Raw genomic sequence first — 115,343 nt, 5'->3', positions numbered from 1 at the left:
TCGTTCCAATCAAGAGCGCCGAGAATCAGGGCTTCTTGATGCTTCATCGTGCAAGAGGCTTGCTGGTCCGCCAACGCACCATGACAGCTTGCGCCATTCGGGCTCACTTTGCTGAGTTCGGAATCATTGTCGGGCAAGGCCGGCAACGGGTGGATGGTCTGGCGGACTTGTTGGATAACGAGGAACTGACGCTACCGGCCCACGCCCGCATCGCGCTGGCCGTCCTTGTGAGCCAACTGAAGGAATTGGGCCGGCAGGTCGAGGTCATCGAGCGCGAACTGGCTGAGATCCAGCGAGTAAATCCGATGGCGAAGTTGCTGTCCTCGATTCCCGGGATCGGTCCCATAACGGCCACAGCTCTCGCCGCGACCGTGCCGGACGCGACCATGTTCCGCTCCGGGCGGGAGTTCGCGGCCTGGCTTGGCCTGACGCCTAAGCAGAATTCCACCGGCGGGAAGGACCGGCTCGGCCGCATAACAAAGCAGGGCGATTCCTATCTCAGGCACTTGCTTGTCATCGGGGCACGCAACGTCGTTCGGTATCCAAAGGCCCGGTCCCGGGTTGGAGGCGGCTGGATCGAAGCCCTGCTTGGACGGCGTCGGCCCATGGTGGTCGCCATCGCCGTTGCCAACAAGTTGGCACGGATCGTCTGGGCGATGATGACGACCGGGGAATTCTATCGGCCTAAGCTCGCGACCTAAATGTCGCGTATGTTGGCCACCTTATGGTGTGAGGGCAAATGACAGCATGATGGACACCGGCGGAGCTGGGGATCGAGCAAGCCCGAAGAGCTTTAAGCGCAACAAGCGCGACCCGTTGATGAGGCCTCGATCCGCGATCTCCATCAGGGCCAGCGGCCATGGCATCGGTCGCACAAACAGGCCGTATACATGAACGCACCCGACCGGTATCCAAAGTGCTGCTGAAATCCCTTGCATCCGCGGGGCCGTCTATACATGAAGCTCTCGATGAAGGCATTCTGTATGGGCTTGCCCGGCGCAATGTAGTGCCAGGCGACGCGGCTCTGATCCGCCCATGTCAGGATGGCGTTGCTGGTCAGCTCGCTGCCGTTGTCGCTGACCACCATTTTCGGCTTGCCGCGCTCGATCATCAGCCGGTCCAGTTCCCGCGCCACCCGGGCGCCCGAGAGCGAGGTATCGGCCACCAGCGCCAGGCACTCGCGGGTGCAATCGTCGACCACGGTCAGAATGCGGAAGCGACGGCCGTCGGTGAGCTGATCCGACACGAAGTCGAGCGACCAACGATCGTTGGGGGCCATCGGCGCCATCATCGGTGCCCTGGTCCCAATTGCCCGCTTGCGGCCACCACGGCGGCGTACCGCGAGCCTCTCTTCCCGGTAGAGCCGGAAGAGCTTCTTATGGTTGACCAGATAACCCTCCCGCTTGAGCAGCACGTGCAGGCGGCGGTAACCGAAACGGCGACGTTCCTGGGCGATCGCCCTCATGCGCTGGCGAAGGCCGGCATCATCTGCGCGGGTCGCCTTGTATCTCATCGTCATGCGGCAGCAGCCGATGGCTTTACACGCCCGCCGTTCGCTCATTCCGTAGACGTCCACGAGATGGGCGACAGCTTTCCGCTTGGCAGCGGGCATCACCATTTCTTTCCCAGGAGATCTTTCAAGGCCGCATTGTCCAGCATGGCGTCGGCCAAGAGCCGCTTCAGTCGTGTGTTCTCGTCCTCCAGGGTCTTCAGCCGCTTGGCCTCCGACACCTCCATCCCGCCGAATTTTGCCTTCCATTTGTAGATGCTGGCGTCACTGACGCCATGCTTGCGGCACAGATCGGCGACCGAAACGCCAGCTTCGTGCTCCTTCAAAATCCCGATGATCTGCTCTTCCGTAAAGCGACTGCGCTTCATGCTCTGGTCCTTGTTGTGGGCCAGAGCGAACTTCAAACTGGATTAAGCCCGTGGGGCAAGGTCAGCCCGTTCCGCCAGCGCTGATGTAATCTCGCGCTTTGCGCGCGTGCTAATCTTTCCTGCATACGCCACCGAACTGGTTCGGCAGCTCCGCCCAGACACCCACAGGGAAGTTGTCCGGTAACATCTTTAGTGCGCAATCCGCCCTTAAATCCGGACCTTGCTTGATGACTCTCGGCCCACCGGCGCAGGCACTCTCGCATTGCCGCGCAAACGCCTTGAGGGTGGCGTGCTTAATCAGCGCACTCTCGAATGCCGGCGATGTTCAGCACAAAGTACCAAAAGGCCGCAGCTGTCGGTGCATTATTCGGCACCGCGTCTGCCGATACTGCTAGCTCTTCTGATTGCCGAAGTCCCATGCCCCCTATTATCTCACCACATCAGCAGTGATGAGGCGCCCAAATATCGCTAGGGCTTATCAAAAGGGGGATGTCGGTTGCGAACAGTCCGGCGCGGGTGTGGCTATTGTCGTCGGCAGAACCGCGATGCGTGTGAATCTCCGCTCGCTAATCTGGCAACTCGCGAGCTTCAAGAAGCGAAGTTCATGCCCCTGGGCAGGTACCGAGTCTCCTGCAAAGAACAGTTTGAGAGTCGTTTTCGCGGCCGGCATGCCATTTGCTGAAAGATCCGGAAACGAGAGAGGCTGGATGAAAGCAGTGACATCATTCGCCCTTTACACCAACACGGGCGCGCAAGGACTGTAGGAGAGAGCACAACTGTGAGGATAATGACAAAGCCAAAACATGACGTCGTCCAGGTCCACGACGCGACTGTGCGTTTGGTCCGCTGGGGCCTGCGTGCCCTTAATCGGCTATCGCAGTCGATTGCGCCATTCGGCCCAATCGACGCCGGCCTTGATGGGGCGCACCGTGAGTCGCCAATGAGTCCTCCGGCAGTCCAAGAGCTGAATGGCGCCCGGACGGCAAAGCGCAACTTCATCGAAACACCTGTACGACGAACGGAGCGCATCAAGCGAAGTAAGGCCAACGACAAACCGTTTCACTCATATTAGGAGCTTCGGATGGATCATCAAGTGTGCACTGTGCCCAAGTCTGTACAGCTGGTTTTTCAAGATGCCGGTAAGACGCCGCGCGGTTTCGTGGTGGATCTATTCCGGGAGGTGTTCGGCAGACATCAGCGCGATGCCTACGCCCTTTCCATGTTGATTGAACGGCAGGACAAGGCCGCGTGCGGCCCCTTCCCGCCGTCAGTTGCAAAGGCGCTCTTCGATGCGGCGCAGGAACGAATCCGAGCTGAAGGACATACGTTGCAAATCACCTCCGAGCCTGCTGGCGAAACCGAGGCGCCAGATCCGTCCGAAATCCAGTTCGAATGGGCCCATGACGCGATTGCCTGGCATTTCGCCGATATCCCGCCGAACAGCCTCGTGACTATGCTGCGGCAATTTCCCGGCCACATGCGCGCGGACATCCAGATCGCAATCGACAAGCTGTTCGCTTCGCCAGTCCGCTTCTTTGGCCTGCTGCAGCAGCGATGGACTTTGGAGAAGCCGTCATTCGCGCAGCTCCGGCGCGCCGGAAAAGATCCCGTCTTGCTGACGTCGCCACAATACCACGAGATCGACATCGGCGAGGCCACCCCAGTCAAATGCGTGCACAATGGGCTGTGGCTATCCGAGGCGAACGAGTTTCGTTACGCTGTCGTGCTGTCCTATTACCGCGAGCCCATTCAACGATGCGGGACAGACCCAGAGGAGACGATGCTCATTGAGGTCGCGGTGCCCGCCGGCGGGGCCGGCGCGTCCTACGCGCAGCACTGCTTCGTTGAACTTGAGAGAGCGGTACAATCCGCCGGATCGTACCGTGGCAAGATCCTGTCCCTCGAGAGCGATGCGAATTACAGCGGCCGTTCGGGCGGCGTTACGGTGCATCGTTGGCCCCGGCTAGACCGCGCGGACGTGATCCTGCCCGAAAAGGTGCTCAAACTGCTCGATGGAAATGTATTGAGCTTTGTCGGAATGCGCGATGCGCTGCGCCGGCTCGGCCAATCGACACGCAAGGGCATCTTGCTTTATGGCCCGCCCGGCACCGGCAAGACCCACACGATCCGATACCTCGCAACTAACCTGGCTGATCAGACCACCCTAATAATGACAGCCGGGGAGGTCGCTGCGCTCGGTGAATATATGAACCTTGCCCGGCTGTTGCAGCCTGCATTAGTGGTGATCGAGGACGTCGATCTGATCGCGCGCGACCGCAATGAGATGCGAGATGCGCGCGAAGAAGTGCTGCTGAACAAGCTGCTCAATGAGATGGATGGGCTGACGGAGGACGCCGAGATCGTGTTCTTACTTACCACCAACCGACTGGAAGAGCTCGAGGGCGCGCTCGCGGCGCGGCCTGGCCGGATCGACCAGATCATCGAGGTGCCTTTACCTGATGCTCATGGCCGCGACAAGCTCGTGCGGCTCTATGGCAAACGCCTGCCACTCACTGAGGCCGTTGTCGCTGAAGCCGTGCGACAGAGCGAGGGCGTCAGCGCAGCCTTCATCAAGGAGTTCATGCGGCGCATCGCGCAATCGTCCATCGCGCGCGATGGCGGCAAAACGGTCATCTGCAATGATATCGATCAGGCGCTGGACGCTATGCTGCCGATGAGGGGGCAAGGATCGCGGGTCGAGCAAGCTGGACCGTGAGCCGCGACAAGGGGCAGGAGCGGCCACAAAGTGTGCGCGCAGCTGTCCGAAATGGGTCAGCTGGCCGACGTTCAGATCGGTGGCGAGCTGACCGGCGAGTTGGTCCCGCAGGCGGCTCGTGCGCCAGCGCATTCAGACGGACCATGAGCCGGCATGCTTTCCGGTGAACCCATACGGGTCTCGCTCCGCCGCGCGGAAATCAGGATGAAAGCTGACATCGCTGCTACGTCGATGGTCGCGGGAACGTTTCGATGGTGCGCCTCTGATTTCGCTAGCCGTTCAAGCCTGAATCAACGCACGTGAGCACCTCAGAGTATCTAGCCTTCACAGGTCGTTGGCCGCCCGCTACGGCGTTGTTTGGCGCTCGGGTGCAGGCGGCTTTGCTCTACCGAGCTACACCACGCCATGGGAGTACGTCATGCCAAGCTGATGATTGCTTGTGGGTGGAAGTCCCATCCGGCCAAAGCCGAAGCGGGCAAGCCGGGACCGAGTCTTGCGGGCGGCGCGGCAACGCGGGGTCCGAAGTGTAGACAGGAGCCATGCGGGGTGCGGGAATGAGCCTCGAAAGGTGGATGTTCGCGGAGGCCGAGTGTGTTCCCTAGTCACGAAGGCAGCATGAGCATCGTCGTTAATGCCGCTCCGTCGGGGTCGATGGCCGGATCACGCATGGAAGGTAATCATCGGAACATGAGAGGCCCGACCGGGTCCATTGGATTGGTCTCCAGTGGGGGACAGCGGCAAGGCACTGCCAGAGCCGCGGTCCGAGCTGAGGTCGGGAGTCGGACTGATCCATAGTACCTGCGAAGTCGTCGAAGGTAACGAGACGCATGGAGGGAAGGGACCAGACCGAGGGGAGCCTGCGCGAGGAGGCCAGGGGCCGGACACAGAGCCGGGTTGCCTTGCCGCCGAACCTCGAGCGGGTGAACGCGGCGGCCAAGCAGGATGCCCAAACCCGGTTCACGGCCCTGCTGCACCACATCGACGAAGACGCTCTGCTTCGGGCGTTTCGACGACAAAAGCGGCAGGCCAGCGCGGGGGTCGATGGGATAACGGTGGCGAAGTACGAAGAAGGGCTCACGGATAACATCCGCGACCTCTGCGCACGGGTCCACACTGCTCGCTACCGGCCACAGCCGGTGCGGCGGGTCTACATTCCCAAAGCCGATGGCGGCAAGCGGCCTCTCGGTGTGCCGGCGCTCGAGGACAAGATCGTCCAAAGCGCGGTGGCCGAGGTGTTGAGCGCGGTCTACGAGGTCGACTTCCTCGGATTCTCCTACGGCTTCCGGCCGGGGCGGAATCCTCATATGGCGCTTGATGCCCTGCATACGGCGATCATGAGCCAGCGCGTGAACTGGGTGCTCGATGCCGACATTCGCAGCTTCTTCGACTCGGTCGACCACGAGTGGCTGCTGCGGATGGTGGCGCACAGGATCGCCGATCCTCGTATCCTACGGCTCATTGAGCTGTGGCTGCGAGCTGGCGTTCTTGAGAGCGGCGAGAAGCAAGAGACGGACAGGGGCACGCCGCAAGGGGCAGGCATCAGCCCGCTCCTTGCCAACATCTTCCTGCACTACATCCTCGATCTCTGGGCCCACCAATGGCGTCGTCGCCATGCACGCGGTCGCATTGTGACCGTGCGCTACGCGGACGACTTCGTCATGGGATTCGAGAGCAAGGCCGATGCGCAGGAAATGCTCTTGGCCCTCAAGGTGCGACTGGCCAGCTTCGGCCTGACGCTCCATGAGGACAAGACGCGGTTGATCGAGTTTGGCCGGTTCGCGGCCCTCTCGCGTCAGCGGCGCGGCGATCGGCGGCCAGAAACCTTCGCCTTCCTGGGCTTCACCCACTACTGCGGGCGGACCCGAGATGGCCGGTTCATCGTGAAGCACAAGACGGAAGGGAAACGCCTGACGCGCAAGCTGACGGCGTTGCGCCAGGACGCCTGGCGGCTCATGCACGCGCCACTGGCCAAGCAGCACGAGTGGTTCGCCGCTGTGCTGCGCGGGCACTATGGCTACTATGGCAGGCCGCACAACTATCCAGCGCTCAACGGCTTCTACCGCGAAGTGCGTCGAACCTGGCTGCGTTGTCTGAGACGGCGCAGCCAGAAAAGTCGGCGCATGGGCTGGCCGGAGTTCGAGACCCTGACGGCACGCTTCCGCCTGCCAACTCCACGCATCACTCGCACATGGGCGCAGGCGCGGATATGACGCGGGTTACTCTCGGGAAGAGCCGGGTGCGGGAAAGCCGCCCGCCCGGATCTGTGAGGGTAAAGCCAAATGGCCGAGCTACTCGACCATGACCTGCTCGGTGCCAAAACCATCTGAATGTGCCTTATTCTGGCTCGGTGGCTCGGTGGCTCGATGGATGTCCCGCGCGCAAAACTCGGGAACGCGCAATACTCCGTTGCAGGGATGATATGCGTCGATCAATGTTTTCCCGGACAAGACGATTCAGCACTATCTCAACGGCGCCATACCAATTCAGTCACTGATCGTTGCGGTACGAATCGTACAATTCTGCATCTATTGGGATACATCGTGCCGGACGTGAACGCCTTCGTCCGATCCGGACGATCTTTGTGCGCCGAAAAACAATCTTGACCTGTCAGAACGCATGACACGCAACTTCCGGGAATCGCGCCGCGCGCGAAACGTCTATGGTTCAATCTATCAGTTGGCCATGCGGAGCAGGCCTTTCAGGCCAGTGGCGTCGGCAACGACCGCCATCGGTGTCTTGCATGATTGTGTGCCCGCTGCTTGGCGTTGAGAAAGAAAAAATGGTCGAAAGCGCGCTGAGCAGCCTTTTGCTGGACTCGCTGAAAGGTTGGGTCGTACGCCCAACGTCGACTGCCGATCTTCCCAAGCGCGAGGCGGGCCTTACGACTGGCGCACGTTTGTGAACTGACACTGAAATCGTGGAGGATGAGGTGCGTACACTGCGGTGGGAGACAAGAGGCCAAGCTCAATGAGCCAGCAGCGGATTGTGGTGACCGGTACAGGCGCGGGCATCGGAAAGACGGTGTTCTGCGCAGGACTCGTCAATCTCCTCGGTGCGAAGTTTTGGAAGCCGATCCAAGCCGGCCTCGAAGGAGAAACGGATACAGAGCGCGTCGCTCGGCTTGGCAATCTTCCGTCGCATCGCATCGTGCCTGAAAGTTACCGACTTAAAGCGGCAGCTTGGCTCCACTCCGCGGAGATTGACGAGGTTCGCATCAAAACGGGTTCGCTGGACGTGCCGGACACCGGAGGGCAGCCGCTCGTGGTCGAGGGCACCGGCGGGGTAATGGAGCCGCTGAATTGCGGCTCGCTTTACATTGACCTCTTGAAGAGATGGCGACTTCCTGTCGTGCTCTGCGCGAGCACAACTCTGGGCGCGGTCAATTGTTCACTGCTGTCCATAGAGGCGCTGCGAAGGCGCCACATCGATATTCTTGGAGTCGCTTTCGTGGGACAAAAGAATTCGGATGCTGTGAGAGCAATTTGCGAGATTGGACGGGTGCGTTGGTTAGGGCGACTGCCCTGGATCACGCCTTTGTCGGCAGACACTCTGCAAGCTGCGTTCAAGGCTTCCTTCTGGCCCGATGATTTCGACCCAGGACGCTAAAGATGAAGTCGTCGATTTGGCATCCGCATGGAACGCGCTTCAAGGCAGGATAACAACCGCCCGGGTTCTTTAGCCGTAACCGTTGCGGCGTCCGATCTGAAGACGATCCCTAGGGTAGGCTTTCATTTCCCGAATCGAAGGCTCACCTCAAGGATCATGTTCACCAAGCGCGGACGAGCCGATCTGATGGCTCGCGTTTGACAGCTTCATCACTGAGCCCCGTCAGCGTTTCGCCATTGGGGCTAGGTGCGACACGCGATGGCAATTTAGTTTTTAACGACCAGCCCGGTCGGCGTCTTCTCCTGAGCCGACCTGAACAAGACGTTAGGGATTGCGGCGCTCGCGCTATTCGGGCTATCGCAGGAAGGATTGACCCGCACTGGCCATCATTTCGGTCCTCATCTACCCTTGAGCGGCGAGGAAATTTTTGTCCGATCCGGTACCGCTTCACCTCGCTAGGGCGCAGGCCGAGCATCACGCCGGTTGGGCGCGGAACGTTTCCTTCGTCAGGTTGTGCACAGCACCTTGCGTCAGATCCATGTCCGTTTTCGACGGAAAGTGAGAATGTGGACGCGCCGATGATGCGGTGGATTTGAGAAGCTTGTCATTCCATGCTATTGCGTTCAAGAAAGAACCTAGGTCATCTTGGGCGGACGGACATCACGTCCGAAGCTCAGGGCCTGCCTTAGTTCACCCGGATTACGTCCGGCGCTTATTCCAAGGCTCACTCCCGAAAGTAGTTCTCGCAGTTGGGGCCATTTTGAGCAAAGGGATCGCTCTGCGGCTCTCATGGATTCGCTGCGACATGCTCTGCTGCAGCCTCATCCTGGGCCATCTTGCGCAGAGCGCCACGAATAATTTTGCCGGTGGTTGTTAAGGGCATCTCATCAATAAATCGTACCATACGCGGATATTCGTGCGCTGCCAGGCGTGACTTGACGAAACTTGCAATGTCGTCGGCCAATGCATCTGATCCAATATATCCATCCTTAAGCACGACATATGCGGCAACGATCGCACCCCGAACGGGATCCGGCTTGGCGACAACCCCGGCAATACGGACAGCTTGGTGCGCAAGCAGGCAATCCTCCACTTCTGCAGGGCCAATCCTGTAGCCGGCGGAGCCAATGACATCATCATTGCGTCCCACAAAGCGAAGCCGTCCCTCAGCATCGCGTACCCCCAGGTCACCCGTGAGAAGCCAATTGCCATCCGGCCCTTCTACGAACTTTTCGCGCGTCGCTTCGAAATTTTGCCAATAGCCGAGGAACATCACGGGATCGGGGCATAATACTGCAAGGGCGCCTTCCGTCTCCTCAGCTTGGCGAATGCCGGTTGCGGCATCGATTACATCAACAACGTGGCCGGGCACCGGCCGGCCCATACTCCCCGGCAAGGGTAGGGCTATCGCATATGGGCGAGGGCGGAGAGAAGGAAGTCATTATTCCATCTGGCTTGGAGCATTTTGTGGCTGATGCGGGCAGGACCGGGCGTTGCCTGCAGGGTATTGATGGCCAGCTTGCGGATGAGGGCGAGATTTTCGGCGGCGTGATCTTTGCGGCTGCGGCAGGCATCTTCGTCGAACAGAACGTCGAGAACCCAGTGCAGGTTGTTCTCGATGCTCCAGTGAGCACGCACGACCTCGAGCAGCTTTTTGGCCGACAGCAGGCGCGAGGCGAGGAAGTATCGGACCGTATGCTTGGCGGTCTTGCCAGAGTTTGCGCGCCAGCTGTCGATGCGACCGACTGCGGCGATAGCGGGGAAGTCGTATTGCTTCGCCAACTGAGGAGCCGGCGCGACGATGGCCTGCCGGCGCTCGGCGCGACCGTGGGCAGTGGCTCTTCGTTGACTCGCTCGCGCGGGCTTTCGGGCTGTATCGACCAACGTCTTGGCGGCCTTGAAGAGCCGGCCACGGTTACTCTTGATGGCTAACACGTAGTGCCCCTTCCGATCGAGGATGGCCTGCGCGGTATCGGGCCGGCAATGCAAGGCGTCGGCGGTGACAAGAGCCCCGTCCAGATCGAGCAGCGCGAGAACTTCGAGAGCCCCGGCAACCTCGTTGCGGTTGGGAGCCTTTCTCTGAGCCAGCGCCATGCGAGTGCCTGCGGCCCAGACATTGACCATATGCAGCGGCGTGGCCTGCCGGCCCCGCGTGTAGGCCCCGCGCAGCGCCTTGCCGTCGATGCTGACCACCCCCTTGATGCCGAAGCCCTTGCTGAATTTGCGCAAAACCGCTTCCAGCCCCTTCGGATCCAGCGCACGGAAGACGTTGCTGAACGTATCGTGGCTCGGAATGCCGTGCCTGAGCTCCAGGAAGCGCCGCAACAGCTCCTCGCGGCCTTGGCCAAAGAACTCGAACTCGGTGCAGGTCTTGGCGCCAGCCAGCGTCGCCGCCAAGGCGATGACGAGGATCTCCACAAGATCATGTCGGGTGTTGCTGGCGCGCGGGTCCTTGAGCGGTCGAAACAGGCGCTTGAGCTTGCGCATTCAGGTCTCCCTCTGGAATCGAGAGACACCCAAAGAATCCAGTTCCAACCGCTTGGCAACACCCTGCCAGCACCATATGCGATTCCCCTACCGGCAAGGGGGGCTCTAGCGCTGCGCAGGAAGAAACCACCATGTTGCACTCGGTCTGCCCATAAAATTCATTGATCGTAACCCCTAGCGTCGTGCGTCCCCATTCGATCAATTCTGCACCTAGCGGTTCGCCGCCGCTTACCACCGAGCGAAGGCGAACCTCAGGCGTTTCGGTCTGGGGCAAGAGCTTCATCATCTTCAAAGCCGTGGGAGGCAGAAAGGCGTTACGTATTCGGCAGGTTTTGATCAGATCGAAAGCCGCCTCTGCGGTGAATTTAGCAAACCGGCAGGCGACAACCGGGATGCCATGATGAAGCGCCGGCATGAGGACATCGAGTAGACCGCCAATCCATGCCCAGTCTGCAGGAGTCCAGAAACGATCTCCGGCCTGAGGGAGAAATTCGTGGCTCAATTCGACCCCTGGAAGATGTCCCAACAGAACCCTGTGGGCGTGCAGGGCGCCTTTAGGGTTCCCCGTGGTGCCTGACGTGTAGATTAGAATTGCTGGATCATCCGCGAGCGTCCATACAGGTTCAAAGGCAGGTGATTCTGCCTCGCAAAGTGCAGCGAAACTTCTGGCCGGTCCAATCGCCCCGTCGACGCAGATGATCAGCTCCAATGCGGGGAGCTGTTGAAGAAGAGGCTTTATTCGCTCGACGCCGGGGGCGTCCGTTACGATTGCTCTTGCGCCCGAGTCTGCCAGGCGATGGAGAAGGGCATCGGGTCCAAACAGTGTAAATAGCGGGATCGAGATGCATGCGAGTTTTGCGAGCGCAACATGCGCCACGGCTGTCTCGAAGCGCTGAGGCAGCATAACACCAACTCGGTCGCCCATCTCTCCGGCACGGCGGCCAATGCCGCGCGCGCTCAAGGCGTTGGCCAGCCGGTTGGACATTGCCTTCAAGTCGGCAAAGCTGTATTCGCGAGTGAATTTTCCAGGCTCTACGTCGATGATCGCCAATCGACCAGGCTCTTTATCGGCCCACCTGTCGCATATGTCGGCACCGATATTGTAGTAATCGGGGATATTCCACCGATACCCATTTCGAACCTCATCGAAAGTTTTTGCCTTTTTCAGCATTACTTGTCCTCCGTCCCGATTTGAGAAAGCCTGCTGACCTGAGCTCCGGGCGATACGGGCCCTTTTGCTGTGCTCCTCGTCGTGTTTTCAACGACGGCTCCACGGTCCATCAGTCATGTGCTTCAGTCCTACCCGTTGACCAGCCGGTGCGTTGAGGCGTACGTGGTGCGCCTTTCGCCCGTCCGGCCATGTCTTGAAGCGAGTGCGCTGGCCACTTCCCGGAAGCTGGCAGTCTCGGCGATGTGCGCAAAAGACAAGCGCAAATAGTGACTGCTGGCGCCTCGCGCGTGCTCCGCGTAGGCAGGCCCGGGCAATGCTCTCGCGCAGTCGGTGGGCAGGGATGAGCAGTTGCGTGCGAGCCTCCGGCTTTCAGCGAAGTCTTCCTGACAGTGCCGTCGAACCAGCCAGCCTGTGCCGAGGCGCTGCTCACCATCTTCTCCATTGATTGAAAGTTCAGACGCGGCCGAACGCCGGTTCGACCGCCTCCGCGCCCCGTTGCCGCGGTTGCTGGCATAGCGCGCCCTGTTCTCCCTTGCCGTGTCACGCAACCCAACCTTGAGCAATCCGGCTCGGAAAAGCCGAGTTCCGGCAATAAGCCTATGAAAAAAATATATCAAACGTAAGAAAATAATTGACTTTGATCTTCCAATTTCGTTCTGTTGGGAACTCGCTATTTCGATGTGTGCGATGTCAGCTTCGGGTGACGTGTTGCAGGACCTAGAAACCTTGCCAAATGTGCTCTCGCCGTTAGACCCGCGCCCGGTCGAACTGGTAAATGCCAGCGGACGTGCCGACTTTGTGTTGGTTTGCGAGCACGCCGGGACCGCTGTTCCAGGGCGGCTCGACAATCTTGGTTTGCGCGCGGCGGAAACGCTTGGGCATATTGCCTACGATATCGGCGCCGAAGGCGTGGCGCGTCGACTTGCGGATCTACTCGATGCTCCGCTTTTTCTGCAGCGCTATAGTCGGCTGGTGATCGACTGCAATCGTCCCTTTGACGCGCCCGACTGCATTCCGGAGGTAAGCGATGGGACAGTTGTCCCGGGCAACCTGAACCTCGCCGAGCATCTGCGCCGGCAGCGTTATGCGGAGATCCACGAGCCATTCCATCGAGAAGTGGCGCTTTTTCTGGATGGTCGCGCGAGGGCCGGCTCGCGGACCGTCCTGGTCGCCGTGCACAGCTTCACGCCACGGCTGTCAGGAGGGCCCAGACGCCCCTGGCAACTCGGCGTGCTCTCCAACCGTGACCGTCGCTTTGCCGGGCGTTTCCTCGGCTCCTTTCAGGAGCGCAACCCGGGGACGATCTGTGCGCACAACGAGCCGTATGCCGTCGACGATCAGGGCGACTACACGATCCCGGTGCATGGGGAGGGGCGCGGCCTGCTGCACCTTCTGCTTGAAATTCGTAACGATTTGATTGGCGATACCGAGGGACAGTACCGATGGGCGAGCTTGATCGCCCAGGGGCTGATCGATGCGCGAGAGAAAGATCATGTCAACGATTGATTTCCCCACGACACGCGAGCTGCCGCTCGATCCGAACGTGTCCGCGCTGTTGTTCATCGACGTGCAGAACTTTTGCGCGCGACGCGATGGCGGCGAGTTCAAGGATCTGTCAGACGCCGAGTTTGCCGACAACTACGGCTACTATTTCGATCGCTTGAAGAACCTTGCGATTCCCAACATGCAGCGGCTGCAGGGAGCGTTTCGTGGCGCAGGCATAGAAGTTCTTTACACCACGATCGAGAGTCTTACCAAGAATGGTCGCGATCGCAGTCTCGATTACAAGATCAGCGGCTTCAATGTCCCAAAGGGCTCGTGGGACGGGAAGGTTATCGACGAGATTGCGCCCGGCGACGATGAAATCGTGCTGCCGAAATCGTCCTCGAGCGTCTTTGTGTCTACCCACATCGATTACCTGCTGCGCAATCTCGGCGTCAAGCAGCTGGTGTTGGCTGGTCTTGTCACGGACCAATGCGTGGAATCTGCGGTGCGTGACGCCTGCGATCTCGGCTACCTCGTGACGCTCGTGCCAGATGCCTGCGCCACATATAGCCAGGACCGTCATGACAACACTCTGCGAGCGCTCAAGGGGTATTGCCGCCAACTCGGTACAGACGCGCTGCTCGACGAGATCGGAAGGTGCTCGGGATAAGTGATTAGGAGTGAGTGAACGCCCGTCTTTGCGGCTCAGGTGCGGCCGCCTGAACCAAAACGCGGCGGCCGCGATCGTCGATTGCTCCCGCTCAAAGAGGTTCAGCCGATACCATCAAGGAGAAGGAAATACGACTGTGGTCATTCAATTTTCTGGTCTTTGGGTGAGTGTGGGGTTTGCCGCTCTGATTGCGACCAACCCTGCCCATGCTGCCGAGAAGATCGCGCCGTGATTGCGCCGCTCACTGGCGCCAGCGCCGGCGACGGCCTCGGATTGGTGGATGGCCATAGGCTCGCCGTCGACGAAAGCAATGCAGCCGGGGGCGTTGCCGGCTACAAGCCTCAGGTCGTCATGGGCGACACGCAGAACATGTCACTGGAGTCGGTAACCAGCGCCGTCCAGCGCCTGACGAACGACCCTGACCTCAATGCCGTCAGCACCGGCTATGCGGACTATAGCAATTTCCAGATCGAGTTGATGGCCGAGCAGGATATGCCCTGCCTGCTCTACACCAGCAGCGATTCGACGCGCGCGATCATTGCGCCCCACCCGGACCCGACCATCAGGTCGTTGAACGCTTCCTATGATGCCTACAAGACAGCAATGAGTCCCGTGCTGCACAGTCTGGAAACGAGCGGCAAGTTGAAGCTGCAAAACAACAAGGTCGCTCTGATCTCCACCGACAATCCCTACTCGAAATCGATCATCAATGGATTGAAAAAGAGCTTCGAGGAAGACGGCTCGACAGTCACATCTGCCGACCTTTTGCCGACCGGCGAAATCAGCGACGGGCGAACGTTCCTCGTCAAGGTCGGCCTGGACAACCGGGCAGTGGTCAAAAAAACCGACCCAAGGGCCGGCAACGCGGCGAAGCCTCTGACCCGGTTTATCGAGCAGCCGACCAATAGCTCCCGCACATTCGGTTCTAGCAGGTCTACGACGGCAAGCGGGTCCTGCTTTCTCCGCAGCAGCATGCTCACGGCAAATTCCGTATGCCGCCTGGATGAAGCAATAGCGTTGCGGCCAAGCGCGTTTCCGCGTGGCCCGCCAGACACGCAGACCCGCGCGCCGGCTGCCATTGCTAAGTGATAGTCTATGCAAGAATTAGGGAGAATTCCAAATGGGCAAACTAGACGCTGCAGTGAAGGCCGCGTGGAGCGCGATCGACCGCGAGCGGAGTTATACGACTGAGCTCACTCAAAGGCTTGTCCGGATTCCTTCAGTCAATCCGAAGTTCATTAACGATCCAGACCAGACCCGCGAGAGCGCCGTCCAGGACCTGGTTGAATCAGAACTGACGTCGCTTGGTATGTCGATTGACCGGTGGGACGTGTTTCCGGACCGGCCAAACGTCATCGGTCAGCTCGCTGGCTCGGAAGAGCGTAGCCTGCTCTTGTGCGGCCATATCGATGTGGTGCCTGTCGGCGAGGCCTGCACCTGGACGGTTGATCCCTTCGGGGGTGAGATCAAGCATGGCAGGCTTTACGGGCGTGGTGCCATCGACATGAAGAGCGGCGTCGCAGCTGCCATTGCTGCCATCCGCGGCATCAGGGCGGCAGGCATCGAACTTGAGGGACGTGTTGCTCTCCATTCGGTGGTCGATGAAGAAGCTGGCGGCTTTGGTGCGATAGACGCTGTCAAGCGCGGCTATCTTGCCAAGGCGGCGATCATCACCGAACTGACGATGGGCGACATCCAGATCTGCGAAGGCGGTCTGGAATGGATCCGCATTACCATCACCGGCCGACAAGGCCATTCAGCGTGGCGCTACAACGAGATCTGGCCGCAGCGCGACGCACCTGAGCGGCTGCGGCCAGCTGTGAATGCGATCGATATCGCAGGTCGTTTTCTGGAAGCGCTCAGGAATTTCGAATATTCGAGGTGCCGCGCGCGTCAGCATCCATTGCTGCCGCCCGGCATGAATACGATCAATGTCGGAGCAATGCGTGCTGGCGCCGGGCTTGGGCCGGACGGATTGCCGCTCATCATGACGAATCCCGCCATCATTCCGGATGTGGCGGTCATCGACCTCGACTACAAATTCCTGCCCAACCAAACGAAGGAAGAGATCCGGTCCGAGTTCGAAGCCTTCGTGCATCACTTCTGTCAGCAGGATCTCTGGTTGCAGAAGAATCCGATTAAAGTCCAGTGGGAGCTCGGTGGGCTGCATTTCCCGCCTATGGATACCGCGCCAGATCACCCGCTCGTGCAATCGCTCTTGCAGCGTCGAACCCAACTTGGCGGCAAGCCGAAGATCTCGGGAATGATTGCCGTCGTCGACGCCGCGCACTACGCCGGCGCGGGAGTTGATGCTGTAATCTGCGGAGCAACGGGCGATGGTTTCCACGGCGCCGACGAGTACGTGGACATTGCTTCGCTGGAGGAGACAACCAAAACGCTGGCCGCCGGAATCATCGATTGGTGTGGAATCAAGTGATTGATCGCAAATGCAGTGAACCAGTGCAGTGAAACAGGAGTGCTACCATGAAAGTTGCTAGTCTTTGGACCAGTCTGGTCCTCGCTGCGCTCGCCGCGGCAGCGCCTGCCCATTCAGCTGATAAAATCGCCAAGATCGGCGTCCTCGCGCCGCTGACCGGTAACTCAGCTGCGGATGGAAACGAAATGATCGACGGCGCCAGGCTCGCCGTTGACGAACTCAATGCAGCTGGCGGGGTAGCTGGCTACAGGCTGCAGGTGGTCGTAGGCGACACCCAGAACCAGTCTGCCGATGCCGTGACCAGTGCGATCGAACGCTTGGCGGGTGATCGTGACCTGAACGCCATCCTCACTGGCTACGCTAGCGGCAGCAATTTCGAAATCGAGACCATGGCCGAGCAGGAGATGCCCTATCTGATCTGGGCGAATTCGGCTCAGACGCGGGACATCATCGCACCCCATCCGGACAAGTTCCCGACTGTCTGGTCAATGGCGCCGTCTCTGGATGAATACAATACGGCCATGGTGCCGGTGGTTAAGGGCCTTCTTGCAGATGGCAAGCTCAAGCCGCGGAATACGAAGGTGGCGCTGATCTCTTCGGACAATCCCTATTCGAAGACCATCATGAACGGGCTGAAGAAGAGTTTCGAAGACGCCGGCTGGACCGTAACGTCGGCAGACCTTCTGCCGTTCGGTGAGATCGACAACTGGCGAACGTTTCTTGCTAAAGTTCGTCAGGATAATCCAGCCGTTATCATCAACACGGACTATCAGCCGGGCAATGCCGGGAAGTTCTTGACCCAGTTCCTGGAGCAGCCGACGGACAGCCTCGTCTTCATCCAGTATGCACCTTCGGTCCCCGAATTTTTAAAGTTGACGGGCAAGCAGGCCACGGGCGTCGTTTATAATCTGCTGGGCGGCACGCTGAATACGCCTGCGAACCCGCGGGCTGCCGAAGTGATCAAGAAATATCAGGAAAAATATGGCCACGAGCCAGGTACCTATGGGCCGGCGCTCTACGAGGAGGTCATGGTCTATGCCGACGCCCTCGCCAGGGTGGGAGATCCGGCCAAACGGCTCGCTATCGGCAAGGCCATTGGCGATACCCGCAAACAGATCGTAAGTGGCAAGCTCTCCTTTGATCCGAAGACGCATCTTGCGGACCAGGGCGACAATTCAATTCCAATTCAGTTCTTTCAGATCTGGGACGGCAAACGGGTTCTGTTCTACCCGAAGCAGTATGCGGACGGAGAGTTCCGTATGCCTCCATGGATGCGACAATAGCGCGACCGGCACCTTTGAGGCTGCGCGGCATCGCCGCGCGGTCGATGATCCTTCCGCGACGAGCGAAGAGCACACGATGCCAGACCTCAGTGATGACAAGCCGCTGCTTGAGATACGTCAGGTGAGCAGACGCTTTGGTGCCTTGGTCGCCATCGACAATGTCTCATTCTCGATTCGCAAGGGTGAGATCTTCGGCATCGCCGGCCCGAACGGCAGCGGCAAGAGCACTCTCTTCAACGTCATCACCGGGATTCCATTTCCCCCAAGCGAAGGCGAGGTGCTCCTTTCCGGCAAGCCGATCCATCGGCTGAGCCCGCATCAGATCAGCCGCGCCGGCATCCTTCGCACCTTTCAGAAAGATGCAGAGTTTGCAACGCTGAGCGCGCGAGAGAACGTTTATGCAAGTGCCGCCTATTGCGCCCGAATGACCTCGATGGAAGCGAGGGAGGCCGCCGAACAGGCGCTGGATGATGTATCGCTGGCAGTTGACCGACGGTCGAAAGCCGCCTCCGACCTCTCGGTCTTCGAGCGCAAGCAGTTGATGATTGCGTCTGCAATCGCGGGGCGACCTAAGGTGCTTCTCCTCGATGAGCCTGCCGCCGGTCTCACCAGGCCCGAAATATCTGGCCTCTCCGACCTGATATTTACCGTGCACCGACGCGGCATCACGGTCGTGCTCATTGAACACGTCCTGCCGCTTCTGCTGAACGTGTCCGAACGCCTGATGATCCTCAATCACGGCGCCATCATCGCCTCGGGAAGTCCGGCCGAGGTGGTACGCAGCGCGGAGGTCGTCGAAGCCTATCTCGGCAAACGGGAGACGAGACTTTGAGCAATACTACAAACGCGCTCGAAATTGCCGGCTTGCGCGCCGGTTACGATGACAGCGATGTGCTGCTCGGCATGAGCCTCCACGTCGGGCCGCAGGAGCGCGTCGGACTCTTTGGACCCAACGGGCACGGCAAGACAACGCTTCTCAACACGATTTCTCGGGTGATCCGTCCGCGGGCAGGAGAGGTCCGCTTCATGGGCGAGCCGATCGACCAGCTCGAGCCCCAGAAGATCGTTGCCCGCGGCTTGATTCACGTGCCCCAGGCCAATCGCCTCTTTCCCGACATGCAGATCATGGAGACGCTCGAGCTTGCGGCCTTCACCCCGCGCGCGCGGGAGGAGCTGAAGACAAACCTCGATTATGTGCTCAACCTGTTTCCGCGGCTTGCCGAGCGCCGCCGGCAACAATGCAAGACGTTGTCGGGCGGCGAACGCCAGATGCTATCAATCGGCGCAGGGCTCATGTGCGCGCCTCGCATGCTGATGCTGGACGAGCCGACACTCGGCTTGTCTCCGAAGCTCAAGGACGAGCTTGCCGGGGCGATCTCGGAAATATCGTCGCGGGGCATTCCGCTTCTTCTCGTCGAGCAGGACATCGCATTCATCCTGTCCCTTGTCGACCGCATGTACCTTGTCGACCACGGCGAAATCAGCCGGGAAATCAACAGGAGCGGAGAGGTCGACCATCAGGAAATCATGGACATGTATTTCGGATCGGAGGGCGCATGATCACGAGCGACATCCTCAGCGCAATTCTCGTCAGCGGTATCGTGCTCGGCTCGGGCTATGCCTTGATGGCGAGCGGACTTTCCCTGGTATGGACCACGCTTGGCATCTTCAATTTCGCTCACGGTGTGCTGATGACACTCGGCGCCTACATCGCCTGGACCGTATCGGACGCGGCCGGGCTCAATTTCGGATTGGGTGTGGCAATCGCCATTTCCGCAGCGGTCATGATCGCAGTAGGCATTCTGATTGAGCGGATCATTGTTCGGCCGTTCTACGACCATCGCGACATCCTGCTGATCACTGTCATGACGACCCTTGCCGCAATGATATTCATGCAGAAGGGAATCCAGCTGATCTGGGGAGCAAGGCTCAAGCAGCTGTCTCCGCTCGCAACCGGCAACGTTCAAATCTGGCAAACCACGATTTCCGCGCAGGAGGCGCTCATCATTGTCGTGGCGCCATTGTTGCTTGGTGCGCTTTGGCTTTTCCTCGGTCGTTCGCGAACAGGACGCGGAATACGGGCAGTAGGCCAGAACCCGGACGCCGCCAGGCTGATCGGCATCGACGTCTCTCGTCTTTTTATCATTACGTTCGCCCTCTCCGCAGTCCTTGCCGGGCTCACAGGCGTGCTTCTCGGCTCGATCCGCCTGCTCACGCCGGAGTTCGGCTCCGAGCCGCTAGTTAAGGCATTGATCATCGTGATCTTTGGCGGGCTTGGCTCGTTGGGCGGGACGATTCTCGCTGCCTATCTGATGGGTATCCTCGAGGCGGCCCTTGTGTTTTTCGTAGGCATCTACTGGGCACCCTCAATGATCTTTCTCCTGCTCATCCTGGTGCTGCTCGTCCGGCCCCAGGGGCTCCTCGGAAAGGTGGTGCGCTGATGATGGGCCTGCACAATGCCAGGATCGGCAACAGCAAGACGTGGCTGATCGGCGTCCTACTAGTCGCAGGGCTCCTTGTGCCGATCCTCGTCCAGGACAGCTATCTGCGGCATCTATTCATCATCTCTTTCGTCTACGGGATTGTCGCAGCGAGCTGGGATCTCAGCCTTGGCTATGCCGGCATCTTCAATTTTGCCCATGTCGCGTTTTTCGGCGTCGGTGTTTACGCGACGGGACTGACCGCAAAGCTTCTCGGGATTGATCCCTGGGTTGCGATGCTCTTCGGCGGGTTTGCCGCGTCCGCTGCCGCTGCCATCGTCGCTCTTCCCGTCGTACGACTGCAGGGCGTCTATGTGGTGCTGGTCACGTTCGCTTTCAGCCAGCTTGTAATGCAACTTGTGATCAACCAGTCAAATCTGACCGGAGGAACGCAAGGCATGGTGCGCGTGCCGACAATATGGCTGCCGGGCTACAATTTCCTGCGCGACCACAAGCTCGGCTACTACTATGTCTCCTTGGCTCTGCTTGTCACCACGACCATTTGTCTGCGCTGGCTGGTCCGCTCCGATTTCGGTCTCTCGATCAGGGCCCTGCGCGACAACGACGATTACGCCGTCTCTCGCGGTATTCCGATTGCGTGGCAGCGCCTGAAAGCCCTCGTGGCAAGTGCATTCTTCACCGGGCTGGCGGGTGGATTCTACGTCATCTATCTGCGCGTTGCCTCGCCGGAGGTCTTCGACTTCTCGACCGTGTCGCTCATCTTGAGCATGGTACTTCTCGGGGGCACCTCCAGTATCTACGGACCGCTATTTGCTGCGCTCTTTCTGACCTTCATCTCGGAAGGGCTCGCCAGCATCAACAACTTCGCCGAAGGCCGCTTCATGCTGGTTGCTCTGGCGATGATCGTCGTGCTCCTGTTCTTTCCGAAGGGGCTTGCCTCTGCAGTGCCTGCAATTATTGCAAGGAATGCAAATCAAAAGCGATCGCGACAACCTCTGACGTCTTCGAAAGACCAGGCTCTGATGACTTCGACCGACAAAGAGAACGAGGCCGGAGCTGCCAGTCCATCCGGGGTCCATTGAACGTCCCTCCTGGTCCGTTTAACGGCCGAAGTTATATTCGGAGCGGAGCGGGGCAGGATTGGAGCCCCGGATCCGGAGAGGCGATCTGAATTGCGTGGTTGTCCCGGGAATGATCGAGGCTAGGTTGACGGGAATTTCGTCGGCTCTTCTGCCCTATGACCTCGTGGGGCATCACGATCGTGAGGCGCCGCCGTGCAGACCTTTGCAAACGCTGCCAACGCACCCGGTGGTCACATCGGTCGTGAGAAAATTAGCTGCGCGCGTGTCCGGTATTTGAACTCAGGAACGAGACATGACTCGTTGTATCAACCCGAAGCCCGATCCATCCCGAAACTGGCTCATTTGCGCTTCTATCCGCTAGCCTGAGCTTGCGCGGACGAGGGGCACACGGCGGATCGGTGAGTCCTTCCGCGGCCCGCTCTGGCCGCGGTGATTGATGGCGTGAACGACGCCCGGGGCTCGGCCGGCGGCGGTGGATGGTGTTCAGGACCTCGATCGATGTTGGGGCACTGAGCAGACCGGCCACCCCAATGAGATGTCCGAGATGGCTCTGGCGCACACCGTGTCCGACGCGGTCGAGACAGCCTATCGCCGCGGCGACAGGCTGGAGAAGCCCCGGCGCATGATAGCGGACTGGGGCGGTTCTGCGCCGACGGGCCGACTGAGAAGGGTAATGGTGCCGTTGAGGACTTGAAGTAAATTAAAGGCATCGGTGGATAGGTCGCTGACGGAATATTCGCGCGGAGGTGTCCGGAGCCGTTGCATGGTCCAATCGCAGCCGATGACCTGACTCCCGCAGAATCCGTCAGCTTGGTCGAAGATGCCGGCACAGGCGACCGCCTGCTCATTTATGGAACCGACGAGGATATTCGCGTCCCGGTGACATCGGCCGGATACCGGGTGTCGTTTGTGACCGTGCCCCCATATGTGGAACGGCCGTGAGCGTCATCCAGGGACCACGCACTGAGGGCTGATCTGGTCGGCTAAGAATATCTCGCGGAATGGTTTGTCGCGGGGTCACAATGTCCAAGGATAGTCGTAAGGATAGTCGTAAGGATAGCGATAAGGATAGGCATACGTCTATCCTTGAAGACGGCGCCGACACGCTGCAGCGCATCGAGATCATCACGGGGACGGGCCGGCGTCGGCGCTGGTCGACCGACGCGAAGGCGGCGATTGTTGCGGAGAGTTTTGCGCCGGGGGCGAGCGTGTCCGCGGTGGCGCGGCGGCACGATATCAGTCCAAGCCTGTTGTTTCTCTGGCGTCGCCAGGCAACGCAGGCGCAAGTCGCGGAGCGCGGGACAGAGGCATGCTACCTGGCTTTGTGCCGGCCGCGATCATCGGCTGCGGGAGCAAATTGCCGAGTGGGGAGCAGGCGGCGATCGAGATCGAGGTCGGCGCGGTTCGGATCCGTGTCAGGGGGATAATCGACCGGCGGGCACTGTGCGAGGTGCTGGCGGCAGTCGGGGCGATTGGTCGATGATCGGGCTTCGATCTGGGTTGTCGATCTGGATTGCGACGCAGCCGGTCGATTTCCGCCGCGGCATGGACTCATTGGCGATGCTGGTGAGCGAGGCCTTTGGAGCCGATCCGTTCGACGGCGGACTTTATGTCTTCCGCTCCAAGCGCCGAGATCGCGTGAAGATCCTGACCTGGGATGGGAGCGGCCTTGTCCTTTACTACAAAAGAATCGAGGGACAGTTCACCTGGCCGCCGATCAAGGGAGGCGTCATGCCGCTATCTCATGCTCAGCTCTCGGTGCTGCTCGATGGCTCGGACTGGAAGCGTCTGCCGATGCGAGTTGTGGATCAGCCACTACGAGCTGGTTGATCCTTATTAAGAGTCGTTCGTCACTCATGCGGAGTTGTTGTAGAATCACTCTGCATGAGTGATTTGCCTTTCGATCCAGCATTGCTCCGTCAAACCGTGATAGTGCTATCGTCACGGCTTGCGGCGTTGTCGGCGGAATGCAGCTCGCTTTCGGCCGAGCGTGATGCGGCAATCGCCCAACGCGACGCTGCGATCCAGGAGAACGACAAGCTCCTGATGATCCTGTCCCAGTACAAGCGCACGATCTTCGGTCCCCGCTCCGAGACACTGGATCTCGGACAGCTGTCTCTCTTCACCATCACGGCACAAGCGGTTCGTGCCGCCGCCAACGACGACGTGACCGGAGGCAGGCTGCCCGACGGAGCGGAGGACCGTGGAAAGCGACCGGCGCGACGCAACCGTGGGAAGCTTCCGGAGCATTTGCCGCGCATCGATGTCGTGATCGATATGGAGAGCCAGATCTGCCCCTGCTGCGGCGAGCAGCTGCACAAGATCGGGGAGACCGTCAAGGAAGCCTTCGACGTCATTCCGATGCAGTACCGGGTCAAGCGCATTGTGCGCCCGCGGTACGGCTGCCGGGGATGCCGCCAGGGTGTCCTGCAGGCACCCGCGCCGGCCCAGGCGATCGACGGTGGGATGGTGACGGAAGCGTTGCTGGCCCACATCGCGGTGATGAAATACGGGTACCAGCTGCCGCTGTATCGCCAGGAACAGATGTTTGCCGCCCAAGGCATCACGCTCGACCGGCAAACGCTGGCCTCGTGGATGGGCCGCGCCGCCTGGTGGCTGAAGCCGCTTCACACGTTGTTGCGCGACACAGTGATGTCCTACCCGCGGCTGTTTGCCGACGAGACGCCGCTGCCGGTTCTCGATCCCGGCCGTGGCCGGACCAAAGTCTGCCAGTTCTGGGCGATCGCCACCGATGACCGTCCGTGGGGTGGCCCGGCGCCGCCGGCGGTGGTCTACATGTTTGCCGAGGATCGCAAGGCGATCCGCGCCAAGCAGCTGTTCGGGACTACCACGGCATCCTGCAGGTCGACGGCTATGCCGCCTACAAGGGCCTGATCAAGAACGGCGGCCATCTGGTGCAGCTCGCGTTCTGCTTTGCGCATGCGCGGCGGAAGTTCTGGGACGTTCACGTTGCGACGAAGTCGCCGATTGCCGCGGAAGCGCTGCAACGGATCGCGATGTTCTACGCCATTGAGGATCGCATCCGCGGTCTGCCAGCGGCGCATCGGGCTGCGGTGCGGCAAACCAACACCAAGCCGCTGATCGAGGACTTCAAACCCTGGCTCGAAGCGCGACTGCTGGAAGTCTCGAAGAAGTCCGGTCTGGGCAAAGCCATCCGCTACACCCTCAACCATTGGGACGGCCTGACGCGCTTCATCGATGACGGACGCATCGAAATAGACAGCAATACGGTCGAGCGCAGCATCAAGCCGATAGGCCTGGGAAAGAAGAACTACTTGTTCGCCGGCAATGAAGGCGGCGCCGAGACATGGGCCATTCTCGCCTCGCTCATCAACTCGGCAAAGCTGCAAGACATCGACCCGCGGCACTATCTGACCGATGTTCTCGAGCGCATCGTCTCTGGACGCACCAAGATCAATCAGCTGAACACGCTGCTGCCGTGGAATTGGAAGGCCGAACGCGACGGTTCGGAGGCAAAGCTCGCCGCTTGATCAGTTCGACGGCAAGGCGTCAGGAACTTCCTGCGCATCGCTGGCGTCGTCGTAGATCTCTTCGCGGATCACGCGCAGCGTCACCTCGTGCAGATACACTTGCAGCGCCCCCTCCAGCTCGGTGAGCTCCGGCAGCAGGACTCGATCGACGAAGCCTCGTGATGCACGGACCATCACCGTGTTGCGTCGCTGCCGGTGATAACGAAACGGCCGCAGCCCATATCGGCGGCAAAGCGCCAGAAAAAGATGCCGAGACCATTGGTCGGGAAGTGAGAATTGCTGTTCGATCGGTGGATCGTGGCGAGCGAGTTCCTCGACCCTAGCTCGCACCCGCTGCAGCGCGGCTTCCGCCGCAAGGCGCTCACCAGCAGTTCCGGCACCTGCGAACAAGGCCTCGATCTTCCGAAGCTTCTCGCGCAGCTGCGACTCTCTGGTCATTCTGATCTCGTTACCCGCTCCGAACCAGGGTCACCCCATCACCGCGCGCCGGCGGCGTCAATCATCCCGACCGCGCTATCCAAAGCATTCCGCGCAAGTCAAGCCCGGGCACCGGTGATACTATCGTGACGCTCACGAACGGCCCGCGTGGCAAGAGCTTTTTCAGTCGATTTCACACATAGGAACGGTGCGGTCATATGTCCGGCCTTTGCGCGCGGCACATGGCCGCTGGCCTCGATGAGATCCGCGGAAGAGGAGCTAGATGTTTAGTCCCGGCATTAGCTGGAGCGGATTGAGGGTGAATCGTTCTGGCTCTTTTGTCCAGGCCCTGCAGATGAACTCGTAGGGTGTGAGGCCTTTGAGAGTTTTGAGTCGCTTGGCGAAGTTGTAGGCGTTGACGAAGTCTGAGAGGTGGCTGCGGAGCTCGGCGTGAGTCTCGTAGTAGAAGCGCTTGACCGTGGCGTCCTTGATCGTTCGGTTCATGCGTTCGACTTGACCGTTGGTCCAGGGATGTTTGGGCTTGGTGAGGCGATGATCGATATCGTTGCGGGCGCAGGCCACGACGAAAGCATGCGCCCAGAAGAACTCCTTCCGCTCGATCTTCTCCTTGATGTCAGCCGCGGTCCAACTGTCGCCGGCCGGACCGGTGAAGTGAGTGCCATTGTCCGTGAGGACGGTGTGAACCTTATAAGGCACGGCCTTGATGAGATTCTGCAAGAAGTCGGCGGCGGCGCGCCTGGTGGCTTTCTCGTGCAACTCTGTGTAGGCGAACTTCGAGGTGCGATCGATGGCGACGAGGAGATAGAGCCGGCCTTGGATCGGCAACCGAAACGCCGGCCTCGTGCTCCTTCAAAATCCCGATGATCTGCTCTTCCGAAAAGCGGCTGCGCTTCATGCTCTGGTCCTTGTCGTGGGCCAGAACGAACTTCAAACTGGATTAAGCCCGTGGGGCAAGGTCATTTGCTCAAGCGGCACTCTTTCGCAAATGGGCGACCGAAAAGCTGGTGGAATTTGCGACCAAGGGATTCGTGATCGACGCGGAATGGTCGAGCAGCGTGATCCGGCGTAAGCCGATAAGTCGTACCGGCTTGCATCTTCACGTTAGAGGAAGGTCTCGGAGCACAGGATCTTCCAGATACCAATCGCGCCGCAAGACTTCCCTGCTAGTAGCAATCTTCACCAGCCGCCTAGCAGCGCGGACACGGGGGGCGTTCGTGCGAGGACCTTGTTCTCGCCAGAACTTTACGCCTTCACGCCTTCAGGGTCTCCCCTCGCAGTCCTGGAGGGCGTATAGTTATATCAGGAAAACAGGCCAATTTTGACATGTCGCGATGAACAGATGTCAAACCGGTCTGAGGATCTCTTCCCGATAGATCTTTCGTAGAAGCGCCAACATGACATAAAAGGCAAGTATACTCGCGTGAGATTGAATATGGTCATGTTTGTCTCCATCGCCAAAATCCGCAACACCCTTGATCCCAATAACTGTTGGCTTTCGATGGCCAATGGATTTTTGAACTGCTGTAAAGACGCCAAATATCTCCATTTCCAGCCCAATAGCTTCAGGATGGCGGGCTATGATCTCGCTGGTCTGCTTTGCATCGGCAATGACGCTTGATCCAGAGACGATCATCCCATACTTCACCTCGGGAACGTCGCGCATCTGCGTCGCATAATTTGTCCGCACTGCTCTTGCCTTTGATGTAGCCAGGTATTTTTTGAAAACGGGTGCGATTGTATCGGTCGCCATTTCTATGCAGGCCTGGACAGCTGGACCGATCAACTCGTCGATAGTGCGAGTCACCGACTTGTTCCTAAAGACTCGTCGCCTACCTGGAAGTTCGGCATACTTACCCTCCTCCCACGAAGCTGTTTCTCGCGAGACCAGCACATCTCCAAATTTAGAAGGGCTGGAGCACTCAGGTGAACTGAACCCACAGCACATACCTAAGGCAATGACGACTCGCGGTCGATAAATACTCACCGCATGACTAGTTATCGCGGTCGCAGGGGCAATTCCCATCTCTCCTGCGCATACGTAGACGACCCGGAGTACGATTCCTTTATCAACTACAAGTCTACCGATTGCGCATTCCAAGCCGGGAAAATAAACGCTCCTTTTCATAGGAGCTACTTCCCATTTCATTTTTGCAAAGATGGGCTTGTATTCATTTTCATAGCGGGCAGAAACGATTAGGAGGTCGGTCTCGAAGCTATTGTTTGCGTATGCGATAGCTGCCTTTCTTGACTTCTCAAGGTAAACGATCTTGGCAGAAATCCTGTCAGCCCATCCCGAACTATCCCAATCAAACAATTCTAGTGCGAACATATTTTCGCTGTAGTATTGCTTCTCGCCGGCAGCGGCAGATTCGTGCTCGGTAAGTCCAATTACGTGCGGGGCAGGAAATAGATCTTCTGCCGCCATGAGAGAAATAAGGGTGCGTGAATTCTCTAAGCTTGGCGAACCCTTACCCAAGGGGAGCAACAAATCTAAAATTACCAAATCAAAACCAGAAGCACTGAGCATCTTCACGGCAGAATTGTAGTCCGAGGCTGATGAGAATTGGCACTGCAAGTTCGCCAGCCGCTTACTTAGCTCTTGCATTATGCGCTCATATTTTTGAACGGAATCGTCAATTATTAGAATTTCAAGATCTCTCGACATCGATCACCCGCCGCATGGTTTTAATCAATTCCAAATGCCAGTTGCTCGATGCAAGATCCACTTGCACGATGCCCCTATATTGCACCGGGAAAGCCTTCTTTAGATTCCGATCAAGATCTTCAATGGAGCTAATGCTTACCCCCCCGCCCTGAGAAAAGACTTCATGCTGAGTTGCTACGATCACGGGGTAGTGCAGCCGCTTTGCGGACATGTATTGGAGTAACTCTATGCCCGCTAATGCCTCCTTCCGCACGGCTTGACCAAGTCCGGAGGAAACTTGGAAAGTCATATCCAGAATCACCAAGTCCCACTTGCGATAATCCAAGACAGAGTAAGCACCTGAAATTGTGGGCACCACCTCAGGTTCAGCCAAATACTGTAGCTTCACGATCTGAGATATCTGATCGGCCTTAGAGCTGTTGTCTTCGACAATAAGAACACTGAGTGTCATGCGAGCATCATCGTAGTTGCATTGGGCACGCGAATTTCGACGGTGTATTGAAGATTCCGTTCCGAGATTGGTGAAATGTTGATGGTGATATCTTCAAAGAGCACACGCGAGCAGACATTCTTAATCTTGGAAAACCCCGATTGACTATCTTTGCTCCCTTGGCTCGGGAGGGAAGTCTTAATTAGCCGCGTTACATTGTTTGCTGTCGCCGATATCGCCACAAACCGCTTCTTAGAAAAACTGTTTGTGCATCGAAATATGAGGTCGTTATCATCCACCTGCACTGCCATGTTTATGGCTGTGTTCATCCCGAGGCCACTATGCTTAAGAGCGTTTGAGATTAAGTTGTGAACAATTTCTTGGGTAACCTCGAAGTAAGCTCCTTTGATGCGAGGGTCCCGAGGCAAGGCTACCATTTTGCCATCCTTTTTGACGAAGGAGCCGTGGGAGAAGTGCAATTTCTTGAAGTCAGAAAAAATCAGCGTTACGGCTTCGAATCGAATAAGATCGATTAGCTCGAAATCAGGAACGTCTGTCGTAATCTTCGCAAGGCCGAGCCAATCGCTAATTTCCTCAAAAGCCTTTTCAATACGGGTTTCCAGAAGATCAAGGAAAGTCGTCACAGTCTTCGAAGGTTGCTTGCTGCAGTCTCGACGACATTCAGCGATTTCGCCAAATACTGACGGCTTAACTTGATGTAAAAAGACTTCTAGCGCTTGTGCCAGTATTTTTTCTACCTGGGTCTGGAATTCTGAAATGATTGCCTTTGAGAGCTTATGGCTATCGGCATCTTTGCTGATGGTCTGCATGACTGCCGCGATCATATCGCGGGTTGATTGTTGAAATTCTCCGTCGCGCTGAACGGTAAGCCAGAAATCCTTGTAAGCATTAACCTGGTTTGTAACGTGCTCCTTAAGCGTGAGTAAGCGCCTAGAATGCTTTCCGAAGCGCGAATAACTATCATCTGACAAGTCGCCGGGGTGTCCTTGGTAGTCCAGGGCGTCAACGAGCGCCTCGTTGAACTCCTTGACGAATCTAGGAACGAGCACTCCGTGCCGAACATTGTTATTAAGAGCTTGCTCCAAGCTTGATTCAGAATCAAACAACAGAACGTTTGATAGCTCCTCGGAAAAGAGCTTTATGACGTTGTTGAGGACCGATTTATCGATCACCCTGTCGGCTGAGTCGGAAACAAGAAAGCCGAAATCTTCGTCAATCAAAGCCTCGACGAGCGAACCTAGGAATTCCCAATCGATCTTCACGCGACCGGCGCGAAACAAGGTGTGAAACTTGTGCATGCGAAGAAAGTGAGTTTCTTCCTCGATCATCCGATTAGCGGAACGCTCGTTAAGTACACCATGGCGCAATGCCAAGTTAGCAAACTCTAGACGCAAAATGCTGGCCTGATTATCGACCTTTGGCAGTGCAGAAGCCGCGAGCTTTAAGGACGGAGCAAAAGCAAAGGCTAGTCGCTCCATCATTCCTTTTTCGGTAACCTCCTCGATTAGGCGCTCGGCCGCCGCGCGCGGGAGCTTTCTGGCCAATCTAATGAACTGTACATTGCCTCTATCTAACGCTGACCGTTTTCTCCTGGACGTATCCGCTCGTATTCGCCCAGTAAAGGAGGTGAGGTCCGCTACCAGATGGCCCTTACCTCGTGCCAAGGCCACAGTTAGAAACCTCTTGCCGATCGTGGGATGAAGCATCAGAAGTTTTAGGAATATGGTGTAGACGTCGGCCTCGATGGCGGGAAGTTCAAAGGTGTTGTGAATGGACTCCCAGTCTAAGAAAAGATGAGCAGACTGATCGCGCTGATAGAGATCCGCAACTTGCCGTTTCAGCACCATGAGGTCGCGATTACGTATTGCTAGCTCTATGTTGATGAAGGCAGCGATTATGTACGAAATGGTGTCAAGGCTTGCGGTGCAACGGACGTACGAGGTGCGCACTTCATGCGCGAAGAGAGCCTTAATTGCCTCGCGAGTGGATTGGTTGATCGATAGAAATCCAACGATATTGGGGTCGGATTTGATAAATGTTCGCTCATTTTCATAACCGGCCACGGCCCTAACTAAACAAAGCTTGTGGAATATCTGCCGTAAACCCCATAGCTCAGTCAGAAGATCGATGCGCGTCAGTTGATCTAACGTGAAGTGATGAAGGGGGTCACAAAGTGCCTGGAAGACGGATGGCAGGTCGGGTCCGAAGAGTGCCCAATACTGCTCCTTTAGCTGTTGAAAGGCGGTTGCCAGCCTTTGTAAATCCCACGCATTCGGCAGAACCAAGTTTAGGTGACCGAGATACCTAGTCAACGAAGCCATATTTGTCGCCGGTCTTATTTCACAAGCGGCGAGCATCTTCCGTATGGATCTGCGGCTCGCGCGCAGAACATCTTGGTGCTCCGAAGTCGAAGTTATCAGTTCAAGAGTTTTTACAATGGAGTAATCGCCAGGCTCTACGATCGCTTCTGATTCTGCCGCGTCAGGATCAAAGAGACCGCCGACTGTAAGTAGAAAGGTTTGCTTGACGATTGGATGACCTATGAACTGACTCAGAAATCTTTGCTGTTCCGGAATGGACCTGAACTTGACGCAAACCGTACAAATCTGATGCTCAATCTCATGCGGCTTGTCCGCGGAAAAGAACGTAAGGAGCGATTGAAGGGAAATGTCCTCTCGGCTCACGTGAGTGTCCGCAGGAAAATCCTCTCGCTTCAGTATTCGTTCACCGAACTGCAGTCGGACATTCAGCCCGTAGAGGAAAAGTTGCTTGTTCAAGGTGTGGTTTTCCAAACACAATTTGTCTATCTAAATTGCAATCTCGAAATAATGCAAGCGTCAGTGGAGACAAACGCATCCGCTAGCATTCTGCGAGCCTTGGTTGCGCCACAAGAAGACGCAGTCACCAACAGCGGTCTCTGTGGCGTAACGGGTGACCAGCCAAACGATTTGCGCGGGTCGCGATGCTAGATAGGCGTCAATATCGTACTCGTCTGGATTGCCTGAAAGATCCAAGTGTCTCCATGAAGAACGTCTCCAACCAAAATCAACGCGCTGGCCTATCGGTCCGCGCGTTGTCCCGTCTTCCTTGACCCAATGTTCTTACTGGTGCGTTCCGTAACGATTGCCTGTGGTCACGTTTCGATAGCTGCCGCCCTTGTGAGAGGATCCCAGGCCACCCGAATAGTGGCCCCCATGGCTAGATGTATGATGACCACCACCATAGGAGACGCGCCCGCCGCCTCCGTGTCCGCCTCTGGCATGGGCAATGGATATTGAGCAAAGGAGAACAAACGAAAGCAGTCCAATATTCTTCAACATAGTCTTCCCCTGAAGTTGAAATTCGATCTCTTCCTGAGTTGCGCCGATATTGCAATACGATTTTGGTAACCCCCCGGGCGGGAATGAGCTTATGCCAAAGCTTATCCAACCTCCGATCGCCGCGCCCAAGAGCCGCCGATCTGGCTGTACCGATACAACTGGCACCGGCCGCATGGTGGTAAAATCACAAACGCCGATCAGCCGCCTCGGTCCGAGGACAACCTCTTGAGGCTCCACAGCTAAGCCACGTTTGATTCTTGTTCGTCGCCTCCGATTTGTCGCGTAACAGTGCACCGGATTCTTTTGCTTGGCGAGTGGGTACAAATAATTCCAGGTTGGTATAGATCGCTCCGAAATTGGTATTGGCCTCACCGTGGTCGCCTGCAGGACAACAGGTGGAAGCACAATGCACGGTGAAATCCAAGCCGTCGCGGGACTTGGCTCGCGAGTCCGGCTGCGGACTTCACCCCACTCACCTTTCTGGCTTAACACGGTCCCCGCTATGAATTCGGTAGCTGAAGCCGCTAACGCGCGTTCACCACTTCCACGCAATGAGCCTGTGCGCAACTATGCTCCATACAGCCCGGAGCGATCGGCACTAAAAGCTGCGTTGGCGCAAATGAGCAGCGAGCGCGTCGACCTGCCGCTTATTATCAACGGTGCTGACCAACGGGCGGTCCGTTGTGAGGCGGCTGTGATGGCTCATCGGCACGGTCATGTTCTTGGTGATGCCCATCTGGCCTCCAAGAGCGAGGTGAACGCTGCCATAGATGCTGCCGCCCGGGCATGGCACGACTGGTCGAAATGGCCCTGGACAGACCGGGCGTCAATCTTCTTGAAAGCTGCCGAGATGCTCTCGGGGCCATGGCGCGACCGTCTGAATGCTGCGACCATGCTCGGTCAGTCCAAGACAGTTCACCAGGCGGAGATCGATTCTGCAGCAGAACTAATTGATTTCTGGCGGTTCAACGTCGAGTTCATGAGACGCCTTTACGAGGACCAACCGATTTCGGCTCTCGGCGTCTGGAATCGCAGCGATTACAGGCCGTTGGAAGGTTTTGTGCTTGCGATCACGCCTTTCAACTTCACCGCAATCGCGGGTAACTTGCCGACCGCCCCGGCATTGATGGGGAATACGGTTGTCTGGAAGCCGGCAGCAACTGCAAAATATTCTGCGCAACTCATCATGCGGCTCCTCCAGGAGGCGGGGCTTCCAGATGGCGTCATCAATCTCGTTTATGGAGACGGCGCGGAAGTCGCCGAGATCGCACTGGCCGATCGTCGCCTCGCCGGTGTTCACTTCACGGGATCAACGCAGGTCTTCAATTCGATTGTCCGCGCGGTTGGATCGAATGTCGACCGGTATCATAATTACCCAAGGCTGGTGGGGGAGACCGGGGAAAGAACTTCATTCTGGCTCACGGGAGCGCTGACGTTGCCGCACTGGCTACAGCAATCATCCGCGGCGGATATGAATATCAGGGGCAGAAGTGTTCTGCGGCATCTCGGATCTTCATACCCGCCTCCTTATGGCCGTCACTGAAGACGGTTTTGTGCGATCAAATTGCGACCATCAAAGTGGGCGATGTTGCCGACTTCGGCAACTTTATGGGCGCCGTTATCGATGAAAGGGCATGGCGCAAGCACATGCAGGTTTTCGAGGAAGTAAAATCCTCCAACGCGAAAATCCTCACCGGAGGACGTGGTGACGACGAGACCGGCTACTTTGTCGCACCGACGCTGATCGAAACGGACGATCTGGAATCGCGACTGCTTCGTGAGGAGTTTTTCGGACCAATCGTCGCGGCCTACGTCTATCGCGACAGCGAGTTTGAACCTATTCTGGAGAAAATAGATCAATCGGGTACTTACGGTCTCACAGGCGCGATATTTTCGACCGATCGTCGCATCATCGGTCGCGCATTGAATGGTCTGCGCTCTTCCGCTGGAAACTTCTATATCAATGACAAGCCAACCGGTGCAATCGTTGGCCAACAGCCATTCGGCGGAGCAAGAATGTCAGGCACCAACGACAAAGCCGGGTCGATCTGGAATCTGATCCGGTGGGCGTCGCCACGAACTATCAAGGAAGCGTTCGTCCCGCCGAAAGACTATCGCTACCCTTACCTCTCCAGCGGCTGGGCGGACGATTGAGCGTTTGCACTGTCGCTATCTCGCAGCGAGAGATGTCAGCTCGTATAGAGCTGCTTGGATTCAAGTCGCTTCTTCTACCGTTTTGCGTTGTTCGTCGTATTTTTTCCTCCCGCGACGGACATCACTGGCCGCCCCGTCAGGGGCGGCTTTTTTTCTCCCGGCCGCCCCCGATCTGGTCGCAATCGGCTTGAACTAACCGCGAGTGTTCGTCCGCGGTACGCCCTGGTCTTGCCGGAAGCCGCGTCGGTACATGCTGGGGTCTCAAGTTCAGACTGAGTATGGTTCGTAGCTTTTCGCTCGACAGTGGCTTGCGATCGGCTTGCCTGATTGAAGTCCCGATTGGGGCCGCTTGAAAGCAGGACGGGTCGCTCCGCCAGGAGTTGGTAATGCTTCATTCCCGTTGGCTCTGACGTTAACAGGGCCGGCGTGCATCGTTTCCAATCTGGTCTCGATGTGTCCGAAATTGGTATTGGCTTCCCAGTTCACCCACAATTACCACGACCGATCACAAGCCTTCAGTTGGAGATCGTGTAACCGAGCGGGAGGTTCGAACGTTTTCTCTGGCTAGCGGACTCTGAGCGCGAGTCTCGCCATCGCTGTGATCCGCGTAAGCGGCATCATCCGCGCTGGTTCGTTTCTTCGATCAATCTCAAGGTCTCGGTTCAGCGATGACAAGACATGTGCCCAAAGCCGAAAGACTGATCCGCTGCAAACTGAATACTGCCAGGTGCGCTTCGATACCTTGATCGAGGCACTCAGGAGATGAGCGTGAGCGCCAGAACGTCCTCCGGATGCTTCGTACGTCCGTTCAAAATACGTTCCGCCTTCGATCCTCATCAGGTGGAGAGATCGGATGCGACCAGGGACGAATTGGAAGTCTCGCCGGAGATCACTGAGCCGCTCGTCGAAGCTTGGGAGTCCCTTAACCGAGTGCGCGTACGGGGGGCAGCCAGTGTATTATAGGCCCTATACCGTGCGTGCCAATACACGGTTCTTTGTCAAGAATACGATATTGGGCAGTCTTTCTCTGCAAGACCTCGCGGCAATAGGGGAGTTCCTAGAACCTATGGTCCTGAGAGAGCGTATGGTTCTCCAGGAGCCAAAGAGGCATCTTGATCACGTCTATTTTGTAGAATCGGGTCTTGTTTCGCTGAGAATAGTTGCGGCGGGAAGCATCCTCGAAACGGCGGTCATAGGATATCAGGGCGCAGTCGGCGCGTCGTACCTGTTAGGAGGACATCTGCCGACTCATCAGTCCGTTGTACTCATTCCTGGAAACGCGCACAGGATCCGTGTCGATGATCTGCGTCGGATCATGAACGAGCGCCCCGATATCAGAGAACGTCTGTTTCGATACGTTCAAGCTCTGAGCCTGCATTGTGCTCAGTCAGGCCTATGCGGCGTTCGGCACGCTAGTGAAAAGCGCCTCGCATCTTGGCTCTGTTTGGCCAGTGATGCTGTTGGCTCCAATGTCCTTCCCGTTACTCATGACTACCTTTCATCAGTTCTGGGGTTGCGCCGTGCTGGGATAACGGAGGCGTTGAACCGGTTCGAAGAACAGCAATTGATTCGCAAGACGCGTGGCGTTTTGCAGATCGACGCGCGCAACTGCCTCGCGCAAAAGGCATGTAGCTGTTACCGACTCATTTCAAGCACTTACGCCGCCCACGAGTCGGTGGCACCGGCGAGCTAGCAAAGCTGCCAAGTCGTCTAGTTCGTCTCCGAAGTCATTCTCAAAAACTCAACGGCGCATTCAAAAGTCGGGAGTGACCTGCGCAGTTCGCTGTGTGCGCGTGGACATTCCCAGGCAGTTGGCCTTGGTCAGTTCGCTTGATCAACGTACGAAACGTACTCCCACAGAAGCGAATGGTGCGAAGCGTACTGTTGTGACGCACCTAAAACACGGTCGCTTAGGGTGCGAGCGTGTTGGTTCGATGCGTACAGACTTTGCGCGCCGAATGTGAACGCAATCAGTCTACATCAATGTGCGAGCGGCGGAATGATCCGCACCGCGACGTCGGCTGGTTCACCCTATCCGTTGGCGTTCGAGGAGAGCCCTGCAGGTCAACAATGATTAGGGGCAAAGGCGGTTACTCTCTTCTGTAACGGTTGGGAGGCTGCCTTTGAGCTAAAAACAATTCGGAGAACTCTTATGAAGATGGTGAAGAGCCTATTGCTCGGTTCGGCGGCGGGTCTGATCGCTGTAGGCGGAGCGAAGGCTGCGGATCTGCCTGTCAAGGCCAAGGCGGTGGAGTACGTGAAGATCTGCTCGCTGTATGGCGCCGGCTTCTACTACATTCCCGGTACTGACACGTGCATCAAGCTTGGTGGTTACCTCCGTGCCGAAGTCGCCCTGGGTACGAACAGCGTCTATGACACTGCGAACGGCAGTGTGGCAGGCGCGAAAAATCGGCTGAGCAACTACTACACGGCCCGTTCCCGTGAGGATCTGACCATCGATACCCGCACTGCGACCGAGTATGGCGTGGTCCGCACATTCTTCGATGCGACCTTCACCTGGACCTCGGGTGGCTATACCGGAGTCGGCACAACTGCCGTCAACGGTTCGACGACCTATACCGGAGCGAGCGGTTCTGGCGCGATCGCCGGTGGTTCGCTCGGTGTCTATTACGCCTTCATCCAGTTCGCTGGTTTTACGCTGGGTAAAGCTATCTCGCAGTTCTCTGCTCCCTGGACCAACTATCCAGGTAACAACTTCGATGGTCTGCCCGGGGGCGGTGGCACGGTCACCGGTGTGAACCAGTTCACCTATACTGCTGACTTCGGTCAGGGCATCACCGCGGCCTTCTCGGCGCAAGATCAGGTGGCCTACTATACCAGCAACATTTGGAATGTGAGCGGCGCGACGGTCGCTGGACTCGCGACCGGAGCTTATGGTGCCAGCGACATCGGCGGTTCACGTTCTCCGGACCTCGTTGCCATGGTTCGCGTCGATCAGGCCTGGGGTCTCGTCCAGGCGTCCGTTGCCGCGCACGACAACCACGCTGGTTACTACGGCGCGGACGAGACCACGGGCCATCCGGGCGACAAGTGGGGCTGGGCTGCTCAGTTGGCCTTGTCGATCAAGAACATCCCCACTGGCGCGGGTGACACGATCAACGTGTCAGGTGTGTACACGAACGGTGCAAGCCGTTACAATTTTCAGGACCTGATGGCGAGCACTTACGCGATATACGGCGGTACCGGTCTGGCAGGTGCTTACCAAAGCGTTGGCCTCGGTGGTCTGTCCGACTCTGTGTTCGTGACTGGCGCCGGTCAGGAGTTGACCACGACCTATGGGTTCCGTGGTGCTTACACCCACAACTGGGATCCATATTGGAACACTGCGATCTACGGTGCATGGGCTGCTGTGCGGTATAACAACACGGCGAAGGGCTACCTCTGCGGCGCGTTCGTTACCGGCCTTGCCCTCTCGAGCGGTCTTGCCGGCTGCAACCCCGACTTCAACTATTCGGTTGTCGGTGTGATCACACGCTGGACGCCCGTCAAGAACCTGACCTTCTCGGCCGACCTCGCCTACACGATGCTTGACCAGAAGTACGCAAGCGGAAGCACGGTCACGCTGCCGCTGCAGTCCACGATTGCCAAGCCAGGCACTGCGTATGAGCTGAAGGACCAAGGCAGCCTGACGCTGCTGCTCCGCGCCCAGCGCAACTGGTGAATCACTGTCAACCAGCGGAAGGAGACAAAGAGCGACTTCATAGATCTAAGTTAACCTCCAAGAAGGCCTCCGGCATGCCCGCCGGAGGCCTTTTAGATTCCTACTCTGACTTTCGGTCGAGGGTGATAGCAGTTCGGGGGCACGGGATGTGCGGGACCAGAGTCGTGAGCTGCCGTCGCGGGAACTGGATGCGCGGTTCACAGGGCAAAGAATCGGCTATTTGTGAAGATATCAAAGCCGTTCTGACGTGTGTGGAGAAGGCCGACTGCCGCGTGCGGGAAATGGGCTTTCGATCCTGGCTACTCAGGAGAAGCGACAAGCAGTAAGTGTCTCTCCGCGAGAACTGCATGCCACAGTTGGCAGAGCGGGAGTGCGGTACGAGTCAGCAAGCCATCGCCTCAACAGGGCAGCACATTCAAGTCAATTCCAATCTGACAGATCCCTCCAAAATTTGTGGTGGTTCTCCCGAAGTCGGTTCGCGACGCTGCGCCGTGCACGTTATCTATGACCACGATCAGCTCGGCACCAATTCTGTCAGGTTCAACGTCAACGGCGGTGCGATGTCGGACAGCGACCGCGACGTCGTCGATGCGGCCAGGACGGGGGGAAGGCGTGCCGATTGCCATAGCTAGGCCAGGAGATGATGGCTAGCCGCAGTCGTTGTTCCGCGATCAGGCATGCGCGGTCATGTTCGATTAGCTTTGCGACGTATCCTTTGACTTCAGTCTCTCGCCAATTGAGAGCGATCGCCCCAATGCTTCGGCCACAGTTCGTAGTGCTGCCAGACGCTCCGGTAGTTGCTCGTTCATGATCCGCTGCAGAGGCCCGGTCATTCCGAGAGCGTAAAACACACGCCGGTCCGACAGGAAAACGGGCACCGCGATAGCGGCCAATCCTTCGTCGATCTCTCCGATGCACGTAGCATAGCCTCGGGTCCTGACCGCAGCGAGCTCCTGTTCAATCCAAGCACGGTCATTGCGTGTGTTCGCCGTGAGCAGAGGAAGGTCGGTGGACATCGCTTCGGCCAGTACCGCTTCACTTTGATAGGCTATGATCGCTTTGGCCGTTGCTGCTGCATGCACCGGCATCTCGATCCCGGGCTGCACGTAGCTGCGCCAGCGCACATCAGGTGAAATCGAAATCGCCACGACGACGCGCGCGCCAATGAGACGTGTCAGGTAGCAGGTCTCTGACGTTGTGTCGGTCAGCTGCTGCAGATGCACGCGAGCAAGGGCGGCAATCCATCCATCGTCCGCAGTTGCGTGCAGGAGTCGCAACAAGCGGTCGCCGAGCTGATAAGCGCGCCCGCCGACGTTGTCCTTTGCAAGTCCAGCGCGTACCAGACCTTTCAAAAGCCGGTGTGCAGATGTCTTCGGAAGATCAAGCAAGGATGACACGTCTGCCAGCGTCAGCGCGCCGGGAAACGTCGCGACGAGTTCGAGCACCTGCATATAGCGGTCGAGAGGACCCGCCGGTTCATCTGAGATTGTCAACCAGGGCGCCCTCCAGACTGAAAGATTGTACATGCGTGCCCCTCGAGCCGCTTGACTCCGCGAGCAGAAGCACATTAGCGTTACGCAATACCGGGATATTATCCCGAAAAACGGAACGAAAATCAATAGCGATTTGCGGGTAGCACGCTCATGCCACCGCAACGGGGAAGCGTCACGAGGCACACATGAAGATGACGAGGCAGGAGTTTTTGCATGCTTTGTTTGCGGCGACGGTCACGCCGTGGATGGCAGTCGCACGTGCCGAGCAGGGAAGCCCGATCATCTTCGGCGCCACAGTGCCCATGACCGGACCGTTGTCGCTCACGGGCAAGCAATATCACAGCTCCCTGATGATGGCCGAACAGGACATCAACAAAGCCGGCGGCATCAACGGACGCAGCCTCAAGATCGTTTTCGAGGATACTCAGGCCTCCAACAGCACGGCGGTGAATGCCTTCGTCAAGCTCGCACAGGAAACCAGGCCGTCGCTGTTCTTCCTGTCGAGTTACTCGACACACAATCTGGCGGTGTCGCCGGAGCTGAAAAAGGTGCAGGTGCCCGCCTTCTATGCTGGCGGGGCAGACGTCGTGGCCGAAGGCGGCAACGAATGGATGTTTCGCGTGCGGCCGGCCGACAGCGTGTCAGCCGAAGGCATGGTGCAGTGCGCGCTCAATGTGTTGAAGGCCCAAAAGCCCGGCATTCTCTACATCCAGAACGATTTCGGGCAAGGCGGCGCCCAGACGGCAGCCGAGCGTTTCGAGGCCGCCGGCGTGTCCGTGGTCGGCACGGGGGCCTATGGTCAGAACGATAAGGATTTTTCGGCGCAACTCCTCGGTCTGCGTAGCAAGGGCATCGATGTCCTTCTGATCTTTAATTACCCGCAGGACGGTGCGCTGGTGCTGCGTCAAGCGAAGATGCTCGGTCTCAAGATGCCGTTGGTGACATCTTCGGCGGCATTGGTTCCGGCGGCACTACAACTGCTGTCGGCGGGCGATCTCGATGGCGTGTGGGGGGTTGTCGACACCTTCATCGATGCATCAGCCGGTGGGCGCATGCAGGATTTCGTCGAACGCTTCAAGGCGAAGTTCGGTACGGATCCGGACCCCTACGGGCTCGCCTATTATGATGGTGCGATGCTGGCCGCAGAGGGTTTACGCAAGGTCGGTACCGACCCCAAGGCGCTGCGGAACTGGTTTGCCGCTGTGAAGGGGTGGCAGGGCATTGGCCATCTCTATTCATATGACGCCAAGGGCAACGGCGTATTCGATCTGGCCGTCGTGAAATCCAAGGCCGGGACCAAATCGCTGGAACTGGTTCAGACCATCAAGCTGAACTGACCTTTGGCTGCTGCCCGCGCGGATGCGTTCGGCGTGCGCGGCGCTGCAATCAACCAGGCGGCGCGCAGAATCTTCATCCGATGACGGCCGGGCGCTGAGAGACCGGTTCGCAAAAGACCAGGACGATATGACGGATCTCATCCAGCTGCTCATCAATGGACTGGCAATCGGTAGCATCTATGCGCTCGCCGCGATCGGATTTGTGATCGTCTACTCCGCAACCGGTGTCGTGAATTTCGCAGCCGGACAATTTGTGATGTTCGGCACCTTCGCGGGCGTCGCCATGCTGCTCAATGCACAATTGCCCTTGCCTGTGGGCTACGGCGCAGCGCTGTTGGCGATGGCGCTGTTCGGAGCCTTGTTCTTTGTGGTGCTCTACTTGCCGCTGCGCGCAAGTCCGATCGTGACAATCATCATTGGCACAGTCGCGATCGGCATTACCATGCAGAACGCGGCGCTGCTAGCTTTCGGCTCCTGGCCCTTCCGCCTGCCGTCGCCGCTCGAGGGCGTGAATCTCACGATCGCCGGCGCAACGATTTCTGCCCACGCGGTCGCTGTGGTGGTTATCACGGCTTTCATGGTTGCGCTGCTGTGGCTCCTTTTCTTCCGCACCTCACTCGGCATCGGCATGCGCGCCGTGGCGCAGGATATCAAGGCTGCTCGGCTGATGGGCCTCAAGGTCAATCGTCTGCTTGCGCTATCTTGGATCCTCGCGGCAACGCTCGCAGGCGTCGCCGGCTTGATGCTCGGTCCGATGTGGTTCGCCGACACCAGCATGGGCGATCCCATTGCGCTCAAGGCGTTTGCTGCCACAATCATTGGGGGCTTCGGCAGTCTACCGGGGGCCATTGTCGGCGGCCTGTTCGTTGGTCTTAGCGAGGTGCTTGGGGCATCTTACGTTTCCTCAGCCTACAAGGACCTGATTTCCTTCGTCATGATGATCCTGTTCCTGCTGGTGCGCCCGCAGGGTGTGTTCGGCGAACGTATTCAGGACCGGGGCTGATCGATGTTTATGCGCTTTCCGCTCGTGCTCGGCGCTATCATTTTCATTGTGGGGCTCGGCCTATCGATGCTGCTGGCCGACTATCAGCTCCGGCTGCTCAACCTTGCCGTGATCTCAGCCATTGCCGTCATTGGGCTTAACTTCGCCTTCGGTTATGCGGGGCTGATCTCGCTCGGTCATGCGGCTTTCGTTGGGACGGGCGCCTATGGCGTTGCGCTATTAACGACGCTGCTGGCGTGGTCGCCGTGGCTGGCGCTGCCCGTCGCGGTTGCCGGCACGGCAATTTTTGCCTTGTCGATCGGTTTTCCACTCCTGCGGCTGAAGGGGCACTATCTCGCGCTGGCGACGCTTGGGCTCAACGTCTCCTTCTCCATCGTCGCCGCCAATTGGATCGAGCTCACCGGCGGCACGAACGGCGTCTCCCGCATTCCCGAGCTGCAGATAGCCGGCCATGCCCTCGCCGACGAGCGCAGCTACCTGTGGTTCGCCCTGGTGGTGCTGGCGCTTTCGGCCGCCGTCGCTGCGCTCCTTCATGTCTCTCGCCTTGGGCGTGCGATGATCGCGGTACGAGATGACGAGACGGCCTCGTCGATGACGGGCATCGACGTCCCCCGGGTCAAGCTCGCGGCTTTTGTCCTCTCGTCAGTCTATGCCGCCCTCGCAGGAAGCCTGTTCGCCTTCCATATGCGCTTCATATCGCCGGACGACTTTGGCTATGCGCACTCCATCACTTACCTCGCGATGCTGGTGGTCGGCGGCGAAGGCTCGGTCGTGGGCGCCATTCTGGGAGCGTTGCTTGTGACTTTTCTGCCCGAATGGTTGCGCTTCCTCGGCTCTGCCTATCTCGCGTTCTTTGGTCTTTTTGTACTTGCCATTCTCGTCTTCCTGCCTTCAGGCCTTGCCGGGATCCGCCGGCCGCGGAGCATTCGCCGCGACGCTGGTATCAAAAAGGTGGCATTGGTTGCTGTCGCAAAGGATGCGCGCCCATGAGCCTGCTCCAGGCCACAGGAATCACCAAATGCTACGGCGGGCTCTCAGCACTCTCGGACATCGACCTGTCAGTCGGGCAGGGCGAATTTGTCGCTGTCATCGGCCCAAACGGCGCCGGCAAATCGACCCTGCTCAACGTCCTTACAGGACTTGTCCTTCCCGACGAGGGCAGAGTTTTGCTCGACGGATGGGACATGACGCGCGCAGCTACGCACAAGCGGGTCCGCGGCGGGCTTGGCCGGACCTTTCAGCACGGCCGTCCCTTCGAAAGGTTGAGCGTGCTCGAGAACGTCATGACCGGCGCGGCCATCCAAAGCGGCCGAAGCGAGTTGGAGCTGCGCGAGCGGGCCATGGCTGTGCTCGATCAGATGGGGCTTGTGGCGGACGCGCAAGCGCCTATCGGATCGCTATCCTACGGCCACCGGCGCATGATCGAGATGTGCCGGGCGCTCGCCTGCGAGCCCCGCGTGCTGCTGCTTGACGAACCGGCCGCTGGGCTGAATTCCGCCGAGGTTGACCAGCTGATCGACCGGCTGACGGATTTGAGGGCAAAACATCGAATCGCGATTGTTCTGATCGAGCACAACATGGGCATGGTGATGCGCTTGGCGGAGCGGATCATCGTGCTGAACTTCGGCTGCAAAATTGCCGAGGGCTCACCATCCAAGATCCAGAGTGATCCCGCAGTGCTGTCGGCCTATCTCGGCGAAGGCTATCGTCATGCTGGCGTGTAACGATCTGACGGTCACCTATGGTGACATCGTCGCGCTGCAGGGCGTGACGCTGGAGGTTGGCTCGGGCGAGACGGTCGCCCTCATCGGCGCCAACGGCGCCGGCAAGACCACACTCTTGCACGCAATCTCCGGTCTTAATCCGGTCAAGTCCGGAGATATCGAATTCGAAGGCGCATCACTTGCCCGGCTCGGCAGCGACCGCCGCGTCGCGCTCGGCATCTGTCAGGCACCCGAAGGGCGGCGCATCTTCCCCGGCCTGACGGTCGAGGAGAACCTCACGCTCGCCACCGTGAACTGGAGGCGCTGGCGCCAGCCGATCGATGACGATCTCGCACGAGCGTTCGACCTGTTTCCGCGCCTGAAGGAGCGTCGCAAGCAGCTCGGCTGGTCTCTGTCGGGCGGTGAGCAGCAGATGCTAGCCATCGGACGGGCCTTGATGGCCCGGCCGCGTTTGCTCCTGCTCGACGAGCCTTCGCTTGGGCTTGCACCGCGCTTGGCAGAAGAGGTCTATGAGCGCGTCAGGCAGATCGCCGACAGCGGGCTCACCATCCTGGTCGTCGAGCAGAATACGGTCCTGGCATTGTCAGTGGCGGACCGGGCCTACGTGCTGGAAACGGGCCGCATCGTTCTTCAAGGCACGGCCGATGACCTCAAGCAGAACACGCGCGTCCGCGAAGCTTATTTGGGCCGTTGATCTCTCAAGGAAACAATGACATGTATCCTGACATCAATTCAAAATCGAAAGCGCTCTACGATCGTGCGCTGACGAGCCTGCCAGGCGGCAACACCCGAACGACGGTGTTCATGAAGCCTTATCCGATCTATGCCGCACGCGGGGAGGGGTGCCGGGTCTGGGATGTCGATGGCAATGAGCTGATCGATTGCATCAACAATTTCACCTCGCTGATTCACGGTCATGCCCATCCGGCGCTCATCGAGGCGGCGACACGGCAGCTCGCGCTCGGTTCTGCTTTCGGGATGCCGACCGAATCGGAGATCAATCTAGCTGAGCTGCTTGCGGCGCGGCTGCCATCTGTCGACCAGGTCCGGTTTGCCAACTCCGGCACGGAAGCCGTGATGATGGCGCTGAAGGCGGCGCGAGCGTTTACCGGGCGGCCAAAAATTGCCAAGTGCGAGGGCGCCTATCATGGTTCCTACGATTATGCCGAGGTAAGCCTCGATCCGACGCCGGCAGACTGGGGTGGCAATGCACCAATCTCAGTTGCCTATGCCAAAGGCACACCGGACAAGGTGCTCGCCGACGTCGTAACGATTCCCTTTAACGATATCGAGGGCGCCGTCAGCCTGATTCGGGAGCATGGCCGCGATCTCGCCTGCGTACTGGTCGATCCGATGCCGAACCGCGCGGGCCTCGTACCCGCCGACAAGGCCTACCTTGAAGCGCTGCGCCAGGCGACGAGCGAAGTCGGCGCGCTACTTGTCTTCGATGAGGTTATATCGTTCCGTCTCGGTTATCACGGCGCCCAGGGTCTGTGGGGCATCGATCCTGATCTCACCACGCTTGGCAAGATCATCGGCGGTGGATTTCCGGTCGGTGCAATCGCCGGCAAGAAGGAGATCATGGCCGTTTTCGATCCGCGCCACGGCAAGCCGGCATTGCCTCATGGCGGCACGTTCTCGGCCAACCCGGTCACGATGCGCGCCGGGCTGGCGGCGATGGAGCTCCTGGACCGGAACGCGTTCGCGCGGCTGGATGCGACCGGCGAGGCAGTGCGAAAGGGCATCAATGACGCATTTCGTCGCCATGGCGTGCCGGGCACAGCGGTTGGCCTTGGATCGCTCTTGAAATTGCACTTCTCCGAACGACCGGTCCGCGACTATCGCTCAGCTTACATGAGCGAAGGCGAGACCAAACGGCAAAGTGTGTTCAACTTGGAGTTCCTCAACCGCGGCATTCTCGCCGCCAGCTATGGCTTGATGGCGCTGTCGCTGCCAATGACGGATACGGATATAGAGAGCATCGTCCGCGCGGCCTCGGATGCACTTGCCCAGGTCGCGTCGAAAACCTGACGCGTCCTTGAAACTTGGTAAGTCTCGCGTGAGGCCATTGGGGTCATCACGCCACGTATTTATAGTCTGAAACAGGTGCAAGAATGGCCCACAAGGTTGATCCCATCACGCGGTCAGTCGTTCAGCATCGATTGAGCTCGATCGTTGCGGAAATGGGCGAAGCAATGCTTCGCACATCCTATTCGCAGATCCTCAACTCGAGCCGGGACTTCTCGTTGGCCATCTGCGACGTCAATTCCCGGCTGATCGCCCAGGCCGACCACATTCCGGTCCATGTCGGCGCGTTGCCCTGGGCGACACGCGCGGTGGAGGAGCGCTTTAAGGATGTCGGGCCCGGTGACGTCATCCTGATGAATGATCCCTATCACGGCGGCAGCCATTTGCCCGACCTGACCGCATTCGTGCCGATCTTTGACGGCGGCCGCAGGCTGTTCTGGAGCATCGTGCGCGCGCACCAGAGTGATATCGGCGGCGCGACATATGGCGCCTATAATCCCAGCGCGACCGAAATCTGGCAGGAGGGGCTGCGCATTCCACCGATCAAGCTCTACGAGGCCGGCCGACTGCGTGAGGACATTCTCGATATGCTGGCACTGAATGTGCGCAACGCTCACGATTTCCGCGGTGATCTTGCTGCAATGATTGGAGCCGCGCACATGGGTGAGCGGCGGATGGGGCGGCTGTTTGCCGAGTTTGGCGCGCCGGTGGTCGAAGCCGCGATAGAATCCATCCTCGATGCCGCCGAACAACAGACGCGCGCCGTGGTCTCGACCTGGACGGACGGCGTGTTTTACGGCGAGGCATTCCTTGATGATGACGGTCATGGCCGCAACGATATCCGGATTGGAGCCAGGGTCACGAAGACAGGCAGCCAGATCGAAGTCGACCTGTCGGAATCCGACCCGCAGAGCACGAGCTTTGTCAATTCCTCGCACGCCAATATGCAAGCGGCGGTCGTGATGGCCTTTGCCTATCTGATCGACGCCGACATTCCCAAAAACGATGGCGCGCTGCGGCCGCTTAAGGTCGTTGCCAAGCAGGGCACCATCGTGTGGGCAGATCCTGGCCGACCCGTCACGCTCTGCACCAGCCATCCTTCCAACGAGATCGTGGAGGCGGTGATCAAGGCATTGTCAGGATCTTGTCCGGACCGAACCATGGCTGGCTGGAGCCGGCGCTTCCGCATCGCTGTGCAGGGCGAGGATCCTCGCAGCGGGCGCAGCTTCATCTGGCATATGTTTCAGGCACGTCCCGGCGGTGGCGCTTCGTCGCGCGGTGACGGCTGGTCCTCGATCGGCGAATGGCACACCGTCGGCGGTCTCAAGTTCGGCAGCATCGAGGTCGCAGAAGCTCGCTTCCCCCTTCACTTCCGTCATCATGAGTTTCGGCCCGACTCAGGCGGCGACGGTCAATTCCGTGGCGGTCTCGGCGTCGAGCTCGATCTCGTCTTCGAAACCGAGAAGCCCGCACTTGGCAACACCGCAGGTGATGGCGCCAGGCATGGTGCCTGCGGCATGCTGGGCGGCAAGGATGGGGCGCCGCATCACTACCGCCTGGTCTCGGCGGGCCGGCCGCCACGTGTGCTGCGAACCAAAGAGGTCGGTATCGAGATCCATCCGGGAGATTGTCTTGAAGTGCGCTCGTCCGGCGGCGGAGGGTGGGGGCCTCCGGAGCGACGCACACAACAGGCGCGCCAGTGCGATGTAGTACAGGGCCTCGTTAACACAGGCACAACGACGGAAGTGGTTCAGTAACGATGTTGACGATTGGCATTGATGTTGGCGGCACGTTCACCGATCTGGTCGCAATCGACGCTGTCGGGCGTACCGTGTTCGCGAAATCTCCTTCCACGCCGCAGGACCAGTCGATCGGTGTGATGACGGGGCTCAACGAGCTCGCGCGGCGGCTCGAGATGTCGCGCGCTGATATGTTGGCGAGGACGCAGCGGCTGGTGCATGGCACCACAGTCGCGACGAACGCGCTGCTCGAACGCAAAGGCGCCAAGGTCGCACTGCTGACCACGGAGGGTCACCGCGACGTCATTGAGATGCGGGAGGGACTGAAAGCCAACCGCTATGATCTGCGGACCCCGCCTCCAGAGCCGCTGGTGCCGCGCGAACTCCGCTTCGGCATTCGCGAGCGGCTGCGGCCGAATGGCGACGTGCTGCTGAAATTGGACGAGGGATCACTCAGTGAGGCCATCGCTGCCATCCGCGCCTCTGGCGCCACTTCGGTCGCGATCTGCTTCCTGCATGCCTATCGTAATCCCTCCCATGAGATCACGGCAGCAGAGCGGATTGCAGGTGAATTGCCCGGAGTGAGCGTGTCGCGCTCGAGTGACGTGTTGCCACAGATCAAAGAGTACGAGCGCGTCTCCACCACGATCGTGAATGCTTATGTCGGTCCTGCCGTGCGGCACTATCTGACACGGCTTGAGCAACGCTTGTTCGAAGCGGGGTTCAAGGGGAGCTTGTTCATCATTCTCTCGCATGGCGGCATGGCGCCGATCGAGGAAGCCGGGCGTCTCGCGGCGGCGACCGTGCTGTCAGGTCCTGCGGGCGGCATCTCCGGTTCCCGCAGGTGTGCGGAGCTGCTGGGAGTGCCGGATCTGGTGCCCTTCGATATGGGGGGCACAAGCACCGATATCTCGTTGATCGCGGACGGACGCGCAAGCTTGTCGGCCGACGGCGGGCTGGCCGACCAGCGCATCGCGCTGCGCAGTCTTGATATCGCCAGCATCGCGGCGGGAGGGGGGTCCATCGCCAGTGTCGATTCGGGCGGCATCTTTCGCGTCGGCCCGGAAAGTGCCGGCGCGATGCCGGGACCGGCCTGTTATGGCAATGGCGGTACGGAGCCGACCGTGACCGATGCGAACATTGTGCTGGGTTATCTCGATGCGGCCGCCTTCATGGGCGGACGGCGTCCGCTCGATCGTACGGCGGCGGAAGCAGCAATCGATCGTCTCGCAGCTTCGCTTGGCGTGACACGCATCGAGGCGGCTGCCGGCATCTATCGGCTCGTCAATCTGAAAATGGCAGACGGCATCCGACTGATGACCCTGCGTCGCGGGGTCGATCCGCGCAAGTTCGCGCTCCTGAGCTTCGGCGGCGCCGCAGGCCTTCACGCAACCGAGGTCGCGCGCGAGCTGGAGATCACGCGCATCATAGTGCCTACGGCAGCCTCCGTACTCTCGGCGTGGGGGATGCTTACCAGCGACTTGCGGTATGAGGTCAGCCGCACTCACCTCGAGACAGGCGCCCGGACGACCGCCACTGAGATTCGAAAGATCTTTGCCGATCTGGACGTGCAGGCAACCGAACGGCTCCGTAGCTGGTTCGACGGGCCCATTATGACGGAGCGGTCCGCCGAGATGCGCTATGGCGAGCAGGTGTTCGAGGTCGATGTACCACTCAGCGACGTCGACTTTAACGCGCCATCCTTGATCGCCGAGCTCGAAGAACGCTTTCATCGTCGTCATGAGGAACTTTATACTTACGCCTCGCGCGATCAGGAGGTCGTATTCGTCAACGCACGGCTTGCCGCTGTTGGCGCCGTTCCTCGAATTGAACGATCCGATAAGCCAATGCCCACGTCCGAACCGATCTTATCGCCTGCAGGCAAACGTCAGGTCTTCTTCGGTGCTTGGCGCGAAGTGCCGGTCTATGCACTGGAGAAATTGTGTTCCGGGCACGTGCTGGAAGGCCCCGCGATCATCGAAGCGGAGACAACGACCATTGTCATCAATAGTGGGGATCGTGCGACGGCTAATGCGCTGGGATGGCTCGACATTGAGCTTAGGTGTGCGAAAGTGTAGGCGTCAACTGCGGATCTGACAATGTTGGTAGCTGCTGTTTCTAGATCCGGTGGTCCGCCCCGCACGTCATCCTGCTAGGGATCCTCGGATTTTGCGGACCTGAAGCTGAGCGCATCGCACGGAGCGATGGATTTAGGGTTGGGCCGGTTGGTCGGTAGGATACCTGCATCAATCGACGTGTTCACGGGCTGCGCAAAACCCGCCACGGCCGGCGAACGGGTATTAATTCTTTCGCCGTGGCGCTATGACGCCGCAGCCTATCGCACGCCAGAACCAGAATAGCCGGACGTTCGCAATTGTACGCCGCGTCCATCGGGACAGTTTCTGATGCGGTCATCTTTGTGTGCTCTACCCCGGCGGGCCGGCGCAATGTCCGCAATGGAGGTGAACCGGAAGCGCTTGGGCGAAGTGGGCGATCGGCCCTGATCGACCTGTCACTCTTCGTTCTCTGAGCGCCGGTTTGTGATCCGTGTCAATCAGCGACAGTTTCGGGGGGCCGCGTGCGAGGGCGGCCGTCCCGGACCGCGTTTTCATTCGAGCGCGGCGCGTCTGCGATAGCTCTCGACGTTCATCTCAACGATGGCGGCGTGGTAAACGAGACAATTGATGGCGGCGAGCGTCATGGCCGGGTCCGGCAGGCCCTTGTTTCATTCGCCGAACGGCTGATTGGTGGTGATCAGCATCGAGCGCCGCTCGGTCTCGGCCTGGTCCTTTGTGACGTAGGCAAGATCATCGAGGATCAGGAGATCGAAGCTATCAAGGCGTTGATGGCGCCTCGAGGTTGAGTTCGCGGCGAGCCAGCTGGAGCTTCTGCACGAGACCGCCAGTTGCTTCCAGTCCCAATCAACTTCATCGGTTTGGCCTCGGATCGCCGGGAGGCCCGAAGACTGTTCGGCGAGCCCCTCGCAATGCTGGACAAGTCCAGGCTTCCGTGGCCGGGTGATTTGGAACCCATTCGCCGGCGCCGCGAGCTGGCGACGGGAGGTGCAACCGGCGGGCGCGCAGCAGTAAGGCGGCGACTTGATGACGGCAGCTATTCGACCTCAGTGCGAAGCCACGGTAGGTAAGTCAAACCCTGGAAGCCTCTCAAAAGGTGACCCTTAGCTTCACGTACGGATAGGCTGCAAAGCCGTTCCATTCTAGGGCCCTCACAGTGGAAAACTGTTGTGTGACCTGCAGCACGCCGCTGAGTTGGACGTAGCTGTTTGGCGTCCAGTCTGCTCGAGCTGAGGCCTGTAGGATAAGATCATCACGACCGCCGGGAAAATCTGTGAAATGCCGACCTTGAACGTAGCCGCCGGCTGACGTGGTCAGGCCGGTTACTGGCGTTTGCCAGGTTACACCACCAGAGAGCCTGGAGGAGAAATTTTGTTGGCTGGCGATATCCGAGAAGGTGAATTCGCCCTCTGCGACGAAAGTACCCGCGACGCAAAAAGCCTCCTGACCTTTCGGCCCGCAGATTGTCCCGGCCAGATCCTGATTGTTGCGAGCCCAGGCGATCGAAGGCGTGAAAAGCTCCACTTGGTAGGGCCTAAATCCAGACCCGTAGACGGTGTTAGAGGCAACCGAATAGCTCATCACGTCGGACGTCGTCGTGCCGCTCGTCTTGCCCGGGACGACCAGATTGAGAACTTGGTTGTAAGTGGCGTTGTTCACCAGGATGTCGACGTTCTTCGTGAACAAGCGTGCATAACGCTGATCGCTCACGCCGCTCTGCAGGATGAAGCTATCGGCAAGGCCGACAGGGATATTGACGGTAAGTAGACCCGTGGTGCCAAAAACTGTGTCGCCCACGTGGATAGGGGTCTTGCTCGCATTGTTGTCGAACACTGACTGTGTCGAAACGGATGCCGTGACGGTCGTTTCTCGTGGCTTGGTCGTTACGACGTGCTCAGTGATCACCTTCTTCTTCTGAACTTTGCGGGTTTCACGGGCCTTGATACCGTACGTTTCGTACGCTCTTTGAACCGCCTCAGCGTCAGCAGGTAGCATCAACTGCTTCTCGGCGAGGATCTTTTGAAGGCGACGGCGTCGCTCCGCAGGAGGAACCGCAACGGTCTCGCTCGTCGTGTAGGTCTGAACCCTTGTTTTTGTTACGACTTCGGTCTGCGGGAGGTATGGCTTCCGATCCTTGGGAGGCGTCAAATTCTCAATGCGAACCTGTAGATTCGGGTCGACCTGGGCAGTCGCGGCGGTAGAGTAACCGGCCAGTGCGGCAATTGAACCCAGTAATATGAACGTGCAGCGCATGATCGACTCCTGGAAAAATATGAAACAACGTTCGCCAAACTATCAAGGACGCGTACAGATATTCCTCGCGCTCGTGGCTTGGATTTGGACGGCAGACAGCGGCAGGGCCGATCCGCTTGTCGGCGGAGCCGAACCCAACATTCAAAACCGAATTGAGCAAACGGTGCCAAGTGCAACGGACCGTCTGCTCAACGATTTGCGCGAAAGACCCCCGACATATTCTGGTACCGCAAGAAAACTGCGCACCTACCCCTCTCAACGTCGAAACAACAACACGAATACCCGGATGCGCTAGACTGACGGCGACAGCTTTTGCTGACATCAACATTGTGCCATGCTCCGCCTCAAATTATGAAAACCTGGTACTAGTTCAAGTAGAATTATTGTCCGATACGTGCTTTTCCTCATCGTCCGTTTCTTTACTCGAATTTTGAGTGTTCATCATGCTCAGCTCCCACTTGAGCGCCTGCAGGTACTTCGGCCTGCTTGTACTGCTTTTGACTGTTCTGCACTCAATTTCCTCCTTAGCTTGAGGATACAAGGGTCATCGCGTGGTCGGATAACCGTGATCAGCTGTTGACTGACAACGCCAGGCAGCGTGTCGCGCAGATCCTCGGGTTCGACTCGAGAACGGCGGGCCCATGGCTTGACTTCGTAAAGAGCGTCATGCGGCAAAGCCGACGGTACTTTTCCTACACGACCGATCCAAATCCATCCGGAATACGAAGTGCCGTGCTCGTCCTTCAGGACGCCGGATGAGCAGCAGCGGATGGAAGACAACGTTGCGCCAACTGGATGCAATGCAGCTATATGACGTCTGGCGTGAGCGCGGATGCCGCAATACGCGCGATTTTGGTGATGCGCCGTGCAGCGTGATCGATTCGACCGAAACTATCAGGGTACGAAATACCCCGACCTGGTTGCAGCTGTGAATGCTGCGATAGCCGTGCTGCTTGACCCGCGACCATTTGCCATCAAAGCAATCAAAGACAAGAAAGAGGCATTGTTTGTATTGTCAGACTGATCGGTGACCTGCATGAGCCACTGCATGTTGGAGCCGTTTATCTGGATAGTGCCGTTGTCGACCCGGACGTGACGCACACCATAGATCCGGCAACGGAAACGGCGGGTGGTAACCTGATCGACGACGTCCCCCGGAGATCTTCGTGAGGCGGCGATCCCTGAGCTTCTTGCCGCGGCTAGGGGGCCGGCAGATCATGGCCGACTTGAAAACTGGTCGGGGTAATCGGGTTTGCGCAAGAAATGTTTTCAAGCACGAGCTACGCGCCTAGCGGCAGCAATTGGACCATGACCTTCGCGGACCGACCGTATTTTTGCCAGCTGACGGCGTGAAGCGACGCGCGCAATTGACCAAGGCGGAGGCAGGGCTGGCTGAGGTGCTGAACCCGATCTGGCCGTAGATCAGGTATTTCGAAGTGATCGGGAGGATCGTTGGCGTCGTGAAAGAGCCGCTTGAGAGTTAGCCTTCTCTCCTTGTGCACGCTAGAGATAGATAGCTCATCGCGTGGCGCGAGAAGCCGAAGTCGCCGCAATGGCTTCCGGCAGAAGTCGCCGCGTCGAGAGGATGCGCGAGTCAGTCATGCGACCCGAGTTACCCGCAGACGGCGATGGCAGCATGCGATACGCGTGAGGTAGGCTGAAAAAATTGCGCAGGCATTTCGATCGATGATCGCGATCGCGGTTTTCTGCTCGAGGAAATGCAGTTCGCCTCCTGAGAAGGTTGAAACAGAGTGGCTCGTCGGCCTAAACGAATGATTGTGTTTCGCACGTAAAAGGGGAAACGCACTCGGCCCACGAAATGAATGGACGTCGTTTCGCAGTATGAAGCAGGAGGTAAAGCGCGACGACCGCGGAAATAAGCCGAGGCGCGAGAAGAGGAAGGAACTTTCCCTCGGTCCGCTGCCCGTCGCTAAGATCAATGCGGCGTTTGAAATGGAACTGGCGGCGGGGGACGTGGTCTTCAGCGCCGGTGCTCAGGTTCACGCCGAGCGTCGTCATCCCAAGGAGTTTCTACTCTGTTTACCATACCTATCGGGAATCGTGACCGACCCGCTCTATATCGGGGATGATCACAAGAACCCTGGAATCGAGCTGATCAGCCGGGTTGTTGCGGCCGATAGCATGGTTCTCGTGGCAATCAACCTCGACCGGGACGAGCAGGGTCGCTACCACGTTTTGAGCTTCTATCCGGTGAAGGCCGAGAAAATCGAAAGCCGGAGGCAGAAGGGTTTTCTAAAGGTCGCCCCAAACGTCTAGGGCCCCGCCATTCGGCGGAGCCCCAGATCGTTAGAAGTTCGGGAAATGAAGTTTGCCAGATGCCAACCTGGATCTCTTCACCTTTCGGCTACTTTGCCTCGCAGCCGCGAGGCGCGTGAGGAGGCCGTTCTCACCTCAAAATCACTTCCCACACACATAACCCTACAGGGTCATCCTAGTTCTTCCAAGGGAATTTTTTGATGGCCCTGTAAGGTAGGTTTCTTTCAATATGGGCTTTTTCGCTTAATTTTCAAGAGGTTAACAGCCTCCCTGAAGGCTCGGCCGGTTCCCGTCACCGTGGTGGGTTCTCAACTGGTTGTTCGGAACTGCTTCGCGCTGCCCGCGGACCGTTCCCATCGCCCGGTTCGGGCATTTGGTGACCGTCGCCGCGCATTACCGAGTGCGTCCACCCCTGAGCACGAGCAGAATTGACCTGCCGGTTCGGTTCGAATGACCCGGTCGATCCCTCCTTTTTGCCCGGATTGCGCAGTCACAGCAGTGCGGGCCGCCAGGGCACATTCGAATCTCGACAGGAAGCCGAATTCGCGGCCCGAGAGGGACGCCCGATCTTTCCCATTCGTCCTAAGTTTTGGCCGGCCAGGCCGATTACTGGTCTGCTTCAGCCGCTCACATCGCGGTGGAGCCTAGTCTAGTCACGCGCGATGAACGCAACCTCGCCCCCGAGTTTCGCTCGAGCGTTTTTGTAAATGTCGAACCAGAATGTCGACGGATGCTGTGAAGTGTCTGACGCGGACACTCGGGTGAAGAAGGTTAGACATCCGCAGAAGATAGTCGCTGTCGAACAGGCTTTTCGCACACGATGATCGATAAACTCGCAGAGCAATGGATCAGATTGTGGCAGAGCGAGCGGCCGATCTTCACGAAATCGATGATATCTCGATGGTATTTCGCGGTCTGATTGTCATATCGGGCGATGGCGTCGCTGACCGGCCAATGCCACTTCATCGAAGTTCGCCCCGTTTTCCTACCAGAATTGATAGTGTCTCGATCCCCGTCAAATGTTGTAGCAGCCTAAGGCGCTCGGTGCACTACAATGGAGAAGTGCAGAATGATGAACGTAGCGGACCTGCTGGACGTCTCGCACTTCATTCGCAGCTATGACGCCGCTGCCGCCCAAAAAGGCCTCAAGCTTTCGTTGGGAGCCGACTTTCACGAGTATATCTCGATTACGCAGGCGACTCCAACGAAGGGGCCCACATATCCCAATTTCCGACCGGACCGCTCGCCAATCAGATCAGGCGAGGGCTTCTGGATGGCAGGCGTTGACAAGAACAACCAAGTAGCGGTTTTGCAGGCTGTTCGACTTTATGATCTTTCGCGCAGCAACTTTGCAGAGCATCTCGAATCCCTAAAAGCGTTCTACGCAGACCCGGCCAAACATGCCCATCGTCGGGACGTGTGCAGTTGTGTTGCACCGAGTGCGAGGACGATGTCCGGCAAAGTGGCCTATCACGGCGACGGCTGGGTTCGACAGGACTATAGAGGAAAGGGGGTGTCCAGGATCATGGCAGCAATAGCATTCGGAGTGTCCTTTGCCATGTGGGCTCCTGACTTCATATGTGGACTGGTCGCGCGTTGGATAATCGATAAGGGCGTCATTTCACAATACGGATATCTGCACCAGGAGAGAGGCGGGTCGATATTGCGGCTGGTAGAGGAGGAAATCATCGACGATGATTGGCTGATCTGGCTGACCGGCGATGAGTTAAGGAGCCGTGTTGTTCGCCAGGAGAAGTCCGGGCTCTTGCTGGCGTCGTGATCTTCGTCGGCGCATCGGCATCCGTAAAACGCTTTGTGAAGTCAAATCTGACCAGTCCTCGCGCCCAACCAAAAGAAAGGGGCAGGACCATTCGCATTGCAGGTCTCAGATGAGAGAACTCGTAGCCTTCCTTAGTCTTACCAACGCTGCTGAGCATGCAAGTTGCCGCACCTGCTGTTCTAAATGGCTAAGTTCTTGCTCGGTGATCTGGGAGAACAGCGCAGATGCGGTCTTGATCGCGAACCCGGCTGGTCGACGTGCGAGAAAAAAGGATGTCAACGGCTGAACGCCCGACAACACGCGAGGTGCCACTCAAGCCGACGGAATCGGCGTTGTTGTTCATTGACGTACAAAACTTTTGCATTCGACGTGATGGCGGCGAGTTCAAGGATATGCCGGGCGCCGAGATTGCAGGCAAGTACGGCTATTATTTTGATCGCTTGAAGAGCGTTGCCATTCCCAACATGCAGCGCTTGCAGACGGCGTTCCGTGTGGCAGGCATGGAAGTCCTTTATACAACGATCGAGAATCTCACAAAGGATGGTCGTGATCGTGGCCTGAACTACAAAATCGTCGGATTCAACGTCCCAAGAGGTTCATGGGATGCCAAGGTCATTGACGAGATTGCGCCTGGCGATGACGAAATCGTGTTGCCGAAATCGTCTTCGAGCGTCTTCGTATCCACCAACATCGATTACCTGCTGCGCAATCTGGGCGTCAAACAGCTGGTTTTGGCGGGCGTCGTTACGGACGAGTGCGTCGAGTCTGCCGTGCGTGACGCTTGCGATCTTGGTTATCTCGTGACGCTCGTGCCAGATGCCTGCGCCACCTACAGCCAGGAGCGGCATGACAACAGTTTGCGGGTGACCGAGGGGTATTGCCGTCAGGTCTACACGAACGCGCTGATTGAGGAAGTCGGTGCGGCTTGCTGACCTGCGGCGCCCGGCAACAGGCGCTCACGATCAGGAACAAGGTTTTCCAGGCAGCGCTTTCAACTGCGATGCTCTCGATGATGACGACTGCTGCGGCAGCGCTCGACCAGGATCGACGCTACCATCAAGAAGTTCGTCTGTTTGCGCAATCAGCTGCGCACGGCGCACGTTATGGCGCGTGATCAGTGATTCTTTCCAGAATACGTATTTTTCTGGAGGTCAGCCCGCACGGACAGCGTCCCTCCGGATCAGCCCATTCAGCGTAATCGCCGGTCCGGAGCCGGACGACGGGCATGCGGGAGCGGTGCAGGTTTGAAATAACGAGCTCTGTCGCTCTCCCGTCATTTCGCGAACTGAGCTCCGCGTAGACAAGGCCTTCATGAAGGTGGTACTCGCCAGGGCCGCACGAGGAGCATTGGAAGCCCAGCGCACCATGATCCGGCGTCCCAAATACCGAGTGGAAGGACAGATCTTCCCCGAATCGCTGCACGAGTCTCGATCGAAGCTGGCGGGACAAGGGCTCTCGGCCTCGAACAATGTGCCCGATCCCGGCGTAGGTCAGACCGCCAAGTTCCATATACGATAGCAATGGAAGGAGAGCGCTCACAGATCCAAGGATCGCGGTTGCCTGCACCGCCCGCATGATTTCAGCATTCTCTCGTCCTCTCTTGCAATCCTCGACGGGTATGATCGTGCACTCCGTTCGTGACAAGGCGTACAGGTTGCAATAATCCGCGTGAGAGGTCGTGCTTCGCGATAACACGAGCACCCTGTCCTCACTGGTGATGCCTGAAAGATGGTACGCCTTGGCATCGAAGCATGCATTGTACAGCATCTCTTCATGCGTTCCGATGAGGGACCTCCGTCTCCTCGCCGCCCCTTCTGTGAAAAGGACAACGTCAGAGCCGGGGCATGATCGGGCCGCTTCCGGCGGAACGGACGAATGCAGATGCTCGAGGTGATCGTAAAGGTTGCTCACGCCCACCGCTGCCCAGGACAGATCGATGTTGGCCAACGTCGGTTGCGCGGACCCGGCCGGGAATTGATGGCGCGTGCCAGGATGTCGGATTGCCCTGTGCCATAGCCGGAGTAATGACCGCCGATGGTAGTCAGCGCGGCTTTGAGCAGGAATGAAGTCCACGTCAATAGGTTTGACTTTCGGATCCATGGGCGTCCTCAGGAGGGTCATGAGGTGAGTATCGTTTTCCGATGCGCCGTGCAGAAGCCGGCATGACTGCACGGCCTGGAACGCTCTATATCGAGGGGGACGGATGCGATCTGCAGTGTTCGCTCAGTGGATAAGCGGTCCCCTTTCTGAGAGATGTCGCTGATCTGCTGTTCGAGGGAAGCCTGGCCGTCCTGTCAAACACGAGGCGAAATTGGCCTGCAAACCGGGACCTGCCACACGCGGTGACTTCGTCGAGCCATTTGCCGGCGTGGACATCGACCACCAGTTGACCATAGCAGAAAGATTCAGCTGCATGCGTTCGTGCAGCTGCGCTGCAATGATCAAGCCAAAAGCGCCGGCGAGAGCGGTGCGTCCTCACCTGATGCAATGTGGTGCGCGCTCTAGTATAGTGCATTTTCCGGCAGAACCGTACCGGCAAAGAAACGTCGAGGATTGTCCTCCAGGATTGAGACGATATCCGTTTCGAGGACGCCGCGGGCACGTAGCATCGGGATGAACTCGGTGAACATGTAGGTGTGTTCTTGCCAAAGCCTTCGTGACTTCAAGTCTTCGATTCTGGCGATCTCCTCGGAAGTCAGCCGGCGCGCCGAAGGCTTGCCGAGGTGACCGCAGAGCCGATCCATGCTCATCATCACCTGCGACCGAAAACCATCGCGCACGAGCTTCGCCACATTGCCGGCACGAACCTCGTCAGGCTGGACGTGGTCTGCCCCGATTTGATCGAACCCGATGTAAGAACCACCCTCGACGATCCGTCGATGGTAAAGGTGATCGGCGTTGCCGCAGCAATGACCGATGAGGCATCGATGGGCGGCAACGCCGCCGATCGCGAACAGCTCCTGCTGCTCGGGCCCGGCACACCCATCCGTGGTGTGAGTAATGATCGGCACTCCCGTTGCTCTCTGTGCGATACAGGCGGCGGCGAGGAATTTCTTCTCCTGATCGGTGACAGCCGGCGCGCTCGTCGAGACTTTGAGGGCGCCCGCCTTCACGCCAGTTTCGCCGATCCCATGAGTGATCTCGCGGATATAGAGCTCCGCGATCTCATCTACGGTACGGGCGCGCCAGTAGAACGGCAGCCCCCTTTCCTCGTAGTAGAATCCGGTAGTGCAAATGATCTGCATGCCGGCTTTTTCAGAAACCTCTTTCATCAGGGTGACGTCGCGGCCGAGCTCGATTGGACAAGGATCGACGAAGGTACGTACGTTATGGTCAGTACGCAGTTGGACCAGCCGCCGGACGGCCTCCGCAATCAAGTCCGCACGGCTGAATCTGGCGAGCGGATCGAACCAGGCGCCTGGAAAGGCGATGAACAGGTGCTCATGCATCAGGGTGCGTCCGAGGCTCTCGACCGGGATCGCCCCTGTAACCGTCTCAATCATCATGGGAAACACTTCTCCTTACGTGCTTTTTTCCGCGCGCATATCGGTTTGCTTCCCGGAAAGCAGGCACTCGATCGTTTTGGGCTGCTGTTCTGCCCGTTGGCCCATGCGGCCCAAGTCTCTCTGCCGTCGACATTCGGATGCCGGGAAAAATGGAGGGTTGGCGCAGATACCAAAATGAAGAGCAGCCCCCATGGTCGACCGGCAATTGAGCCGGCGGTCTTGCTCAAAAACGCCGCCTCGCCCAGCTGATCAAGGACGACGTCCATCGCCCAGGTCTCGTTGGGGCGCGTCGCGAGCCCTAACGCCATCCCTGCGTATCCTTTTGCTGCAATTGCGGACAGAACTCACTGCAGAAGCGCGCCTGTTTTGGTCTGCACGTGGCGCCATCCCTCGTGAAGCAACACGACATGAACCCGGCGATCGCCATTGCGAAGCGAAGAGGCAGTGTTCCTTCCACGGCATCTGGCAGACTCGGCTCGCATCACGAGCGCAGATGCCGAGAGGGGCCGCATCGACAAGGCGCCCGAATGTAGATCCGGTTTCAGCGAGAAGGCTCAAGAGCCGCGGCGCTCCCGATGACAGATTGACCTGAGTTACCCACGTGCATGAGTTGGGCCAGGTATGTCGACGAAAACTGCTGCGAGACATCCAGGTAATTGTTGCGTTTGCAACAGATTGTCAGATTACTGACGGTCGCAGGTCTGTTTCCGAACAGAAGGCACCTGGTGTGCCGCGCGAACTCGAGATAGCTCGCAGTATCGAGAATGCGGTCGGTCGGCTACCGCATCGTCGCGGCAGTCCTGCTCGCCTTTGGCACGGCTCCTCACTTTCGGCTGCGGCGGCGCGACTTGTGATCATGCCCGCCCAGGGCTTTGATCAGAAGATGTTTGCTCGGACTGGAAAGACGGCCCTACCAGCCCTTCCGATGGCCTGCGAATCAAATGAACGATGGAGCGCGATAGCAAGGTGCAGAAACTTCCTGAAGAGTTCTCGGCCGTCATGCACCGTGTACTGGCAGAGCAGTACCAGACGTGCACGGGCTGCCCGGGCGGGAGACCATGTGGTGCTTCGGCCTGGCGTCCTCCCGGTCATCTCTTGATGGGCTCAATCGTGACAGCGAACGCGTCGACAGCGAGCCCAACACTGGCTGCAACTTTCAGGCGGACTCCCCTGTCCAGCGCTCATACAGCGTTGCCAGTTATCATTGCCGTGACAAAATGGCTGATGCGGGAATTGTCGACCGGACCGATGATGCAGCTTTTAGTGCGTCAGTAGACTTGCTCGTACAAGCTGCAGATCTCCCGTTGAGTTTTTCCCTCCACGAACGCCATCTCTCCCTTCTTGTGCTTTGCGTATGTCTCAGCGAACCCGACCGGAAACCACGCGGTGACCGTGGGATTCGTCAGCAAGCGATCAAGCGCTTCGGATAAAGATGTGGGCAAGCGGCAGTATCCACGTCTCGCCAAAGCCGATGGATCAAGAAGCGAGAGGTCCTCGGTGGTTGCGTCGGGTGTCGGCAGTTCGTCTTCAATGCCCTGGACACCGGCGTGTACGATGGCGGCGAGTTGCAGGTGCGGGCTCGCGGTGGCGTCGGCCGCGCGAAATTCAAAATTGAATTGAGCTGCGTTGGAAACATCACTCAGATCAGAAACGGGGCAGATGCGTACTGAAGCCTCACGGTCGCGGAAGCCGAGGTTATTGAAGGCCGCGCTCCAACGATGTGGTGTGAGCCGCAGATAGGATACGACGCTCGGCGCTGTGATCGCGACGATCGCGGGAAGGTACTTGAGAATGCCGGCAACAAACTGGCCTGCGGTCCTGGAAAGCTCATGTTTGCCGTTTGGATCCCACGTTGCCGGCCTGTCGTCATTGAGGAAGCTGAGATGGATGTGAACGCCGTTGCCCACGCCCGCCGGGTCCCTGATCGGGGTGAATGTGACGTCCTTCCCGAATGCGTTGGCAACCAGGCGAACGAGCTCGCGCAGGATCGCAGACTGATCCGCTATGGCGATCCCCCGCGACGGTCCCATGGTGACTTCATACTGCCCCGCGCCAAATTCTTTCATGAAAGTGTCCGGCTCCAGCCCTGCGGCGCGCATCGCTGCCACAAGTGCCTCGGCCAGGCGTCGCTCGATGCGGAAGCCGTTAACGCTGTAGGCCTCTCCAATGCGACCTGCATCGTTCCGGAACTGGAATTCGTGTTCGAAAGCCCCGAATAGCGTCAGGCCTGTCACCCGATCGAGGCGATCGAGAGCCCCCCTCAGGATCGAACGGGTGCAGAATTCCCACGGCCGCCCATCAGTGTGACGGATATCACCGAGCGCGAAATGCTCCGCCGGCAAATCGTCGCTCAGTTGTACGCGCACCCTTGCAGCTTCATCGGGAATGAGGACGAGATCACCAAGCGAGCCAAACGGGCTTTCCGCAATGGTGTCGAAACAGGTGATCTGGGCGTTGGTCGGCGTCCAGCCAATGCCCCGCTTTGCCCGCTTGTCGAGCTGCGAAGCGGGAAACGCCTTGCCACGAACCTTGCCGGCAAGATCCGTGCAGCATGCGATCAGCATTTCCTCAGCGATCATCTTTTTGCTCCGAAGGCTGACCCGGCGGCACCAGACGAAGTCTGTCCCAGGCCTCCAGCCGTTTTTTCGTCGTTGACCAATTCGATTCCGATACCTTGACGATCAAGGCCTCGACCAGGGTGAGTGCGCAGACGAGCGTGTCCCATGCTGTTTCAATTTCGATCGGCAGGGCAACGACATGGTCGCTATGGCGAGCGATTGGCGACATCCACTTGTCAGTGATCAGCACGATCGACGGCCGGCATTCCCTTGCGACGATGTCGGCAAGCGTCTGCAGGTCGGGCTGATAGCGGCGAAAGTCGAACAGGACGAGGACATCCTGCCTGCGGATCGCCAGCAGCTGGTCGGGCCAGTGCTCGGGATTGGGTGGAAGATGATAGACCTTCGGTCGAATCTGCTTGAGGTGCACCGACAGGAAGCGGGCGATGCTGTCACTGACGCGCCCGCCAAGCACGAAAACTGCCCGGCTGGGATCGGCAATGAGCCCAAGAATCCGGTCGAACTGCTCCTGCGGAACGCTGGCGCTCATCTCATGTAGCCGGTCGGAAGCCCGCCGGGCGTAGTCGGCCAGAAAGGCACGACGGCTGCCTGGCTTTTCAGTAGCCTTGAGCTCCAGCGGCGAGCGTCGGCTTTCGCGCAATTCTCCTATCAACTGGCGCTGAAACTCCTGATAGCCGGCAAAGCCAATCTTGGTGACGAAGCGCGTGATCGACGGCGCACTGACCCCCGTACGCTCGGCCAGCTCCTGGATGGTCTGGAGGGCGCCGAATGGATAGTCCGCAAGCACGGCATTGGAAATCTTGCGCTCGCTGGCGGTCAGATTGGCGCTTTCACGCCTTATTGTTTCACGCACGGTCATGATGGCTGCAGAAGCTGATTGGCGGAGAATGGGATGCCCCATATTCGGACACTATCGACCATGAAAATAAATAGTCAAACGAAAAAAATAATTTGACTTTGATCGATAATTTTTGCCTTTATGGCGAGACACCCCCCCGGCTACGGTGTTGTTGCCGCGGGTGTGTCCGAGTCCTTGCACATGCGCGCTCGACGTTTCGCCGGCGGCACAATCTCTCATGAAGACCAACAGATATTGTTGTTTCGCGCATCGTGCGTCCAAGTCGCCATTCAACTTCCGTGCTGCGGCGCAGTCACTTCATCAGCGGAGTGGCCTACGGCACAAACGACAGGATCACTGCCTGAGTTTGCTCAGAAGGCAGCTGACGGCGTTTGCCTAGTCCTGAGCAGGACCAGCCAGGCAGAGTAACTGGCGAACATGCTCCCGAGACAGCTTGTCTTCAATGGCAAGACCATCACAGGCGAGCGTGACGTGCACGACAAGCGGATCGCAAATAGCCGCTTTTGATTGCGCCCAGGCAAGTTGGCGGCGCCTGCTTCAAGCCGGATACAGCAAACAAATGGCCGGCTTGTCGAAATCCATCGAAAAGGACGCCCACAAAGCGGGATTTGAGTGTCGACGGGAGGCTCTTTGCATTTATCAAGATTCAGACATTGCCACACTTGGCGAGCTTAGCTCGCAAGGATCGAGATGCCAGGAGAGGGACGTACCATGGCTGATCGCGTGCCCGCCGGCCTGGACGTGCGTGATCGCTCCGCAGATGCAGCTCTCAAGCCGGGGCGCAGCACTCACCGGTTGCTTCAGCGGCCTGGTCCCGGGACGTACCCCTGTGTCAGAAATGCGGTGCTGGCGAGAGTCTCCCTTCAGGATCTCGCGCCAATGACGAAGTTCCTCGAGCCGGTCGTCCTGAACGAGCGCATGGTTTTGCAGGAGCGGAAAAAGCCTCCCGAGTATGTTTACTTCGTCGAGTCAGGGCTCGTCTCGCTGAGAATTGTCGCAGCGGGAAGCATCCTTGAAACTGCAGTGATCGGATATCAAGGGGCGGTCGGTGCCTCGTTCTTCACGGGAGGACATCTTTCGACACTTGAAGCTGTTGTTCTCCTTCCTGGAAACGGGCACAGAATTCGTGTCGAGGACTTGCGTCGAGTGATGAACGAGCGTCCTGAAATCCGGGGAAGCCTTTTTCGGTACGCTCAGGCCCTGGCCCTGCATTGCGCCCAGACAGGATTATGCGCCGTTCGGCACCGTTGCGAAGAGCGGCTTGCGACCTGGTTATGTCTGGCGAGTGACGCTGCTGGCGCTCAAGTACTTCCAGTTACCCATGAGTACCTTTCGTCTGTCCTAGGATTGCGCCGCACCACCGTAACCGAAACCCTGATCCGGTTCGAAGAACAGGGATTCATTCGCAAGATGCGCGGCATCCTGCACCTCGATGAACGCAGCGATCTCGAACAGAGGGCATGTGGCTGTTACAAGCTTGTTTCGGAGGCTTATTCTTCGTCCGCGTCCTGATCTCAGGGGAGGGGGCAGCCGACTGCAAAAGTCACTGCAGACGTTCTGCTCCAGCCTTTCGACCCTGGACGGAACTGCCTCGCGGCGGCGTCACCTGCGCGCAGCCGATTGGTGTGTGACAGTATATGCCTTCCCTGGCAGCTCCGGACATCCGACCACTTCCGGATGGTCGGGCAGCATCATTTTCGACGGCGCTAATCCGTACGCAACGCTGCATGACGACCAGCTGAGCACTTCTCACGTGTACACGCGTTTTATCTCGTTAGGCTGGAGGCGCAGCCCAGTTTCTCACCGAGCTCCAGCGGGGCACACCGAAACGTCGAGCCAAGCTTGTCGCGTCCAAATGATCTGCGGCTCATCCAGGAATCGGCACGCACCGGATGAAGAGCACTCGATGCACCGATCCGCGAGAGGGGGCAGCCACATCAATCCTCGGGCGGAGCCGCAATTGGAACAGCAAAGCCTACCTTGACGCGGTCCATGATGACCATCGTCTTGAAGCCCTTGATGTCCGGGTTCTCATAGAAGAACCGCCGGGTGAACTGCTCATACTCTTCCATGGTAGGGGCGGTGACATACAGGACAAAGTCGGCCTCGCCCGTGACGTAGAAGCCATTGACGACGTCAACAGACGACCTGATCGCCTTCTTGAACCTGTCGATGATATCCGAACGCTCCCGCTCCAGGTTGACCAGCACGAGCATCTGAATGGGCCTTCCCGCTGCCTTCGCCGAAACGATGGAGACATCGGCCTCGATGATACCTTCCGAACGGAGCCTCTTCAGTCGTCGCTGACACGCGGTCGCGGAAAGGCCTGCCATTTCGCCGATCACCTCGGATGTCAAACGATTGTTCTTCTGCACGATCTCGAGGATTCGAGCGTCTATCCGATCGTACTGCATGTCGTCTCCAGCCTTGGTGAGTTTCGTCGCAAAATGCCTGCGCGATGCAGGAAATCATCTTAGCGTCAGGCAATGCGACGCAAATGTCTCCTGCGGCGCCAGTATCCTGAATGCACAGGAAACTTCAACAAACTGTACGCTTCGGACCTTCGAATGGCTCTTGAAACCAGCCGGCACAAAAGCCCTAATTTGCCCGGTCTTGCCGCCAGCTACCTGCAGGACCTGCGCCGTCGCGATTTTCTGGCAGGAGACGCGCTGATCGATGGCCGCTGGGTTTCGAGCGACCAGAGGGACGTGGTGGTCGATCCGGCGACCGGGGAAGAGATCGCGGATGTGGCTCGTTGCTCAGCTTCGGATATGAGTCTTGCGATCGCGGCAGCTGATCGATCGTTTGCTGCGTGGCGAAGGTTGTTGCCAGCAGAGCGTGGGGCGCTCCTCAGGTCCTGGGCGTCATTGATGCTCGACCATACGGAAGAGCTCGCCGTCCTGGTGACGAGCGAGCAGGGCAAGCCACTCCGGGAGGCTCGCCAGGAAATTGCATACGGTGCTGGATTTCTCGACTGGTTCGCCGCGGAGGGCGAGCGTGCATACGGTGAGACAATTCCGAGCCACAAGGCAGGAAGCCTGCTTCAGGTGCGAATGCAGCCAATCGGCGTGGCGGCGGCGATTACTCCGTGGAATTTTCCTCTCGCAATGATTACTCGAAAGGCCGGGGCCGCCCTTGCGGCCGGTTGCCCAGCCATTGTGAAGCCCGCGCCGGAGACGCCGCTTACTGCACTTGCCGTGGCCAGGCTGGCTGAAGAGGCCCGCATCCCGCGCGGCGTGTTTCAGGTGGTGGTTGGTCATCCGGTCGAACTGTCGACGCCGCTGTTGCGCGATACGAGGATACGCGCCCTTTCATTCACCGGTTCTACCGAGGTCGGCCGCCTGCTTCTCGAGGGGGCCGCCGACACGATCAAGAAGGTCTCGCTGGAGCTGGGCGGACATGCCCCTTTCCTCATCTTTGATGACGTTGACCTCGAGAAGGCCGTCAACGGGGCGATGGCCGCGAAGTTCGCTACGTCAGGCCAGGACTGCCTCGCCGCCAACCGCATCTATGTTCAAAAAGCCATCTATCCCGCCTTCGTTGATGCTTTTGCTGCGGCGATGGCTCAACTGAAAGTCGGTCATGGTCTCGTAGCTGCAACAGACATTGGACCAATGACCAGGCTATCGGTCGCTAACAAGTGCAGGGCTCAGATCGATGATGCCGTGAAAAAGGGCGCCCGCATTCTTTGCACTCATCGAGGCGCCAGTCTGGGTCCGAACTTCGTTCCGCCGACGCTGCTGGGCGATGTCACTGAAGACATGCTCATTGCGCGTGAGGAGACGTTTGGACCAGTAGCTGCCGTACTTCCGTTCGAATCTGAAGAAGAGGTCGTCGCCCGGGCAAATGCCAACGAAATGGGGCTGGCCGGGTACATCTACACGAACGATCTGCGTCGGGCGCTTCGCCTTTCCGAGCAGATCGAGTGCGGCATGCTCGGTATCAATACGGCCTCCTTCACAGGCCCGCCGATTCCGTTTGGCGGGTGGAAGCAATCCGGCCTCGGCCGCGAGGGCTCGCGGCACGGCTTGGCGGAATACATGGAACTCAAATACGTCTGCTTCGGTGATCTGGTAGCTTAGGAGAACTGGAATGATCGACATGAAAACCATCGCCGAACAGGATCGCTCAAGTGTCCTGCATCCATTCACCCAGCTCAAGGAATTCGCCACAGGCAAGATCGGCGATCCGACGGTCGTCACGGGCGGTCGAGGCATCCGCATCGAAGATGCCGCTGGACACAGCTACATCGATGCCTTTGCCGGCCTGTACTGCGTAAACATTGGCTACGGTCGGACCGAAGTGGCTGACGCTATCGCGCGGCAGGCTCATAAGCTGGCCTACTACCACACATATGCCGCCCACACGACTGAGGAGCTGGCGAAGCTGGCTGATCGTCTCGTGCGAATGGCGCCGGGCAGGCCAGCCAAGGTGTTCTTCGGCTTGTCAGGATCGGATGCCAATGAAACCCAGGCTAAGCTCGTCTGGTACTACAACAACCTGCGTGGCAAGCCGAAGAAGAAAAAAATCATCTCTCGCGACCGCGGCTACCATGGCTGCTCAGTGGTTTCGGGCTCGATGACCGGAATGTCGTTCTACCATGATCATATGGACCTTCCCTTTCCAGGCATCCTGCATACCGGTGCACCCCACCATTATTGGGGCGCCGAGCAAGGCGAGAGCGAGGAGGCCTTCTCTCGCCGGCGTGCTGCCGAGCTCGAGCAGCTGATCCTGCGGGAGGGGCCCGAAACGGTTGGTGCCTTCATCGGCGAGCCGGTGCTGGGGACGGGCGGTATCACCCCGCCGCCGGCGACCTACTGGCGTGAAATCCAGGCCGTGCTTCGTCGTTACGACGTGTTGCTGATCGCCGATGAGGTGATTTGTGGGTTCGGGCGAACCGGGGCGGATTTCGGCAGCACGCTTTACGAAATCGAGCCTGACCTCGTGACCATCGCCAAAGGCCTGACCTCCGGCTACGTGCCGCTCTCGGCAGCGATCGTTGGTGAAAAGGTCTACGCCGTCATGGAGGAAGCCGCGGACACAGTGGGGGCATTCTCGCACGGATATACCTATTCAGGGCACCCGATTGCCGCCGCGGCCGCCAACGCGGTGCTTGATATCGTCGAAAGGGAGCAACTAAGCGATCGTGCCAGAATCGTCGGCGCGCATTTCCAGAACAGACTTAGGGAGCGGTTCGCGCAGCTCGAGAATGTCGGGGAAGTGCGAGGCGTCGGCTTGCTCGGCGCGATCGAGTTCGTTGCAGATCGCCATACGAAACGGCGATTTGATCCGCAGCTCAAGATCGGTTCCCGCATTTCAAAAGCGGCACGTGATCGCGGGCTCATTGCTCGCGCGATGCCGCATGGCGACATTCTTGGTTTTGCTCCGCCTCTCGTTGTCTCCGAAACCGAAATAGACGAGATTGTCGAACTGGCGTACGGGGCGACACGGCAGGTGCTCGATGAGCTCTCAAGGGAAGCAGCCATTGGCTGAAAGCTGTTTGACTGATCGCTGCGAGCTCTCGCGAGGCGTTTCGCCTTCAATTGGCTCGCGCTGAAGGTTGGTTGCGCGGCGGGCGCGCAGCCCAATCTCGGCGTGCTTTAAGATGATGCCGGTGCTTCTCGAGAGCAACAGGCAACCCGCTGGTCAGACCGCGCCTTTCATCTCTGATGGGAAAACGCGTCGAAGACAGGGCGTGCATAGGGATAATGAGCTTGCCTCTGCCAGCTTTGCCCAGCACCTGTCCGCATTGCGCCATTGATCACGCCATTCAGAACAGCCGCTATTCTGAAACCACGACCGTGCGGATCATGCCGCCGGCAAAGTCCACACTCGACCAGCCACTGTCGAGCTCAGGCTGACGGTCTGATCGCAAAAAAAAATGCGAATGTTCCGGCTTACGCGCGGAGTTTGGCAGCTGCGAGGGCCAGATCTTCGTGATCGAGTTATTGTTGCTCGCCGGCAGCAGCTTGGCGCAAGAATTCCATCAGGTCCTTCAATGCCGTTTGCTCCTGGGCGAACAGGTCGGTCAGATCGTCGGACGTTATCGGTGGCGTTGAGCGAAAGCTCGTGCTGATAGCCGCGTCGGTCTTGCGCCGCAGTTCCGCGAGCACCTTCACGCGTTTTTGCCATTCCTGGTGCCAGTACTGAGTACCCTTGGCATCGGGCGAGGATATTTTGGTGAGATGGTCACTGGCTACACGAGCCGGCGCCTGGCCCTTATCATCCCTCCAGCCCCTGGGCACCGTTCTGCGGAGGGTGGCCTCAGGCCCAACAACGGCAGTTGGCTCGCCGTATACGGTGTCAAATCCAAAAAGCTTATGGCTAACCCGGTCTCCCCCATCTAAAGGGACATTCGTTGTGCTCCATCGAGCGTCTCCTGTTGCTTGCCTTGCCTTAAGATACCCCCGCCTGTCAGCGCGATCAAATCCAGTAAGATACCTCAGTTGCTCGATTGTGGGGATCTACATCTGGCATGGCCTCTTTGGGCGCAGCGAAGATGAGCAATTTCAAAGTTAATCTGTCGGAGCGCCGTGGCTTATCCTAGGACGCTCGCTTCCTCCCAAGCTTTTCTTTTTTAGCTCGTGGAGCGCCGGCTTCGCCGGTGCGCTCCGCCCAGTCTTCGACAAACCGCTCACTTCCGCTCCGGCAGATTAACTTTGCGGCCGCACAGCCCCTGCGGCCCTTGGGAAAGGACCGACCATGGCTTCAACATCCCGATCCCGTCACGACATTCACCAGCGCGGGCCGCGCTCGCAGTATTTACCTTCGTGCTCGAAGACGAAGGCGCAACAGCTTAGTGCGGCCACAACGGAGTGTGGCGCGACGAATCTGAGAAAGATATCTTGAGGGCGAGCACTGCCCCACCCTGCATCGAAGCGAACAACCGGCACGCCTCTGTTTCCCTCATGCGCTGCTTATTGGCGGCAGAGCGTTTCCTGCGCAAAAGGGCAACGGGATGCTTGCGAATACGACCTGCAAGGACCGGCCGCGGGCAAATGATCGATAAAGCAGGCTGCATCAGAGTGAAGCATCTGATTACGCAGGAGCGCGTGGCGGAAACCCAATTCCGCGAGGTGCAGGATGCGGACGTTCAGCTGTCCAGGATGCCTTTCCAAGAGAGCTAAAGCCGCATCCGCTCGTCTTCGCGAGCTTTCTTGTCGATTTGGGCTCTTGCATCTTTCCTCCCGACGCGCGAACGCGCGCTCATACCACTGAAGCCCAAAGGCGCTGACCTGAGTCACCCTTCGCCCCACAACGGGGAGGTCTGTTGCCGGACGACGTTGAGCGAGGCGGCTTTCTTGCGCCCGCCAAGACAGCATCCCGAAAGAATCGTGCACGGCAGATCAGATTCGGCCGCGCGTCGTCCTTTACTCCATGCTCAGTTCGTGCCGTCCCACAACCATCCAGTGGACCTCGTCGGGACCGTCGGTCATGCGCAACTGGCGGACATCCGTGTACATTTCGGCGAGCGGAGTCCAGTTTGAAATGCCGGTTGCGCCGTGCATCTGTATCGCCTGATCGATAATTCGGGAGGCACGCTCCGGTACCATGGCCTTGATCATACTGACCCAGACACGCGCCTCCCTGTTGCCGAGCACATCCATGGCCCTCGCAGCCTTCAGGACCATGAGCCGCATGGCCTCGATTTCGCAGCGGGCCTGCGCGATGATTTGCAGATTGCCGCCGAGACGGGCAATCTTCCTGCCGAAGGCCTCGCGGGTGAGCCCGCGGCGCACCATCATGTCGAGTGCTTTCTCAGCCTTGCCGATGACGCGCATGCAGTGGTGGATGCGGCCCGGACCGAGGCGGATCTGCGAGATCTCGAAGCCGCGGCCCTCCTCAAGCAGAATATTTTCCTTCGGTACCCGGACATTGTTGAAGCGCAGGTGCATGTGGCCGCGCGGCGCGTGGTCCTGCCCGAAAACGTGCATGGGTCCGAGGATCTCGACGCCGGGCGTGTCCTTGGGCACCAGAATCTGCGAATGCTGCCTGCTGGGCGGTGCATCCTGGTTGGTCCTCGCCATCACGATCATGATCTTGCAGCGCGGATCGCCTGCGCCGGAGATGAAGTATTTCTCGCCGTTGATCACCCACTCATCACCGACAAGCCTTGCGCTTGTCGAGATGTTCCTCGCGTCCGATGAGGCCACGTCTGGCTCGGTCATGGCATAAGCCGACCGAATTTCACCGTTGAGCAGCGGCTTCAGCCATTTATCCTTCTGCTCCGGCGTGCCGACACGCTCCAGCACCTCCATGTTGCCGGTATCGGGCGCCGCGCAGTTAACGGTCTCAGGTGCAAGCAGGTCCTTGCCAAGCTCGGCGGCGATGTAGGCAAAGTCCAGATTCTTCATTCCCTCGCCAGTGTGTGCATCGGGCAGAAAGAAGTTCCACAAGCCCTCCGCCCTGGCCCTCGATTTCGCTTGTTCGATCATTTCGAGCTGGGTCCGTGTGAAGGTCCAGCGGTCGGCTGTCTCCTCGGGAAGCTTCTCGAGCTCGGCTGAAATCGGTTCCACGGTTTCCCGGATGAACTTGCGCACCCGCTCGTACAATGGCCGCACCCCCTCGGACATGCGAAGGTCGTTCAGCTCGTCGCCTGGGTTGAGGCTGTAGTTGGTGCAACGGACCGGTGCTGCGATGTTCATGATTCGGCTCCTCAAGGCGCTATCAATATTCACGGTAGCCGCCGAAACGACAGCTGAAGGCTAATCCCTTGACATTGCGGTCTGCACTGTTCTGTCCCTACAACGCCGAGTTGACGCATTGCGTTCGTTGGGAGAAAACCCTAAAGCCACCAGAGAGCGTGGGTACCCGGCCTCGTAATTTGCCCCACCTTGAACGTGCGTTTCGTGCTGCAGCCGGCAGTGGGTGTTGCACGAGCACAGGACTCCCAATGCGCGCGGTCAGGCGCCTATTGGAAAGCCGCCATCGAACGCGTGCCATTGATGGGGTTCCGCTGATATCCGCCTGCGGCAGCGGCGATTGATTACACACCAGTTCATCCGGATAGGGCGCAGCGAGCCCATCAACTATGGCGGGATCCTCTCGATCACATCTGGCGGACCAAGGGTATGAGACGGGCCAGTATCCACTCACTGTGGGAATTCTAAATCTGCTCGGAGGCTCGGAGGAACCGCAAGTGATAGCCCCGCCGATCGAAGTGAGTCGGGCTTGAGCGTTTCGCTGCACCATAGCGATAAACGGGCCTCTCCTGTTCTGCTCGTGGAGATTACCGCGCGTGAATTCCTCAGCGATACTGCCGGCCCTGGTAGGCAGGATCTTAGTTCTCATCGAAGTACTGGAATTCTGCCTGAGATCATGCGTCGCGCGCAATACATACTGACGCGGAGGGCCGCGACGCCTGTTTTCGCGGCTAACGTCGTTGCCGCTACGCTGCTCTTTGCAGCCGCGCCTGACCAGGGATAAAGCCTTGACAATAACTCCCACCAACGAGCTCAATAGCTTCAAAGTGTGCCCGTCGTGGAGGCGTTACAATATCCATGCCGCTGGCCAGCGCTGGCAAGCAAGCGGTCGCTTCTATCGAAAGCGATATCCAGCAAGGCGTACAATTATCCGGATATTGGGATCAGCCTCGCCCGGAGCCGCCTGCGCGCGAAAGGTGGCGTATTTCACTCGCGCACCTAGAAGGCGATGCCGCCTTCAAATGTTAATGGACTCAACCATCCCTTCCTTTTGGGTGCAGGATCTTCCTCTCTCGAGTAAGTCGACAGCCCTCGCAGTAGCTCTTCAGAAGGCGGGACCAGCGAGATGCCCGTGACTTGGGCAAACACGTCCATCCCATTCTTGAGCTCCAGCACGTCAAAGGAGCGGCGCGTAACACGCGATAAAAATTGCGCGCCGGCGCCACTGGTTTTGAGTGCAAGGAGTAACGTGACCTCTGCGCCGCCGAGCGGCACCGAGGCCTTGATGCGGGCCGGAAACACATTGAGTATCGAGCTCCCGCGTGGATCCTCACGCGAGATGCTAACGTCGCAGGCTGCGATGCGAAGCCGTTGCTGCGTGCCCGGTGCAAGTGGCTTGCCTGGGATCAACAGGCGTGCACCTTTAAAGACGAGGACGAGCAATCCATAGCTCTCGTCATAGCCGCTGACGACGGCATCAAGACTGACGGCGGCTTCTTGGCGTGTGGCAAGCGGCAACGCAAGGTCGCTCTGCAGGACATGCAACGGCGCGGCTGCTGTAACCATGCCGTGTTTCATCATGACTAGATGATCGGCCAGGCGTTCTATATCAGACATGTCATTGCTGACATAGATTATTGGCAGCGTGAGTCTCTCATGCAATCGCTCTAGAAATGGCAGAAGCTCGCGCCTGCCAGAGCGATCGAGCCCGGCAAGCGGCTCCTCCATCACAAGCAGTCGAGGCTGGGATAATAACGCGTTGCCAATGACGATACGCTGCCGTTCGGCGTCGGAAATAAGTGAGGGAGAACGGTCAAGCAGCGGCGCCAGATCGAGCAGTTCGAGTACCGCATCAACCTCTATCAGAGTCGGTTCGAATTTTGATGCGCCGTAAAGTAAGTTCCGCCTGACAGACAGATCGGAAAAAAGGATCGGCCGTTGAAAAATATAGCCTATGGGACGCAGATGCGGCGGGCGGAATGTGTCTTCGTCCTGCCAAACCTCCCCATCCAAGGCACAGAATCCCGTTGGCAGACGCTCGAGACCGCCAATGCAGCGCGCGACCGTTGTGTTGCCGCAACCTGAAATGGCCGTTATTCCAGCGGCCGGCACGCTGAATTCGACATCGAGCGGAGTGCCCGCGAGCGAACCTCTGAAGACGACTTCAATCAAGCCAGGCTGTGCTATTCTCATGTGCTCTATCAGTCGATCAGGTACGTGGAGGACAAGCCAAATGCGGACATCACCAGGCCGCCGGCACTCCAGCGCGCGACACCCCTGCCGAGTGAGACGCAATAAGGGGCGCATTGCAGATCGACAGTTTTTCACTGGCGAGTAAGCCGAGCTCCACTGGGGGCCCCACGCTCCGAGTACGCTTGTACTCCGGGTCAAGTAGGTTTGCAGTTGGTGAAGAACATGGATGAGGGCCTATGAACATGCTTCCAAGCTCTTGGTCATGAACGTCCGGGATGTTCCGGGCCCGTCGGAAGGTGTTCGCCCGAGGGCCTTCCATCCATTTCGAGCGTAGAAACCTGAAAGACTGATGGTGTAGAGGAAAGCCCATCGGCAGCCACGCCGCCGGCCTTCGTCTTCAAATGCGTTTAAGACCATAGTTCCTAGTCCCTTTCCGCGGAATGGCTCGGGCAAAAAGAATGCATCCAGGAATAGCAACCCGACTGACGAAAGTCCGATCGCACCTCCGACGACGTGTTGAGTTTTAGGGTCTTCCAACGCCACAACAAGGGGACGATTGTCGCCGGTGCTGGTGATAACAACATCGGGATCGTCAAGGCGTCCCTCGATTGCCTTTACGATGGAAGAAGGAACTACGTCTGTCACCACAATGTTCGGCATTGCACCTCGCCCATTGTCACCGCCTTTCTAAAAAGCGTGGCTATCCCGCATGAAAATCACGCTCATACGCTTGGTCGTCGGAAGGCGCATCATCAAAGTTGGTCAGTAAGATTGGGCAGACTACATACCTAGCCAAGCTCTGAAACTACCAAGATCAATAGTCGGCCAGTCGCGATCGCGTTTCAGATTTGGCAGCCCGGAAATGAAGAAGGATGGACAGCTCTGCTCGAAATGTCAGTTCTCGACTAAGTGTTCGCTGCTAGGGACCTGTGCACATTGAAAGGGGTCGTTCCTCCAAAGCGGGCGGAGAGAGGCAATGGAGCACCATGTCGGATTAGACGTGTCGCTGAAACTGACTTCGATCTGCATCGTCGATCAGACAGGAAAGGTCGAGCGCGAAGGAGTGGTTGCATCTGACCCGGAGGCGATCGCGGCGTTCATCAAATTGCACGCGACACACGTCGTTCGGATTGGACTCGAGACCGGCGCAACGTCGACATGGTTGTGGACCGAGCTGAATAAGATCGGCTTACCCGTTATCTGCATTGACGCCAGGCATGCGAAGGCACTTCTAAAGATGCAGATCAACAAGAGCGACCGAAATGACGCGGCTGGCATAGCGCGTATCATGCAATGTGGTTGGTACAAGGAGGTTGCGTCAAAGATCTCGACAATCATGCGACTAAAGCCCTTCTTGTCAGTCGAGCTCTGCTCGTAAAGATCAAGCGGGATATCGAAAATCAAATCAGGGTGCTCCTCAAGAATTTTGGGCTCGTCATCGGACGAGCAAAGATGAATATGTTTGCTGTGCGCGCCGCGCAGTTGGCCGAGGATCGGTCAGAGCTTTTTGCCGCGGTAGATCCATTGCTGAAGGCACGCGAGGCCGTCGAGCAATAGATTGTGGACCTTGACCGCAAGGTGCTGCGGCTGGCTCGCAATAATGCTGAGGTGCGACGGTTTATGACGGCTCCTGGCATCGGCCCGGTCACGGCCCTTTGGTTCCTTGCGACGATCGATGACCCCGCTCGCTTCAAGAGATCACGAAGCGTCGGTGCCTACGCAGGGCTAACGACCCGCCGATATGCATCCGGCGAGATTGACTGGACGGGACGAATCTCGAAATGCGGCGATAAGATGCTGCGAAGTTACCTCTACGAGGCGTCCAATGTGCTGCTCACAAGCGTAGCAAAATGGTCCGCACTCAAAGCGTGGGGCATTCGGCTTGCGAAACGAGGCGGGCTACGCAAAGCCTAGGTTGCGGTTGCCCGAAAACTTGCTGTCATTCTGCATCGGATGTGGATCGATGGTACCGAATTTAAATGGTCATCAAAGGATGCTGCTGATCAGCCTGCATAAAGGATAACGAGTTCCCGCCGAACAGCGGGAGCGAACGTCCCTGCCGGGACGCTGGCGTTGGTGAGATCGCCCCTGGCTTTGCGGTGCTCGAAAGGGCAAAGCGCGCTTCACACATTGATCCGCTAACGTCATCTTACGCCATCATGCGGAGGGCACCGCCCCTACCGCGGAGAGAACCGTGGACCCGGCAACGATGTTCAAGGAGAGCTTGACCTCACGCCCGGAATTAGAGAACAGCCAGGGTTCAGGGCCGCGGAAGAAGATGTAGCCCTGTCAATCAGCTATTGCACGTGGAGCCCAAGCAGCCGAGCGAAAAGGATTGCTGTAGTCATGGCGGAGAGAGCAAGCAAAGCCCAATACAGCAAGGCTGACAACTTTTTCCATTGGCAGAGTAGCGGTACACTGGACCATTTTGGCGAGAGCCCGGCGCTCGGCCCAAACAAAGCCTGATGCTAAGGGATAAGGCGATGCGACCTGGCGAAAAGAGAAGCAAACAGGCATACTGATACGGTCGGTGGCGAGCGCGACATCAGCTTTCATGTCTTCGGCCACATACAGATAGCAGCTCTGAGGCAGTCGAGTATCGCGTTTCAGGCTGCCTAGCGGCGATGGCGAAAGCTCCACACCGTCACCCCTCGACCTCGGTTTCGAATCGGCTCGCACTGCGGCAGCCTGGTGCGATCGCGCTAGATTACACCTCTTCGGTACTTGATCTTTCGACCGCCGCCGTGCCATCGGCTCGCCACGAACGGCTGGATCGGCAATTGCAGAATCTACGATCCGGGCGACGAACTCCCCGAACTTACGGTCGAGTGATCATGCAATATCGGGACGGTCGGATTTGCGACCTTGTTAGGGTCGCGACACGTCCGCTCGCAAATAGTCGTGACAACTCAGGCTCTCGCATTTGGCACGACCTTTGAAAAGAACATGCCATCCAGATGCTACTCGGCATCCCGCCTCAAGAAAGTCAAGTGATGGTTGATCTGAATATTGCCCGTCAGTTTTCGTCGTATCGCTTGGTAAGTCGACCAGCGCATTACTTTCTCGTCCTGGTTGGTGGCGGCGCACGATTCCGTTGTCGTGATCGGCCACTTCCGGGTCGCGGTTCGTACCCGATCCATGGCGCGATCCCGGTGATCGACTGGCCCGGTGTGCGGGTCACCCTCATTCCTCGCGCCTGACATGCACCAATGCGATGGCATGAGCGCCGGGCAGCGGCAGGCAGATATCTCGTCAGTTGGCGACGATGCACCTGACCTAAGCCTCAACATCTCGTCCGGGTTCTGGCGCACCTCGTGCGTGACGCACCATCTGATCAACACCGCGGAGGATGTGTCGCAAGTCGCAACCTTCGAATTCAAGGCCGGAAAGGGTATCGCTCGAGGCAGACCGGGCAGCAATAATTTCCATGCACAAGATAGCCGAAAAAAAGCCGGTATCGGCATCGCCGCGACGGATGAGCCACCACGTTCGTGTCGAGCTCAGCGAAACCGCAAAGCTGGCATGGCCGATGGGGCTGACCCAGATCGCCCAGATCGTCATGATGACAACGGATCTCGCGTTCATCGGGTACCTCGGTGCGGAGGGGGTTGCCGCGGCAGCGCTAGCCAGCAGAATCTATGTCCTTGCGTTCACCTTCGGGGCGGGTCTGCTGGCGCCAATTGTACCATTGGCGGCGCAGGCGTTTGGGGCAAATAATCTTGCCGTGGTACGCCGCTCAGTACGCATGGGATTGTGGGCGGCGATGATGCTGTCGTTACCGATCATGGCGTTTGCGTCGTGCGGAGAGCCAATACTGCTGGCCTTTGGCCAGGCGCCCGACACGGCGCGGCTTGCCCAGCAATATCTGTTCGGATTGGCCTGGGGCGTCACGCCGACACTGGGTTTTCTGGCTCTCCGTGGTTTCATGGGCGCGGTCAACCGGCCGGAGCCGGTCTTGTGGATCACGCTCGCGGCAATTCCCGTCAATGCTCTACTGGCTTGGTTGCTGATAAACGGAAAGCTCTGGTTCCCGCGTCTTGAGTTGTTCGGGGCCGGACTCGCGACCACCTTGGTGAACTGTATGACGTTCCTAGCCATTCTGTGGTTCGCGACAATGCGTCGTCCCTTCCGTGACTACAACCTACTTGCACATTTTTATCATTTTGATTGGCCCATCATGCGGCAACTGCTTGTGATTGGAGCTCCGATCTCAATGGCATCGTTGATGGGCACCGGGGTGTTCTCGGCAGCGGCGCTCATGGCCGGCCTGATCAGTACCAGCGCACTCGCTGCTCATCAGATCGCTTTTCAGGTGACCATGATCCTGTCCATGATTCCTTTCGGTATCAGCATGGCGGCGTCCGTGCGCGTCGGCCATGCGGTGGGCCGCCAAGACCGTTCCGGCGTCAAGTGCGCAGGTCTGGCTCCGATTCTGCTCGGTGTCGTGATCGCCGCGATACTGACGCTCGCCGTGGTCAGCGCGCGTTTTGAGATTGCCGGATTGTTCCTGGATAAATCGCAGGGCGATGCCGAGGCGACAATCGGACTGGCTGCAAAACTACTTTTGGTCGGTGCGAGCTTTTTCATCACGGATGCCGCGCAGTTCATTGCGACGGGAAGTCTGCGCGGATTGAAAGACACGCGGGTGCCGCTCCTCTTCATTGGGATTGCCGGGCTGATTGATTGCTTTTTCAGCTACCTGCTTGGTTTGAAGATGGGACTTGGCATCGTTGGTGTCTGGATCGGCCTGTCGACCGGGACCACCATCTACGCGGGACTCCTCGTGTTGCGTTTCCTAATTCTCGCAAACAGACCCCTCCTTCAGAGCCAATAATCAGATCCTGAAACAAGGCCATGTTCGGAGACACTGTTATTCAAGCGCCGGGACCGGGATTTTACGGAGCGCCTCCGCGCGCTTATGTGCAGGACACAATTGAGGATTCTGAAGCACCATCAACTACCAGTATTGGCAGGTTTGTTGTTCCCGCGGCTCATATATCTGAGTGGCCCCGTTCCGGGAAACACGTTTCGCGCAACATCAGTCTTTCCAGACGTGCACGCGTTCGGCTGCGCTATGTCCGCAGCTCGCGAAAGCCGCGGGAGCGTGCTTGTCACGAACTACCTTTTGCGGAGGCGATCTTGGGTGTAGCGATTGGCGAGCCATGTGGCATGCGGGCTTTCGAAGCCCTGGAATCGAATGTGCGCTCATACCCATTGTCGTTACCAGCTATTTTCAGCCGGGCGCGCGGATCCGTCATGCTGACGGACGATGGCAGGAAGGTCATCGACTTTCTCTCCGGTGCAGGTGCTCTGAACTACGGTCATAACAATCACCTGATCAAAGCTGCCATCACCGAGTATCTGGCGTCCGATGCAGTCGTCCACGGGCTTGACATGGCCACTCCTGCGAAGCTCGAATTTATGGAGACCTTTAATTCTGCCATACTTCGCGAACGGGGCTTGCGCTACCGTTTCCAGTTCACGGGACCAACGGGTGCCAATGCGGTCGAGGCGGCCTTAAAGCTTTCGCGCAAGATCACGGGACGTAAAAACGTGATTTCATTCACGCGTGGATATCACGGCATGAGTCTGGGGGCGATGGCCGCCACCGGCAACCGTTTTTATCGCAGGGCCAGCGGCGTGTCTTTGACCGGCGCGATCTTCATGCCCTATGATGGCTATTTTGGACCAGCCTTTAATACGGCTGACTACCTGCGCACAATGCTGCTGGACGAGAGCAGTGGTGTCGATGCTCCGGCTGCCATTCTGGTTGAGACCGTGCAGGGAGAAGGGGGAGTGAATGTGGCTGGCAAGAAATGGTTACAGTCGGTTCAGGCCATAGCGAGAGATGCTGGTGCGCTCTTCATAGTTGATGATGTCCAGATGGGGTGCGGTCGCACCGGCGAGTTTTTCAGCTTTGAGTTCGCAGGGCTTTCGCCGGATCTCGTCGTCATGTCGAAATCACTAAGCGGGTATGGCCTGCCACTATCGATGTTGTTGATCAAGGAGGAGCGCGATGCGTGGCGGCCCGGAGAACACACGGGCACGTTCCGGGGAAACAACCTTGCGCTTGTATCTGCCACCTCAGCCATCAACAATTATTGGCGCAGCGCAACATTCGCGGAGGAAGTGCAGCGTATGGGAGAATTTGTTCGGAGCCGTCTTGAGGCTATTGCATCTCCGCATGCAGGCAGCTTTTCTGTTCGAGGACGGGGCATGGCCTTTGGATTTGATTGCCAAAGGGCCGAAATAGCGGAGGCCACGATCCGAAAGGCCTTCGAGAAGGGGGTGATGCTCGAGCGATGCGGACCCACTGATCAGGTCATCAAGTTCTTGCCTGCGCTCACGATCGATCTTGAGACGCTTAACCAGGGCATTGACATATTCGAAGTGTCTTTGGCGGAAGCGCTGAGGGAGACCAGGTCAGACTTAGCCAACTAGTGAGTGTTCCTCAGGTAGTGAAGGGATTGGGGAGCATGCCACCCGCCGGAGTTGGCGTCCGCGCCGTCGATGCAACCCTCACAAAGAGGTAAAGTGCAGCAATAAGATAACTGGCGGGTTCCCTGCAAATCGCCTGCTTCTGCAAAGATGTGACAACAGCCTGTCAGAATAGTTATCAGGCTTTCGACAGTTTTGACCTTTCAGGACTTCCTATCGATCTTGGCCCTCCTCTGCCTCGACGGGAAAAGAGGTTGCGGCTCTGCAGGCTGTTCGTTGTATGCCATTTCGCGCAGCAACTTTGCCGAACTGTCTTTAATCCCCAAAACTGTTCGTCAGGCTGGAGCAATCGGGCTCCATGGCCATGTACGCGACGATCATGCAAATGAACAGACCGCGCGGGAGCGGGCGATGTCAGCGGCGGAGGCGCAGATCGGCCAGTCGGCAAAGACGATCGGCTGTGAGTCGATCCGGCTCCATGGCGGCGGCGGCATGACGATGGAGTACCGCAGGGCACTATTTCAAGCGCGTCACCATGATCGACACGCTGTTCGGCGATTCCAGCCATCACTTGCGCCGACTCGCCGCCCTGGACGGCCTCATCTTTGGGACTGACATCCCGTTCTGATGTCCCCAGTCACAAGCACACAGCGCACGGTTTCCTATCTCCACGAGGACTCATCGTGAAGTTCTTGCGCCGATGGATCGTGCAGAGGAGAAGGCGGGACCCAAAGACGTCGGTGAACAGGCTCTGATGCGCGGGTTGGATACCGCATTTCCGTTTTTTCGTCTGGGGCTGTCCCTGGTCTAGCGTCGGGCGTCGATCGGATGATCGGCCACATAATGGGTTTCAGGATTTCCCCTGCCGTGGTCCCACCTTCACCTCTGCACGATTGATGTCTGCGACTAGCCCTGATCCTGATTGCAACAAAGGGGCTGTGGGCCGGTCGAGCGCACCTCACGACTCGAGCGGTCCACAGCCCCCAACGACGTTACGCCTGTCGAGGCGGCATGAGCTCGCGATTGATTGCCCAAATGAAGGCGGATAGCTCGCGGGCAATCGCCGTGACGATTACGGTTCGCCGCTTGCCCTTCCGCTCGAGCAAGCGGAAGCGTCCGCACAATCTGGTTTGCGCTTTCCATGCAATCTCTCGCGCGCCTCTCGGCGCGGCCTCCACCTTAGGCTGCTTGTCTCGGCTCACGCGCGGCGGATATCGATAGCTCCAGGCCGCCTCCACAAGAATACGTCGCGCCCGCCCATTACCGGCTTTGGTGATGCCGCCGCGCTTGACCTTGTCGCCAGTCGAGTTTTCCGTGGGCACCAGACCCAGATAGCCCATCAGCTCGCGCGGATTTTGAAAGCGGGAGAGATCACCGATCTCGGCCAGCACCCCCACAGCCGCAATGAGATCAATCCCCCGCATCGCCTGCAGAGCCGCGACAACCTCGGCAAGCGACCACTCGGGTACCACCTCGCGGATGGCATCTTCCAAACGCTCCATCCGCTCACTTTCCTGGCGTATCCCCTCAAGTAACTCTTCGAATGCGATGCGCTGCTCGCGATGCTCGAGCTTCTGCGACATCAGCCATCTCATGTGGGCTGGTCCCCACGTTGTCTTGCCCGGATAGATGCGTCCCAGCCGCAGCATCAATGACGAGATCTGTTGACGCTTGCCCTGGAGGTCCTTCTTCACTGCCTGACGGGCGCGCGAGAGATCGCGCATAGCCTCATGGCGCTCGTCCGGCACCCACACCGCGGTGAGCTCGCCCGCGCGCAACAGCTTGGCGAGGCTTACCGCATCGCGCCGGTTCGTCTTCACTCGATCGCCGGCCTTCTTCGGAACGAGCGAGGGGGCCACCACCAGGCAGTCATGGCCGAGGCTCTTGAGCAGTCTGTAGAGGCCATATCCTGTCGGCCCTGCTTCGTAGCAAAACGTCAAATGACAGCATTTCGCTGCAAGCTTTGCCACCAGCTTTCGGGTCGCTGCCTCCGTGGCAGAAAACTCCCCGAGATATCGGACCTCGCCGCCACGGCCGCCATCGGCAATGGCTATTGCATTGCGCGATTTTGATGTATCGATTCCGACGAAGGCATCGGTATGATGATCCACGACTCGCCCTCCTAGTTTGAGGCTCTGCCTGGTCCATCCAGGCAACCCTCGTCGCAACATCGAGGGTGGAGTCGCCTCATTTTGTGGAGGGACATACAGTCTAGCATGATCGCAGGATCACGGTCATGACGGGACACAGGCCTGCAGGCAGAGAGGAGGTGGTGTTTGCGCAAAGAATGGACGGGGTGCCATCGCTTTTCCGCTCTCGCCCGGACGAGCCCCGAATTACCACCTGCGACGCGAGAAGGCGCGGAGGAATTCCTGCTCGCGGCAGCCGTAATGGATTTCAGTGCAGGCGAAACGAAGCAGAGCCTGCTCACGGACGGCTCGTTTTCAGGGGCCGGTTTAATTGCTCTCCGATTGAGAGCGAGTGGTTCTGCACTCCGTCGGCATGACGGCCCTCTGCAACACATCATTACGCCCAGCTAGCTAGCTGAGTCCTTGCGCGATGCGGCCAATGCTCTCGCGGACTCCCCCGAAGCTACTGAGTGCCGGCTTCGCCGACAGCAGAGAGAAGTTGGGCGATCCTATGACGAATACGCCCATACACCCGGACCGCTTCCATTGGTATGACTACAAATACTACTCCTTCTTCCTAGGGCCAAAATTGTCGGTGGGACGTATCTGTCCGGCCATACGGCTTCCGCGTTCAGCCAGCAACCAGGCGCATGGCGGAATGGTTGAACAGATACACGCGACGCTAAGGTGCAAGCATCCTGGAAGGCGGTGGCCTCGATACGGCGATGTGGCCAGGATCGTCGAGTACGTGCGGCCCGAGGGCATCCATCGCTACGCGGACCCGGCGGCCGTGCGGCGGAGCTGTTTGGCCACTATCAGTCAGTAGTCGATACCATCCCAGTGAAGAGCCTGCTCACCCGGACGCCTTCATCAAAATCGAAGTGACGGCGGCGTCAGCACCTTTTGCTGACCCGGGCGCCGTCTTCCTGCCGTCAATCCAGCAAGGACTTAACATGGGGGAGTTGTCACGCCCGGGAACGCAAGCCTGCTTTCCGACGGGGCCTCAACCTGCGTTGTGATGGAGCGATCGCTCGCCCGAAGCGAGGCATACAGCCGCTCGAAATCTACCGCGGCATCGCGGTCGCCGGGTGTGATGGGGATTGGTCCGATGAGGGCTTTTGCTTGCCAAGCTCTTTACAGCCGGACCATCTCGGGATCGACCCCGCCATTTACAATGTCCATGGAGGAAGCATCTCAATCGGCTATCCTTACAGCATGACCGGGGCGCGACTCGCGGGCCATGCCCTCCTCGAGGGCAAGCGCCGCGGCGCGAAGTATGTCGTGGTAGCGATTGCGTCGCAGGCGGCATGGGGGCTGCCGGCTTGTTCGAGATCGCTTGAGGCGCTCGATATGGAATTTCAAGACCTGGGCCTAGCTGGTTCGAATGCGTGCAGGACCTCCAGCGATCACTCCGAAAGGAGATAGTAGCGGGAGCATCCTCGCGATCGTATAATCAGCAGCAATGCGAGCCGCTTCTGCCACGCCAGCACCAATGTGCGCAATGTCGCCGATTCCCTCAGCTGAGTGCCTGGGTTGAAGGCGCGATGGGCTCGCGCCTCCGATGGTCGCTCGGGCAGCGGCGCGCGGGGCATAGCGTCTAACGTGTCGTATGACCGCAGTTTGGTTGACCAGAAGGGAGACAGACATTGCAAAGCACCATGATGAATGTGCCGCTCTCGCTCAACCACCTGCTGGAGCGCGCAGGAAAAATCTTTGCCGGAAACGAGATCGTCTCGCGCATGCCCGACAAGAGCCTTCGCCGCCACACGTATGGCGACTTCTACCGACGCACGCGCTCGCTCGCGTCGGCGCTGCGGGGGCTTGGTCTGGAGAAAGGTGACCGCGTCGCGACGCTGTGCTGGAACCACCATGCTCACCTGGAGTGCTACTTCGGCATCCCCGCGGCGGGCGGGGTGATGCATACGCTCAACCTGCGCCTGGCGCCCGGCGAGATTGGCTGGATCGCGGGCAACGCCAACGATCGCTTCCTGATCGTCGATGACGTCCTGCTGCCCTTGTACAAGCAGTTCGCGCACTTGCATCACTTCGAACACGTGATCGTGTTTCCATTCTCCGGCGCGCCGGTCCCGGCCGAAATGCACAACTACGATGCGCTGCTCGAGCGCGCGGATCCTGATGGTTTCGAGTACGCCGCGCACAATGAAGCCGATCCAGTCGGGATGTGCTACACGTCTGGCACGACAGGCCGCTCGAAAGGCGTCGTGTATTCCCACCGTTCGACGATCCTGCATACGCTCGTCGCGAGCCTCGGCGATTTCTGGGGGCTGCGTAGCACGGACGTTGTGTTGCCAATCACGCCGATGTTCCACGTGAACGCCTGGGGAATTCCTTACGGCGCAGTGAACCTGGGCGCGAAGCTCGTGTTCCCTGGGCCGCATTTGCACGCCGATGACCTTCTCGATCTGATGCAGCTCGAACCGCCCACGTTGGCCGTCGGTGTACCGACGATCTGGATGACGTTAATGCAGACATTCGTCGCAGCCCAGTCCGAAGCCTCACCTGACGGGGGTCGATGGAAGTTGCCGAAGGCTATGCACGCAATGACAGGCGGCGCTGCGGTGCCCGAGTCTCTGATCCGCGCTTACGACGAGCGCGGCGTAAGGTTGGATCAAGGATGGGGCATGACCGAGACTTCACCGGTTTGTACCAGATCGTATGTTCGGGCCGAATTGCGCGCCGCCGGTGCCGACGAGAAGTACCGGCGCGCTGCCATGGCCGGCGTACCCGCGCCGCTTGTGGATCTGCGACTTTGGGGAGAGGGAGGCGAGCAGCCGTGGGACGGGAAGAGCGTCGGTGAGATCCAGGTACGGGGACCCTTCATCACGGGATCCTACCATGAGCTACCCATAACCGACGACAAGTTTACCGGGGACGGCTGGCTACGCACGGGAGACGTTGCCTCGGTCGACCCGCTCGGCTTCGTGCGTATCACCGACCGGACCAAAGACCTCATCAAATCGGGAGGCGAGTGGATCAGTTCGGCGGACCTCGAGACTGCGCTAATGGAGCATCCGGCAGTCGCCGAAGCCGCGGTGATCGCGATCCCCGACGAGAAATGGAACGAGAGACCGCTAGCTTGTGTGGTGCTCAGGCCCGGCAAGCAGGTGGACACGAAGGAGTTCGATCAGTATCTGCTGGCGCGTAACATCGCGAAGTGGCAATTGCCCGATCGCTACGAGTTCATCGAAGCAGTACCGCGAGCATCCACTGGCAAGTTCTCAAAAGTGAAACTGCGGGAACGCTTCCCAGGGTGAGGGATACGCAGAGCGCTCCAAACAAATTTCTTGAGCGGACGCCCGATGGCGAAGGCTTGGATTTTCTGACTCCAGCTAAGGGGATAAGATGATCTATACTGATCTTCCCCCAACAAAGTGGACGAGTTTAAGCGGCTTTTAGCTCCATCTCGATCGGAGGGATATATCCGATGGCGGAAAGTAGGCGGGTTCGGCTGTAGAAGCCCTCGATGAAGGCGAAGATGTCGCGCCGGTCCAGTGCGGGTCCGATACTGCCGATGATGAACGAGCTCGGTTTTGAGGGGGTGGAAGAAGCTCTCCATCGGAGCATTGTCGTAGCAGTCGGCCTTGCGTCTCATCGATGCGGTCACGCTGGCGACCGCAAGGGCCACGCGATATTCGTGTGAAGCGTACTGGGCGGATTCAAGCGGTCGTCGCAACACCGACTATGTTCACTCACGGCGAGAACTCGTCAAGCGCTACTGCCGGCGTTTTCCAGCCCAGGGTCTTTCTCGGTCGAGCCTTGACGGCTGCGGCCCCCGCAGGTCCCGACAGCTCGCTTTCGGCCGCCACGACGGCGCACCGCGAGCCTCTCTTCCCGATAAAGCCGGAACAGCTTCTTGTGGTTGACCACGTAGCCCTCCCGCTGGAGCAGAACGTGCAGGCGTCGATAGCCGAACCGGCGGCGCTCCTGGGCGAGCGCCTCATGCGCTGGCGAAGGCCAGAATCGTCCGCCCGGGTCGCCTTGTATCTTACGGTCATGCGGCAGCAGCCGATGGCTTTACACGCCCGCCGTTCGCTCATCCCATAGGTATCCCCGAGATGAGCGACAGCTTTCCGCTTCCCCACGGGCGTCACCACTTCTTTCCCAGGAGGTCCTTCAATGCCGCATTGTCCAGCATCGCGTCGGCCAAAAGCCGCTTCAGCCGCGTGTTCTCATCCTCCAGCGACTTCAGCCGCTTAGCCTCAGAGCCCTCCACCCCGCCGAAACTTGGCCTTCCATTTAAAGATGCTGGCGTCGCTGACGCCATGCTTGCGGCATAGATCGGCGACCGACACGCCGGCCTCGTGCTCCTTCAAAATCCCGATGATCTGCTCTTCCGAAAAGCGGTTGCGCTTCATCCTCTGGTCCTAGTCTGGGCCAGAACGAACTTCAAACCGGATTAAGCCAAAAGGGGCAAGGTCACGCGTACTCGCATCACGCACGGCGTCCAGCCCATGTCCCACCAGTGCAGGCTCGTTCTTCATACGCGGCGCTTCGCTGTGCCCTGCAAGGTGCGGAGATGCAGCAGCATCGTGAAGCGGGTCGTGCGATCGACCAATGTGCCGATTGCCGAGCTGCCAAGGCCCAGAATGAGGTCTCCATCCCAATGTCCCGGCACGCCTCGCCATAAAGCAGCATCGTCGATGGCGTCAGCCGCGATGCCGCTTGCGGAGCTCGAGCGATGGCTCCAGGCTCGCGTCGATCGGAATCCTGCCCCCACCAGCATTCCCATGTTCGACGGGTATGCCGCCGCCGCGATCGTAGCCGGACCGGTGTCGATGAGTCTGCTCGACTGAATCTGCCCGATACTAGCGATCGATGCCGACGCCTTCAACCATGGCGGCACCCGGAGTTCGCCGCGATATCGGCCGTCGTGCTGCGCCACAACGACATCAGCAACACGCTCTCGACCGCGCTCGATCGGTTCAAGGCTATGCACTGGTGCGAAGTCAATGTCGATATCGATCCGCGCCCGTGGTGGCAGGGCTTCTATGCCGATGCGGCTCAGGCTGTCGGCGTGAGCGCCGTTGCTGGACGCCGGAACGTCAATCATGGCCTGCTGCTGCCCATCCTGCGGCACATCCCCCGCTCGGATCACCGCGAGGGGGCCGTAACGCCTACGCCGAGATCCCTGCGGCGGTTGAGGCCTTGCGCCAATATTGGATGCTATCCGCTACCCACGCACACGCTGATCACCGCGGACGTGGGAGCTCATACCGGTTACACCTGAGACAACATCTATGCTCTTCAAAAACGAGTAACATGCGTGTCATTCCGGTGAGATGCCAGCTGACCGCATTCTCATGAGCCAGAGATCGGTGGCCGCTAGCGCAAACCTGTTCCCCTGCGGCGGCATGAAGAGCAGCCAGCGGCGCGATCAACCTACAAGAAGCCAGCGACTGGCAGAATTGGCGGGTTGTGCATATTGATTTCATAGGCGAATGATCCCGTGAGAAAAGATCGTTTGCTAGCATTGAAGGCAGAAATGATTTCAGTCGCAGAAAAAAGGGAACCAAGCCTAATGCGAGTGACGCCAAGACTCTTGTTGCTGGTCCTGCTGTTCACGTTAACCGGGTATTTGTTCCCGACGTTTGCACAAACGGAGAGCCCTGTTCTGACCTCGATCCGCAAAGCGGGCAGAGTCAAGGTTGCGGTGGCCTCGCTCCCCCCATACATCGTCGTGTCGCCCAGCGGGGAGGTGATGGGGTCATCGATAGATCTGCAGAACATGGCGCTCAAAGCCATGGGGCTGCCGGCGCTTACGCCGGTGCTCGCCGCATGGGACGCCATGGTCCCTGGACTGTTAGCGCACCAGTTTGACTACCTCGGCGGTGGCCTCAACATCACCGAAGAACGCTGCAAAGTCGCGTTGCTTTCAACGCCCTATTACGCGAGTCAGGCCGGGCTTTACGTACCGCCTGGAAATCCGAAGCATCTCACGAGCCTGGCGGACGTCGCGCGTCGCCCCGATATGAAGGTCGCGGTACTACCGGGCGAATCCGCCTACAACAACTACGCAAAGGAGCAGGGGGTTAAAGCCAGCCAAATGATGACAGTACCAGACAATCAGGCTGGCGTTGCGGCAGTCATCGGCGCTCGGGTGGACGCGTTTGTCGTTGGTCAATTCAGCATCCCTGATCCGGAGCAGAAAGGTGTCGCGGTGATCGTCGATAAACAGTCGCCTGTATTTGGGTCGGGTCTCGCGTTTCGCAAGGAAGACGGCGCTTTCCGCGATTCATTCAATGCTCAGCTCAACATGTTGATCAGGAACGGAACGCTGCAGAAGCTCTATGAGAGGTACGGTATTACGAACGGAAATACGATGGCCCAGTTGCTTGCTAAATTCAGCAAGGCTGGTGACGTCGTGCCAAGCTGCAAGTAAGGAGCAGCCACTTGAGGGCCGTTGCAGAGTACTGGCTTGCATTGACGCTCGGCTTTTGGGTCACCGCGTGGGTATCGGTGTGCATTTTCCTCGGTGCCGCACTCGGCGCGGTGGTCCTCGGCGCGCTGAGGCTCTCCAAGACCCCGGCGATACGAATTGCATCGATGCTCTTCGTCGAACTCATTCGCGCTCCGTCGGCTCTGGTGCTGCTGTTCTGGGTGTTCTATGCGCTGCCGCTGCTGCCGGGGATGCCGCGTTTGCCTCCCCTCACGGCGGCGATTCTCGTGCTGGCGTTCGATGGAGCCGCGTACGGCGCCGAAATCGTCCGCGCTGGTATTGAAGCCGTACCTCGCGGGCAAACGGATGCCTGCCATGCTCTCGGGCTGAGCAAACTGCAGAGTTTCATGAAGGTGATCCTGCCGCTAGCGCTCTCGCAGATTGTGCCAGCTTTCGGCAGCCTGACGAGGAGCATGATCAAATGGACCGCGATCGTGAGCTTCATCGGTGTGCAGGATCTGCTCTACGTTGCGAACTACATTCGTGGGCAGACGTACGATACGGTCATCGTCTTTGGTCTCCTTGCCGCCCTTTACTGGATCCTGACCGTCCTTTGCGGCGCTGCGTTTAGCGCGCTTGAGCAGGTTCTGCCACTAAACCGTGTGGCGCGAGCTGAGCGCCTATCGGTGCAGGCCGCTGCTGAAGCGGATGCCGCTGCAGGAACCGTCCAATGACGTGGGACTGGGGCTTTGTCCTGAAGATCCTGCCGAGCCTCTTGGAAGGAGTCTGTTACACCGTTCTGGTGACGCTCGCGAGCTCGGCGATTGCACTCACTGTTGGCTTGCTGCTTGCGATCCTGGAGAGTGTAAGTATCAGGCTCACGCGCAGTTTCGTGCGTTTTTGGCTCGAACTCTTCCGGGGAGTGCCCAGCCTCGTGATACTGTATTTCGTGTTCTATGCCCTACCGCAGGTGGGAATTACTCTTCCGGCAATACCCATTGGGATCGGCGTACTAGGCATCGTCTACTCCGCGTATTGCTCAGAGGTATACCGAGGCAGCCTGATCACGATCTCGTCCGAACTGCGCGATGCATGTGTGGCGCTCCATTTAAGCCCCTATACTAGATGGCAATGTGTGCTCGTTCCGTTGATGGTCAAGCGCTCCGTCCCAGCCCTTCTCAATTACGTGCTGGGCATGTTTCGGGAAACGGCGGTGCTTTTTGCGATCGGGGTACCGGTGCTTATGGGCCAGGCTAACGTGGTCGGCTATGAGAGCTTCCGCTACCTCGAGCCCTTCACCCTAGCAGGTCTCATCTATTTAGGCATGAATATGCCGTTCCTTTATCTCCTTTCCCGATTCAAGGACATGCAGGTCTAGCAGCATGGGATTTGATCATGCAGAACTCTTCACGCGGAGGACCGCCGGAGTTTTGGACGGAATAGAAGCAGATCCATCCGCATCCAAACCGCAGCAGGCGATGTGGGCTATCGAATTCGAACAGGTCTCTAAATCTTTCGGCGCTCATCGCGTGCTGGCCGATCTCGACCTGCAAGTACACTCCGGGGAGAAAGTCACGCTGATCGGCCCGAGCGGTTCAGGAAAGACGACGGTGCTGCGTCTGGCGATGACTCTTGAGAAGCCCTCCAGTGGCGACATTAGAATTTTCGGCGAGAGCATTCTCTTCGATACGGCCGGTAAGCCGCTCTTGAGCGCCCAGGAGGCGCGAATCCGCCGCCGGTGCGGCATGGTGTTCCAGCAATTCAATTTGTTTCCGCATCTGACCGTGATGCAGAACCTGATCTTGGCGCCAATGACCGTATTGAAGAATTCCAGAGAGCATGCTGAGAAGAGTGCGGTAGAATACCTCCGTATGGTGGGTCTAGACAGCAAAGTGCATGCGTATCCCGCCCAGCTTTCTGGGGGACAGCAACAACGCATCGCGATCGCGCGAGCGCTGATCTTGAAACCTGAGATACTCCTGCTCGACGAGATCACCTCGGCGCTGGACCCTGAACTCGCCAGAGAAGTTCTCGATGTGGTTCGCAATATAGCGCACGAGAGCAAAGTGACGCTGCTGATCGTCACACATGAGATTCGCTTCGCGCGCGAGATCTCCGATCGCATTGCTGTCTTCGACGCGGGCCGCATTATCGAGCAGGGTCCGCCCGATAAGATCTTCTCCAATCCCGAATCCGAGCGCACGCGAGAGTTTCTACAGTCCGTGTTGAACCACTGATCATTGGCTATGTGCGTACATCACTTGAATGACGCGAAAGCGAAATGAAACCTATCGTTTTTGACGGAGGCGCGGACATGGGCTTTGGCTTGGAGTTCGTGCGACAGCCCCGCTCGGGAGCGGTCATGTATACGGCCTCGAGGAGCGGCCATTGACCGCGGACCCTGATGGAGACCGTGGACCTAATTCCAATCATTGCGGCGCGCTGTGACGCGCCATGACGTGTCGGAGTGTTTCGATCCCGGTTTCCTGACTATTGCCATGACACCATTTATTGCGCTTCCGATTGAAGCGGCAGCGCGAGCACGGCGGCTGTCCCCCCAGTTAAGCAGCAGCCGCCGTGCTCTCGCGCTCTCGATATGCTTCACTCTTCCAGCATGGCCCAAATGATGCGCGCCGTCTTGGCGGCGAGCGCGGCCATCACGACCTTATAGAGGCGGCGCGCCAGCAGCGCGCGCGGCCATGGATCGCTGACGCCGCGGTTCCGCTGATGCCGCAGATAGGCGCTGGCTCCATTGATCAGCAGCGTCCGCAGCATGCGGTCGCCCTGCTTCGAGATCCGCGCTGGACGGTGCTTGCTGCCGCCGTGATCTTTGCCAATGAGGCCGATCCAGGCAGCAAAATCCTGGCCTGAGCGGAACAGCTTCAGGTCTGCCATCTTGGCCAGAGCCGTGCTGGTGATCATCGGGCCGACACAGGGCACTTCCATCAGCCGGCGCGCATCGCGATCGACGCCGGCGGCCTTCGATCTGCCGCTCGAGCCAGCGCTCGTCCTGATCGAGCGCCAGCCAGTGCTTGGCCAGAGCCAGCAGCGCACCGCGCATGGGTTCGGGACGTCGCCGTTCTCCACCTCGAGCTTAGCCATCAGCTCGTTCAGTCCCTTAACACCCTAAGCCGCCACGATGCCGATCTTGCTCAAAGCACCCATAGCGCGTTTGGCGATCATGGTGCGTTGCTTGACCAGCAACGCACGCATGAACAGTCAGCGTCGCCTGCTGCTCGGCACTCTTCACCGCAACAAACCGCATCGTCGGGCGTCCGAGCGCTTCGCAAATCGCCTCCGCGTCCCGGCTGTCGTTCTTGTTGCGCTTGACATAGGGCTTCATGTAGCTCGGCGGAATCAGCCTCACCTGATGCCCGTACCGGGCCGATCACCCGAGCCCAATGATGAGCGCTGCCGCACGCCTCCATGCCAACCGTGCAGGGCGGAAGCGCGGAGACAAACGTCTCCACATCTTTGCGCCGGAGCTGGCGGCGCACCACAACCCGTCTCGACGCATCAAAATCCAAAGCAATCCTGCTAATCTTCCTCATGGAGGGTTCCCTTGTCTGGTTCGGGTCAACATCGCCAGTCTGCCACACCGATGCCGTCGGGGGCCGTCCACCCCATCATTGCGGCTTCGCGGCACCCGATCGGATACAGTGCAGATGCCTGACTGCGCGCAGAGCTGGCCCAAACCGTGGAGAACGAGAAAGGCATGCGTGCTCGAGCCTACGTTTTGGGAGCGCGTCAGATCGACTCGGAGATCGAGAACGCAAGTTGCCGCTCAAGCGTGCAGACGCGTAGGTATCCAAATTACCAAAGCTCGTAGACCACGTTCCGTGCCATTGCAGCGCTGCAACTAGAGCGGAAGCGCTGTTTCCTTTCTTTCCTCCGAATCGAGGATCGCATTGTTGAAATGTCTCGTTTGGGCCTTACATCGAGGTTGGGCGTAGACCTGAGAGGCTCTAACCGCGGCCGGATAGAAGGCTCGGTAGCAGGTCAGAAGCACTGCGATTAGCCTGTGTAGCTGTGAGCGGCCCCGAGGGTAATGCAACAAGTTACTCGAAATCCATCGAATCGTCCTTCAATATTGCCGTCTTAAGGCGGAGCGGCCAACCCACCAGGAGCTGTAGGTGTGCAAAGAATGCGAACATGATAGGCGGCAGTGAACAGGGGCCGATCTCGAATTAGAGACGATTTCTCGCTCAACGTTCCGAGCGCGTCCGCGCGCAGAGAGTTAAGAAATGAACGAAACGTTCTTAGAATCTAGGGCAGCGGCTCCACTGCCTAACATTTCAGCTCTTCGAAGCTTAGCACGTGAACTCGATATTGAGGCAGTTGTAGCGACGAGCCCTGGAAATTTCATCTACGTGAGCTGCGTCTGCCTAATGTCAGTCTTGAGGCTAAGGCGTCAGGCTTTCGTTATCCTACCTGCAGCGGGAGATCCCGTCGTCTTGGTCGCTACAACTGAGCGAAAGCAGATAGTTGAGGAGAGCTGGATCAAAAACGTTCGTACCTATACCGAGTTTATGAATGACCCAGCAGACGCGCTCGCAGACGTGCTCATAGATATCGCGAAGAATAACGGCACGATTGGTATAGATCTCAACTATCTGCCGGCGGGGACGCTCGCGCGTCTCGCGAGCAGGCTGCGCGATATCAAGTTCGTTGATACAAGCAAGGACATTGCCTCAATTCGCGCAGTCAAGTTACCGCGTGAAATCGAACTACTCGAGAAGATCACTAAGCAGACGCATAGAGCGGTGCTTGATGCTATGATCGCTAGTAAGCCAGGTGATACTGAGCGGGTCATGGCGAGTCGAATCACCGACGGCATTCTCAAAGGAGCTGATGAATTAACCTTCTTGTTTTTTGCAAGTGGCCCTCGCACCTCCTACAATCATCCGTACGCTACTGATCGGATGCCCATGAAGGGTGAGATCATTCGATTCGACGTCGGCGGAAAGTACGGTGCGTGGGGGAGCGACTTCGCACGGACTTATTCAACGGGTGAGCCCACGCCGCTGCAGCGCGAAACATACCGAAAACTGTGGGATCTACACACGTCGGTCATCAACAGGATACGTCCGGGCATGGCGGCGGAGGACCCCTATTTCTTCTGCAGGGAGCAGGCCGGGAAACTCGGGCTAAACTTCAATATGGTGTGGGTCGGTCATAGCTTCGGTATTGAAAATCATGAGCTCCCGATGATTCGGCCCGGCGAAAAGACAAAGCTGGAAGCGGGTATGGTTTTCAACATCGAACCGATGGTTACGGATTCCGATGGTGCAATGTATCACCTTGAAGACCTGTTCGTCATAACCGAGCAAGGCCCGCGCTTGCTGACTCTGGGATTTGCTCCTCGCGAGATTCCGATCATTGGCGAATCGATTGAAATGTGACGGAACGGGAGTCCTTGCTGGGGAGGGCTCGGACCGCTCCCGTGACGAGCATGCATTGCCGTCGCCCTCGCCACCTGGCCGGTCATAGATCGACCAGTGTCTGACGTCGCGGAGTTTTGCGGATCCGCTGCCAATGGATGAAGGAGCAATTACAGGCCATGTCTGGCTGGGACTACATCATTGTGGGCGGTGGCTCGGCTGGCTGCGTGCTCGCCAGTCGCCTAAGCGAGGAGACAAACGTCAAGATCTTGCTGCTCGAGGCGGGACCGCCCGATAAGTCAATTTGGATCGACATCCCCGCAGGCTACACCAAGCTCCTGAACCACAAGAAGTTCAACTGGAATTACGAGATGGAGGCGGACGACAGTGTCGCTGGTCGGCGCCTGCCGAACCCGAGCGGTCGCGTGCTTGGCGGCAGCAGCTCGATCAATGGTATGCTTTATGTGCGCGGTCAGCCGCTCGATTACAACACCTGGAGCCAGCTTGGCAATCGCGGCTGGTGCTACGAGGACGTGCTGCCCTATTTCAAGAAGTCGGAGCACTACGAGGGGGCGGGTGACGAGTCGCGCGGCAAAGGGGGACTCCTCAATGTGCGTGACATCGACGAGCGCCATGTGCTTTGCGATGCCTTCATCGATGCGGCCGAAGCCACCGGCTTTCCGCGGAACAAGGATTACAATAACGGACGGCCGGACGGCTTCGGCTACTATCAGGTGACAACCAAGAACAGTAAGCGCTGGTCAGCCGTTCGTGCCTTCCTGGATCCGGCGCGCAGCCGACCCAACCTGCGCATCGAGACCGATGCGTTTGTGGACCAGGTCTTGCTCGAGGGGCGGCGTGCGGTCGGCGTCGCCTATACAGTGCACGGAGAGAAGCGCAAGGCGCGCTGCGGCCGCGAGGTTATCGTCTCGTGCGGCGCACTCCAGTCGCCGGGCTTGCTGGAACGTTCCGGCATTGGCCAGCCTGGGCTCCTCAAGAGGCTCGGCATCGAGGTCCGTCACGAACTCAGCGGGGTTGGCGAAAACTTTGGCAATCACTTCGCACACGGCCTGATCTGGCGCGTCAACGAGCCGATCACGTTCAACGATCAGGCACGGGGCCTGCGGCTTCTGCGCGAGATCGCGCGATACTATGTCAGGGGCACCGGCTTGCTCACGCGGACAGCGGGCCCAGTCTTCGGTTTCGTACGCACGCTCCAGAACCTCGAGGCACCCGACCTGCAGTTTTTTATGGGCCCTGGAAGTTACGACCCGGCACGGCCTGGGCGCCTTGACAGGCAGCCCGGCATGACGGTCTCGATGTACCGGTGCCGCCCCGATTCGCGCGGCTCAATCCATATCAAGTCACCGGCGTCCGGCAGCGAGCCAGCTATCCGGCCAAATTTCCTTTCGACGCAGACCGACCGCGATAGTGCAGTAGCCGGGATGCAGATCGCGCGCAAGATTATGCAGCACCCAGCCATTGCTAAACACATGGCCTTTGAAATCCGGCCGGGCGACAAGGTACAAAGCTATGATGAATGGCTCGACTACGCGCGCCGCGCCGGGGTAGGATTCTACCACTTTGTTGGCACTTGCAAGATGGGCCACGACCCCATGGCAGTGGTCGACGACAGGCTGACCGTGCATGGCCTTGCTGGCCTGCGCGTGATCGATGCCTCGATCATGCCGACGGTGCCATCAGGCAACACCTATGCGCCCACGATCATGGTGGCTGAGAAGGGCGCCGACATCATCAAGGAAGATGCCAACGAATGCCTGAAGCAGACCTCCCCTGGGCGCGCGCTATCCACTGGGGTCTAGCACTACTTGGCAGATTGTGTTTTCGCCGCTGTTTTTCACGGATTTGCCTTCGGCAATATGGGCAATGCTGAGACGGCGGCCGAAGGATGAGATCAACGATGGCGTGACGTACGGCTGGCATGGTTGGCTGAGGCGGAGGCCCGTAGATTCTTTTTTTTCCGCCCCGCGTATGCGAGGCGACGATGTTGCAGGAAGGCGTAGGCAATCATTGTCATCAGGGCGTGGCGATGAAGACCTTGCCATGATCGCCCTTCGAAGTGATCAAGTCCAAGTTCCTCCTTCAACTGCTGATGCGCCTGCTCACAAATCTACCGTGCCTTGATGGTGGCGGCCAGCGTGCGCAGATCCGTCGCCGCCGGAAGATTGGCCAGATAGTATTTCTTCTCCCCGGACGCACGTTGCTCGCCAATGAGCCAGGCTTCGTCGCCTGGGAGATGCTGCTGACCTTTATCCCATATCCGCTGCGGAGGGCCGTCGGCGGTCCGGACACGGACCGCAGCAAATTGGGCTTTAAGCCGACCTTTCGTCCCGCTACGCCAACTCACGGTTTTCCATTTGGCGCCGGCCAGCATTTGCTCGGCCGCAATTGATAAGATATCGGGCACGTGGTGCTTTCGTGGTTTGCCGCGGGCTTTGGTAATCGGCCAAATGAGCTTCACATCGACCGGATACACTTTCAGGTGCCGCGGGATGCCGACAGCCCAGACCAGCCCGCGCTCTGTTAGCCCTTGTCGAAACGGTGCGCTGAGGCCGTATCCTGCATCCGCCAGCACATATCCAAAGCGCACGTTGGCTGCTATCGCGCGGTCAATCTCGGCCAAAGCAATCTCCGGCTTGGACCGTGGCGTTCGATGTTCGACTGGCACGCGAGCGCGCTTCAAACGAGATTCGTCGCTTATCCAACTGTCAGGCAGAAAGAGACGTAACGCGACCATCACGGGTACTTCGCCGCTCGCAAGCGTCAAAGACACCAGTGTTTGGCAATTTGCCGTTTTACCGAGAGCCGAGGCGTATTGAGCCGCAACACCGACCGAGCGCTCACCCTTCTTGGGAAGTGAGGTGTCATCAATAACCAGCACCGCATCCCTGCCGCCGACAAGTCGGTCCGCCTGGTTGAGCAACTCTGTCTCCAGCGGCGTCGCGTCCCAGACACCGTCCGCAATGAAATGGTGCAACTGGTCGTAGGTGCTGGTGGCAAGGCGTTCCGCCATCGGCTGAACGCTCTTACGATCGCCGGGACCGATCAATCCCGCAACATACAGAGGACACATCCGCTGCCGGGTTTTATGACCCAGTCGGTCCAAGAACGGCATCAGCCAGCGTTCGAGTTCGTCTTCCCATCCCGGCATGGTCAGCCCTCCAAGAGCCGACCACCCATGAATCATTGTCAAGCGACGTCCGGATTTAACCCCGTAGCGACGTGAAGAAGTGACCCCCTTGTTGTTTTGGTGGATGTGGCAAGCCGCTCGCGGAGCGCGCCCCCATAGCGCCGTAGCGAGCGAGCGGCTTGCTTCACGGCTTTTTCTCCGATTTAGCTTCTGGCGCGGCGGCCTTCTGCAAAAGCCCGCTACGACGCTTTTCTTTCAAGCGGTAGCTGTCGCCGCGGATTGTGATCACGTGACTGTGGTGTAACAGGCGATCAAGGATCGCGGTGGCGACCACAGGGTCGCCGAAGACTGAGCCCCACTCGCCGACGCTGCGGTTGCTGGTGAGCAGGATCGCGCCTCTCTCGTAACGGCGGCTGACGAGCTGGAAGAAGAGATGTGCGGCATTGGGCTCAAAGGGCAGATAGCCGAGTTCGTCGATGATCAGGAGCTTTGGCTTGGCAAATTGCGCGAGCCGCTCGTCAAGCCTGCCTTCGCTGTGTCCTTTGGCGAGTTGCGCAACGACCGTCGTGGCTGCGACGAACTGCACGGAATGCCCAGCCAGGATCGCTTCACGCCCCAGCGCGACCGCCAGGTGCGTCTTGCCAACGCCAGGCGGCCCAAGCAGCAGAGGCGCCGTTGCACTTGCGACAGAGCTGCACTTCCTGCATCAGATTGTGGAACGCCCTCGCGTTCTCCGGCGCGATGTGGTATTCGATCTCCACTACCAAGGCCCCGCTACACCCCGTCAGCGCCAGTCGCACCTCGGGATCGGCCAGCACCTCGGCGTCCTCGCCGCGGGCGTCGGTCCGTGGCATGGGCAACCAGAGCCCTAATACCGACGAGAAGAGCGCCAAGGCGGCCGAGGTCAAAAGCGCCGTTTCGACACCAGCGGCATCGGTCAGATGACCCCAGCCCCAGCTTCCAATGGCAATCCCGCCTAATCCCGCAGCTTGGTACGCCGCGAACGAGCGCCCTGCCACCCAGCGCGGCGCCGATAGCTGCACGGCAATGCTGCACAGCGTCCACGCCATCATGCATGCGGCCCCCCGCCATGACCAGCGCGGCCGCGGTCAACAGCGCTGCATGACTTAGCGCGACCCCAGCAATTGCCCCGCTCGTCACAGCGCGCAGGCGCGCGTTGCGGCCTCGCCGGTCAAGCGTTTTCTCACGCCGGTGGTCTTGATCGCGCCGATCACCGCGCCCATACCAAAGGCGGCAAGCATGATCCCATAGGTCTGGGCGCCGCAATGAAGGAGATCGCGAGCGACCAGCGGCATCAGCGCGATGATCGCGCCACCGACGCCGCCGATCATCATGGCACGGGTCAGCACGATCTTAATTGATGGCGAATTGGTGATATAGCGTACGCCGGAGACCATCGCGCGGCCGAGCGTTTCAGGAGGCAGGCGCGATGGTTTAACCGTTTAACCATTCGTCTCCAAAGGAACAGCGTGACAATCAGCGGCAGAAAGAGCAGCGCGTTTAGTACGAATGCAGCCACTGCGCCGGCGGTCGCGACAATGAGGCCGCCAACGGCCGGGCCCACGCTGCGGGCGATATTGTAGCTGATCCCGTTCAGTGCGACCGCCCCGGGCAGCGTTTCCGACGATACCTGCTCGCTCACCGATGATTGCCAGGCTGGTCCCAACAGCGCCATGCCGCTGCCGACGAAGCAAAGCAGAAGCAACAGGTTTGGCGTGATCAGGCCGAGCCAGGCGAGCGTTGTCGCGCAGTCGCGCCGGCGAGCGCGATGAAGAGCGCGATCAGCGCCACCACACGCCGGTCATACATGTCGGCAATTGCACCGGCCGGCATCGAGATCAGCATTACCGGCAGCATCAGTGCGGTCTGCACCAGCGCGACGTTGTCGGCCGACGACGTCATCTGGGTCATCGTCCAAGCCGCGCCGACGCCCTGAACCAGCATGCCGAGATTCGATAGCAGGCTTGCGAGCCAGACGCCTCGGAAGGTCGGAAGGCGAAGCGGTGCGATGATGCCATCGGTGGTTTGGGGGTTGCGCGAATTGGCATGAACGCCCGCCGAATTTGGTTTCCTCAGTTCTGGGTGGTATCAGTGAGGCGTGGGGAGCTCTAGACGGCAGCAAGGTCGTTTGACGACTTCTCCAACTCAGTAAGCAGGCTGCGCGCGCCCATCGATCCATATAATCATTGCCATCGATGTCTTGTTCAGCCGTTACCATCGCGCTTCCTCAAGCCGAAACGCTGTGAACTGAGCTGATTCGAATAGTCAGACGAGATACTCATGACCATGTCGGCAGTGACTCGTGCTGTAACGGCAGCTAACGTCAGTCCTAAGTGTCCGTGACCACAGGACACGAAAATAGAACGATGTCCCGGGATCCGCTCGACGATCGGCAGGGAGTCAGGCGAAGTCGGACGCTCTCCAGTCCATGGCTCGAACCCGGGCCGTGGTCTAAGCATGGGAAGCAGTCTACGCAAACGTTTAAGGCCATATAACAGCAGCTTGGGCCGCGCTCGCAAACCTGGCGAACCAAAGTGGCTGATGCCAGCAATTCGGAGCCCACGTTGACTAGGTGTAAGGACCACACCTAGGCTCGGTAGCGCAGTTGGCCGTCTAATGAATCCAGGCTCGATGTCCAGCTCTAGGTGGTACCCCCGTTCGGCAGCAATCGGAATGTGATGACCGCACCCCACTAGAAGTTGGTTCGTGTGCACGCCGGTTGCGAGAACCACGGCCCGCGGCGAGTAATGCTCGCGAGTACCTCTGACAGCGACCTCTCCATTTCCTTTGCTTTCCAGACTCTGAATTCGATTGTACCGCAGGAGGCCACCACGTTGCACGAATACGTCCGCGAGGCTGGTCACGAATGCTGCTGGATCTGTGACGTGAGCGGCGCCTTCGAAGAACGTAGCACCGGCCATCAGGCGATCCATGGCAGGCTCAAGCTCGACCAGATCCGGGCCAGACACCATTCGGACAGCCCCGCCCAGCGACGTGCGAATTGAGTTGAGGCGGGTTGCTTCGCCAAGTTCGGAAGGAGTAAGATGGACGGCCAAGTAGCCGCATCTGTTGATGGGCGGTAGGTCGATGCCTAGCAACTGCTCGTATGAGTGAAGTGCGTCTCTGCAAAGTTCATGAAGCAGGCTCGTGTCACGCCGAACAATGTCTGGTCGGGTAGCCCTGGCGTATTGAATGGCCCACGGTAAGAGCCGCGGGGCTGAGGTCCAATTGAGGGCTGCAGGTGAACTCGGCTTCAAAAACGTCGCCGGAAGGTTGGCCATACGGTAGTGGGCGCTGAAAGGAAATGCGCTTGACGCGATCACGCCTGCATTGCCAAAACTACATCCCGTCGCGACAGACTGCTGGTCCACCAGTATGACTTTTAGCCGGCGCTGTTGAAGCGCCAAGGCTGCCGTCACCCCAACGACTCCGCCGCCCACGACAAGGACGTCGATTGTCTTCACGTTCAAAAACGCCGAAAAAGTTGCTGCCATTGACAACGTTTGATTGAGGCGCGCTCCCATAAGCCGTCAGACAGGCCCTGCGGTTTGCGCTCCATGAAGTCTCTCAGGATCCCGCAATCGAGCCCATCGGACTCGACATCTTCCTTGGCGAATATGCGAAAGCGAAGCGGAAACGCGACGTCAAAAGCTCTCAGATGCAGCTGTACGGCACATTTCTGGAAAATCGCGCCGAGGTTCCGCTCACCAGAGGCGACGTTAGTCAGATCGCGGCGAATTTCAGTTCGACGCCACTCCTTGGAGTTACCATCGCAGCGACAACGTTGAGTGACGTGGTCTCCCGCATCCGCTTGATCCGATAGCGTCAAAAACTCTCGGTGGCTGCCAGGTCGACATTGCCCAGTGCGACTACCCGTCCATAGTTCTGAATTAGCTCGCAAACTGCAGAGCCGACGGCAACGAAAATGCATAGTTTGCGTACTTGTGTTGGTTCCATGCACTTCCCGAACTTCTTCGAAAAGTCATTGGATAATCTAGTCCAAATGTGATGTATTGCAATACGATATTATGGCGCATGCAAGGTGAGTGTTTCAGGACGCGATCGAATAGCAATTTCTGCTTCTCAACCGGATCAGGCATGTCTTGGTCTGGTGCGTTGTCGAGTTGGAGCGACCGTGGCTCTGTGTGTTCGTCATAGCGACCGGGATGTTAGGTGCGCCGTGGCGTCGATTTGAGTTGTGTAAACAGAAAGGGTAATTATGATCACGGTTGGCGTTATTGTACTCCCAGAAAGATCTTTCCGTCGTCCGGCGGGAGATGCAGGTAGCGTTGATTCCTATCCTTGCCGGACCATCTTACACGTTGCTCAAGGTCTAACCCCTAGCGATGTGGTGCTGCCCGCGCCAAATCCGGCCCTGCTGGCTCCCTATTTAAAGGGGGCTCTTGAACTGCAAGAACAAGGCGCAAACGTTGTTACGACTACGTGCGGATTCCTGATTCCTCTGCAAAGGGCGATTGCGGAACAGCTGCGGATCCCATTTGTAGCTTCGTCTCTTTTACAAATTCCGCTTGTGTATCGTCTGGTGCGAGGCCGCGTAGGCGTCATTACCGCAAACGATGAAGCGCTCACAAAGACCTATCTTCAGTTGGCAGATGTTTCCAATGATGTCCCCATAGCGGTGCTTGGATTGCAAAATCACAAGGAGTTCGCGGATCCTTACTTGAATGGCGTTGGCCGACTAGATATGGAACGGATTGGAGCGAGTGTGGCGCGTGCCTCGCAGCAGTTGTTACAGCGCTTTCCCGATATCAAGGCGTTTGTCTGCGAGTGTCACAACTTGCCGCCGTTTGGGCCGGCAATTCAGCGAAGGACGGGTAAACCCGTGTTTGACATTCTAAGTCTCGTTAGCTTTGCGCTGCACGGAGTTAACAAGCCGGTTTTCGCGCCAGTGTAGCCTGCAATGTCGCTAGTAAGAGATCCGGGGCAAGGGCTAGAGTTGACTTTCCGTAGCGGCACTGCAATTTTGCGCCAATGTCCGCGCGTAGAGTTTTGAAACGAACTACAAGGGCAGCGCCCAAGGCGAAGGTCCAGCGGGCAGTGGATGCCCGCGACCATTCGCTGTTTGTGAACTCAATTGAGAAAGCGATTACGGTGCTCAATTCGTTCAGCCGCGAACGACCGCTACTGACGCACGCGGCAATCACGAAGCTGACGGGGTTGGACAAAAGTGCAGCCCAGCGTTTTCTCTACACTCTTCATCAGCTCGGCCTACTGCGAAAGCATGAAGATACCAAGCAATATTCGTTATCACCTCGGCTACTCGAGTTCGCCTATGCTTATACTTACAGTGATGGGTTGATCGAGCGTGCGCAGCCCTTTCTAGTTGAGGCGCATGAGAAGACAGGGGAAACCGTCAATCTAAACGTGCTGGAGGGTACCGACGTGCTACTGGTCTCACGAATACCTAGTCAGCAGCTAGTTACAATGAACATTCAGGTCGGGTTTCGTATGCCTGCTCTTTATAGTGCCGCGGGTAGGGCGATTGTCGCCCGCCTTCCAGCAAAGCAGCGAGATCATGTGATCGGAACCACAAAGTACCAGAAATATACGGATGAGGCAATCAGTAGTCCGAAGGAAATGCGCGGGCTCATAGAAAAAGTCGCTAAAGAAGGATACGTCCTGTCGCAATCACAATTTTTTAAGGGCGATATTTCCGTGGGCGTGGCGATTGTCGATGGTTCAGATGCAGTTCTGGGTGGCCTCTGTCTTTCCGTTCCTCGTGCTCGAATGACGGTCCAAGATGCTCGGGAAAAACTCGTGCCGGTCGCAATCACCGCGGCCCGCAAAATCTCGCTCACGATGGGCGCCTATTGAGATGCTTAGTGGAGCACTCTAGTTCGACGTTTGAGTGAACGCGTTCGAATCCCGACAGCTTGCTCGCGCAGTCTCTTATCGATCAACCCACCACGATGCCGGTATTGGCGGCGGCGGCGCAATCCACTAACGGGTAAACCTCCGCGGGAGCCGCCAGACGCCACCCTGGCAACATATGTTGGCGCGGAGCATTGTCCTTATGGAGATAAGGACAGTGCTCAAATCGGGGACTTGATGTGGTCGAGCTGGGTGGACGAAAAACGCCTCTCTGAGGATGAGAAGCTGCGGATCGTGCTTGAGAATCTGCAGGGGTGCGGCAAGTGTCGGCAATGGCCTGATGATATGACGTTTCTCGTTTCATTGTTGCTCAATTGCGACGGTTGTTCGTACCCATCCGAGCTAGGCCGCGGATAGTGGATTACCGATCCCATCGCTTAAGGAGTTCGGGGTCTTCCTTGTGCTGCTGATGAGTTCCATCAGGGTTTCGATGCCGAAGTCGGTGAACGCCATGACGCTGTCGTCACCGATGTCGTAAACCAGATGACGCTGTCCTCCGTGTCCATTCCGTTGGCCACGTCCCAGAGCCAGTTCTCGTCTTCGCTGAGGTCCTTTGCGACGCGACTGATGGTGAAGACGGAATGAACTTTGTTGACGTGCATGGCTACGCCGCCTGAGCGGAGGACGTCGATGTGGGAGGCGTCCAATTCCACGGCAGCGGCTCGTGCAGGCAGCTCAGCGGCATGTCGGCGATGCGGGAAGACATCGGCCAGCCAGGCTTTCGGGTCGATGTTGTTGAGACGCGCCGTCATAATGAGCGTCGCCATGACCGGCTCGCTCAGCCCCCGATCGGAGCCGGCGAATAACCATGCCTTTCTTAAGAGCAAAACCGCGAAGGGCACGCTCCGTGCATTGTTGGTCAAGTAGATCGTCCCATCATCGACGAGCGGGCGAAGCCATTCCACCACTTGAGCAGGTAGTTGATCGGCTTGATTAGGTTGGACGAACGCGACAGCGAGGCACGCTCCACTTGCAGCCAAGCCTCAAGATCGCTTAGCATCGGCGCACTTCTTTTTTCCTGGCGCACCTGCAGCCGCTCCTCAGCACTCAACCCGTGGATCTCACGCTCAATCTCGAACAGCTGATCGATCCGACGGACCGCTTCCAGCGCAATAGGCGAGATCACGGTTGTCAACCGCCCGCGCCGCGCGTTCTGGGCGATATCGGCCAGTTCGAAGAACGCTCTTCGGCCGTGTGCCCAGCAGAAGGCGGCTGTGACCGGCGCGGGCTTGCGCACGGGATCGAATAGAGCATTGAACCCACTTTAGGCGTCGCCCTGTAGGCCCCGCGGCGTCGCATAGAACGGTGCCGGCGGTTGCGTGATCGTCTCGCAATCCCGGCAACTGAACTTTTCCCGCACCATGTCGATCACCGTAAGCGGCAAAGAGATCCCATCTAGCGGAGTGGGTGAGCGATCGGCTATCGGCTGCGGGGTCCGTGAGCCGATGTGAGCTTCTATGTCTGCGCCTAGTTCTGAAACTAGAACCTTCCATATGATCGAAGCGGTCGCCGAGCGTCTTGAGGGGGCCCCGCGACAACTTCGCCGACGCTGGTCGGATGAGTTCAAGGCACAAGTCGTGGCAGAGGCGCTGGAGCCCGGTGCGAGTGTATCGGCGATCGCCCATCGGATCGGCATTCACCCGTCGCAGCTCTTCGCCTGGCGTCGCGATGCTCGGGCCGAACGAACTTGCCCCTCGCGGCCTTCGAGTCGTGAAGCCGGGGTGGCGTGCATGTCAGTGATCGAGATTTACATTGGCGAGGTGGTCGTGCGCGCCGGCGTCGATGTCGACGAGGCACACTTGCAGCGGGTGATCCGGGCGGTCCGATCGGCATGATCCCCTCTGGTGTGAAGGTGTTCCTCGCCAGCCATCCGGTCGACTTCCGCAAGGGCATCGATGGCCTTGTTGCGCTTGTGCGCGATGCCGGCTCAGATCCGTTCGATGGGGCGCTTTATGTATTCCGGGCCAAAAGAGCCGACAGAATCAAGATCGTCTGGTGGGATGGCTCCGGCGTGTGCCTCTATTTGAAACGTCTTGAGAAGGCGAAGTTCTGCTGGCCGCGGATCGGGCATCATCGGGTGCAGCTCACCTCCGCGCAGTTGATGGCACTGGTGGATGGGATGGACTGGAAGCGGGTCCGGGCTGTGCCGGTCAGGCCGCCGGAGATTGTTGGGTAAAAGCGCTGCGGCGAAGTGAATCAACCGCCTGAAAGGGCGAGAGAACCGGAGCAAAATGTGCTCTGGTCGGTTCAATGATGCCGCCCGATCTCGACCTCCCGAATGACGTAGAGACGCTGAAGGCCATGGTGCTTGCCATGGCCGAGAAGGCGGCACGTGCCGATGCTCTGGAGAGCGAGGTCGACGATCTCAAGGCCCGCAACGCCGATGCCGATGCGCGCATCGCGCGGCTGACGCAGATCCTGAAGGCTTTTGACCGCGCCCGGTTCGGCCGACGATCGGAGAAGCTCGGCCCTGCGAGCATCGATGACGAACAGCAAGCCTTTGCCTTCGAGGAGATCGAGACCGGCATCGCTGCGATCAGGGCACAGGTCAACAAGAGCCGCGAGCGTGCGGATGGCAAACGCGCACCTCGTCGGCGCAAGGGCTTTGCGTCCCATCTGGAACGGATCGAGGTTGTCATCGAGCCGGAAGCGTTGGCTGAGCATGCCGGCAAGCAGAAGGTGCTGATCGGCGAGGACGTGTCGGAGCGTCTGGATGTGGAGCCGGCGAAGTTCCGGGTGATCGTCACTCGTCGTCCCAAGTATGCGTTCAAGAACGAGGACGGCGTGATCCAGGCGCCGGCCCCAGCCCACATCGTCGAGGGTGGCATTCCGACCGAAGCCCTTCTGGCCCAGATCGCCGTCTCCAAGTACGCCGATGGCCAACCGCTTTACCGGCAGGAAGCCATCTATGCCCGCGACCAGGTCGAACTCGACCGCCAGCTGATGGCGCAATGGATGGGCAAGCTCGGCTTCGAGCTGGAGATCGTGGCCGACTACATCTTCAGCGAGGTCAAGAAGGCCGAACGGGTCTTTGCCGACGAAACCACTTTGCCGACGCTCGCTCCGGGCTCCGGATCGACGAAGACGGCCTATTTATGGGCCCATGCCCGAGATGACCGAACCTTTGGCCGCAGCGGTCCGCCGATGGTGGCGTATCGCTTCGAAGACAGCCGCGCCGGCGAATGCGCGGTCCGGCACCTCAATGGTTATCGCGGCATCCTGCAGGTGGATGGCTACGCCGCCTATAACAAGCTCGCGCGATCCGATCGCGGCAATGATGGCATCACATTGGCTGGCTGCTGGTCACACTGCAGACGCAAGTTCTACGAGCTGCATGTTGCGGGGAGCTCAGAAGTGGCAACGGCGACGGTCGAGCGGATGGCGGAGCTCTGGCAGGTCGAGAAAACCGTGCGCGGTCAAAGCCGCGACGCCCGCGTTGCCGCGCGACAGCAAGCCTCCGCGGCGATCGTCGCAGATCTCTTCGATCTCTGGCAGCAGACCTTGCGGCGGATCTCCGGCAAATCAAAACTGGCCGAGGCGATCCGCTATGCCGTCTCGCGCCGTGCCATCTTCGAACACTTCCTGACCGATGGTCGCATTGAGCTCGACTCCAACATCGTCGAGCGCGCCATCCGGCCACAGACAATTACGAGAAAGAATAGCCTCTTCGCGGGCAGCGACGGCGGCGGACGAACCTGGGCGACCATCGCAACACTGCTGCAGACGGCGAAAATGAACAACGTCGATCCGTTCGCCTGGCTCAGCCTAACGCTGCAGCGTATCGCCAACGGATGGCCGAGCAGCGAAATCGACGCGCTTATGCCATGGAACCACGCCGCCTGACGTCCGCAGCTTGCCGCTTACCGATCACCTTGAACCAGCGCGGGATCTCCTCCAGCGTCGAGGTCACGCTTTCGCCGAGCTTCGACAGCCGGGCCGATCCGCAACAGGGACATTACGTCGGGGCCGGCAGGACCACGCCCTCTCGCTCGATGTCGTCAGGAAAGGGCTGGCGCACCGGCCGCTTGCGCTCAAAACGAACGCACCGTCTGCGTCCTTCCGGTCGCCTTCTCCGCGGCGAGTTCATCCTCGGTCGCGGCCGCCTCGAGCTCCTCAAGTCCTGCTCCAACCGATCAAGCAGCCTCGCCGACCGCTCTGAGCGCGAGCCATATATCGTCCGTCGCGGCTTCTCGATCTGGAGCTTGAGATGGGCAATCAGCGCTTCGGTGCTCGATTGCTTCGCCGCTTCAGCCAGCCTAGCTTTCGCCGCCAGCCTGGCAGCGCGCTCGGCCAGGATCATTGCATGCGCGCCGGCAAGATCGGCGGCAGGTCGGCGCTGGAGTCCATAACCATATGGAATCACGTTCGCCGCCAAACTCAAACGACAACTCTCAGCCCACGTTGGTCGGACGCCAGGACTCTTGGGGATTGCGCCAGTCGATGCCGGACAACAGATAGCTCATCTGCGCCGGCGAGATCGACACCACGCCGTCCGCCATTGACGGCCAGACAAAACGACCTCTCTCGAGTTTCTTCGTAAACAGGCACGCCCCCTGGCCGTCAGGCCAGATCACTTTCGGTGGATCACTCGTGCGTCCGCGGAAGCAGAACAAATGACCACTCAGCGGATCGCGGTGCAGCACCTCTTGCACCTGCAACACAACGAGGCGAGCCTTCGCATGTCGGTCTGGCCTGTTGCCAGCCACACCCGAACTCCCGTAGAGACCGGAATCATCGTCGATCCAGAACCTCGATGAGGCGGCCAAGCGCCTCAACGTCGACGCCCGCATCGACAATGACGCGCCGCCCGCCGGCCAGCTCGTGCTCAACCCGACGCTCGGTCGAAGGGGCTGTCGCGCTCTCCAATGAAGCCCCAGGCGCGGCTCGGACAGACGTTCCAAAACAATCCGCGCCTTCTCCTCGTCAAACCAACGCCGGCGTCGGCCTGTCTCCACCACTTCGAGTCTATTCAGCCCACTGATCGTATGGCTGTCCATACGTACAGTTCTCAACTATCAGGCCAGCCCGTCGCAAGGCGCCTGTCCTCGGAGGCTTACGGTTGTTCAGCCGTTGCGCGCGGACAAAATGAAGCTGGGTCACAGCTGGACTCCTGTACTTCGTTCGAGCGGTGGTTCCAGACCCGTCGACGAAGCCTGATCCGAGTCTAGTCGAATTGCGGCGGCGCGATTGAGGCCGAGTTCGCGGTTGCGGCCCGGACGCGGATCACTGGCGCACGCGACCTAATAGAGACCGTACAGCGCGCGATGCTGGAGGACACGATGATCCCCATCCCGCTGCGTTTCCACGTGTAGATTGCGATTGGCTAAACGGACATGCGCTCCCCAACGATAATTGCTGATGCGGACAGCGGCCGCACGTGAGGATTGCCCGCTAGACAGGAGCATGAAGACTTCGGAATAATGGTGGCTTGGTCCTTGCGTCCACAAGTTTGGCGCCTCGGGAGCGAGCCTGATGCGAGCGGGATCCGATTGGGGAGGATGGTTGTGTGGAAGCTGCATGTGGCTCGATAAACCCTACTCATCGCCGAATACTTCGCGGGACTCCACGATCTATCTCTCCACGCCTGTATTCCCATACGATCTGGTAGCTGCCAAAGGGACGCTCAGTGGTTTAGTTCAAGAAATGGGAGCAGATCGAGCTGTCCGTAATCTAATTTGCATCGAATTAGTGCGGCTCGATCTCGTCAAGCTGCGTTGAACGGTCCAACATTTATTCTGGCCCATCAGAATGGAGGAGTGAAATGCAAGACGACATTGCCGTCTCTGATGATCGCCGTCCGGCCGGGCACTTTCGGAACACCGGCTATGTGATCAACGAGAGTAGGACATATTTCGACGCAGCTCACGCGGCTGGTCTTATGGGCATTCAGGGACGCTCCACGACGGGACGCACCGTCGCGTTGGGCGCAGGTCTGCTTGACCGACGACGGCAGATAGTCGATTTTGTGCGATGCTCCTATCTGGGTCTCGATAATCATCCGGCTATCGTTGCTGGGGCGATTGAGGCGATCGAGGCGCACCGGTCTTTGCACTGGTCGTGTGCGCGAACGCGGCTTAACTTCGATCTTTTGGCAGAGCTTGAAGCGACCCTTTCGAAGATGTTCTGCGCGCGCGTGGTTGCCTTTTCCACTGTTATGCTCGCCAATTTGGGTGCAATGCCCATCCTTGCCTCGGGCCAATTGACCGGTGGAAAGAAGCCGATCGTTGTGTTCGACCGCATTGCACACATCTCGCTCGCCTATCACAAGCCGGTCGTAGCTGATGAGACACGAGTGGAAACGATCGCGCACAATGACATAGACGCTCTTGAACGCTTATGCCGCCAGGAGCGACTAGTCGCCTACGTTTGCGATGGTGTGTACTCCATGGGAGGGCATGCGCCAGTCAAGGAATTGCGCCAGCTCCAGGAGCGCTATGGTCTCTTTCTATATATCGACGATGCTCACGGCATATCGGTATTCGGACGCCAAGGTGAAGGATTCGCGCGCTCTCAGTTTCGGGAAGGGCTTGGTGACCGCACAATCATAGCAGCTTCGCTGGCGAAAGGATTCGGCGCATCGGGCGGCATGTTGATGCTCGGAACGGCCGATCAGGAGGCTCTGTTTCGTCGCTACTCCATTCCTTACGCGTTTTCGGTGGCCCCCAATCTGGCGGCGGTTGGTGCGGCGCTCGGCTCGTGTAAGATTCACCTCTCCCCCGAACTCGGTGAGCGGCAGAAGCGGTTGGCGCAACGCGTCGACCTATTCGATCGTCGTGTCGCGACCGCGGAGCAAGGCAATTCACTTCCGATCAGAATGATAGCCGCTGAGTCGGAGACTAAGGCCATTATAATGGCGAGAGAACTTCTCGATGCTGGCTTCTATACGTCGGTAACCTTCTTCCCAACCGTTGCGCAAGGAACGGCCGGGATTCGTGTGTGCATTACCGCCGATCACGACGTTCGCGACATTGAACGTCTGTGCGACTGCATCCGGGAAAAAGCCACCAACACATCACCAAGCCCCGCGTAGGACTGGCGCTCCTTCGGAGATGGCCCTCGCTTCACTTGGACCAGCCATGATAGCGTGACACCATCTTGACCGCATTCGACGCCTGGTTGGACCACCAGGTGGATCAGGCTACGATAATGGCGATGTTTTCTTCTGAGTATTGCACTGCCGTGCCTTTCCGTCTCTATGGGCGCGTCCGTCGCGTTTGATGATCATGCTGAAACTAGGAAGGCTGCCCAGATATAAAAGTGACAGAAGCGTTGTTCTTGTGACAGGGGGAGCACGGGGAATTGGACTTCAGATCGTACGTCGCTTCTTAGCTGACGGCTATCAGGTTGCTTTCGTGGCAACAAGATCAGAGCACGTGGAGGGAGCGCTTCACATTCTTGGCGGTACGGAAGATCAGATTTTTGCCGAGAGCGTTGATGTAACGCGACAAAACGAATTGATGGTATTTATTGATCGCGTGCGGGCACGTTGGGGGGAGATCGCGATTTTGGTAAACAATGCAGGTATTTCTCCAAAACGCGCGAACCAGGATGTGCCTTGGCTCTCGCAAACGTCGATCGAGGAGTGGGGACGTGTTATCGACGTCAATCTTAATGGGCCATTCAATCTAATACGGCTTTTGGCGCCAGCAATGATCGCAAAGGGCTATGGGCGCATCATCAATGTCGGGTCGCTTGCGGGCCGCGCCATACCGGTGATCGCGGGGCCGCATTATGCCGCATCGAAAGCTGGACTCGTTGGATTAACTCGCGCTGCTGCACGGGATCTCGCTCCATACGGTATTACGGTCAATTGTATCGCTCCCGGGCGAATTCTCAGTGACCTGACCGGGCCGCCCGAAGCCCCGGTAAACCGCTCTGCCCTTAGCCGAATCCCGGTCGGCCGTTTTGGAACTGCTGAAGAGGTGGCCCACGTTGCAGCCTTTCTCGCTTCGCCGATTGCCGGCTTTATCACCGGTGCGACCATTGATGTCACGGGAGGTGAGTTCGCTGCCTAAGCTGCTCTCGAGAGGCGTGCCTCACGCTGTAATTCGATTTGAAGAAGAACCTCCCCCAATTGCGGCAAGAGCACTTCTAAGCATCAAACATTGTCGTTTCCTGCGTGATGGCGGAACTGAACTGGCGACCTTTGTTGGGTGCCAAGTCTCACGTCATCGTAATCACTGCCATGGACGTGCAGTCTTGGGCTCGCCCTACCCTGCGAGTCCGAGGGGCTCGGGCAAGGCCGAGCCGATCCTCATCACAGGACGACGAGCCGTGGCGGAATATAAGGAAGCATTTGTCGAATTGAACGGCGCGAAGCTGACGAACGCTATCGCGATTGCTGAAGCGTATCCCTCCGGCGGCGGTCGTCTTGTCTAGTTTGCGAGGCGTCTTGAGGATTTGACCTTAAGTGCAGCTTTAAGGTCACGTCGGGAACGCAGGTCAATGTGTTGGGCGCCGAGCGTCGGCGGTGATGGAGTTACGACGAGAAGGTGCGCCTTGTTGAAGAGACATTGCAGCCCGGCGAGACGGTCTGCGGGGGGGGGCAAGCCGGCACGGGGTGGCTCATAGCCTGCTGTTCACCTGGCGTCGACAAGCGCGACAGGGTCGACTGGGGGGATGCTGCGCCTACTCTTGTTCCGTCGAGATCACACCTAGCGGCTCCGATCTCCAGTGGCGCGCCAGAATCGGTGTCTTCACCGCCTGCGCAACGTGCAAGGGCGGGCATTATCGAGATCGCGCTTGGGGGCGGCTGTCGCGTGCGCGTTGACCGGGACATGGACACTGAGGCGCTGCAGCGGGTTCTTGAGCTTCTGGGACGGCAATGATCCCGATTCCGAGCGGCGTCAGGGTCTGGATCGCCACCGGCCACATGCGCCGCGACATGCAAAGCCTGGCGCTTGCGGTCCGGGAGAGTCTGAAGCGCGATCCGCACGCTGGCGATCTTTACATATTCCGGGGGTCGCCGCGGCGATCTGGTCAAGATCCTCTGGCATGGTGTGCTGCAGAGCATGAAGGAGGTGGATAACCGAATTTGATGCGTACAGCTTTATGAGAGATGGAGGTTGGCCCTCCTGCATCGGCGTTCCAGCCGCAGATGCAAAACCACGACACTGTGGCTTCGCTTAAAAGGCGCGATCATCAGCAAAGTGTTGCAAAAGTCCCGGTTGTACGGGGCAGGTGAGTAACAAAAGGCGAGCGAAAGCGAATCTTCCGATGACGCGTCGAAAATTAGTTAGAGGTCGCCAAAGTCAGGGGAGCGTGCCATCCCTGAGATCAATCCGTGAGACGCCTGGATTACTGCGCGGATGGCGACCGGCGTTTAGGGGACGCGATCTGGATACAGGCTCTTGTAGAGAACTGCAGGAACCAGTCGTTGTGATGCCCAGGGAGAAGTTCAAGCGGCGCACACCGGTGAGAGTACCGAAGCACGACATTGGGGCGGAGTGGCTCGTAATAGTGATGAAGGTGCTGTAATGGGACTGGAGCGAAAGGGCCGAGGCAAGCGGTTCCGCCCGCATGCAACTGTAATGAGCGGGAGGACATGATGGGTGTAACCGAACGTAAGCAGTACAATATCAACAAGCAAACAGTGATGAAGGCCTACCGATTGGTCAAAGCCAATGCGGGCTCAGCCGGCGTGAATAAGGTATCGTTGGAAGCTTTCGAGAAGAACTTGAAGGGAAACCTTTACAAGGTCTGGAATCGAATGTCTTCTGGCAGCTACTTTCCACCTGCCGTTCGGGCTGTCCCCATTCCCAAGAAGAACGGCGGACAACGCATTCTAGGCGTGCCGACAGTAGCAGATCGCGTGGCGCAGACGGTCGTCAAGCTGCAGATTGAACAAGCACTCGAGGAAATCTTCCTTCCCGATTCCTACGGCTACCGGCCCGGAAAATCCGCGCGGACGCCGTCGGCGTCACCCGGCAACGGTGTTGGAAGATGGACTGGGTGCTGGAGTTCGACATCAAAGGCCTGTTCGACAATATCAGCCACAAGTTGCTTATGAAGGCCATCAGGAAGCATGTGCAAGACGAATGGGCTCTGCTCTACATCGAACGCTGGCTAATAGCGCCGATGCAAGGCAAAGACGGAGCGATCACCGCTCGCGACCGGGGCACACCCCAAGGCGGCGTGATCAGTCCCGTCCTTGCCAATTTGATCTTGCATTATGCGTTCGATACATGGATGGCGCGGAACTTCCCGCGGTCACCATGGTGCCGATACGCAGACGACGGGCTCGTTCATTGCCGAACCAAGGCTGAAGCGGAGGCCATCAAGGCGGCGCTGCAAGCAAGGTTTGAGGAATGCGAACTCGAAATGCATCCCGACAAGACCAATATCGTCTACTGCAAAGACAGCAACCGCCTGGGTAGCCATACCAGTCAGTCGTTTGACTTTCTGGGATTTACCTTTCGACCGCGCAGGCCAAGAAATCATCAGAAGAAAGAAAATTTCTGTACGTTCTCGCCAGCGGCCAGCAGGGCGGCGATGAAGTCTATGCGTATGACGATCCGGCAGCTCCGGCTCAGGCTTCGCTCGCAGACGGAAGTCGACGCAATCGCCGTGGAACTGAATCCCGTCCTTCGTGGATGGATGCAGTACTACGGCAGATATGGGCGGTCAGAAATGCACAACCTGTATCGATGCGTCGACGAATCTCTTACCGCTGGGCGCGACGCAAATACAAAGGGCTGAAGAATGGAAGTCAGAGCCTCCACCTGGCTCAGATTGATCCGCCGCCGCAGTCCAAAGCTGTTTGCTCATTGGGCGAGGTTGAGTTCTGCTTCGGTACTTGTTGAGAGCCGTATGAGGTGAGAGCGTCGCGTATGGTTCGGAGAGCGGCTCCGGGTGCAACTCCCGGGGCCGACTCACCACGGGACGCCCAGCGCCTGGACGGCGGCAAGTTCATCTCGCCGTCGGCGTCGGACGGCGCGGTATCAATCTCGGCGGCGCAGATGGCCTACATGCTGAAAGGGATCGACTGGCGGAATCCGCAATTGAGCTGGCGGCCGCAAAGCGCGGGCTGAGCGAAGAATCCGCAGCTTTTTGCATTTTGGGGAGTTCCATCGCGTTCAATCTGTGATTCACTGCGTCGCATGGATGCCGACCGCGACGCTGTTCCGGATGACATTGCCGCCCTGAAGAAGGCGCTGGCCGTTGAGCGCGCGAAGGGTTTGGAAATCGCCGCCGAACTCGCGGTCGCGCCCGCGAAAGCGTCGGAAGATGAAGTGCTGATCGCGCAGCAGAAGTTGCAGATTGCCAAGCTAAAGCATCAGATCTATGGCCAGCGGTCGGAGCGGTCGTCGCGCCTGATCGAGCAGTTGGCCTTGACGTTCGAAGAGCTGGAAAGTGACGCCACTGAAGACGAGCTGGCGGCAGAGCGCGCTGTGGCCAAGGCGACGACGGTGCGCGAATTTACGCGCAAGCGCAGTGACGCCAGACCTTCCCTGAGCATCTCCCACACGAGCTGGTGGTGATCGAGCCGCCGACGGCTTGCGAGTGCTGCGGCGGCGATCGTCTGCGCAAGCTCGGTGAGGACGGACACTGGAAGTGGTGCCGCGCCAGTGGAAGGTGATCGAGACGGTCCGGGAGAAGTTCTCCTGTCGCGACTGCGAGAAGATCAGCCAGGCGCCGGCACCGTTCCATGCCGTCACTCGGGGATGGGCTGGCCCGAGCATCCTGGCCATTGATCATATTCGAGAAGTTCGGTCAGCATCAGCCCTTGAACCGTCAGTCTGCTGGAAGGCGTGCCAATCGCACTGTCGACCATGGCAGATGCCGTTGGGGCGGTCTGTGCCTCGCTGGATCCCCTGCTGCGCCTGCTGGAAGTCCATGTCATGGGGGCCAAGCGCCTTCATGCCGATGATGCGACCGTGCTGGTGCTGGCCAAGGGCAAAACCGATATGGGACGATGCTGGATCTACGTCCGGGACGACCGGCCGTTCGGGAGCACGGACCCGCCGGCGGCGATGTTCTATTACTCACGCGTCGCAAGAGTGAGCATCCTCAGGGGCATCTGGCCCGGTATGCCGGCATCCTGCAGGCCCACGCCTATGACGGGTACAACCAGCTCTATCTGGCGGGACGCCAGCCTGGCCCGATCCGAGAGGCGGCCTGCTGGTCGCACGGACGGCGCCCGGTCTTTGCCGTGGCCGACATCGAAGAGAATGCCCGGCGCAAGGCCGCCGGCAAGAAGGAGATCCCGCTCTCTCCGATCGGGATCGAGGTCGTGCGGAGGATCGATGCACTGTTCGAGATCGAGCGCTCCATCGACAGCAAGAGTGCCGAGGAGCGCCTTAGGTGCAGACGCTGAGCGGGCCCCTGGCCGAGGACCTCCAGGTCTATATGCGGGAGCAGCTTGCCAAGCTGTCCCATGGGCACGACCTTGCCAAGGCATTCAACTATATCCTGAAGCGATGGGCGAGCTTCACGCTGTTCCTCGAGGAGGCCGCGTGTGCCTCTCCAACAATGCCGCCGAAACGGGCCTGCGAGGCATCGCTCTTGGGCGAAAATCCTAGATGTTCTGCGGCTCCGATCGTGGCGGACGGCGCGCGGCGGCGATATACAGCCTCATCGTCACCGCACTATGCCGCGCGCGGCATAGTGCCGTTTATGCCGCCCGCCAAACTATGCCGAGTCAGGTCGTTTTCCCCAGATTTCTCGCTGACCGGCGTTTGGTCGGTTCGGGATAGTTCGTTCTGTGCCTCCGCTGTCAACAGCGGAGAACAGGAAGATGGAAGTTGAATGGTACTTGGACAGAAGCCGGCTGGACCAGTGTCTCAGAAGCGGGCCGCACGGACAGTTCGTCGAGCGCTACGCCGCTCGTCTCGTCGAAGAGAGGCCCGTTCGGGATGGCACGTGGCGTTGCCTCAACATGGTTGGCGGGCCCTTGAGTTGGATCGCGAGCCGTCGCTATAAGCTAGTCGATCTCGATGAGCAGGTTGTTGAGCGGTACCTCCGACATC

80 protein-coding genes and 17 pseudogenes (1 of these 97 only partly in view) are annotated in these 115,343 nt (G+C 58.6%); 60 read left to right on the top strand and 37 right to left on the bottom strand.

Annotation, left to right across the window (positions count from 1 at the left end; genetic code table 11):
* Window positions 1–701 carry the 3' portion of an IS110 family RNA-guided transposase gene (locus BRAD3257_RS33755; protein WP_122405418.1) on the top strand. Its footprint begins 322 nt before the window's first position, so the window shows 701 of its 1,023 coding nt (coding positions 323–1,023); the start codon falls outside the window, past its left edge; the stop codon is at window positions 699–701.
* 257 nt (window positions 702–958) lie between these two features.
* Here BRAD3257_RS33755 and BRAD3257_RS33750 read toward each other — a convergent pair.
* A pseudogene (locus BRAD3257_RS33750) lies at window positions 959–1,878 on the bottom strand (IS3 family transposase); the annotation flags it as partial.
* A 1,081-nt stretch (window positions 1,879–2,959) separates the two neighbouring features.
* Between BRAD3257_RS33750 and BRAD3257_RS33745 the strand changes: the two are divergent.
* The 3 genes from BRAD3257_RS33745 (at window position 2,960) to BRAD3257_RS33735 (ending at window position 8,200) form a co-directional block, all read left to right on the top strand.
* A complete protein-coding gene (locus tag BRAD3257_RS33745) occupies window positions 2,960–4,594 on the top strand; it encodes an ATP-dependent Clp protease adaptor ClpS (protein WP_244607808.1) in 1,635 nt (544 codons plus the stop codon).
* An 827-nt stretch (window positions 4,595–5,421) separates the two neighbouring features.
* Complete coding sequence (gene ltrA / locus BRAD3257_RS33740) at window positions 5,422–6,804, top strand: group II intron reverse transcriptase/maturase (protein ID WP_122405417.1); 1,383 nt, start codon at window positions 5,422–5,424, stop codon at window positions 6,802–6,804.
* A 757-nt stretch (window positions 6,805–7,561) separates the two neighbouring features.
* Window positions 7,562–8,200, top strand: a complete 639-nt coding sequence (locus BRAD3257_RS33735) for a dethiobiotin synthase (RefSeq protein WP_122405416.1) — start codon at window positions 7,562–7,564, stop codon at window positions 8,198–8,200.
* A 787-nt stretch (window positions 8,201–8,987) separates the two neighbouring features.
* Here the strand turns inward: BRAD3257_RS33735 and BRAD3257_RS33730 are convergent.
* From BRAD3257_RS33730 to BRAD3257_RS33720, 3 genes are read right to left on the bottom strand one after another with little or no spacing between them, the layout of a single operon-like run.
* On the bottom strand, window positions 8,988–9,572 hold the full coding sequence (locus BRAD3257_RS33730; protein WP_244607807.1) for an AMP-binding enzyme: 585 nt from the start codon (window positions 9,570–9,572) through the stop codon (window positions 8,988–8,990).
* Between the two features lie 32 nt (window positions 9,573–9,604).
* Window positions 9,605–10,687, bottom strand: a complete 1,083-nt coding sequence (locus BRAD3257_RS33725; protein WP_122405414.1) for an ISAs1 family transposase — start codon at window positions 10,685–10,687, stop codon at window positions 9,605–9,607.
* Entirely contained in the window at window positions 10,623–11,858 is a 1,236-nt protein-coding gene (locus BRAD3257_RS33720; RefSeq protein WP_122405413.1) for an AMP-binding protein, read from the bottom strand. The genes BRAD3257_RS33725 and BRAD3257_RS33720 overlap by 65 nt, the downstream gene beginning before the upstream one ends.
* 687 nt (window positions 11,859–12,545) lie before the next feature.
* On the opposite strand from BRAD3257_RS33720, the gene BRAD3257_RS33715 reads away from it, so the two are divergent.
* The 12 genes and pseudogenes from BRAD3257_RS33715 (at window position 12,546) to tnpC (BRAD3257_RS33655) (ending at window position 24,768) form a co-directional block, all read left to right on the top strand.
* Window positions 12,546–13,364: an N-formylglutamate amidohydrolase gene (locus BRAD3257_RS33715; protein WP_122406893.1), complete on the top strand. Its 819-nt coding sequence runs from the start codon at window positions 12,546–12,548 to the stop codon at window positions 13,362–13,364.
* Complete coding sequence (locus tag BRAD3257_RS33710) at window positions 13,333–14,013, top strand: cysteine hydrolase family protein (RefSeq protein WP_244607806.1); 681 nt, start codon at window positions 13,333–13,335, stop codon at window positions 14,011–14,013. Before BRAD3257_RS33715 ends, BRAD3257_RS33710 begins: the two co-directional genes overlap by 32 nt.
* A gap of 228 nt (window positions 14,014–14,241) precedes the next feature.
* Complete coding sequence (locus BRAD3257_RS33705; protein WP_160118919.1) at window positions 14,242–15,102, top strand: ABC transporter substrate-binding protein; 861 nt, start codon at window positions 14,242–14,244, stop codon at window positions 15,100–15,102.
* A 31-nt stretch (window positions 15,103–15,133) separates the two neighbouring features.
* A complete protein-coding gene (locus tag BRAD3257_RS33700; protein WP_122405410.1) occupies window positions 15,134–16,450 on the top strand; it encodes a M20 family metallopeptidase in 1,317 nt (438 codons plus the stop codon).
* A gap of 47 nt (window positions 16,451–16,497) precedes the next feature.
* Window positions 16,498–17,733: an ABC transporter substrate-binding protein gene (locus tag BRAD3257_RS33695; protein WP_122405409.1), complete on the top strand. Its 1,236-nt coding sequence runs from the start codon at window positions 16,498–16,500 to the stop codon at window positions 17,731–17,733.
* Window positions 17,690–18,565, top strand: coding sequence for an ABC transporter ATP-binding protein (locus BRAD3257_RS33690; RefSeq protein WP_244607805.1), 876 nt, complete (start codon window positions 17,690–17,692; stop codon window positions 18,563–18,565). The genes BRAD3257_RS33695 and BRAD3257_RS33690 overlap by 44 nt, the downstream gene beginning before the upstream one ends.
* Window positions 18,562–19,293 carry an ABC transporter ATP-binding protein gene (locus BRAD3257_RS33685; RefSeq protein WP_122405408.1) on the top strand — a complete coding sequence of 244 codons (732 nt, stop codon included), beginning with the start codon at window positions 18,562–18,564 and terminating at the stop codon, window positions 19,291–19,293. The genes BRAD3257_RS33690 and BRAD3257_RS33685 overlap by 4 nt, the downstream gene beginning before the upstream one ends.
* Window positions 19,290–20,174, top strand: coding sequence for a branched-chain amino acid ABC transporter permease (locus BRAD3257_RS33680; protein ID WP_160118918.1), 885 nt, complete (start codon window positions 19,290–19,292; stop codon window positions 20,172–20,174). Before BRAD3257_RS33685 ends, BRAD3257_RS33680 begins: the two co-directional genes overlap by 4 nt.
* Window positions 20,174–21,256 (top strand): branched-chain amino acid ABC transporter permease, encoded by a 1,083-nt coding sequence (locus BRAD3257_RS33675; RefSeq protein WP_122405406.1) that lies wholly within the window; start codon window positions 20,174–20,176, stop codon window positions 21,254–21,256. Before BRAD3257_RS33680 ends, BRAD3257_RS33675 begins: the two co-directional genes overlap by 1 nt.
* 1,106 nt (window positions 21,257–22,362) lie before the next feature.
* Window positions 22,363–22,683 (top strand): transposase, encoded by a 321-nt coding sequence (locus tag BRAD3257_RS42445; protein ID WP_430648840.1) that lies wholly within the window; start codon window positions 22,363–22,365, stop codon window positions 22,681–22,683.
* A 52-nt stretch (window positions 22,684–22,735) separates the two neighbouring features.
* A complete protein-coding gene (tnpB, locus tag BRAD3257_RS33660; protein ID WP_122401294.1) occupies window positions 22,736–23,086 on the top strand; it encodes an IS66 family insertion sequence element accessory protein TnpB in 351 nt (116 codons plus the stop codon).
* A 54-nt stretch (window positions 23,087–23,140) separates the two neighbouring features.
* Window positions 23,141–24,768, top strand: a pseudogene (gene tnpC, locus BRAD3257_RS33655) (IS66 family transposase).
* Here tnpC (BRAD3257_RS33655) and BRAD3257_RS33650 read toward each other — a convergent pair.
* The 6 genes and pseudogenes from BRAD3257_RS33650 to BRAD3257_RS33620 all read right to left on the bottom strand — a co-directional run bounded on the left by BRAD3257_RS33650 (window position 24,769) and on the right by BRAD3257_RS33620 (window position 31,099).
* Window positions 24,769–25,158 (bottom strand): hypothetical protein, encoded by a 390-nt coding sequence (locus tag BRAD3257_RS33650; protein WP_244607804.1) that lies wholly within the window; start codon window positions 25,156–25,158, stop codon window positions 24,769–24,771. It lies immediately after the preceding pseudogene.
* A gap of 306 nt (window positions 25,159–25,464) precedes the next feature.
* Window positions 25,465–26,022, bottom strand: a pseudogene (locus tag BRAD3257_RS33640) (integrase core domain-containing protein); the annotation flags it as partial.
* A 1-nt stretch (window position 26,023) separates the two neighbouring features.
* Window positions 26,024–26,101 (bottom strand): annotated as a pseudogene (locus BRAD3257_RS42440) (transposase); the annotation flags it as partial.
* A 447-nt stretch (window positions 26,102–26,548) separates the two neighbouring features.
* A complete protein-coding gene (locus tag BRAD3257_RS33630) occupies window positions 26,549–27,871 on the bottom strand; it encodes a 5'-methylthioadenosine/S-adenosylhomocysteine nucleosidase family protein (protein ID WP_122405401.1) in 1,323 nt (440 codons plus the stop codon).
* A complete protein-coding gene (locus BRAD3257_RS33625) occupies window positions 27,855–28,322 on the bottom strand; it encodes a response regulator (protein ID WP_122405400.1) in 468 nt (155 codons plus the stop codon). Before BRAD3257_RS33625 ends, BRAD3257_RS33630 begins: the two co-directional genes overlap by 17 nt.
* The gene (locus BRAD3257_RS33620; RefSeq protein ID WP_145987089.1) at window positions 28,319–31,099 is read right to left on the bottom strand and encodes a phytochrome family protein; all 2,781 of its coding nucleotides are present in this window, start codon (window positions 31,097–31,099) and stop codon (window positions 28,319–28,321) included. Before BRAD3257_RS33620 ends, BRAD3257_RS33625 begins: the two co-directional genes overlap by 4 nt.
* A 630-nt stretch (window positions 31,100–31,729) precedes the next feature.
* Here BRAD3257_RS33620 and BRAD3257_RS41570 point away from each other — a divergent pair.
* The 6 genes and pseudogenes from BRAD3257_RS41570 to BRAD3257_RS39520 all read left to right on the top strand — a co-directional run.
* Window positions 31,730–31,885: pseudogene (locus BRAD3257_RS41570) on the top strand (IS481 family transposase); the annotation flags it as partial.
* Window positions 31,886–32,261: 376 nt separating this feature from the next.
* A complete protein-coding gene (locus BRAD3257_RS41875; RefSeq protein WP_283809917.1) occupies window positions 32,262–33,185 on the top strand; it encodes an aldehyde dehydrogenase family protein in 924 nt (307 codons plus the stop codon).
* Entirely contained in the window at window positions 33,086–33,796 is a 711-nt protein-coding gene (locus BRAD3257_RS41870) for an aldehyde dehydrogenase family protein (protein WP_347338438.1), read from the top strand. The genes BRAD3257_RS41875 and BRAD3257_RS41870 overlap by 100 nt, the downstream gene beginning before the upstream one ends.
* Before the next feature lie 853 nt (window positions 33,797–34,649).
* Entirely contained in the window at window positions 34,650–35,489 is an 840-nt protein-coding gene (locus tag BRAD3257_RS42100; protein WP_122405398.1) for a Crp/Fnr family transcriptional regulator, read from the top strand.
* Window positions 35,490–35,948: 459 nt separating this feature from the next.
* The gene (locus BRAD3257_RS33600; RefSeq protein WP_122405397.1) at window positions 35,949–37,478 is read left to right on the top strand and encodes a porin; all 1,530 of its coding nucleotides are present in this window, start codon (window positions 35,949–35,951) and stop codon (window positions 37,476–37,478) included.
* Between the two features lie 347 nt (window positions 37,479–37,825).
* Window positions 37,826–38,110, top strand: coding sequence for a hypothetical protein (locus BRAD3257_RS39520; RefSeq protein WP_145987087.1), 285 nt, complete (start codon window positions 37,826–37,828; stop codon window positions 38,108–38,110).
* 63 nt (window positions 38,111–38,173) lie between these two features.
* On the opposite strand, the gene BRAD3257_RS33595 is transcribed toward BRAD3257_RS39520, so the two are convergent.
* Window positions 38,174–38,929 carry an IclR family transcriptional regulator gene (locus BRAD3257_RS33595; RefSeq protein ID WP_160118916.1) on the bottom strand — a complete coding sequence of 252 codons (756 nt, stop codon included), beginning with the start codon at window positions 38,927–38,929 and terminating at the stop codon, window positions 38,174–38,176.
* A 227-nt stretch (window positions 38,930–39,156) separates the two neighbouring features.
* On the opposite strand from BRAD3257_RS33595, the gene BRAD3257_RS33590 reads away from it, so the two are divergent.
* From BRAD3257_RS33590 to BRAD3257_RS33570, 5 genes are all read left to right on the top strand, one after another.
* Window positions 39,157–40,308 carry an ABC transporter substrate-binding protein gene (locus BRAD3257_RS33590; RefSeq protein WP_122405395.1) on the top strand — a complete coding sequence of 384 codons (1,152 nt, stop codon included), beginning with the start codon at window positions 39,157–39,159 and terminating at the stop codon, window positions 40,306–40,308.
* Window positions 40,309–40,435: 127 nt separating this feature from the next.
* Complete coding sequence (locus BRAD3257_RS33585) at window positions 40,436–41,311, top strand: branched-chain amino acid ABC transporter permease (RefSeq protein ID WP_160118915.1); 876 nt, start codon at window positions 40,436–40,438, stop codon at window positions 41,309–41,311.
* A gap of 66 nt (window positions 41,312–41,377) precedes the next feature.
* The gene (locus BRAD3257_RS33580) at window positions 41,378–42,301 is read left to right on the top strand and encodes a branched-chain amino acid ABC transporter permease (RefSeq protein ID WP_160118914.1); all 924 of its coding nucleotides are present in this window, start codon (window positions 41,378–41,380) and stop codon (window positions 42,299–42,301) included.
* Window positions 42,298–43,035, top strand: a complete 738-nt coding sequence (locus tag BRAD3257_RS33575; RefSeq protein WP_122405392.1) for an ABC transporter ATP-binding protein — start codon at window positions 42,298–42,300, stop codon at window positions 43,033–43,035. The genes BRAD3257_RS33580 and BRAD3257_RS33575 overlap by 4 nt, the downstream gene beginning before the upstream one ends.
* The gene (locus tag BRAD3257_RS33570; protein WP_122405391.1) at window positions 43,022–43,729 is read left to right on the top strand and encodes an ABC transporter ATP-binding protein; all 708 of its coding nucleotides are present in this window, start codon (window positions 43,022–43,024) and stop codon (window positions 43,727–43,729) included. Before BRAD3257_RS33575 ends, BRAD3257_RS33570 begins: the two co-directional genes overlap by 14 nt.
* 38 nt (window positions 43,730–43,767) lie before the next feature.
* Here the strand turns inward: BRAD3257_RS33570 and BRAD3257_RS41560 are convergent, their stop codons facing one another.
* On the bottom strand, window positions 43,768–43,959 hold the full coding sequence (locus tag BRAD3257_RS41560) for a hypothetical protein (RefSeq protein ID WP_244608069.1): 192 nt from the start codon (window positions 43,957–43,959) through the stop codon (window positions 43,768–43,770).
* On the opposite strand from BRAD3257_RS41560, the gene BRAD3257_RS33565 reads away from it, so the two are divergent.
* The 3 genes from BRAD3257_RS33565 (at window position 43,909) to BRAD3257_RS33555 (ending at window position 48,880) form a co-directional block, all read left to right on the top strand.
* A complete protein-coding gene (locus BRAD3257_RS33565; protein ID WP_244608050.1) occupies window positions 43,909–45,066 on the top strand; it encodes an aspartate aminotransferase family protein in 1,158 nt (385 codons plus the stop codon). The two genes, BRAD3257_RS41560 and BRAD3257_RS33565, sit on opposite strands and share 51 nt — an antisense overlap.
* Before the next feature lie 83 nt (window positions 45,067–45,149).
* Window positions 45,150–46,820: a hydantoinase B/oxoprolinase family protein gene (locus BRAD3257_RS33560; protein WP_122405389.1), complete on the top strand. Its 1,671-nt coding sequence runs from the start codon at window positions 45,150–45,152 to the stop codon at window positions 46,818–46,820.
* Window positions 46,821–46,822: 2 nt separating this feature from the next.
* Window positions 46,823–48,880 carry a hydantoinase/oxoprolinase family protein gene (locus BRAD3257_RS33555; protein ID WP_122405388.1) on the top strand — a complete coding sequence of 686 codons (2,058 nt, stop codon included), beginning with the start codon at window positions 46,823–46,825 and terminating at the stop codon, window positions 48,878–48,880.
* Window positions 48,881–49,410: 530 nt separating this feature from the next.
* Here BRAD3257_RS33555 and BRAD3257_RS33550 read toward each other — a convergent pair.
* Window positions 49,411–49,708: pseudogene (locus BRAD3257_RS33550) on the bottom strand (ATP-binding protein); the annotation flags it as partial.
* A 258-nt stretch (window positions 49,709–49,966) separates the two neighbouring features.
* Complete coding sequence (locus BRAD3257_RS33545) at window positions 49,967–51,130, bottom strand: hypothetical protein (RefSeq protein ID WP_122405387.1); 1,164 nt, start codon at window positions 51,128–51,130, stop codon at window positions 49,967–49,969.
* Here BRAD3257_RS33545 and BRAD3257_RS39515 point away from each other — a divergent pair.
* From BRAD3257_RS39515 to BRAD3257_RS33520, 5 genes are all read left to right on the top strand, one after another.
* Entirely contained in the window at window positions 51,129–51,425 is a 297-nt protein-coding gene (locus BRAD3257_RS39515; RefSeq protein WP_145987086.1) for a hypothetical protein, read from the top strand. The two genes, BRAD3257_RS33545 and BRAD3257_RS39515, sit on opposite strands and share 2 nt — an antisense overlap.
* 1,547 nt (window positions 51,426–52,972) lie before the next feature.
* Window positions 52,973–53,407 (top strand): PBECR3 domain-containing polyvalent protein, encoded by a 435-nt coding sequence (locus BRAD3257_RS33540; protein ID WP_122405386.1) that lies wholly within the window; start codon window positions 52,973–52,975, stop codon window positions 53,405–53,407.
* A gap of 1,069 nt (window positions 53,408–54,476) precedes the next feature.
* Window positions 54,477–55,187 carry a hypothetical protein gene (locus BRAD3257_RS33530; protein WP_122406891.1) on the top strand — a complete coding sequence of 237 codons (711 nt, stop codon included), beginning with the start codon at window positions 54,477–54,479 and terminating at the stop codon, window positions 55,185–55,187.
* 272 nt (window positions 55,188–55,459) lie between these two features.
* Window positions 55,460–56,119 (top strand): cysteine hydrolase family protein, encoded by a 660-nt coding sequence (locus BRAD3257_RS33525; RefSeq protein WP_122405384.1) that lies wholly within the window; start codon window positions 55,460–55,462, stop codon window positions 56,117–56,119.
* A complete protein-coding gene (locus tag BRAD3257_RS33520) occupies window positions 56,113–56,301 on the top strand; it encodes a hypothetical protein (protein WP_122405383.1) in 189 nt (62 codons plus the stop codon). Before BRAD3257_RS33525 ends, BRAD3257_RS33520 begins: the two co-directional genes overlap by 7 nt.
* Window positions 56,302–57,688: 1,387 nt before the next feature.
* On the opposite strand, the gene BRAD3257_RS33510 is transcribed toward BRAD3257_RS33520, so the two are convergent.
* From BRAD3257_RS33510 to BRAD3257_RS33500, 3 genes are all read right to left on the bottom strand, one after another.
* Window positions 57,689–58,693, bottom strand: coding sequence for a phosphotriesterase family protein (locus tag BRAD3257_RS33510; RefSeq protein WP_122405381.1), 1,005 nt, complete (start codon window positions 58,691–58,693; stop codon window positions 57,689–57,691).
* Between the two features lie 1,268 nt (window positions 58,694–59,961).
* Entirely contained in the window at window positions 59,962–61,272 is a 1,311-nt protein-coding gene (locus BRAD3257_RS33505) for a type I glutamate--ammonia ligase (protein ID WP_122405380.1), read from the bottom strand.
* Window positions 61,262–62,131, bottom strand: a complete 870-nt coding sequence (locus BRAD3257_RS33500) for a MurR/RpiR family transcriptional regulator (RefSeq protein ID WP_122405379.1) — start codon at window positions 62,129–62,131, stop codon at window positions 61,262–61,264. Before BRAD3257_RS33500 ends, BRAD3257_RS33505 begins: the two co-directional genes overlap by 11 nt.
* A gap of 711 nt (window positions 62,132–62,842) precedes the next feature.
* On the opposite strand from BRAD3257_RS33500, the gene BRAD3257_RS33495 reads away from it, so the two are divergent.
* Window positions 62,843–63,643 (top strand): Crp/Fnr family transcriptional regulator, encoded by an 801-nt coding sequence (locus BRAD3257_RS33495; protein WP_122405378.1) that lies wholly within the window; start codon window positions 62,843–62,845, stop codon window positions 63,641–63,643.
* A 425-nt stretch (window positions 63,644–64,068) separates the two neighbouring features.
* Here the strand turns inward: BRAD3257_RS33495 and BRAD3257_RS33490 are convergent, their stop codons facing one another.
* Complete coding sequence (locus tag BRAD3257_RS33490) at window positions 64,069–64,545, bottom strand: Lrp/AsnC family transcriptional regulator (protein WP_122405377.1); 477 nt, start codon at window positions 64,543–64,545, stop codon at window positions 64,069–64,071.
* Between the two features lie 189 nt (window positions 64,546–64,734).
* On the opposite strand from BRAD3257_RS33490, the gene BRAD3257_RS33485 reads away from it, so the two are divergent.
* Together BRAD3257_RS33485 and BRAD3257_RS33480 are read left to right on the top strand one after the other, a co-directional pair.
* Window positions 64,735–66,213: an NAD-dependent succinate-semialdehyde dehydrogenase gene (locus tag BRAD3257_RS33485; RefSeq protein WP_122406890.1), complete on the top strand. Its 1,479-nt coding sequence runs from the start codon at window positions 64,735–64,737 to the stop codon at window positions 66,211–66,213.
* Between the two features lie 10 nt (window positions 66,214–66,223).
* Window positions 66,224–67,624, top strand: coding sequence for an aminotransferase (locus BRAD3257_RS33480; RefSeq protein ID WP_122405376.1), 1,401 nt, complete (start codon window positions 66,224–66,226; stop codon window positions 67,622–67,624).
* A 452-nt stretch (window positions 67,625–68,076) separates the two neighbouring features.
* Here BRAD3257_RS33480 and BRAD3257_RS39940 read toward each other — a convergent pair whose 3' ends face one another.
* The 4 genes from BRAD3257_RS39940 to BRAD3257_RS33460 form a co-directional block, all read right to left on the bottom strand.
* Complete coding sequence (locus BRAD3257_RS39940; RefSeq protein ID WP_160118913.1) at window positions 68,077–68,250, bottom strand: hypothetical protein; 174 nt, start codon at window positions 68,248–68,250, stop codon at window positions 68,077–68,079.
* 1,251 nt (window positions 68,251–69,501) lie between these two features.
* Window positions 69,502–70,776: an acyl-CoA dehydrogenase family protein gene (locus BRAD3257_RS33470; protein WP_122405374.1), complete on the bottom strand. Its 1,275-nt coding sequence runs from the start codon at window positions 70,774–70,776 to the stop codon at window positions 69,502–69,504.
* Window positions 70,777–71,772: 996 nt separating this feature from the next.
* The gene (modC, locus tag BRAD3257_RS33465; RefSeq protein WP_122405373.1) at window positions 71,773–72,966 is read right to left on the bottom strand and encodes a molybdenum ABC transporter ATP-binding protein; all 1,194 of its coding nucleotides are present in this window, start codon (window positions 72,964–72,966) and stop codon (window positions 71,773–71,775) included.
* A gap of 234 nt (window positions 72,967–73,200) precedes the next feature.
* Window positions 73,201–73,626 carry a GNAT family N-acetyltransferase gene (locus BRAD3257_RS33460; RefSeq protein WP_122405372.1) on the bottom strand — a complete coding sequence of 142 codons (426 nt, stop codon included), beginning with the start codon at window positions 73,624–73,626 and terminating at the stop codon, window positions 73,201–73,203.
* A gap of 316 nt (window positions 73,627–73,942) precedes the next feature.
* Here BRAD3257_RS33460 and BRAD3257_RS33455 point away from each other — a divergent pair.
* Window positions 73,943–74,982, top strand: a pseudogene (locus BRAD3257_RS33455) (IS110 family RNA-guided transposase).
* Window positions 74,983–75,255: 273 nt separating this feature from the next.
* Here BRAD3257_RS33455 and BRAD3257_RS39510 read toward each other — a convergent pair.
* Window positions 75,256–75,522, bottom strand: a complete 267-nt coding sequence (locus BRAD3257_RS39510; RefSeq protein WP_145987085.1) for a hypothetical protein — start codon at window positions 75,520–75,522, stop codon at window positions 75,256–75,258.
* An 871-nt stretch (window positions 75,523–76,393) separates the two neighbouring features.
* Between BRAD3257_RS39510 and BRAD3257_RS33445 the strand changes: the two genes are divergently transcribed.
* Complete coding sequence (locus BRAD3257_RS33445) at window positions 76,394–77,800, top strand: MATE family efflux transporter (protein WP_122405370.1); 1,407 nt, start codon at window positions 76,394–76,396, stop codon at window positions 77,798–77,800.
* Between the two features lie 335 nt (window positions 77,801–78,135).
* Window positions 78,136–79,407 (top strand): diaminobutyrate--2-oxoglutarate transaminase, encoded by a 1,272-nt coding sequence (gene ectB / locus BRAD3257_RS33440; RefSeq protein WP_122405369.1) that lies wholly within the window; start codon window positions 78,136–78,138, stop codon window positions 79,405–79,407.
* Between the two features lie 989 nt (window positions 79,408–80,396).
* On the opposite strand, the gene BRAD3257_RS33435 is transcribed toward ectB, so the two are convergent.
* The gene (locus BRAD3257_RS33435) at window positions 80,397–81,515 is read right to left on the bottom strand and encodes an IS110 family RNA-guided transposase (RefSeq protein WP_122405368.1); all 1,119 of its coding nucleotides are present in this window, start codon (window positions 81,513–81,515) and stop codon (window positions 80,397–80,399) included.
* 976 nt (window positions 81,516–82,491) lie between these two features.
* Between BRAD3257_RS33435 and BRAD3257_RS42095 the strand changes: the two are divergent.
* Window positions 82,492–82,873, top strand: a pseudogene (locus BRAD3257_RS42095) (acetyl-CoA C-acyltransferase); the annotation flags it as partial.
* 306 nt (window positions 82,874–83,179) lie between these two features.
* The gene (locus BRAD3257_RS33420; RefSeq protein ID WP_197711519.1) at window positions 83,180–84,808 is read left to right on the top strand and encodes a long-chain fatty acid--CoA ligase; all 1,629 of its coding nucleotides are present in this window, start codon (window positions 83,180–83,182) and stop codon (window positions 84,806–84,808) included.
* Window positions 84,809–85,331: 523 nt separating this feature from the next.
* On the opposite strand, the pseudogene BRAD3257_RS33410 reads toward BRAD3257_RS33420, so the two are convergent.
* Both BRAD3257_RS33410 and BRAD3257_RS42435 read right to left on the bottom strand, forming a co-directional pair.
* A pseudogene (locus tag BRAD3257_RS33410) lies at window positions 85,332–85,909 on the bottom strand (transposase); the annotation flags it as partial.
* Between the two features lie 122 nt (window positions 85,910–86,031).
* Window positions 86,032–86,604, bottom strand: a complete 573-nt coding sequence (locus tag BRAD3257_RS42435; RefSeq protein ID WP_162500037.1) for a hypothetical protein — start codon at window positions 86,602–86,604, stop codon at window positions 86,032–86,034.
* A gap of 396 nt (window positions 86,605–87,000) precedes the next feature.
* Here BRAD3257_RS42435 and BRAD3257_RS33395 point away from each other — a divergent pair, with 396 nt between their 5' ends.
* The 4 genes from BRAD3257_RS33395 (at window position 87,001) to BRAD3257_RS33380 (ending at window position 90,167) form a co-directional block, all read left to right on the top strand.
* Window positions 87,001–87,933: a transporter substrate-binding domain-containing protein gene (locus tag BRAD3257_RS33395; RefSeq protein WP_145987083.1), complete on the top strand. Its 933-nt coding sequence runs from the start codon at window positions 87,001–87,003 to the stop codon at window positions 87,931–87,933.
* A gap of 11 nt (window positions 87,934–87,944) precedes the next feature.
* The gene (locus tag BRAD3257_RS33390; RefSeq protein ID WP_160118912.1) at window positions 87,945–88,664 is read left to right on the top strand and encodes an amino acid ABC transporter permease; all 720 of its coding nucleotides are present in this window, start codon (window positions 87,945–87,947) and stop codon (window positions 88,662–88,664) included.
* On the top strand, window positions 88,661–89,308 hold the full coding sequence (locus tag BRAD3257_RS33385) for an amino acid ABC transporter permease (RefSeq protein ID WP_122405362.1): 648 nt from the start codon (window positions 88,661–88,663) through the stop codon (window positions 89,306–89,308). Before BRAD3257_RS33390 ends, BRAD3257_RS33385 begins: the two co-directional genes overlap by 4 nt.
* A 100-nt stretch (window positions 89,309–89,408) precedes the next feature.
* Entirely contained in the window at window positions 89,409–90,167 is a 759-nt protein-coding gene (locus tag BRAD3257_RS33380) for an amino acid ABC transporter ATP-binding protein (RefSeq protein WP_122406889.1), read from the top strand.
* Between the two features lie 364 nt (window positions 90,168–90,531).
* Here the strand turns inward: BRAD3257_RS33380 and BRAD3257_RS33375 are convergent, their stop codons facing one another.
* On the bottom strand, window positions 90,532–91,032 hold the full coding sequence (locus BRAD3257_RS33375; protein ID WP_122405361.1) for a transposase: 501 nt from the start codon (window positions 91,030–91,032) through the stop codon (window positions 90,532–90,534).
* 16 nt (window positions 91,033–91,048) lie between these two features.
* Window positions 91,049–91,273, bottom strand: coding sequence for a transposase (locus BRAD3257_RS39500; protein ID WP_145987082.1), 225 nt, complete (start codon window positions 91,271–91,273; stop codon window positions 91,049–91,051).
* A 901-nt stretch (window positions 91,274–92,174) separates the two neighbouring features.
* Here BRAD3257_RS39500 and BRAD3257_RS33370 point away from each other — a divergent pair.
* Complete coding sequence (locus BRAD3257_RS33370) at window positions 92,175–93,332, top strand: M24 family metallopeptidase (protein WP_122405360.1); 1,158 nt, start codon at window positions 92,175–92,177, stop codon at window positions 93,330–93,332.
* Between the two features lie 158 nt (window positions 93,333–93,490).
* On the top strand, window positions 93,491–95,134 hold the full coding sequence (locus BRAD3257_RS33365) for a GMC family oxidoreductase (protein ID WP_122405359.1): 1,644 nt from the start codon (window positions 93,491–93,493) through the stop codon (window positions 95,132–95,134).
* A gap of 92 nt (window positions 95,135–95,226) precedes the next feature.
* Here BRAD3257_RS33365 and BRAD3257_RS33360 read toward each other — a convergent pair.
* From BRAD3257_RS33360 to BRAD3257_RS39935, 6 genes and pseudogenes are all read right to left on the bottom strand, one after another.
* Window positions 95,227–96,519: pseudogene (locus tag BRAD3257_RS33360) on the bottom strand (IS701 family transposase).
* A 127-nt stretch (window positions 96,520–96,646) separates the two neighbouring features.
* A pseudogene (gene istB / locus BRAD3257_RS33355) lies at window positions 96,647–97,132 on the bottom strand (IS21-like element helper ATPase IstB); the annotation flags it as partial.
* Window positions 97,071–97,880: pseudogene (locus tag BRAD3257_RS41865) on the bottom strand (MFS transporter). The pseudogenes BRAD3257_RS41865 and istB, both read right to left, overlap by 62 nt.
* Window positions 97,826–98,445, bottom strand: a pseudogene (locus BRAD3257_RS41860) (MFS transporter). Before BRAD3257_RS41860 ends, BRAD3257_RS41865 begins: the two co-directional pseudogenes overlap by 55 nt.
* 242 nt (window positions 98,446–98,687) lie before the next feature.
* Complete coding sequence (locus BRAD3257_RS42430) at window positions 98,688–99,977, bottom strand: NAD(P)/FAD-dependent oxidoreductase (protein WP_430648805.1); 1,290 nt, start codon at window positions 99,975–99,977, stop codon at window positions 98,688–98,690.
* Entirely contained in the window at window positions 99,950–100,312 is a 363-nt protein-coding gene (locus tag BRAD3257_RS39935; RefSeq protein ID WP_160118910.1) for a P-loop NTPase family protein, read from the bottom strand. Before BRAD3257_RS39935 ends, BRAD3257_RS42430 begins: the two co-directional genes overlap by 28 nt.
* A gap of 390 nt (window positions 100,313–100,702) precedes the next feature.
* Between BRAD3257_RS39935 and BRAD3257_RS33340 the strand changes: the two genes are divergently transcribed.
* Together BRAD3257_RS33340 and BRAD3257_RS33335 are read left to right on the top strand one after the other, a co-directional pair.
* A complete protein-coding gene (locus tag BRAD3257_RS33340; protein ID WP_145987081.1) occupies window positions 100,703–101,398 on the top strand; it encodes an aspartate/glutamate racemase family protein in 696 nt (231 codons plus the stop codon).
* Window positions 101,399–101,541: 143 nt separating this feature from the next.
* Complete coding sequence (locus BRAD3257_RS33335) at window positions 101,542–102,318, top strand: IclR family transcriptional regulator (protein WP_160118909.1); 777 nt, start codon at window positions 101,542–101,544, stop codon at window positions 102,316–102,318.
* Window positions 102,319–102,979: 661 nt separating this feature from the next.
* Here BRAD3257_RS33335 and BRAD3257_RS33325 read toward each other — a convergent pair.
* Window positions 102,980–103,639, bottom strand: a pseudogene (locus BRAD3257_RS33325) (IS66 family transposase); the annotation flags it as partial.
* A 229-nt stretch (window positions 103,640–103,868) separates the two neighbouring features.
* Here BRAD3257_RS33325 and BRAD3257_RS33320 point away from each other — a divergent pair.
* The 3 genes from BRAD3257_RS33320 (at window position 103,869) to tnpC (BRAD3257_RS33310) (ending at window position 106,218) form a co-directional block, all read left to right on the top strand.
* Window positions 103,869–104,210, top strand: coding sequence for a transposase (locus tag BRAD3257_RS33320; RefSeq protein WP_244607802.1), 342 nt, complete (start codon window positions 103,869–103,871; stop codon window positions 104,208–104,210).
* On the top strand, window positions 104,207–104,551 hold the full coding sequence (gene tnpB, locus BRAD3257_RS33315) for an IS66 family insertion sequence element accessory protein TnpB (protein ID WP_092262361.1): 345 nt from the start codon (window positions 104,207–104,209) through the stop codon (window positions 104,549–104,551). Before BRAD3257_RS33320 ends, tnpB (BRAD3257_RS33315) begins: the two co-directional genes overlap by 4 nt.
* A gap of 74 nt (window positions 104,552–104,625) precedes the next feature.
* Entirely contained in the window at window positions 104,626–106,218 is a 1,593-nt protein-coding gene (gene tnpC, locus BRAD3257_RS33310; protein ID WP_122405354.1) for an IS66 family transposase, read from the top strand.
* 22 nt (window positions 106,219–106,240) lie between these two features.
* On the opposite strand, the pseudogene BRAD3257_RS40155 reads toward tnpC (BRAD3257_RS33310), so the two are convergent.
* Window positions 106,241–106,675 (bottom strand): annotated as a pseudogene (locus tag BRAD3257_RS40155) (IS66 family transposase); the annotation flags it as partial.
* A 91-nt stretch (window positions 106,676–106,766) separates the two neighbouring features.
* A complete protein-coding gene (gene tnpB, locus BRAD3257_RS42090) occupies window positions 106,767–107,372 on the bottom strand; it encodes an IS66 family insertion sequence element accessory protein TnpB (RefSeq protein ID WP_347338413.1) in 606 nt (201 codons plus the stop codon).
* Window positions 107,373–108,136: 764 nt separating this feature from the next.
* Between tnpB (BRAD3257_RS42090) and BRAD3257_RS33290 the strand changes: the two genes are divergently transcribed.
* The 6 genes and pseudogenes from BRAD3257_RS33290 to tnpC (BRAD3257_RS33260) form a co-directional block, all read left to right on the top strand.
* Entirely contained in the window at window positions 108,137–109,405 is a 1,269-nt protein-coding gene (locus BRAD3257_RS33290) for an aminotransferase class I/II-fold pyridoxal phosphate-dependent enzyme (protein ID WP_122405353.1), read from the top strand.
* A 187-nt stretch (window positions 109,406–109,592) separates the two neighbouring features.
* Complete coding sequence (locus BRAD3257_RS33285; RefSeq protein WP_347338412.1) at window positions 109,593–110,390, top strand: SDR family NAD(P)-dependent oxidoreductase; 798 nt, start codon at window positions 109,593–109,595, stop codon at window positions 110,388–110,390.
* An 809-nt stretch (window positions 110,391–111,199) separates the two neighbouring features.
* Entirely contained in the window at window positions 111,200–111,403 is a 204-nt protein-coding gene (tnpB, locus tag BRAD3257_RS42425; protein ID WP_122405351.1) for an IS66 family insertion sequence element accessory protein TnpB, read from the top strand.
* A gap of 516 nt (window positions 111,404–111,919) precedes the next feature.
* A pseudogene (gene ltrA, locus BRAD3257_RS33270) lies at window positions 111,920–113,193 on the top strand (group II intron reverse transcriptase/maturase).
* 11 nt (window positions 113,194–113,204) lie between these two features.
* Window positions 113,205–113,405: an IS66 family insertion sequence element accessory protein TnpB gene (tnpB, locus tag BRAD3257_RS42420; protein WP_122405350.1), complete on the top strand. Its 201-nt coding sequence runs from the start codon at window positions 113,205–113,207 to the stop codon at window positions 113,403–113,405.
* 69 nt (window positions 113,406–113,474) lie between these two features.
* A pseudogene (tnpC, locus tag BRAD3257_RS33260) lies at window positions 113,475–114,962 on the top strand (IS66 family transposase); the annotation flags it as partial.
* Window positions 114,963–115,343: the final 381 nt, after the last annotated feature.

The organism is Bradyrhizobium vignae, from assembly GCF_900324035.1.
Taxonomy (GTDB): domain Bacteria; phylum Pseudomonadota; class Alphaproteobacteria; order Rhizobiales; family Xanthobacteraceae; genus Bradyrhizobium; species Bradyrhizobium vignae.
Note: the sequence above shows the minus strand (reverse complement) of the source record. Positions and strands in the feature narration are given on the sequence as shown.

What these genes read in the sequence shown, in the direction of transcription:
- BRAD3257_RS33745 (WP_244607808.1), top strand. Translation starts at nt 2,960, where the DNA reads ATGGATCATCAAGTGTGCACTGTGCCCAAGTCTGTACAGCTGGTTTTT.
- ltrA (WP_122405417.1), top strand. Translation starts at nt 5,422, where the DNA reads ATGGAGGGAAGGGACCAGACCGAGGGGAGCCTGCGCGAGGAGGCCAGG.
- BRAD3257_RS33735 (WP_122405416.1), top strand. Translation starts at nt 7,562, where the DNA reads ATGAGCCAGCAGCGGATTGTGGTGACCGGTACAGGCGCGGGCATCGGA.
- BRAD3257_RS33725 (WP_122405414.1), bottom strand. Translation starts at nt 10,687, where the DNA reads ATGCGCAAGCTCAAGCGCCTGTTTCGACCGCTCAAGGACCCGCGCGCC.
- BRAD3257_RS33720 (WP_122405413.1), bottom strand. Translation starts at nt 11,858, where the DNA reads ATGCTGAAAAAGGCAAAAACTTTCGATGAGGTTCGAAATGGGTATCGG.
- BRAD3257_RS33715 (WP_122406893.1), top strand. Translation starts at nt 12,546, where the DNA reads ATGTCAGCTTCGGGTGACGTGTTGCAGGACCTAGAAACCTTGCCAAAT.
- BRAD3257_RS33710 (WP_244607806.1), top strand. Translation starts at nt 13,333, where the DNA reads ATGCGCGAGAGAAAGATCATGTCAACGATTGATTTCCCCACGACACGC.
- BRAD3257_RS33700 (WP_122405410.1), top strand. Translation starts at nt 15,134, where the DNA reads ATGGGCAAACTAGACGCTGCAGTGAAGGCCGCGTGGAGCGCGATCGAC.
- BRAD3257_RS33695 (WP_122405409.1), top strand. Translation starts at nt 16,498, where the DNA reads ATGAAAGTTGCTAGTCTTTGGACCAGTCTGGTCCTCGCTGCGCTCGCC.
- BRAD3257_RS33690 (WP_244607805.1), top strand. Translation starts at nt 17,690, where the DNA reads ATGCGGACGGAGAGTTCCGTATGCCTCCATGGATGCGACAATAGCGCG.
- BRAD3257_RS33680 (WP_160118918.1), top strand. Translation starts at nt 19,290, where the DNA reads ATGATCACGAGCGACATCCTCAGCGCAATTCTCGTCAGCGGTATCGTG.
- BRAD3257_RS33675 (WP_122405406.1), top strand. Translation starts at nt 20,174, where the DNA reads ATGATGGGCCTGCACAATGCCAGGATCGGCAACAGCAAGACGTGGCTG.
- tnpB (WP_122401294.1), top strand. Translation starts at nt 22,736, where the DNA reads ATGATCGGGCTTCGATCTGGGTTGTCGATCTGGATTGCGACGCAGCCG.
- BRAD3257_RS33630 (WP_122405401.1), bottom strand. Translation starts at nt 27,871, where the DNA reads ATGTCGAGAGATCTTGAAATTCTAATAATTGACGATTCCGTTCAAAAA.
- BRAD3257_RS33625 (WP_122405400.1), bottom strand. Translation starts at nt 28,322, where the DNA reads ATGACACTCAGTGTTCTTATTGTCGAAGACAACAGCTCTAAGGCCGAT.
- BRAD3257_RS41875 (WP_283809917.1), top strand. Translation starts at nt 32,262, where the DNA reads ATGAGCAGCGAGCGCGTCGACCTGCCGCTTATTATCAACGGTGCTGAC.
- BRAD3257_RS42100 (WP_122405398.1), top strand. Translation starts at nt 34,650, where the DNA reads ATGCGACCAGGGACGAATTGGAAGTCTCGCCGGAGATCACTGAGCCGC.
- BRAD3257_RS33600 (WP_122405397.1), top strand. Translation starts at nt 35,949, where the DNA reads ATGAAGATGGTGAAGAGCCTATTGCTCGGTTCGGCGGCGGGTCTGATC.
- BRAD3257_RS39520 (WP_145987087.1), top strand. Translation starts at nt 37,826, where the DNA reads ATGCCACAGTTGGCAGAGCGGGAGTGCGGTACGAGTCAGCAAGCCATC.
- BRAD3257_RS33595 (WP_160118916.1), bottom strand. Translation starts at nt 38,929, where the DNA reads ATGCAGGTGCTCGAACTCGTCGCGACGTTTCCCGGCGCGCTGACGCTG.
- BRAD3257_RS33590 (WP_122405395.1), top strand. Translation starts at nt 39,157, where the DNA reads ATGAAGATGACGAGGCAGGAGTTTTTGCATGCTTTGTTTGCGGCGACG.
- BRAD3257_RS33585 (WP_160118915.1), top strand. Translation starts at nt 40,436, where the DNA reads ATGACGGATCTCATCCAGCTGCTCATCAATGGACTGGCAATCGGTAGC.
- BRAD3257_RS33580 (WP_160118914.1), top strand. Translation starts at nt 41,378, where the DNA reads ATGCTGCTGGCCGACTATCAGCTCCGGCTGCTCAACCTTGCCGTGATC.
- BRAD3257_RS33575 (WP_122405392.1), top strand. Translation starts at nt 42,298, where the DNA reads ATGAGCCTGCTCCAGGCCACAGGAATCACCAAATGCTACGGCGGGCTC.
- BRAD3257_RS33570 (WP_122405391.1), top strand. Translation starts at nt 43,022, where the DNA reads ATGCTGGCGTGTAACGATCTGACGGTCACCTATGGTGACATCGTCGCG.
- BRAD3257_RS41560 (WP_244608069.1), bottom strand. Translation starts at nt 43,959, where the DNA reads ATGGGCATGACCGTGAATCAGCGAGGTGAAATTGTTGATGCAATCGAT.
- BRAD3257_RS33560 (WP_122405389.1), top strand. Translation starts at nt 45,150, where the DNA reads ATGGCCCACAAGGTTGATCCCATCACGCGGTCAGTCGTTCAGCATCGA.
- BRAD3257_RS33555 (WP_122405388.1), top strand. Translation starts at nt 46,823, where the DNA reads ATGTTGACGATTGGCATTGATGTTGGCGGCACGTTCACCGATCTGGTC.
- BRAD3257_RS39515 (WP_145987086.1), top strand. Translation starts at nt 51,129, where the DNA reads ATGATCGACTCCTGGAAAAATATGAAACAACGTTCGCCAAACTATCAA.
- BRAD3257_RS33545 (WP_122405387.1), bottom strand. Translation starts at nt 51,130, where the DNA reads ATGCGCTGCACGTTCATATTACTGGGTTCAATTGCCGCACTGGCCGGT.
- BRAD3257_RS33540 (WP_122405386.1), top strand. Translation starts at nt 52,973, where the DNA reads ATGAAGCAGGAGGTAAAGCGCGACGACCGCGGAAATAAGCCGAGGCGC.
- BRAD3257_RS33530 (WP_122406891.1), top strand. Translation starts at nt 54,477, where the DNA reads ATGATGAACGTAGCGGACCTGCTGGACGTCTCGCACTTCATTCGCAGC.
- BRAD3257_RS33525 (WP_122405384.1), top strand. Translation starts at nt 55,460, where the DNA reads ATGTCAACGGCTGAACGCCCGACAACACGCGAGGTGCCACTCAAGCCG.
- BRAD3257_RS33510 (WP_122405381.1), bottom strand. Translation starts at nt 58,693, where the DNA reads ATGATGATTGAGACGGTTACAGGGGCGATCCCGGTCGAGAGCCTCGGA.
- BRAD3257_RS33505 (WP_122405380.1), bottom strand. Translation starts at nt 61,272, where the DNA reads ATGATCGCTGAGGAAATGCTGATCGCATGCTGCACGGATCTTGCCGGC.
- BRAD3257_RS33500 (WP_122405379.1), bottom strand. Translation starts at nt 62,131, where the DNA reads ATGACCGTGCGTGAAACAATAAGGCGTGAAAGCGCCAATCTGACCGCC.
- BRAD3257_RS33495 (WP_122405378.1), top strand. Translation starts at nt 62,843, where the DNA reads ATGGCTGATCGCGTGCCCGCCGGCCTGGACGTGCGTGATCGCTCCGCA.
- BRAD3257_RS33490 (WP_122405377.1), bottom strand. Translation starts at nt 64,545, where the DNA reads ATGCAGTACGATCGGATAGACGCTCGAATCCTCGAGATCGTGCAGAAG.
- BRAD3257_RS33480 (WP_122405376.1), top strand. Translation starts at nt 66,224, where the DNA reads ATGATCGACATGAAAACCATCGCCGAACAGGATCGCTCAAGTGTCCTG.
- BRAD3257_RS33470 (WP_122405374.1), bottom strand. Translation starts at nt 70,776, where the DNA reads ATGAACATCGCAGCACCGGTCCGTTGCACCAACTACAGCCTCAACCCA.
- modC (WP_122405373.1), bottom strand. Translation starts at nt 72,966, where the DNA reads ATGAGAATAGCACAGCCTGGCTTGATTGAAGTCGTCTTCAGAGGTTCG.
- BRAD3257_RS33460 (WP_122405372.1), bottom strand. Translation starts at nt 73,626, where the DNA reads ATGCCGAACATTGTGGTGACAGACGTAGTTCCTTCTTCCATCGTAAAG.
- BRAD3257_RS39510 (WP_145987085.1), bottom strand. Translation starts at nt 75,522, where the DNA reads ATGAAAGCTGATGTCGCGCTCGCCACCGACCGTATCAGTATGCCTGTT.
- BRAD3257_RS33445 (WP_122405370.1), top strand. Translation starts at nt 76,394, where the DNA reads ATGCACAAGATAGCCGAAAAAAAGCCGGTATCGGCATCGCCGCGACGG.
- ectB (WP_122405369.1), top strand. Translation starts at nt 78,136, where the DNA reads ATGCGGGCTTTCGAAGCCCTGGAATCGAATGTGCGCTCATACCCATTG.
- BRAD3257_RS42435 (WP_162500037.1), bottom strand. Translation starts at nt 86,604, where the DNA reads ATGATTGACGTTCCGGCGTCCAGCAACGGCGCTCACGCCGACAGCCTG.
- BRAD3257_RS33385 (WP_122405362.1), top strand. Translation starts at nt 88,661, where the DNA reads ATGACGTGGGACTGGGGCTTTGTCCTGAAGATCCTGCCGAGCCTCTTG.
- BRAD3257_RS33380 (WP_122406889.1), top strand. Translation starts at nt 89,409, where the DNA reads ATGTGGGCTATCGAATTCGAACAGGTCTCTAAATCTTTCGGCGCTCAT.
- BRAD3257_RS33375 (WP_122405361.1), bottom strand. Translation starts at nt 91,032, where the DNA reads ATGGCTAAGCTCGAGGTGGAGAACGGCGACGTCCCGAACCCATGCGCG.
- BRAD3257_RS39500 (WP_145987082.1), bottom strand. Translation starts at nt 91,273, where the DNA reads ATGAAGCCCTATGTCAAGCGCAACAAGAACGACAGCCGGGACGCGGAG.
- BRAD3257_RS33370 (WP_122405360.1), top strand. Translation starts at nt 92,175, where the DNA reads ATGAACGAAACGTTCTTAGAATCTAGGGCAGCGGCTCCACTGCCTAAC.
- BRAD3257_RS33365 (WP_122405359.1), top strand. Translation starts at nt 93,491, where the DNA reads ATGTCTGGCTGGGACTACATCATTGTGGGCGGTGGCTCGGCTGGCTGC.
- BRAD3257_RS42430 (WP_430648805.1), bottom strand. Translation starts at nt 99,977, where the DNA reads ATGGCAGCAACTTTTTCGGCGTTTTTGAACGTGAAGACAATCGACGTC.
- BRAD3257_RS33340 (WP_145987081.1), top strand. Translation starts at nt 100,703, where the DNA reads ATGATCACGGTTGGCGTTATTGTACTCCCAGAAAGATCTTTCCGTCGT.
- BRAD3257_RS33320 (WP_244607802.1), top strand. Translation starts at nt 103,869, where the DNA reads ATGATCGAAGCGGTCGCCGAGCGTCTTGAGGGGGCCCCGCGACAACTT.
- tnpB (WP_092262361.1), top strand. Translation starts at nt 104,207, where the DNA reads ATGATCCCCTCTGGTGTGAAGGTGTTCCTCGCCAGCCATCCGGTCGAC.
- tnpC (WP_122405354.1), top strand. Translation starts at nt 104,626, where the DNA reads ATGATGCCGCCCGATCTCGACCTCCCGAATGACGTAGAGACGCTGAAG.
- tnpB (WP_347338413.1), bottom strand. Translation starts at nt 107,372, where the DNA reads ATGGACAGCCATACGATCAGTGGGCTGAATAGACTCGAAGTGGTGGAG.
- BRAD3257_RS33290 (WP_122405353.1), top strand. Translation starts at nt 108,137, where the DNA reads ATGCAAGACGACATTGCCGTCTCTGATGATCGCCGTCCGGCCGGGCAC.
- BRAD3257_RS33285 (WP_347338412.1), top strand. Translation starts at nt 109,593, where the DNA reads ATGATCATGCTGAAACTAGGAAGGCTGCCCAGATATAAAAGTGACAGA.
- tnpB (WP_122405351.1), top strand. Translation starts at nt 111,200, where the DNA reads ATGATCCCGATTCCGAGCGGCGTCAGGGTCTGGATCGCCACCGGCCAC.
- tnpB (WP_122405350.1), top strand. Translation starts at nt 113,205, where the DNA reads ATGGTTCGGAGAGCGGCTCCGGGTGCAACTCCCGGGGCCGACTCACCA.